105 protein-coding genes are annotated in these 115,343 nt (G+C 38.2%); 42 read left to right on the forward strand and 63 right to left on the reverse strand.

Annotated features, from left to right (window positions below):
- A partial coding sequence (locus ML462_RS06275; RefSeq protein ID WP_240712928.1) for an IS110 family RNA-guided transposase occupies nt 1–755 on the forward strand: 755 nt, incomplete at its 5' end.
- Between the two features lie 126 nt (nt 756–881).
- Here ML462_RS06275 and ML462_RS06280 read toward each other — a convergent pair.
- The 10 genes from ML462_RS06280 to ML462_RS06325 form a co-directional block, all read right to left on the reverse strand.
- Entirely contained in the window at nt 882–1,307 is a 426-nt protein-coding gene (locus ML462_RS06280) for a hypothetical protein (RefSeq protein WP_240712929.1), read from the reverse strand.
- A gap of 178 nt (nt 1,308–1,485) precedes the next feature.
- Entirely contained in the window at nt 1,486–2,184 is a 699-nt protein-coding gene (locus ML462_RS06285) for a barstar family protein (RefSeq protein WP_240712930.1), read from the reverse strand.
- A gap of 185 nt (nt 2,185–2,369) precedes the next feature.
- Complete coding sequence (locus tag ML462_RS06290; protein ID WP_240712931.1) at nt 2,370–2,798, reverse strand: putative quinol monooxygenase; 429 nt, start codon at nt 2,796–2,798, stop codon at nt 2,370–2,372.
- Nucleotides 2,795–3,706 (reverse strand): MBL fold metallo-hydrolase, encoded by a 912-nt coding sequence (locus ML462_RS06295; RefSeq protein WP_240712932.1) that lies wholly within the window; start codon nt 3,704–3,706, stop codon nt 2,795–2,797. Before ML462_RS06295 ends, ML462_RS06290 begins: the two co-directional genes overlap by 4 nt.
- Nucleotides 3,707–3,898: 192 nt before the next feature.
- On the reverse strand, nt 3,899–5,275 hold the full coding sequence (locus ML462_RS06300; protein ID WP_240712933.1) for a hypothetical protein: 1,377 nt from the start codon (nt 5,273–5,275) through the stop codon (nt 3,899–3,901).
- Nucleotides 5,276–5,497: 222 nt separating this feature from the next.
- On the reverse strand, nt 5,498–5,983 hold the full coding sequence (locus ML462_RS06305; RefSeq protein ID WP_240712934.1) for a DUF423 domain-containing protein: 486 nt from the start codon (nt 5,981–5,983) through the stop codon (nt 5,498–5,500).
- Between the two features lie 265 nt (nt 5,984–6,248).
- A complete protein-coding gene (locus tag ML462_RS06310; RefSeq protein WP_240712935.1) occupies nt 6,249–6,728 on the reverse strand; it encodes a hypothetical protein in 480 nt (159 codons plus the stop codon).
- A 135-nt stretch (nt 6,729–6,863) separates the two neighbouring features.
- The gene (gene xerA / locus ML462_RS06315; protein WP_240712936.1) at nt 6,864–8,027 is read right to left on the reverse strand and encodes a site-specific tyrosine recombinase/integron integrase; all 1,164 of its coding nucleotides are present in this window, start codon (nt 8,025–8,027) and stop codon (nt 6,864–6,866) included.
- Between the two features lie 72 nt (nt 8,028–8,099).
- Nucleotides 8,100–8,831 (reverse strand): tellurite resistance TerB family protein, encoded by a 732-nt coding sequence (locus ML462_RS06320; RefSeq protein WP_240712937.1) that lies wholly within the window; start codon nt 8,829–8,831, stop codon nt 8,100–8,102.
- A gap of 207 nt (nt 8,832–9,038) precedes the next feature.
- A complete protein-coding gene (locus ML462_RS06325) occupies nt 9,039–10,421 on the reverse strand; it encodes an NAD-dependent succinate-semialdehyde dehydrogenase (RefSeq protein ID WP_240712938.1) in 1,383 nt (460 codons plus the stop codon).
- A gap of 341 nt (nt 10,422–10,762) precedes the next feature.
- Between ML462_RS06325 and ML462_RS06330 the strand changes: the two genes are divergently transcribed.
- The 10 genes from ML462_RS06330 (at nt 10,763) to ML462_RS06375 (ending at nt 19,644) form a co-directional block, all read left to right on the forward strand.
- Nucleotides 10,763–11,395, forward strand: coding sequence for a Crp/Fnr family transcriptional regulator (locus ML462_RS06330; RefSeq protein ID WP_240712939.1), 633 nt, complete (start codon nt 10,763–10,765; stop codon nt 11,393–11,395).
- Nucleotides 11,396–11,467: 72 nt separating this feature from the next.
- Entirely contained in the window at nt 11,468–12,268 is an 801-nt protein-coding gene (locus ML462_RS06335; RefSeq protein ID WP_240712940.1) for a sulfite exporter TauE/SafE family protein, read from the forward strand.
- A gap of 520 nt (nt 12,269–12,788) precedes the next feature.
- Nucleotides 12,789–14,090, forward strand: a complete 1,302-nt coding sequence (locus tag ML462_RS06340) for a cytochrome ubiquinol oxidase subunit I (RefSeq protein ID WP_240712941.1) — start codon at nt 12,789–12,791, stop codon at nt 14,088–14,090.
- Nucleotides 14,091–14,092: 2 nt separating this feature from the next.
- Complete coding sequence (locus tag ML462_RS06345; protein WP_240712942.1) at nt 14,093–15,130, forward strand: cytochrome d ubiquinol oxidase subunit II; 1,038 nt, start codon at nt 14,093–14,095, stop codon at nt 15,128–15,130.
- A 92-nt stretch (nt 15,131–15,222) separates the two neighbouring features.
- Complete coding sequence (locus tag ML462_RS06350) at nt 15,223–15,537, forward strand: hypothetical protein (RefSeq protein ID WP_240712943.1); 315 nt, start codon at nt 15,223–15,225, stop codon at nt 15,535–15,537.
- Between the two features lie 2 nt (nt 15,538–15,539).
- A complete protein-coding gene (locus ML462_RS06355) occupies nt 15,540–16,025 on the forward strand; it encodes a DUF2231 domain-containing protein (RefSeq protein ID WP_240712944.1) in 486 nt (161 codons plus the stop codon).
- 90 nt (nt 16,026–16,115) lie between these two features.
- A complete protein-coding gene (locus tag ML462_RS06360) occupies nt 16,116–16,937 on the forward strand; it encodes an SDR family oxidoreductase (protein WP_240712945.1) in 822 nt (273 codons plus the stop codon).
- Nucleotides 16,924–18,330 (forward strand): coniferyl aldehyde dehydrogenase, encoded by a 1,407-nt coding sequence (locus tag ML462_RS06365; RefSeq protein WP_240712946.1) that lies wholly within the window; start codon nt 16,924–16,926, stop codon nt 18,328–18,330. The genes ML462_RS06360 and ML462_RS06365 overlap by 14 nt, the downstream gene beginning before the upstream one ends.
- 49 nt (nt 18,331–18,379) lie before the next feature.
- Entirely contained in the window at nt 18,380–19,072 is a 693-nt protein-coding gene (locus tag ML462_RS06370; RefSeq protein WP_240712947.1) for a nitroreductase family protein, read from the forward strand.
- Nucleotides 19,073–19,233: 161 nt separating this feature from the next.
- Nucleotides 19,234–19,644, forward strand: coding sequence for a hypothetical protein (locus ML462_RS06375; RefSeq protein ID WP_240712948.1), 411 nt, complete (start codon nt 19,234–19,236; stop codon nt 19,642–19,644).
- Between the two features lie 11 nt (nt 19,645–19,655).
- On the opposite strand, the gene ML462_RS06380 is transcribed toward ML462_RS06375, so the two are convergent.
- Nucleotides 19,656–20,654 carry an aldo/keto reductase gene (locus tag ML462_RS06380; protein ID WP_240712949.1) on the reverse strand — a complete coding sequence of 333 codons (999 nt, stop codon included), beginning with the start codon at nt 20,652–20,654 and terminating at the stop codon, nt 19,656–19,658.
- A 174-nt stretch (nt 20,655–20,828) separates the two neighbouring features.
- Between ML462_RS06380 and ML462_RS06385 the strand changes: the two genes are divergently transcribed.
- Complete coding sequence (locus ML462_RS06385) at nt 20,829–21,725, forward strand: sterol desaturase family protein (protein WP_240712950.1); 897 nt, start codon at nt 20,829–20,831, stop codon at nt 21,723–21,725.
- Nucleotides 21,726–21,737: 12 nt separating this feature from the next.
- Complete coding sequence (locus tag ML462_RS06390; protein ID WP_240712951.1) at nt 21,738–23,075, forward strand: MBL fold metallo-hydrolase; 1,338 nt, start codon at nt 21,738–21,740, stop codon at nt 23,073–23,075.
- A 272-nt stretch (nt 23,076–23,347) separates the two neighbouring features.
- On the opposite strand, the gene ML462_RS06395 is transcribed toward ML462_RS06390, so the two are convergent.
- The gene (locus ML462_RS06395; protein WP_240712952.1) at nt 23,348–23,647 is read right to left on the reverse strand and encodes a GIY-YIG nuclease family protein; all 300 of its coding nucleotides are present in this window, start codon (nt 23,645–23,647) and stop codon (nt 23,348–23,350) included.
- Between the two features lie 396 nt (nt 23,648–24,043).
- On the opposite strand from ML462_RS06395, the gene ML462_RS06400 reads away from it, so the two are divergent.
- The 6 genes from ML462_RS06400 to ML462_RS06425 all read left to right on the forward strand — a co-directional run bounded on the left by ML462_RS06400 (nt 24,044) and on the right by ML462_RS06425 (nt 29,719).
- A complete protein-coding gene (locus ML462_RS06400; RefSeq protein WP_240712953.1) occupies nt 24,044–24,529 on the forward strand; it encodes an acyl-CoA carboxylase biotin carboxyl carrier protein subunit in 486 nt (161 codons plus the stop codon).
- 94 nt (nt 24,530–24,623) lie between these two features.
- Nucleotides 24,624–26,066 carry an acetyl-CoA carboxylase biotin carboxylase subunit gene (gene accC, locus ML462_RS06405; RefSeq protein WP_240712954.1) on the forward strand — a complete coding sequence of 481 codons (1,443 nt, stop codon included), beginning with the start codon at nt 24,624–24,626 and terminating at the stop codon, nt 26,064–26,066.
- A gap of 16 nt (nt 26,067–26,082) precedes the next feature.
- Nucleotides 26,083–27,624, forward strand: coding sequence for an acyl-CoA carboxylase subunit beta (locus ML462_RS06410; RefSeq protein WP_240712955.1), 1,542 nt, complete (start codon nt 26,083–26,085; stop codon nt 27,622–27,624).
- 145 nt (nt 27,625–27,769) lie between these two features.
- Complete coding sequence (locus tag ML462_RS06415; protein WP_240712956.1) at nt 27,770–28,666, forward strand: NAD(P)-dependent oxidoreductase; 897 nt, start codon at nt 27,770–27,772, stop codon at nt 28,664–28,666.
- Nucleotides 28,667–28,744: 78 nt separating this feature from the next.
- Nucleotides 28,745–29,302 (forward strand): YeeE/YedE family protein, encoded by a 558-nt coding sequence (locus ML462_RS06420; protein WP_240712957.1) that lies wholly within the window; start codon nt 28,745–28,747, stop codon nt 29,300–29,302.
- A 3-nt stretch (nt 29,303–29,305) separates the two neighbouring features.
- A complete protein-coding gene (locus ML462_RS06425; protein WP_240712958.1) occupies nt 29,306–29,719 on the forward strand; it encodes a DUF6691 family protein in 414 nt (137 codons plus the stop codon).
- A gap of 76 nt (nt 29,720–29,795) precedes the next feature.
- Here ML462_RS06425 and ML462_RS06430 read toward each other — a convergent pair whose 3' ends face one another.
- The 8 genes from ML462_RS06430 to ML462_RS06465 all read right to left on the reverse strand — a co-directional run bounded on the left by ML462_RS06430 (nt 29,796) and on the right by ML462_RS06465 (nt 35,617).
- Nucleotides 29,796–30,485 carry a cupin domain-containing protein gene (locus ML462_RS06430; protein WP_240712959.1) on the reverse strand — a complete coding sequence of 230 codons (690 nt, stop codon included), beginning with the start codon at nt 30,483–30,485 and terminating at the stop codon, nt 29,796–29,798.
- An 18-nt stretch (nt 30,486–30,503) separates the two neighbouring features.
- A complete protein-coding gene (locus ML462_RS06435) occupies nt 30,504–31,445 on the reverse strand; it encodes an NAD-dependent epimerase/dehydratase family protein (RefSeq protein ID WP_240712960.1) in 942 nt (313 codons plus the stop codon).
- Nucleotides 31,446–31,464: 19 nt separating this feature from the next.
- Entirely contained in the window at nt 31,465–31,986 is a 522-nt protein-coding gene (locus ML462_RS06440; RefSeq protein WP_240712961.1) for a nuclear transport factor 2 family protein, read from the reverse strand.
- A 23-nt stretch (nt 31,987–32,009) separates the two neighbouring features.
- A complete protein-coding gene (locus ML462_RS06445) occupies nt 32,010–32,774 on the reverse strand; it encodes a hypothetical protein (RefSeq protein ID WP_240712962.1) in 765 nt (254 codons plus the stop codon).
- Between the two features lie 88 nt (nt 32,775–32,862).
- Nucleotides 32,863–33,294 carry a YybH family protein gene (locus ML462_RS06450; RefSeq protein WP_240712963.1) on the reverse strand — a complete coding sequence of 144 codons (432 nt, stop codon included), beginning with the start codon at nt 33,292–33,294 and terminating at the stop codon, nt 32,863–32,865.
- A 10-nt stretch (nt 33,295–33,304) separates the two neighbouring features.
- On the reverse strand, nt 33,305–34,069 hold the full coding sequence (locus ML462_RS06455) for a hypothetical protein (protein ID WP_240712964.1): 765 nt from the start codon (nt 34,067–34,069) through the stop codon (nt 33,305–33,307).
- A gap of 154 nt (nt 34,070–34,223) precedes the next feature.
- On the reverse strand, nt 34,224–34,922 hold the full coding sequence (locus tag ML462_RS06460; protein ID WP_240712965.1) for a LytR/AlgR family response regulator transcription factor: 699 nt from the start codon (nt 34,920–34,922) through the stop codon (nt 34,224–34,226).
- Between the two features lie 53 nt (nt 34,923–34,975).
- Nucleotides 34,976–35,617: a trimeric intracellular cation channel family protein gene (locus ML462_RS06465; RefSeq protein ID WP_240712966.1), complete on the reverse strand. Its 642-nt coding sequence runs from the start codon at nt 35,615–35,617 to the stop codon at nt 34,976–34,978.
- A 156-nt stretch (nt 35,618–35,773) separates the two neighbouring features.
- Between ML462_RS06465 and trxB the strand changes: the two genes are divergently transcribed.
- Nucleotides 35,774–36,766: a thioredoxin-disulfide reductase gene (gene trxB, locus ML462_RS06470; protein ID WP_240712967.1), complete on the forward strand. Its 993-nt coding sequence runs from the start codon at nt 35,774–35,776 to the stop codon at nt 36,764–36,766.
- A gap of 74 nt (nt 36,767–36,840) precedes the next feature.
- Here trxB and ML462_RS06475 read toward each other — a convergent pair whose 3' ends face one another.
- From ML462_RS06475 to ML462_RS06500, 6 genes are all read right to left on the reverse strand, one after another.
- Complete coding sequence (locus tag ML462_RS06475) at nt 36,841–37,140, reverse strand: hypothetical protein (RefSeq protein ID WP_240712968.1); 300 nt, start codon at nt 37,138–37,140, stop codon at nt 36,841–36,843.
- A gap of 85 nt (nt 37,141–37,225) precedes the next feature.
- Nucleotides 37,226–38,068, reverse strand: a complete 843-nt coding sequence (locus tag ML462_RS06480; RefSeq protein WP_240712969.1) for a GIN domain-containing protein — start codon at nt 38,066–38,068, stop codon at nt 37,226–37,228.
- 65 nt (nt 38,069–38,133) lie between these two features.
- Nucleotides 38,134–38,289 (reverse strand): hypothetical protein, encoded by a 156-nt coding sequence (locus tag ML462_RS06485; protein ID WP_240712970.1) that lies wholly within the window; start codon nt 38,287–38,289, stop codon nt 38,134–38,136.
- 2 nt (nt 38,290–38,291) lie between these two features.
- Nucleotides 38,292–40,046: a PspC domain-containing protein gene (locus ML462_RS06490; protein WP_240712971.1), complete on the reverse strand. Its 1,755-nt coding sequence runs from the start codon at nt 40,044–40,046 to the stop codon at nt 38,292–38,294.
- Nucleotides 40,039–40,383 carry a PadR family transcriptional regulator gene (locus ML462_RS06495; RefSeq protein WP_089664992.1) on the reverse strand — a complete coding sequence of 115 codons (345 nt, stop codon included), beginning with the start codon at nt 40,381–40,383 and terminating at the stop codon, nt 40,039–40,041. The genes ML462_RS06490 and ML462_RS06495 overlap by 8 nt, the downstream gene beginning before the upstream one ends.
- Nucleotides 40,380–40,919, reverse strand: coding sequence for a DUF4870 domain-containing protein (locus ML462_RS06500; RefSeq protein WP_240712972.1), 540 nt, complete (start codon nt 40,917–40,919; stop codon nt 40,380–40,382). The genes ML462_RS06495 and ML462_RS06500 overlap by 4 nt, the downstream gene beginning before the upstream one ends.
- A gap of 324 nt (nt 40,920–41,243) precedes the next feature.
- Here ML462_RS06500 and ML462_RS06505 point away from each other — a divergent pair, with 324 nt between their 5' ends.
- The 3 genes from ML462_RS06505 (at nt 41,244) to ML462_RS06515 (ending at nt 42,902) form a co-directional block, all read left to right on the forward strand.
- Complete coding sequence (locus ML462_RS06505; protein ID WP_240712974.1) at nt 41,244–41,705, forward strand: DUF4442 domain-containing protein; 462 nt, start codon at nt 41,244–41,246, stop codon at nt 41,703–41,705.
- Between the two features lie 63 nt (nt 41,706–41,768).
- Nucleotides 41,769–42,569, forward strand: a complete 801-nt coding sequence (locus ML462_RS06510; RefSeq protein ID WP_240712976.1) for a TIGR00266 family protein — start codon at nt 41,769–41,771, stop codon at nt 42,567–42,569.
- Nucleotides 42,570–42,704: 135 nt separating this feature from the next.
- Nucleotides 42,705–42,902 (forward strand): hypothetical protein, encoded by a 198-nt coding sequence (locus tag ML462_RS06515; RefSeq protein ID WP_240712977.1) that lies wholly within the window; start codon nt 42,705–42,707, stop codon nt 42,900–42,902.
- A 27-nt stretch (nt 42,903–42,929) separates the two neighbouring features.
- Here ML462_RS06515 and ML462_RS06520 read toward each other — a convergent pair whose 3' ends face one another.
- The 8 genes from ML462_RS06520 to ML462_RS06555 form a co-directional block, all read right to left on the reverse strand.
- Entirely contained in the window at nt 42,930–43,889 is a 960-nt protein-coding gene (locus tag ML462_RS06520) for a hydrogen peroxide-inducible genes activator (RefSeq protein ID WP_240712978.1), read from the reverse strand.
- Nucleotides 43,890–44,039: 150 nt separating this feature from the next.
- Nucleotides 44,040–44,456: a DUF2141 domain-containing protein gene (locus ML462_RS06525; protein ID WP_240712979.1), complete on the reverse strand. Its 417-nt coding sequence runs from the start codon at nt 44,454–44,456 to the stop codon at nt 44,040–44,042.
- Between the two features lie 102 nt (nt 44,457–44,558).
- Nucleotides 44,559–45,890 carry a DUF58 domain-containing protein gene (locus ML462_RS06530; RefSeq protein WP_240712981.1) on the reverse strand — a complete coding sequence of 444 codons (1,332 nt, stop codon included), beginning with the start codon at nt 45,888–45,890 and terminating at the stop codon, nt 44,559–44,561.
- Entirely contained in the window at nt 45,890–46,894 is a 1,005-nt protein-coding gene (locus ML462_RS06535) for an AAA family ATPase (RefSeq protein ID WP_240712983.1), read from the reverse strand. Before ML462_RS06535 ends, ML462_RS06530 begins: the two co-directional genes overlap by 1 nt.
- The gene (locus ML462_RS06540) at nt 46,887–48,083 is read right to left on the reverse strand and encodes a DUF4350 domain-containing protein (RefSeq protein ID WP_240712984.1); all 1,197 of its coding nucleotides are present in this window, start codon (nt 48,081–48,083) and stop codon (nt 46,887–46,889) included. The genes ML462_RS06535 and ML462_RS06540 overlap by 8 nt, the downstream gene beginning before the upstream one ends.
- The gene (locus tag ML462_RS06545; RefSeq protein ID WP_240712985.1) at nt 48,076–48,837 is read right to left on the reverse strand and encodes a DUF4129 domain-containing protein; all 762 of its coding nucleotides are present in this window, start codon (nt 48,835–48,837) and stop codon (nt 48,076–48,078) included. Before ML462_RS06545 ends, ML462_RS06540 begins: the two co-directional genes overlap by 8 nt.
- A gap of 2 nt (nt 48,838–48,839) precedes the next feature.
- A complete protein-coding gene (locus tag ML462_RS06550) occupies nt 48,840–49,700 on the reverse strand; it encodes a YciC family protein (protein ID WP_240712986.1) in 861 nt (286 codons plus the stop codon).
- On the reverse strand, nt 49,675–50,655 hold the full coding sequence (locus ML462_RS06555; protein ID WP_240712987.1) for a stage II sporulation protein M: 981 nt from the start codon (nt 50,653–50,655) through the stop codon (nt 49,675–49,677). The genes ML462_RS06550 and ML462_RS06555 overlap by 26 nt, the downstream gene beginning before the upstream one ends.
- A 34-nt stretch (nt 50,656–50,689) precedes the next feature.
- Between ML462_RS06555 and ML462_RS06560 the strand changes: the two genes are divergently transcribed.
- Nucleotides 50,690–51,403, forward strand: a complete 714-nt coding sequence (locus ML462_RS06560; RefSeq protein WP_240712989.1) for an RDD family protein — start codon at nt 50,690–50,692, stop codon at nt 51,401–51,403.
- A 1-nt stretch (nt 51,404) separates the two neighbouring features.
- Here ML462_RS06560 and ML462_RS06565 read toward each other — a convergent pair whose 3' ends face one another.
- Entirely contained in the window at nt 51,405–52,178 is a 774-nt protein-coding gene (locus tag ML462_RS06565; protein ID WP_240712991.1) for a peptidylprolyl isomerase, read from the reverse strand.
- On the opposite strand from ML462_RS06565, the gene ML462_RS06570 reads away from it, so the two are divergent.
- Both ML462_RS06570 and ML462_RS06575 read left to right on the forward strand, forming a co-directional pair.
- On the forward strand, nt 52,177–52,815 hold the full coding sequence (locus ML462_RS06570; protein WP_240712992.1) for an NUDIX hydrolase: 639 nt from the start codon (nt 52,177–52,179) through the stop codon (nt 52,813–52,815). The genes ML462_RS06565 and ML462_RS06570 overlap by 2 nt on opposite strands.
- 76 nt (nt 52,816–52,891) lie before the next feature.
- Complete coding sequence (locus tag ML462_RS06575) at nt 52,892–53,698, forward strand: lysophospholipid acyltransferase family protein (RefSeq protein WP_240712994.1); 807 nt, start codon at nt 52,892–52,894, stop codon at nt 53,696–53,698.
- Nucleotides 53,699–53,781: 83 nt separating this feature from the next.
- On the opposite strand, the gene ML462_RS06580 is transcribed toward ML462_RS06575, so the two are convergent.
- Together ML462_RS06580 and ML462_RS06585 are read right to left on the reverse strand one after the other, a co-directional pair.
- Nucleotides 53,782–54,420: a hypothetical protein gene (locus tag ML462_RS06580; protein ID WP_240712996.1), complete on the reverse strand. Its 639-nt coding sequence runs from the start codon at nt 54,418–54,420 to the stop codon at nt 53,782–53,784.
- A 6-nt stretch (nt 54,421–54,426) separates the two neighbouring features.
- On the reverse strand, nt 54,427–54,921 hold the full coding sequence (locus tag ML462_RS06585; protein WP_240712997.1) for an RNA polymerase sigma factor: 495 nt from the start codon (nt 54,919–54,921) through the stop codon (nt 54,427–54,429).
- Between the two features lie 125 nt (nt 54,922–55,046).
- Here ML462_RS06585 and ML462_RS06590 point away from each other — a divergent pair, with 125 nt between their 5' ends.
- Nucleotides 55,047–56,354: an NAD(P)/FAD-dependent oxidoreductase gene (locus ML462_RS06590; protein ID WP_240712998.1), complete on the forward strand. Its 1,308-nt coding sequence runs from the start codon at nt 55,047–55,049 to the stop codon at nt 56,352–56,354.
- Nucleotides 56,355–56,387: 33 nt separating this feature from the next.
- On the opposite strand, the gene ML462_RS06595 is transcribed toward ML462_RS06590, so the two are convergent.
- The gene (locus tag ML462_RS06595; RefSeq protein WP_240712999.1) at nt 56,388–56,831 is read right to left on the reverse strand and encodes a hemerythrin domain-containing protein; all 444 of its coding nucleotides are present in this window, start codon (nt 56,829–56,831) and stop codon (nt 56,388–56,390) included.
- Nucleotides 56,832–57,012: 181 nt separating this feature from the next.
- Between ML462_RS06595 and ML462_RS06600 the strand changes: the two genes are divergently transcribed.
- From ML462_RS06600 to ML462_RS06610, 3 genes are read left to right on the forward strand one after another with little or no spacing between them, the layout of a single operon-like run.
- The gene (locus ML462_RS06600) at nt 57,013–58,341 is read left to right on the forward strand and encodes a 2TM domain-containing protein (RefSeq protein WP_240713000.1); all 1,329 of its coding nucleotides are present in this window, start codon (nt 57,013–57,015) and stop codon (nt 58,339–58,341) included.
- A complete protein-coding gene (locus ML462_RS06605; RefSeq protein ID WP_240713001.1) occupies nt 58,341–58,655 on the forward strand; it encodes a 2TM domain-containing protein in 315 nt (104 codons plus the stop codon). Before ML462_RS06600 ends, ML462_RS06605 begins: the two co-directional genes overlap by 1 nt.
- 24 nt (nt 58,656–58,679) lie before the next feature.
- Entirely contained in the window at nt 58,680–59,435 is a 756-nt protein-coding gene (locus ML462_RS06610) for a LytR/AlgR family response regulator transcription factor (protein WP_240713003.1), read from the forward strand.
- A gap of 246 nt (nt 59,436–59,681) precedes the next feature.
- Here ML462_RS06610 and ML462_RS06615 read toward each other — a convergent pair whose 3' ends face one another.
- The 9 genes from ML462_RS06615 to ML462_RS06655 all read right to left on the reverse strand — a co-directional run bounded on the left by ML462_RS06615 (nt 59,682) and on the right by ML462_RS06655 (nt 68,343).
- A complete protein-coding gene (locus ML462_RS06615; RefSeq protein WP_240713005.1) occupies nt 59,682–60,491 on the reverse strand; it encodes an anti-sigma factor in 810 nt (269 codons plus the stop codon).
- A 3-nt stretch (nt 60,492–60,494) separates the two neighbouring features.
- Nucleotides 60,495–61,025, reverse strand: coding sequence for an RNA polymerase sigma factor (locus ML462_RS06620; protein WP_240713006.1), 531 nt, complete (start codon nt 61,023–61,025; stop codon nt 60,495–60,497).
- Nucleotides 61,026–61,114: 89 nt separating this feature from the next.
- Complete coding sequence (locus ML462_RS06625) at nt 61,115–61,708, reverse strand: superoxide dismutase family protein (RefSeq protein WP_240713007.1); 594 nt, start codon at nt 61,706–61,708, stop codon at nt 61,115–61,117.
- Between the two features lie 102 nt (nt 61,709–61,810).
- Nucleotides 61,811–63,025, reverse strand: a complete 1,215-nt coding sequence (locus tag ML462_RS06630; protein ID WP_240713008.1) for a bifunctional alpha/beta hydrolase/OsmC family protein — start codon at nt 63,023–63,025, stop codon at nt 61,811–61,813.
- 82 nt (nt 63,026–63,107) lie between these two features.
- The gene (locus ML462_RS06635) at nt 63,108–63,857 is read right to left on the reverse strand and encodes a 3-keto-disaccharide hydrolase (RefSeq protein ID WP_240713009.1); all 750 of its coding nucleotides are present in this window, start codon (nt 63,855–63,857) and stop codon (nt 63,108–63,110) included.
- A 3-nt stretch (nt 63,858–63,860) separates the two neighbouring features.
- Entirely contained in the window at nt 63,861–64,922 is a 1,062-nt protein-coding gene (locus ML462_RS06640) for a sugar phosphate isomerase/epimerase family protein (protein WP_240713011.1), read from the reverse strand.
- Nucleotides 64,923–64,935: 13 nt separating this feature from the next.
- Nucleotides 64,936–66,075, reverse strand: a complete 1,140-nt coding sequence (locus ML462_RS06645; RefSeq protein ID WP_240713529.1) for a Gfo/Idh/MocA family protein — start codon at nt 66,073–66,075, stop codon at nt 64,936–64,938.
- A gap of 11 nt (nt 66,076–66,086) precedes the next feature.
- Entirely contained in the window at nt 66,087–67,325 is a 1,239-nt protein-coding gene (locus ML462_RS06650; RefSeq protein ID WP_240713012.1) for an MFS transporter, read from the reverse strand.
- 13 nt (nt 67,326–67,338) lie between these two features.
- A complete protein-coding gene (locus ML462_RS06655) occupies nt 67,339–68,343 on the reverse strand; it encodes a sugar phosphate isomerase/epimerase family protein (protein ID WP_240713013.1) in 1,005 nt (334 codons plus the stop codon).
- Between the two features lie 146 nt (nt 68,344–68,489).
- On the opposite strand from ML462_RS06655, the gene ML462_RS06660 reads away from it, so the two are divergent.
- The 9 genes from ML462_RS06660 (at nt 68,490) to ML462_RS06700 (ending at nt 87,945) form a co-directional block, all read left to right on the forward strand.
- Complete coding sequence (locus ML462_RS06660; protein ID WP_240713014.1) at nt 68,490–70,193, forward strand: GMC oxidoreductase; 1,704 nt, start codon at nt 68,490–68,492, stop codon at nt 70,191–70,193.
- A 12-nt stretch (nt 70,194–70,205) separates the two neighbouring features.
- On the forward strand, nt 70,206–70,850 hold the full coding sequence (locus tag ML462_RS06665) for a gluconate 2-dehydrogenase subunit 3 family protein (RefSeq protein ID WP_240713015.1): 645 nt from the start codon (nt 70,206–70,208) through the stop codon (nt 70,848–70,850).
- A gap of 308 nt (nt 70,851–71,158) precedes the next feature.
- A complete protein-coding gene (locus ML462_RS06670; RefSeq protein WP_240713016.1) occupies nt 71,159–74,167 on the forward strand; it encodes a SusC/RagA family TonB-linked outer membrane protein in 3,009 nt (1,002 codons plus the stop codon).
- 12 nt (nt 74,168–74,179) lie between these two features.
- Nucleotides 74,180–75,712 carry a RagB/SusD family nutrient uptake outer membrane protein gene (locus ML462_RS06675; RefSeq protein ID WP_240713017.1) on the forward strand — a complete coding sequence of 511 codons (1,533 nt, stop codon included), beginning with the start codon at nt 74,180–74,182 and terminating at the stop codon, nt 75,710–75,712.
- 86 nt (nt 75,713–75,798) lie between these two features.
- Nucleotides 75,799–79,089: a VCBS repeat-containing protein gene (locus ML462_RS06680; protein ID WP_240713018.1), complete on the forward strand. Its 3,291-nt coding sequence runs from the start codon at nt 75,799–75,801 to the stop codon at nt 79,087–79,089.
- The gene (locus tag ML462_RS06685; RefSeq protein WP_240713020.1) at nt 79,082–82,390 is read left to right on the forward strand and encodes a VCBS repeat-containing protein; all 3,309 of its coding nucleotides are present in this window, start codon (nt 79,082–79,084) and stop codon (nt 82,388–82,390) included. The genes ML462_RS06680 and ML462_RS06685 overlap by 8 nt, the downstream gene beginning before the upstream one ends.
- Nucleotides 82,383–85,664, forward strand: a complete 3,282-nt coding sequence (locus ML462_RS06690) for a VCBS repeat-containing protein (protein ID WP_240713021.1) — start codon at nt 82,383–82,385, stop codon at nt 85,662–85,664. The genes ML462_RS06685 and ML462_RS06690 overlap by 8 nt, the downstream gene beginning before the upstream one ends.
- Entirely contained in the window at nt 85,661–87,022 is a 1,362-nt protein-coding gene (locus ML462_RS06695) for a vanadium-dependent haloperoxidase (protein ID WP_240713022.1), read from the forward strand. Before ML462_RS06690 ends, ML462_RS06695 begins: the two co-directional genes overlap by 4 nt.
- Nucleotides 87,023–87,024: 2 nt before the next feature.
- Entirely contained in the window at nt 87,025–87,945 is a 921-nt protein-coding gene (locus ML462_RS06700) for a GyrI-like domain-containing protein (protein WP_240713023.1), read from the forward strand.
- On the opposite strand, the gene ML462_RS06705 is transcribed toward ML462_RS06700, so the two are convergent.
- Complete coding sequence (locus tag ML462_RS06705) at nt 87,946–88,818, reverse strand: diacylglycerol/lipid kinase family protein (protein ID WP_240713025.1); 873 nt, start codon at nt 88,816–88,818, stop codon at nt 87,946–87,948. It abuts the gene before it with no gap.
- Between the two features lie 71 nt (nt 88,819–88,889).
- On the opposite strand from ML462_RS06705, the gene ML462_RS06710 reads away from it, so the two are divergent.
- Nucleotides 88,890–89,855: an App1 family protein gene (locus ML462_RS06710; RefSeq protein ID WP_240713027.1), complete on the forward strand. Its 966-nt coding sequence runs from the start codon at nt 88,890–88,892 to the stop codon at nt 89,853–89,855.
- 64 nt (nt 89,856–89,919) lie between these two features.
- Here ML462_RS06710 and ML462_RS06715 read toward each other — a convergent pair whose 3' ends face one another.
- The 4 genes from ML462_RS06715 to ML462_RS06730 all read right to left on the reverse strand — a co-directional run bounded on the left by ML462_RS06715 (nt 89,920) and on the right by ML462_RS06730 (nt 94,886).
- Entirely contained in the window at nt 89,920–90,771 is an 852-nt protein-coding gene (locus ML462_RS06715) for a dienelactone hydrolase family protein (RefSeq protein WP_240713028.1), read from the reverse strand.
- 15 nt (nt 90,772–90,786) lie between these two features.
- Nucleotides 90,787–92,139 (reverse strand): M28 family metallopeptidase, encoded by a 1,353-nt coding sequence (locus ML462_RS06720; protein ID WP_240713029.1) that lies wholly within the window; start codon nt 92,137–92,139, stop codon nt 90,787–90,789.
- Between the two features lie 110 nt (nt 92,140–92,249).
- Complete coding sequence (locus ML462_RS06725) at nt 92,250–92,519, reverse strand: YtxH domain-containing protein (RefSeq protein ID WP_240713030.1); 270 nt, start codon at nt 92,517–92,519, stop codon at nt 92,250–92,252.
- A 153-nt stretch (nt 92,520–92,672) separates the two neighbouring features.
- Entirely contained in the window at nt 92,673–94,886 is a 2,214-nt protein-coding gene (locus ML462_RS06730) for a bifunctional alpha,alpha-trehalose-phosphate synthase (UDP-forming)/trehalose-phosphatase (protein WP_240713032.1), read from the reverse strand.
- 95 nt (nt 94,887–94,981) lie between these two features.
- Between ML462_RS06730 and ML462_RS06735 the strand changes: the two genes are divergently transcribed.
- Nucleotides 94,982–96,778 carry a glycoside hydrolase family 15 protein gene (locus ML462_RS06735; protein WP_240713033.1) on the forward strand — a complete coding sequence of 599 codons (1,797 nt, stop codon included), beginning with the start codon at nt 94,982–94,984 and terminating at the stop codon, nt 96,776–96,778.
- Nucleotide 96,779: 1 nt separating this feature from the next.
- Here ML462_RS06735 and ML462_RS06740 read toward each other — a convergent pair whose 3' ends face one another.
- From ML462_RS06740 to purL, 10 genes are all read right to left on the reverse strand, one after another.
- Complete coding sequence (locus tag ML462_RS06740) at nt 96,780–97,502, reverse strand: mechanosensitive ion channel family protein (RefSeq protein WP_341481577.1); 723 nt, start codon at nt 97,500–97,502, stop codon at nt 96,780–96,782.
- Nucleotides 97,503–97,911: 409 nt separating this feature from the next.
- Nucleotides 97,912–99,678 (reverse strand): mechanosensitive ion channel family protein, encoded by a 1,767-nt coding sequence (locus ML462_RS06745; RefSeq protein WP_240713035.1) that lies wholly within the window; start codon nt 99,676–99,678, stop codon nt 97,912–97,914.
- Between the two features lie 140 nt (nt 99,679–99,818).
- Nucleotides 99,819–100,871, reverse strand: a complete 1,053-nt coding sequence (locus ML462_RS06750) for a zinc metalloprotease (protein ID WP_240713036.1) — start codon at nt 100,869–100,871, stop codon at nt 99,819–99,821.
- Between the two features lie 161 nt (nt 100,872–101,032).
- Nucleotides 101,033–102,841 (reverse strand): acyl-CoA dehydrogenase family protein, encoded by a 1,809-nt coding sequence (locus ML462_RS06755; protein ID WP_240713037.1) that lies wholly within the window; start codon nt 102,839–102,841, stop codon nt 101,033–101,035.
- Between the two features lie 111 nt (nt 102,842–102,952).
- On the reverse strand, nt 102,953–104,143 hold the full coding sequence (locus ML462_RS06760) for an acetyl-CoA C-acyltransferase (RefSeq protein ID WP_240713038.1): 1,191 nt from the start codon (nt 104,141–104,143) through the stop codon (nt 102,953–102,955).
- Nucleotides 104,144–104,162: 19 nt separating this feature from the next.
- Nucleotides 104,163–104,534 (reverse strand): four helix bundle protein, encoded by a 372-nt coding sequence (locus ML462_RS06765; RefSeq protein WP_240713039.1) that lies wholly within the window; start codon nt 104,532–104,534, stop codon nt 104,163–104,165.
- 39 nt (nt 104,535–104,573) lie between these two features.
- Complete coding sequence (locus ML462_RS06770; RefSeq protein WP_240713040.1) at nt 104,574–106,979, reverse strand: 3-hydroxyacyl-CoA dehydrogenase/enoyl-CoA hydratase family protein; 2,406 nt, start codon at nt 106,977–106,979, stop codon at nt 104,574–104,576.
- 18 nt (nt 106,980–106,997) lie between these two features.
- Nucleotides 106,998–107,450 carry a MarR family winged helix-turn-helix transcriptional regulator gene (locus ML462_RS06775; protein ID WP_240713041.1) on the reverse strand — a complete coding sequence of 151 codons (453 nt, stop codon included), beginning with the start codon at nt 107,448–107,450 and terminating at the stop codon, nt 106,998–107,000.
- Between the two features lie 161 nt (nt 107,451–107,611).
- Entirely contained in the window at nt 107,612–109,390 is a 1,779-nt protein-coding gene (locus tag ML462_RS06780) for an AMP-dependent synthetase/ligase (protein ID WP_240713531.1), read from the reverse strand.
- Nucleotides 109,391–109,513: 123 nt separating this feature from the next.
- Complete coding sequence (gene purL, locus ML462_RS06785; RefSeq protein WP_240713042.1) at nt 109,514–113,191, reverse strand: phosphoribosylformylglycinamidine synthase; 3,678 nt, start codon at nt 113,189–113,191, stop codon at nt 109,514–109,516.
- Nucleotides 113,192–113,457: 266 nt separating this feature from the next.
- Here purL and ML462_RS06790 point away from each other — a divergent pair, with 266 nt between their 5' ends.
- Nucleotides 113,458–114,021: a DUF4377 domain-containing protein gene (locus tag ML462_RS06790; protein ID WP_240713043.1), complete on the forward strand. Its 564-nt coding sequence runs from the start codon at nt 113,458–113,460 to the stop codon at nt 114,019–114,021.
- 32 nt (nt 114,022–114,053) lie between these two features.
- Here the strand turns inward: ML462_RS06790 and ML462_RS06795 are convergent, their stop codons facing one another.
- The gene (locus ML462_RS06795) at nt 114,054–115,265 is read right to left on the reverse strand and encodes an RsmB/NOP family class I SAM-dependent RNA methyltransferase (RefSeq protein ID WP_240713045.1); all 1,212 of its coding nucleotides are present in this window, start codon (nt 115,263–115,265) and stop codon (nt 114,054–114,056) included.
- Nucleotides 115,266–115,343: the final 78 nt, after the last annotated feature.

Raw genomic sequence — 115,343 nt, forward strand, 5'->3', positions numbered from 1 at the left:
CGGTGTCGGTTGTGAATCCACTTTCGGTGAAGCGTTTTATTCAGATGAAACTCTCTAAAATCAAGACTGATAAGAGTGACGCCAAAGCGATCTGTGAGTATGCCCAGGCCACAGAAGTTCCTTTGTACACCGCCAGAAATGCAGTTCAGGCAGAATGTTTGCAGCTGCTAAGTCTGCAGGATCTTTACCTGAAACAACGTACAGCAGTGAAGAATAAGATCCATGGGGAGAAAGCTCTTGGGACACCTTCTAAAACGGTAAGTAGATCTCTGGTTAGAATGCTGAAGCAAATAGAGAAGGAACTGGCCCAGGTCGAATCCAGGTTGGAATCCCTAGTCAGGAAAACCCAGGAAGAACAACTGGAGCAATTAACCAGTATTCCGGGACTGGGAAAGAAAACAGCGATGCTATTAATTGTACTTACAGACGGGTTTACCAGTTTTGAGAATGCGCGGCAACTTTGCTGTTTTACAGGGATTACACCTACGATCAGGCAATCCGGAACCAGTGTAAGAGGACGCAGTCGAATTAGTAAGGTAGGCAATCGAAAGCTTAGGAATTTACTATTCATGTGTAGCTTTACTGCTTGCAAAACAAATAAGGCCTGCAGGGAAATTTATGAGAGAATAGTAGAAAAGGGTAAGAGTAAGAAGCTAGCATTAATAGCCGTATGTAATAAGCTCCTGAAACAGGCATTTGCTATCGCTAAATCAGGAACCTATTACCAAGAAAATTATTTATCGAAATTAGCTTAAAAGGACTTGGATTTTACCTTAGTTCTTTGTTGGCAGCTGGCATTAACTGAATTGAATTCTTTTGTGTTTTATTTTTTCGTTAGATGAAATACATTTTCTAAGAAAGAATTTTTGCTTTAGTTATTCTTAGAATAATCTTTCTAATCCAACCCTAACAAAACCATTTTCTAATTCCGTTTTTATATACAAAGCTTCCTTATTTTTTGAAAAAGGTAAGGTATCTGTTTTGCCGTTTTCATCAGTCAGCAAAATATATTTTTCATTATCAATCACTTCATACTTCCCTTTTATTTGAATAATATTAGGAAGTACCATTTCGAAATCATTATTCTCCCGAAATTCATATGTTATCGGTAGTATTAATATTTCGTACATTTTTCTAAAACTTTCTGCTTCATCTTTTCGCGAAGGATCTTTATATAAAAGAGAATCTTTTGATTTATCATAATATACTATTTCGTCTTCATAAGAAGTTACTTTCCATTTTCCAGTTATTTCTTGAGAAATACCTTTTATAGATATAAATAGAAATAGAAGGATGATTTTTTTCATTTTTTGTGTTTTGCTTGCTGCCAACGGTCTCGGTTATCGCCAGTTGGCGGAGTAAGGGACGCGGATTTGTCGGCTTAGTATTGGTTTGTTGGTCAAGTTAATTATTTTCTTACTAACGGTGCCGCTTATTGGCGATGAACCGTTGTTGTGAGCCGTTTTGCTGCCCAATATTTTTTAATTAATCAAAATCCAAAATTACTCTGTTCTTCTCTCCTTGATTAATTTTTCTTGTATTTACAAATTGAGAACATTCTATCAAGCTGTTTAAAATTTCAGGATTTTTATTTTTCAGATTTTGGGTGTTTTTTATTCTAATTACCAAATCTGAATTTTCAGATATTTCATCTATGCAGTCAATCCAAGCATCCATATTTTCCCCATAATAATCTGGAAATTTTAGCTCATTTCTAACCTCCTTATGGAATGATTTCCAATCCACAATATTATTTGCATCAACTTGGAATTTATTTTCTGATTTCTTTTCGCGAATTAAATTCTCTAGTTTTTTTACTTTTTCAAAGTTTATTTCTTTTGAAGAATTATTGCTACTTGTTAGTTTTTTGATTCCTCGGTAAATTGGCAAAATAATCTTCTCATAGTTTCCAGATTTTGAAAATATTGAATTATCCTTTTTTGGATTAAAAATTCCTAAATAATAATGATTTTGATGTATTTTCAATTCTAATATATATTCCTGTGGTTCCAAGTTAAATCTGGTTATTGTATCAATGCCATTGATAGTAAGAATCAAGTTTTGACAGAGATTGTTTATTGGGTTTTCAGGAATACCTGAAGTATAAAATTCGAATTCAAAACTTTCATCCTCAATTTTAATTGAATACCAATTATTATCAGGTTTAGTTATATGAAATTTCATTCACGAAAATTTTCTTGCAAAATTGCTCACAACGGTTACGGTTATCGCAAGTTGCGGGAGTAGGGACGCGGACTTGTCGGCTTAGTTGTTTTCTTTCTTGGTCTCTAAAATTACACTTTTTCCTGTAATACCCGTTATTTGCGATGAACCGATGTTAGCGGCTGGCTGAAGTAATAAACTTGATTTTACTGGTTATTAATTTTATTAAAAATTTCTGGCATTGTTTGAGAGTCAATCGCCTCCATATCTATAAGTTTTAAAGATTCTACCATTTTCAATGTAGTTGTTTTATATTCCTTGAAATGGGGTGTTTCTAAATGTGATTTATAAGCTTGATTATTGGCATAAATTTCTAAAATTCTTATCTCGGTAGAATCTCCTTTTTGAATCATTGGAAATATCGATATTACACCAGGCTCTATTCTTACAGATGCTTCTGCTTCTTTTTTTAGTATAGCCTTATACTCCTCGATATATTGCGGATATATTTTTATTTCAGAGATTCTTATAAGCATGTTTGGGCTAACTTCATTTTTTGTGTTATTTCTAACTCCACAAGAGTTAGTTAGGAATATTAATGATAGAATGATAAAACTTACTTTTATAAATTTCATTTATGATCGATTTGATTAAGAATAAATGGTTCTCCCGGCGCCAAAACTACAATCCTCTCCGGATTGTCAACTAGGTCGTATAAATCTTTTGGATTAGCATTAAAGGGAGGAAAATCTGGCGCATCAACTGATCCCCAATGATGCAACAATAATTTAGACTGTGGATAAGCATTAGCTAATTTCACGGCGCCTTCTAAAGTAAAATGCCATTCACTATCTGAAAAATCAAATAATATTGCATCTGGAGTAGGCATATTTAAATGCTCTGGCATTAACCTGGAATCACCAGTGGCCCAAATTGTACCATCCGGAGTTTCTATCCAAAACCCACAAGAATCTTCATCCTTGAAAACCCTGTCACTTGCATCGGGATAAGCATTTTGCCAAGAATGGTCAACTGGAGTTACTTTAATTTTAAAATTACCAATTTCAAAAGTTTCTCCTATTTCGTGGCCAACAGATGGTAGTCCGTCCCTATTACTCATTAAAGAATCAACATAAATTGTTGAATGAAATTTCTCGGTAACATTTTTCAATTCTAGATTTGTTGGAACACTATAGTGATCGTTATCGCTATGAGTAATAAGAACGCCATCTAATTTAGGAACACTGTCAGATTTAATTGGAAAATCTATTAGGATTGGCATATCAAACCCACCGAGTAATGGATCTATCATAATTGTTGAACCGTGGCTATTTATTAAAAAACCAGCCATACCTAACCATCTTAAGGTCGTATTGTTTGATTTGTCAAAAGCTTCAGAGCCGAACGGTTGAGTTGCGGGTGCTTTTGCCTGCCACTTTTCTACCGATTCTTTTTCTACACTTTTTTCAGGTTCTTTTTTATCTGATTTACATGAAAATATAGATAAGGTAATCGCTAAAGTTAAAAATGATCTTTTCATCATAAGATTTTTAATATCTTTTAAATTTAATCATTATTTAGTCAAGTTGTTTAAGTGAAAACTTTGTAAAAAGCTTGCCGCTAACGGTCTCGGTTATCGCCAGTTGGCGGAGTAAGGGACGCGGATTTGTCGGCTTAGTATTGATTTGTTGGTCAAGTTAATTATTTTCTTTCTAACGCTGCCGGCTATTGGCGATTAACCGTTGTTACCTGCCGGCTCCTTTCCTATATCAAAATACAATTGTGCATGATAGTTATTTGCTTGAAATCTTAAGCTTAAACTTTCATTAATGCTCCATACTCTCTTTTTCCATTCTTCTTTATAGAATTCATCTTTAGTAAGTTCTCCTGAACCATCTTTATCTAAGCCAAAGAATTCCTCTAATCGTTGTACCAAATTTTTTATCTCCAAAAATGTCACAAAATAATTCGTTGGCTTATTTTGACTTAAATAAGTAAGTTTCGCCCCATCATCACCCTCGAACCTCACAATTTTATTAAAAAAATCGAATAAGTAAATTGGTGGGTACATTGTATACAATTTTCCACTGTCTGTTTGCTGTTCTATGAAATTATTGGACGAAATCAAGTCCATAAAAATCTGTAAGTGAAGTTTGTAATCTCTACTACTCAAGAATTTTTTATAATGATCTATAAATTCTTTTGGCTTTTGTGTCCAAGTATTAATCTTTAATTCGTCATACACTTTGGAAGTTTTATTGAATGCTTTTTTATCATTTACCAAGTAAAAATCGCATGTAGAAGCGAAGGCCGCATGGAATGAATCTTCTGTCGTATTCTGAAAAGTTTCTTTTCTTCCTTTGTTGATTTTTACCTTATCTTCTTGATAACCATGCATGTCTAACTGAATATATTCATTTGATATTTCATCGAACCATTCAGGACTATGTTTTGACTCTAAAAGAGGTGTTTTCCTTTCACCTCCAAATTTTTTATAATGCTTATATAAAAAGGAATATGGATCCGAATTATTGAAAATTTTATCTCTATTTAAATTAGTACTCTCTTGAACAATATTTCTCAATTCCTTGTAATCTTCACCGTCGTTCAAGCCTTTAAGCATTTTATTAAAATAATTAAACCATCCTTCCATTGTTAAATTATCTTTTAAACCTGGAAATAATCGGTTCATCATTTCTTTACTTTCAGGTTTTTCAAAAGCCGCTTTAAAGGACGGGTCGAGTTGGATATTTTTTAGAGATTCCATAATTGGAATACCTAGTTTTTTACCAACTTCGCTTGAGTTAAATAATTCACTTAATCCATCAATACTAATATCATTAAATAAGTCTTTTTGCTCTACACGCTCCTGAAATAACTCTTTGGGATCATAATCTCCAGCTATCATTTTGCCATCTGTAGAATTATATAAACATTTATTCTTAGTTATTTGAGAAATGAACTCTAGATCAGAATCTATTAATCTTCTTTGTTGTTTTGTTTCTTTAAAACTGGAGAAAATATCAGTTATATGTGATGTTGAGTAAAATTTTAAAAATAAATTATCGTTATCTAGAATTTCTTTTAATTCTGAATGTTGTCCATTTTTCATCTGGGACAATACGTTCCAATCTAAATAAATTTTAATCATTCTTCTGAGGAGCTTGCAGGTAACGGTCTCGGTTATTGCCAGTTGGCGGAGTAAGGGACGCGGCTTTGTCGGCTTAGTATTGGTTTGTTGGTCAAGTTAATTATTTTCTTTCTAACGGTGCCGCTTATTGGCGATGAACCGTTGTTGTAAACTGGAACAACACTGCGAGCTTTTTTTGGAAATCTATTTCGAATAGTTCATTTTTTGACCTAATATCTCAGAAATCAGTTTTTTGTATTCCTCAACATTTTTGTCAAAATTCATTTTAAGTTGAAAACCTAAAAATGCACCTATCGTTAATAATATTCCTGCAATTAGGTATGTATAAGAATTGTTGCTGTATTCTAGAATTATAGCAGCTAAAAAACCTAAACCTAAAATTATATGTCCGTACATCAATAACTTTGATAAAGGATGTTGAGAAAACGAGACTTCTACACCTGTACCTTTTGTTGGATTAGTTTTTTTTATTTTTCCATTTACGATAATATTATTTTGTGTGTTTATCTCAAATGGAAATAAAAGGCGTTTACGAATTTTAAAGTTTACCAGATTTAGTTTATCATCATTGATATTGAGTACAAATCTGTTCGCGTTCCCAATCGAAGATTCTAACTTTTGGCGAATCTCAATAGGACTATTTTTTACTTGAAAACTCCATTTTTTCATAATCTAAATTTAAAATAAGTCTAAACGACTCTAAAGTTGGTTGTCTGCTAATTTGAATTTATAGCAATCTACGATTTACTTTTTATATTTTTCTTTTTAACTAAAATTTTGAAGTTGTTCTTATTTACAACGGTCTCGGCTATCGCCAGTTGCGGGAATTGGGACGCGGAGTTGTCGGCTTATTTGTTTTATTTCCTGGTTTCTAAAATTACACTTTTTCCACTAAACCCGTTATTGGCGATGAGCCGTTGTTGGCAACTGGTATCTACTCTGATTTTTGTTTTTTATACGATTTAATTGCTTCTAAATAATCCTGAGCTCCTTGTTCACTTAAATCATTTATGAAACCATCTAATTCGGGTCGATTAAGTTTTACCCAGTTAACCAAGGAGTCTCTTTGTTTTTGCCATATTTCCCAGTCGGCATCAATACAATCTAGGTTTTCAATTTTATTTATTTTTCCATTTTTAAAATGAAAATTACGCTTACAAGTTAATGGGTTATTATTTAGAAATTCAAATCTCGAAGATGTAACTGATACAGTTGCGCTCACTTGATCTCCTTGATTTTTTAGTTCCACAATTTTGTATACTGGTCTGAAAATAGAATCCCATTTGAAATGTTCATAATAACTCTCTTGTGTAAATTCCATTACGTAATCACCTTCTGTGATTATTAAGCTATCAGATAGGACCTTTTTTACTTCTTGATAATCTGATTTTTTAAAACCTTTGTAGTACTTCATTACCTGTTCAGGTTTTGGTACTTTTTGTAAGGCGCAGTTTGCGAATAAAATTGTAATTATTAGAAATAAAATTTTCTTCATTAAATTTCTCTGATACTTGTTGCCAACGTGTTATATCCAGTGCAATATACATTTTTATCCGAGTATGTTCCGGGATAAGCGCAGATTGGGGTTGTCTTTATTGCGCTCCATTATCTCTTTTATGCTTTCATCTAATGGGCTCCTTATCTTCGATAGATCCTTTTGCGTAACATGAGTATAGATCATTGTGGTTTCCGGTCTTGAATGTCCCAGGAGTTCTTGTATGTATCTAATGTCGATTCCGTTTTCAAGCATATGCGTCGCGTAGCTATGCCTTAAAGTATGAGGAGTCACTCTTTTTCTTATTTTCGCCCGGCGACAGGATTCCTTTAAAAAACTTCTTATTGCCGAGGCCGAGTATTGCCCATGCTTGTTCCCCTCAGCAAAAAATTTCCTTGGTGCATATGTTTGAAGATAATTAAAAAACAAAGGCAGAAAGCTTTCTGCCAGCATTACATAGCGATCTTTTCGTCCTTTTGCCTGCCTTATCAGGACCTGTCTTCGGTCTACATCTATATCGTCCAGTTTCAGGTTTACCAGTTCTCCAATGCGAAGACCCGAAGAATAGATAAGGGCCAGGACACACCTGTGTTTAAGGTTCCTGGTGGCCCTCAACAGGTCTATCACTTCTTCCTTGCTTAATACCCCGGGTAAATATTTGCTTTTTTCTGGTCTTTGTAAGTTGGAAGTGTCGATCTCCTCTTGATCGGTGAATTCAAAATAATGTTTTAAACTACTAATACACTGGCGGTGGGAACTTATGGAATAATCCCGCTCGGCGATCTCTTTCTCTACAAACCTGTCTACGTCCTTTAAATTATATTGCTTTTTGAAATTATGAAACCTTAAAAATTTCGATACAAAAACTGTATAATTTTCTATAGTACTTTGGCTATACCTTTTCCCTTTAAGATAATTCTTAAAATCAATTATTTCGGGGTTCTCGGTTTCGGCTAAAATAGGCCGGGAAATCTCATTTTCAAACCCGGCCAGGTCCAGCCCACTGGTATCGGCTTTTAATCCCTTTTTTGCCAAATGTTGAAGAAGTCTTTCAATCCCTTGCTTGCTGGATTCAATATAAAAGCACCTGAAAGTATTGCTCCATTGCACTTCTCTAAGTTGTTTTAAATGATCGATAGTGGCCCGGTCATACCTAAAACCTATGCCTATTTGAATCACATTATGATGGCGGAATTCATACAAAGCTATTTTACCCATAATTCTTATTATTATAAAATTTTCACCTGTAAAAGCTATAATAGGTAGGTTCTGGGGCTCTTTATCTGAAAACTATTTCAGGAATTCTACATCGGTTTTTAAATGATGTTTATGTAATACAATCTTCTCGATCTCATTGTTTGGGTGAAAAATGCTAAGGCTATAGTTAGTATGCCTATTTTCAGGATCTATATGTGAATCTTCCCCAAAACCTTTTAATAGGCTTCGGTTGGAATGCAATTCCACTATATCCATATGCTTTGGCGTAAGTTCAACCTTATTTCCCCAAAAGGGCATAAATCCGCCGAGTTTGAAAGTAGTTACTGTAACACCTTTATCCCCATTAATATTTGGCTCGATTTTAATAGCTCTCTTCTCTATGTTCTTTTCTGAAATATCATCATCAGGCCGGTGGAAGATATGAGCCGAAGATTTGAAGTATACATCCGAAATATTAAAGACTTCAGGAGGTAGCCCAGGATCTTCGATCTTTATCCCGGCATTTTCAAAAACCGAAAATAGGATCTTTACCTCCTCCCGGTCCAGGTCGCCATCAGAATAAGCCATTTCATGAAGCATGATCGCCAGAGAATGCTTTTTAGCCTCACTCAACCCATCCAGAATAAAGAATGCCTGCTTCGCGCTGAACTTCCTGGCTTCCTCTACAAAGTCTGAATCAAAATTCATCAATTTCATCAATTGTCCCAGGTATACCATCTCACCCTTGGCAATTTTATCATCTGCAAGAATCACTCGGTCAATGGCTTTTACGATCGCTAATTTTTCGGCAAGGTTAAAATCCATACTGGGTTTCCTTAGTTAGTTTTAGTATTCTTTTCTCTTCTATTTTACTAGTATTTAATGAATTATAAATATACTGAAAATCAATTCATTAAAAATTTATAAAGGTCAAATTTATATTAGATCAAACGTAATTCTCGATAGTTTGAAACAAAAAAAAGGACCTGGAAAAATAAATTCTCCAGATCCTATTTAATCAAATTAAAAATTTTAAGCGAACATCACTGCCTTTACATTTACGAATTCATGCAGGCCAAATGTTCCATGTTCCCTTCCGTATCCGGAATCCTTTACTCCACCAAATGGCATATTCGGTTTAGCCAGTCCGAATGAATTTATAAAGACCATTCCTGTATCAAAGTGATACTTGGCAAGCTCACGGGCCTTTTCCTCATTCTTAGAGAATATCCCTCCACCAAGACCAAACCTACTACTGTTGGCAATACGCATGGCATCTTCATCATCCTTTGCTTTAATGAGTGATGCTACCGGGCCAAATAGTTCGTCATCATAAGCTGGCATCCCCGGTTCTAGTTCATCCAGCACTGTTGCAGGGTAGAAGAAACCTTTACCTTCCGGCATTTTACCTCCACATAAGATCTTAGCGCCTTTTTTCACGCTTTCCTCTACCTGTTCATGAAGTTCATCTCTAAGGTCTTCACGTGCCATTGGTCCTATATCACTATCTTCTTTGGTTGGATCACCGGCTTTAACAGCAGACATCTGTTCTACAAAAGCCTCTTTGAATTTATTGTAGATTTTGTCTACCACGATAAATCTTTTAGCGGCCACACAGGTCTCTCCATTATTATAAATACGGCCCTGTACACAGGTCTTTACAGCAAGATCTAAATCAGCATCTTCAAGAACCAGGTAAGCATCATTACTACCAAGTTCAAGAACGGTTTTCTTTAGATTTTCACCGGCTTTTTTACCTATAACTTTTCCGGCATCCGGGCTTCCGGTTAAAGTCACCCCTCTAATTAGGTCATGTTCAATTACTTTATCACTCTGATCGTGAGAAATTAAAAGTACTTTGAACAGGTTTTCTGGGAGACCGGCTTCTAGATATATTTTCTCAAGCATCAGGGCACTACCGGTGACATTTTCAGCATGCTTTAGCAAAACCCCATTCCCGGCCATTAGGTTGGCTATGGAATATCTAACTACCTGGTAACTTGGAAAATTCCAGGGCTGGATTCCGTAAATGACTCCAAGAGGGGAGTAGGTTATAAAACCTTTACCGCCATCTGGAAGCTCTTTCTCTTCATCCTTCAGGCTTTCAGGCCCATTCTTAGCGGTGTAATCACAAATTCCTGAGCAAAGTTCAAGCTCTTGATGACTTTGCTTTACCAATTTTCCCATTTCCCGGCTCATCAAACTGGCGAGTTCATCTTTATTCTCGGCGATTTTCTCACCTATTTTCTTTATCACTTTTGCCCTATCTTCTGCCGTTTTCGATTTCCATTCCGAAAATGCTTTATGACAGTCTTCAATGGCTTCTGTCATTTGAGAATCACTCATCATTTCATAAGTGTCAATATTATCTCCCGTTGCCGGATTAATTGTTTTCAATTGCTTTCCTTTAGACATAATTTCTTTTTTTAGCTAATATTTTTCACTTCTAAAGATACTTAGATGCATTATCAACCGATGGTAAGACCATGTTAATAATGTTTGCTAAAAACCGAAGTATCACTAATGTTTTGATAAATTTTTATTGAAACTTTAAATTTTTTCAGAAGCAGTTTGAAGAAACCGGCTAAAAGAATGTCTGGTTTAACCATTTTTCAATTTTCTGGATGCCAGTAGAATGTTATAAGGTTTTTGAATAAAAATACTTTTTTGACTTCATTTTCAGGGATCAACCTATAAATCCGCTAGGGTTTATTCTTGAATATTCTTTATAATTTTAAACGGTAAAACCGAATTTGATGCATAAAGAACTACAGGAGGCATACGGATTCCTTTTTGAGGACGAGTTGCTTGCAGAAATTGAGGAATCCGGAACCATGAAATTTATCCCTGCGGGGGAGAAGATCATCGAGATTGGCGATTATGTTACTTCCATGCCTTTACTGGTAAAAGGGGCCATAAAGATCCTTAGAGAGGATAATGACGGTGATGAACTTTTACTTTACTTCCTGGAACGCGGGGATACATGTGCCATGACCCTTTCTTGCTGTATGGGTCAAACTCGTAGTGAGATAAGAGCGATTGCTGAAAGAGATACTTCTCTTATCATGATCCCAATCTCAAAAATGGAAGAATGGACCGCAAAATATAAATCCTGGCGCAATTTTGTATTTGAATCTTATCATTCCCGTCTTTCCGAAATGCTGGATGCTATAGATGCCCTGGCCTTTATGAACATGGATGAACGCCTTATGCGTTACTTAAGAGAAAAAGCGAAGATCAATAAGGATGAGGTGATACATAGCACTCACCAGAAGATCGCATATGATATGCATACTTCCAGGGTAGTAATTTCCAGGTTGCTAAAGAAACTTGAGATCGAAAAAAAGATCTCTCTGCAAAGGAACCAGATTAAAGTGATCGATTTATGATCTCCTTTGTAACTCTTGTTACTGCAAAGCCTGATGCATGACCCTAATTTTGCCCCGGATTAAATTTTAAAAATGGATATACTTGAAATACTAGGATACTTTGGAGCATTAATTATTGGAGTTGTATTGGGACTAATTGGAGGTGGTGGCTCCATACTTACGGTTCCTGTACTTGTTTACCTTTTAGGGGTGAATCCTGTGACCGCAACCGCATATTCACTCTTTGTCGTTGGTACTTCTTCATTGGTAGGAGCGTTGAGAAATTTTCCAAAAAAACTTATAGACTTTAGAACTGCTCTTGTTTTTGCATTTCCGGCCTTCACTGCTGTTTACCTTACCCGGAAATTTCTGGTTCCGGCAATACCCGAGGAAATCTTTACGCTGTTTGGATTTACCGTGACCAAGAATATTGGGATCATGTTGTTCTTTGCCATTATAATGGTGATCGCTTCCATATACATGATCATGGAAAGAAAAAATGGGCGGAATCTTGAAGTGGAAAAGGTAACTTACAATTATCCGCTTATTATTATTGAAGGTCTCGTGGTTGGACTATTAACCGGGGTCGTTGGAGCAGGTGGCGGATTCTTAATTATTCCAGCCCTGGTACTACTGGCTAAATTACCTATGAAAAAAGCCGTTGCGACCTCTTTGTTAATTATTGCTTTCAAATCTTTAATTGGATTTATAGGGGATGTTGAAAACATGGAAATAGATTGGGTATTCTTACTCACCTTCACCGGGATCTCCATTGCAGGAATCTGGTTAGGGGTTTATCTGAACAATTTCATTAATGGAAAAAAACTTAAAAAAGGATTTGGCTGGTTCGTATTACTAATGGGTATTTATATTATCTGGAGCGAATTATACTAATCTTATGTTAAAGTTTACCTTTTTAGTTTAAGAATGAAACAATTCTTACACTTTAACTCGTTGAATTAGTGTATTTTTAAATTCCGAAAATTGAAATTACTCAATATTCCCCCCATCTATTAGATCGAAAAATTTTTCGCTTTCCTTTTAGCGGATAAGGTTATGGTTGAATAATAATAAATATCAAAAAATTTTATTTATCCGGATATTTGAACGATGTTTTTCAGGAGTTATGGTTTGGGGGGAAACAACAGCGCGTATCTTCTACGGCGCAACCGAATAAAACCTCTCCCTGATTGAGACCAGGTTTGGTAAGGTCTCTTTAGAATGGTTAGTTTGTTCAATATCCGGATATTTTTTTCTTAATCCTGGGAAATCCAGTTCTCATAAACTTTTATTTCCATCAAAATTTGCTGCATTTTAGCTAATGCCAACGCACTTATTTTCCGTAAATTTATCTGCCGAAAGAATAGGATGATTTCAACATATTTATTGAGATTATTTAGAAAAACTTCCCTTGATGGAAAACCTCGATTATGCCAGACTTCAAATGGCTTTTACCCTCGGCTTTCATATTATTTTTGCCTGTATAGGCATGGTGATGCCTTTTTTCATGGTCATATCTCACAAAAAGTGGCTAAATACCCGTGAGCCGGTTTATCTTAAATTAACCAAAGCCTGGCAAAGAGGCGTGGCAATATTCTTTGTCACAGGAGCTGTTTCAGGTACTGCACTTTCTTTTGAGCTGGGAATGCTTTGGCCCGAATTTATGAAACATGCCGGCCCCGTAATTGGTATGCCCTTTTCTCTGGAAGGAGCAGCTTTTTTTGTAGAGGCCATAGCTTTAGGTTTCTATCTCTATGGCTGGAATAAATTACCGGAAACCTTTCATTGGATCACCGGGATCATTATTGGGATTTCCGGTGTTGCGTCAGGAATTCTCGTTGTTTCTGCCAATGCCTGGATGAACTCTCCGGCAGGATTCGATGTGGTGAACGGGGAATTCGTGAATATAGATCCTGTAGCTGCCTTTCTTAACGATGCCTGGTTTACCCAGGCTCTGCACATGACTTTGGCTGCCTTCGCGGCAACAGGTTTTGCCGTTGCCGGAATCCATGCTTTTCAGATTCTTCGCAATAAAAGGCCTGAATTACATAAGGAAGCTTTTAAGATCGCTATATTCTTTGGGGCAATCGCAGCGCTCCTTCAGCCAATTAGCGGTGATATTTCTGCCAAGGATGTAGCAGAAAGACAACCGGTGAAATTAGCAGCTATGGAGGCTCATTACGAAACCAAGAAGGGAGCTCCGCTATACATTGGTGGAATTGTAAATGAAGAAGAAAAAACGGTTTCTCATAAAATTGAAATTCCTAAGGCCCTTTCTTTTCTAGCTTTTGGAGATTTTGATGCAGAAGTGAAAGGCTTGAATGATTTTCCGGATGATGTGATACCTCCGGTTTCCATTGTGCATTATGCTTTCCAGACCATGGTTGGTATCGGTACCTTAATGATGCTCGCCGCCCTTATTTTCTTTATTAGTTTGAAGAAAAAAAGCTGGTTGAATAATAAAAAATACTGGTGGCTTTTCGCAATCTTGAGTCCATTAGGCTTTATTGCGGTTGAGGCCGGATGGGTGGTCACCGAAGTAGGTAGGCAACCCTGGATCGTCTACAATATCATGAGAACATCAGAGGCTGTAACACCTATGCCCGGAATGAAATACAGTTTTTTCCTGTATGTGGCCGTTTATGTGATCCTCGCCATAACCGTTACCTGGCTAATGAATAGGCAGATAAAGGTTCTTAATCATTCAATTGGATAATTATGCTTTACGTTGTACTGTTTTTTACATTTTTCTCTCTGTTCCTTTATGTACTGCTGGGTGGTGCGGACTTTGGTGCAGGGATCGTTGAGCTTTTTTCATCCAGGGAGGACCGGAAACTTAATCGCGATACGGTTTATAAAGTAATGGGGCCGGTTTGGGAGGCAAATCACATTTGGCTTATAATACTTATTGTCATCTTATGGATCGCCTTTCCGGTCTATTTCAATATTATTATTATTTACCTGCATATTCCGCTTACCTTGGTGCTATTAGGGATCACCATGCGTGGAGTAGCCTTTATCTTCAGGCATTATGATGCAGTAGTGGGAGCTTCGCAAATATGGTATAATCGCATGTTCAGGATCTCAAGTCTTATTACACCAATTTTCCTGGGTATGTGCTTTGGAACCTTGATTAGTGGAGAGATCATTATTACCGAAGACTTTGCTGAAGTAAGTTTCGCAGATATTTTTATGAAACCCTGGTTTAATATATTCACTTTTTTAACCGGGTTGTTCTATGCGGCTTTATGCGCCTTTCTGGCATCTACCTTACTCATTGGCGAGACCTCGGGAGAAATAAGAAAAATATACAGTAAGAAATCTGCGATCTATACCATTGTCGTGGTACTTATGGGTGGGTTATTGCTAGCCTATGGATTTTGGAATGATATGGTGTTTATAAAGGAATTCCTCTCTAATGGTTATTCCTTAAGTGCGGTTAGCCTTTCAGCTCTTTTGTTGTTGCCTCTTTGGAAAGCGATTAAAGAACAGCATAGTGTTCTTACCAGGTTTTATGCAGGTTCCCAGATTCTACTGGTAATATTTGCTGCTGTGAATTCTCATTTTCCCGATCTGATTATAACCAGCACCGGTGATGTAAATATGATGGATGAGACTGCCCCAGATTCGGTGATACAGGTATTGGGAATTTCACTCATCATTGGAGGAGGCATCATACTCCCAGGATTATTTCACCTAATGAAATCTTTTAATATGATCAAAATTCCTGGTAAGACTCCGGGACAAGATGTTTAGCATATAGAAACTTATAAAAACTTGAGTCAGCTTTGTTCGGGCTGGATTTTTCGGTATTTTCACCCGGAAAAATTAATTTAATATTAAGCATTATGAGATCATCGATTTTAAAAGGACTATTTTTTAGCTGTATACTTCTATTTGTGGCCTGTGGAGAGAGCACAGATGTTGTTGAATCTGGAACTTACCAGGGGAATATCAAAGAAGTGGAAGCCGATAAAACTGAGATTTATGTAACTACCAACGATAATAAAACGCTGGAATTATACTTTACTGAAACTACCAGCCTAACCAGAAATGGAAATGAAGTGGAGTTTTCTGAACTTAAGGAAGGTCAGAAGGTGGAAGTTGAAGTAGAAAAGAACGGAAAAAGATTGGATCCTGTTTCAGTAAAAATTCTGGAATAGAGATGACAGAATTACCAGATTTTTGGCGGACAGAGGTGTTTCATCCTCTGTCCGTTCATTTTCCAATAGTTTTACTTTTATTCGCTACCATCTTTAAGATCATTGGTCTCTGGTCTTACAAAACTACCTGGGATCTTGGAGGAAGGTTCTTGTTGATATTCGGAGTGATAGGTGTCTGGATATCTATTTATACCGGTGACCTTGCAGACGGTATCGTATCACGCCAGTTATGCGATCCAACAGTCCTTAAGGATCATGAAAATTTTGCTTATATCACAGCCTGGATATTTACGGTGGCCTTAATTGTTGAAATTATCAGCCTTTATTTTGAACTAATTAGAACCAGGATACTTGCTTTTTTAATGGTTTTAACCTTGATAGTTGGTTCATTATTGCTTTTTTATGTTGGGCATCTGGGGGCAGAATTGGTTTATCAACAGGCGGCAGGTGTGAACGTGCCTTCTGAAGATTGTTCAGAATTCAACTGATAGAATTGCGTTTTTATTCAACTTGTTGTACTAATCTTTCCTGGAATTCTATTAAAATCCTATTTTTAGGTCTCAACCTTAACTTCGAACTTGACGAAATTTAAAGATAAAAACGTATTAATTACCGGAGGTGCCTCGGGAATTGGTTTTTTAATGGCAGAGGCATTCATAAAAAGGGGAGCAACTAATCTCATTATTTTCGATATTGACGAAATTGCTCTGAAGAAAGCCGGGGAACGCCTGCAGTCTCAGGGATGTAAAATCCTGATTTTACCTACCGATATTTCCAAAGAAACCGACCTTAAGAATTCACTTGCTATTGTTGCTGAAGCTGGCCTTGGCATAGATATTCTTATTAATAATGCCGGCGTGGTAACCGGCAAGAATTTCATAGATCATACTTTTCAGGATGTAGACAGGAACATGATGGTGAATTCTGTTGCTCCTATGAAACTTTCTTTGGCCATTTTACCTGATATGATTAAAAAAGGCGACGGACATATAGTGAATATTTCCTCAGCCGCAAGTATGCTTTCCAATCCAAAAATGTCGGTTTACTGTGCCAGTAAATGGGCCATGACCGGTTGGTCTGATTCTTTGCGTATCGAGATGGAAAATGAAAAGACGGGTATAAAGGTTTTAACGGTGACCCCATATTACATAGATACAGGAATGTTCGAGGGAGTGAACTCACCGGTTGTACCTGTTTTAAAACCCGATACTGTGGCTCATAAGATCATGAAAGCTATCGAAAAGGATAAGATCATTTTAAGAACTCCGTGGATCATTTACACTTTGCCATTTGTTAAAGGAATCTTTCCCAAACGTTTACTGGATATTTTCGTGGGTAAGTTCTTCGGAATATATAACTCTATGGATAAATTTAAAGGAAGAGAACATGAGCGAGGTTAATCTGCAAACAGTATTGGAGGCTCAAAAACTAGCTTTTAGAAAGGGATCTCCAGATATTGAAAAACGGAAGGATAGTTTAAAAAAGCTTTCTCTAATTATCGAAGAGAATAAAGACAGACTTATTGAAGCGGTATACCAGGATTTTGGATTGCGTTCAAGGGAAGAAACCCTTTTCCTGGAGATCTTTCCATTGCAGGATGAAATAAGACATGCCCTGAAGCATCTTCGAGATTGGACCAAGAGAAGATATGTGAGAGGTGCCTGGTTTCTCTTGCCAAGTACGGCATATTACCAATATCAGCCGCTGGGTTCGGTGGGGATCATGGGAGCATGGAATTATCAGGTACTTTTAACTTTAAGTCCGTTGATAGACGCAATCGCTGCTGGAAATCACGCAATATTGAAACCGTCTGAAATTGCACCTGCTTCAGCTGAGGTTCTGAAAGAGATCATCAATTCAAATTTTCCAAAGGAATATATTCATTGTGTAACTGGAGATGAAAGTCTGGCTAAAAAGTTTTCAGCTCTTCCGTTCGATCATTTATTTTTTACAGGCTCAACTAAAATAGGAAAACTGATTATGGCCGCTGCGGCTCCTAATCTTACACCTGTTACCCTGGAGCTCGGTGGAAAATCACCGGCAATTATTCATAAATCCTTTTCAGTAGAAATTGCAGCGAAACGTATTATGGCGGGGAAGTTATTTAACGCCGGTCAAACCTGTGTGGCACCAGATTATGTGATTATTCCCCAAGCCTTAAATGCAAAATTTGAACTTCAGGTAAAAAAGAATGTTTCAAGGTTTTATCCTAATATCACCCAAAATGAACAATACAGCCATATCATAAACCAGGATCATTATGAACGTTTAAGTTCAATTTTAATAGATGCCGAAGAAAAGGGAGCCAGGATAGTTGAACTTAGCGATAATACCTCAATGAAAGACACTCTACTTACCCCTAAGCTTGTCTTTAATGTATCAAATGATATGGAATTGATGCAGGAAGAGATCTTTGGACCAATACTACCCGTTTTAAATTTGGAAACGATTGAAGAGGCTGTGGATTATGTAAATGATAAACCAAAACCTCTTGCTTTGTATTATTTCGATAATAACGAAAAGAGGATTAACTGGGTTTTAAATAATACCTTGTCTGGTGGAGTTACACTGAATGATACGGTTTATCACCTGGCACAACATAACCTTCCATTTGGCGGAGTGGGAGCCAGTGGAATGGGACATTATCATGGCTTCGACGGTTTCAAAACCTTTTCCAAAAAAAGAGCCGTAATGCATCAAAAAAGGTTCGCAGCTTCAGACATGCTTCATCCACCCTTTACCGGAATCAAAAAGAAACTAATCAAGATAATGGGTAAACTAACCAGGGTTTAAACCCTTCCAAAGCATTTTATATATTTAAACCGAATTTGAATTTATAATTATGACCGCAAAGGAAAAAATGATCAACGGCTTCAGGCATATAGAATATAAGGGAGAATCTCTTTCTGAAGCTGAGGTGATCCAAAGGTCAAAGGATTTTTACCAGGCGATGGATAAACGCAGGTCTGTAAGGCATTTTTCTAATAAAGCAGTTCCTGAATGTGTGATTGAAAACATTATTAAAACTGCCGGAACCTCACCATCCGGAGCTCATAAGCAGCCCTGGAAATTCTGTGCGGTGTCTAACCCTGAACTTAAATCCAGGATTCGGGAAGCTGCAGAGAAGGAAGAGATCGAGAATTATTCCAGCCGAATGAGTGAACGTTGGTTAAAGGATCTGGCACCATTGGGGACAGATACCAATAAGGAATTTTTGGAGATCGCGCCCTGGTTGATTGTAGTTTTTAAGGAAGCCTATGAGCTGGATGAGAATGGGGAAAAACAAAAAAATTATTATGTAAATGAATCTGTGGGAATCGCCTGCGGAATGCTGATCTCGGCTATACATAACGCCGGATTGGTGACCCTTACCCACACTCCAAGCCCAATGAACTTTCTAGCAGAATTGCTGGAAAGACCGGCAAATGAAAGAGCTTTTTTATTGCTTCCGGTTGGTTTCGCTGCCAGTGATGCCGTGGTACCAGATATTCATAGGAAGAAATTAAATGAGATCTGTGACTTTTATAAAAAGTAACGCCGGTTTTTGTAGGGTAAAAACCAGCGCTATTAAAAATCATCATTATGCAAAACCTTATTCTAAGGGAAAAACAGTTATTCAATCAATCAAGCGCAAGATATTGCAAAGTGAAAAAACTGGGTGTAACATTTGTTACACAGGTGATTAGATTCTGAAAAATGCCAAAACTAATCATTAAAAGAAATTCTGAATGGGCCAACAAGATGAGGTCTTTCGACCTTTACCTTAACGGAAGGAAATTTGCTGAAATTAAGGATAAGCAAACATTATCCTTCACAATTCCTGAAGGGAACTATCAGTTAAAAGCAAGAATCGACTGGTGTGGAAGTGAACCTATTCATTTAGATCTAAAACAGAATGAATTTAAACGTGTTGAAATTAAAGGATTCATATTCTCAAAATATCTTTTTCCATTAGCGATGTTTGTAGGGGTCCTGTACTTTGGAGTCTATTTTAAGTTCAATCAAAACAGTCTTTTTCTGGCTACGCTCATGATGGCTCTTTTTGGTTATATGTTCTATTTTATGAGTTTTGGCCGTAACCGATATCTAAGACTCAGGGAGTTCTAGTACAATAGAAATCATTCAGGTACTTCCGCACGTTGATCAATCAAGTTTTCTTTCTTTAGATCTTCCCAGAATTCTTCTTTAATTTTCACATCAAAGGCCCTGGCGTTCTCTCTAACCTGTTCCGGTTTACTGGCTCCTGCAAGAACCGTATTAACCACCTGGGGAGCATAAGAAAATTGCAAGGACGCTGTGCTGAGGTCAACTTTATGTTTTTTAGCGATCTCTTTGATCCCGTTTAGTTTTTTTACTTTCTCATCCGGCATTTCGCCTCCGTAATTATAACGTTCATGTCCGGAAAGCAATCCTGCATTAAAAGGGGCAGCTGCAATAAGCCCAACCTCATGTTTTTCGATCACCGGGAAAAGTTCGTCAAGTGACTTTTTATGATCTACCAAAGAATATTGTATTGCGGAAAGGAACAAATCTGGATCTGCATCGGTCTCTTCCAGGGTTTTTATAATAGGTTCTATGGTATTCACTCCGAGACCCCAACCTTTAATAAGCCCTTCTTCCCGCATTCGGGTTAATTCAGGCATCGCACCTTTTCGGGCTACTTCAAAATGGTCCAGCCAGGTTGTGCCATCATTATATTCGCCATTATGATCTGGGGAAAGGTCATGTATAAAAACATAGTCTATTCTTTCAATTCCCAGCCTCTGCAAACTATCTTCTATAGACCTTCTTACCGCTTCCGCAGAATAATCATATCTGTAATCGAAAGGAGACGGCTTGTTCCAGATGGTTTCCGGGATTTTATCAGTAGCCGTAAGTACACGGCCCACTTTGGTGGATAAAATATAATCGTCTCTTTTCTGATTATGAAGGAAATGACCAAATCTTCTTTCGCTCAATCCCAGTCCGTACCACGGTGAGGTGTCATAATATCTTATTCCGGCATCCCAGGCTGCTTCCAGGGTCTGTTCAGATTCCTTATCGCTCATTACTTTAAAACCGTTTCCAATAGCTACACCGCCAAGTCCAAGTTTTTCTTTTAAAATATCTTTTCTCATTTTTTCTTTTTTTAGCATTCTAAATTTAACTAGAATGAATTCAGGTGTGGCTACATTTAACTCACTATAACATTGAAGCCTAATAGCTGTTAAGATGGTTCCTGAATTCTGTAACAAAAGTTACTGCCTTAACCCTCCTATATTTATATTTTTGTTTTCAGAATTTAAAAAAGCTTGGAAAAGTACCTAGATATTATTGCTAATTCCTTTACCGGATATTTTAATTATCTGGTTAATGAAATAACCCATCCAACCTGGACCAGTTATTTTTACTGGTTAATAGGGCTATCTCTTTTGGTGTGGATCCTCGAGATCATGATTCCATGGAGAAAGGACCAGAAGTTAATAAGGAAAGGTTTTTGGCTTGATGGTTTTTATATCCTGTTCAATTTCTTCCTTTTTTCATTAATTGGCTATAACGCCCTTAGTAATGTTGGAGTTGAATTATTCAATGATTTCCTTGGACTTTTTGGAATTGAGAATATAGTAGCGGTAGAGTTGGGCAATTTACCAGTTTGGAGTCAGTTGCTTATCATGTTCGTAATTGCCGATTTTATCCAGTGGAATGTTCACCGCCAATTGCACAGAAGGCCTTACCTGTGGGAATTTCATAAGATTCACCATAGCGTCAAGGAAATGGGATTTGCGGCACAATTCAGGTTTCATTTTATGGAAACCATCATTTATAAAAGTGTGCAGTATATTCCACTGGCTATGATTGGTTTCGGAATCAAGGAATTCTTTATAGTTCATATGTTTGCCGTTTTGGTGGGGCATTTGAACCATGCTAACCTGGGTTGGAGTTATGGTCCATTGGGTTATGTTTTCAATAATCCGAGAATGCATATTTGGCATCATTCAAAGAAACTGCCTGAGGACAGGCCCTATGGAATGAATTTCGGACTCAGCCTAAGTCTCTGGGATTATCTTTTCGGAACTGCCTTTATTCCGAAGAGTGGTAAAAAAATTGAACTGGGCTTTAGCGGAGATGAGGATTTTCCGGAAGATTTTAAAAATCAAACCTTATTCCCGTTTCAGAATAAAAATAAAGCAAGAACCAGCAAATTATAAAAACCGATTATAATGACTATAAAACAATTCAAAGACGAGCCTTTAGCACATTATTCCTATGCTATTGCCAGCGAAGGAAAGATGGCTCTGGTAGACCCTTCGAGAAATCCTATGGAATATTATCGATATGCCGAGGAGCAGAATGCACAGATCGTTGCGGTTTTCGAAACTCATCCTCACGCCGATTTTGTAAGTAGCCATATGCAGATCCATGAAGAGACTGGGGCAACTATTTACGTAAGTGAATTGGTTGGAGCAGATTATCCGCATAAAAAATTTGATGATGGAGATTCGTTTGAAATTGGGAAAGTAACTTTTAGTGCTATTAATACTCCTGGACACTCACCAGATAGTATAACTGTGGTTGCTAAAGATGGCGATGATACAGCTTTATTTACAGGAGATACCTTGTTCATTGGAAATGTAGGTAGACCAGACCTGCGTGAAAAAGCTGGAAATATGAAGGCCAAAAGAGTAGATCTTGCCAAGCAAATGTATCATACCATTCAGAATAAATATAATGATCTGCCTGATGATGCCCTGGTTTATCCAGCCCACGGCGCCGGTTCTCTTTGCGGAAAGAATATGAGCGATGCTTCTTCCAGTACCTTAGGAAATGAGCGACAGGGAAACTGGGCCTTTAAAGAGCAGACCGAAGAAGAATTCGTAGAGGAGATCCTGAAAGATCAGCCTTTTATTCCACATTACTTTGGATTCAATGTAGATATTAATAAAACAGGACCGGAGAACGTTCAGCGTACCAAGTGGGCGAATAAATTGAGACTTAATGTTTCTGAAGGAGATAAGGGAGTAACCGTTGTGGATACTCGCGATGAGGCTGACTTTAAAAAAGGACACCTGCCTGGTAGTATCAATATCATGGCCCGTTCTGAAAGTGATAAATATGAAACATGGTTAGGAGCGATCATCAAGCCTGAAGAACAATTCTACCTTGTGCTTGATAGTGTAAATAACCTAGAGGAAATTCTTGAAAGAACTGCCAAAATTGGTTACGAAAAACAGATCAAAGCCATCTTTACTTTATCTAAAGATGTTTCTAAAGGATCTGATGAATTAGATCTTGAAGACTTTAAAAAGAATAAAGATCATTATACCATTGTAGACATTCGAAATAAGAGCGAGGTAGCCGAGGGTAAGATCTTTGAGGGCGCTATCGCTATTCCTCTAAATGAACTAAGAGAAAACTCTACTGAGATCCCTTCACATAAACCTGTAGTGGTACATTGTGCCGGTGGTTATAGATCTGCCGCCGGAAGCAGTATCCTGGATGCGCAATTTGAAAGTACCAAGGTATATGACTTGAGCGAAGCTATTAAGGAATTTAAATAGATTTAGAAGATTTAAAGAAAAAACCCGGGCTTGTCCACCGGGTTTTTTTTATGACGAATTTCTCTTCATTTTTAGCTTATCAATTTCGAAATGTTATTGCCAGCTTATTGATTTCTTTTCGTCATTGCGAGCTCATTTTTTTCCAACGGTCATTGCGAGCGCAGCGAAGCAATCTCATTTTTCATGGTTGAAATAATCATAAGACTACTTCAGTCGCTGCACTTCTTCGTAGAGACATTTGCGAAGTCATTGCCAGCACAGGGAAGCAATCTCTAAAATTGAAATAACCAATCTTTAGCTAGATCTTTCCATTCAACATTCTGGGATTCGATCATATTTACTTTTCTTTTCCTGTTTCCTGCCTTTAATTTCTTTTCAAACTCGATGGCTTCCGTAATGTTACCGAAATCGGTGTAAAACACTAATTTGTAACAATTGTATCTTGAGCTAAAACTACCAGGAAAATGTTTTGTTTTATGCTGATAAACTCGTTTTAGAATATTGGAGGTTACCCCAGTGTATAGAACTGAGTTATGTTTATTGGTCATTATATAGACGTAACCTTTCTTCATTAAATAAATATAAGCTTTGTAAGCTATTTTTCTATTTGTGATTACGAGCGTAGCAAGGCAATCTCATCATGCGAATTGGCAATTGTGATGAGACTGCTTCAGTCGTTGCACTCCTTCGCAGAGACGTTTGCAAGGTCATTGCGTGCGAATCGATTTCTAACGTCATTGCGAGCGCAGGGAAGCAATCCCACTATATTGAGTTGAATATTTGGTGAGACAGCTTCAGGCAATTCAATCCTTGGTAATGAGGTTTTGAAAACCATTGCGAGCACAGCGAAGCAATCTTATCCATTGTACTTAAAACAGGATTTTGAGATTTCTGCAACACTTCATACTTCTTAAATTTTCTATATTTACGCTCCAAGCTTAAAAAATAACCATATATAAAAGCTTTTTATGGATAAAAAATATAAAGTGAAGGTAAACGACTCTCTGGAATTCGAATTTTCAGAAGAAGAGATAGCTGCGCTGGACACACAAAAAACTTCAGAAAAGAATTATCATCTTCTAAAAGATAATCGATCTTTTTCTGCGGAAATATTCAAACCAGATTTCCTTAACCGGAATTACGAAATCAAGATCAACTCGAACATCTATTCAGTAAAGATTAATAACGAACTGGATCAGCTAATCGATGAAATGGGGCTTTCCCTGGGTAGCTCACAACAGATTAACGATATCAAGGCTCCAATGCCCGGTCTTATCCTGGAAGTGAATGTGAAGGAAGGCGATGAGGTAAAAGAAGGAGATTATCTTCTGGTACTGGAAGCCATGAAAATGGAAAACACCCTTACCGCACCAAGAGACGGAGTAGTAAAATCTGTTACCGTTGCTAAGAGCGATACCGTAGAGAAGAATGAGCTCTTGATCGAAATGGAGTAATTTAAAGCCAGTATTCGATAGATCGAAATCTAAATTTTAAACTTAATGAGAAGTAACCTCAAGCCTAGTCTGGAGGTCTTATTAAAACATCAAAATGAAAAAAATATTAGTAGCCAACAGGGGGGAGATTGCTTTAAGAGTGATGAAAACCATAAAACGAATGGGGATAGACACAGTAGCTGTCTATTCTACAGCCGACAGGAATGCGCCACATGTGAAGTTTGCCGATGAAGCGGTTTGTATTGGTGAGGCTCCATCCAGTGAATCTTACCTGAAAGGTGATAAAATAATAGAAGTAGCAAAAAGTCTTAATGTGGATGGTATCCACCCGGGATATGGGTTCCTGAGTGAAAATGCTACATTCGCTGAATCTGTAGAGAAAAATGGAATCACCTGGATAGGTCCGGGATCAAAGGCCATTAAAATAATGGGAAGTAAGCTGGCAGCTAAGGATGCTGTAAAGGCTTACGATATTCCTATGGTTCCTGGAATTGATGAAGCCATCACCGATACCGAAAAAGCAAAGAAAATTGCCAGGGATATCGGTTTTCCTATTCTTATAAAAGCTTCTGCCGGTGGTGGAGGTAAGGGAATGCGTATTGTTGAAAAGGAAAAGGACCTTGAAGACCAGATGAAACGTGCCATTAGTGAGGCAGAATCTGCTTTTGGGGACGGTTCGGTGTTTATTGAAAAATACGTGGCCTCGCCAAGACATATCGAAATCCAGGTACTAGCAGACACTCACGGAAACTATCTGCATTTATTTGAAAGAGAATGCAGTATTCAGCGTAGGCACCAGAAAGTAGTGGAAGAAGCTCCTTCAGTAGTGCTGGATGAGAATTTAAGGAAAGAAATGGGAGAGGCCGCTGTAAAAGTTGCCCAAGCCTGTGATTATGTAGGAGCCGGAACGGTAGAATTCCTTTTTGATGAAAACAGGAATTTCTACTTCCTGGAAATGAATACAAGATTACAGGTGGAACATCCGGTTACCGAATATATTACCGGAGTAGACCTTGTGGAACAACAAATCCTGGTTGCCAGAGGTGAGGAGCTATCATTTACTCAAGATGATCTTAAGATTAAAGGCCACGCCATGGAACTTAGGGTATATGCTGAAGATCCGTTGGAAGATTTTATGCCTAGCACGGGAACCCTTGAAAAATATGAAGTTCCGGTAGGAGAGGGGATAAGGCTGGATAACGGTTTTGAAGAAGGTATGGAAGTCCCTATTTATTACGATCCCATGTTAGCCAAGTTGATCACTTATGGTAAGACCAGGGAAGAAGCCATTCAAATGATGATCAAAGCAATAGATCATTATATCGTAGAAGGAGTGAGCACAACCTTGCCTTTCGGAAAATTTGTATTCCAGCATGATGCTTTCAGAAGCGGTAATTTCGATACACATTTCGTAAAGAAATATTACTCTCCGGAAGCTCTGAAAGAAGAAACCGAAGAAGAAGCGAAACTAGCCGCTCTTATGGCCTTGAAGCAATATATGCAGGATAAGGAGCAACTAAGATTACCACACAACTAAAATTCAGAATTGAGAGATGAGTCAGAACCTCGATAAATTAAAAGAAAAGATCGCCGAAGCCCACAAAGGTGGAGGAGAGAAAAGAATAGCCAAGCAGCACGAAAAGAAGAAGTTAACTGCTCGTGAGCGAGTGGAATATTTGTTGGATGAGAATTCATTCGAAGAAATGGGAGTTTTAGTGACTCACCGTACAACCGATTTCGGGATGGATAAACAGAAATTCTACGGAGATGGTGTCATCACCGGCTACGGAACCATTCATGGAAGGCTGGTTTACGTTTTCGCACAGGATTTTACTGTTTTTGGAGGATCCTTATCTGAAACACATGCAGAGAAGATCTGTAAGGTGATGGATATGGCCGTGAAGGTTGGCGCTCCAATGATAGGTTTGAACGATTCCGGTGGTGCACGAATTCAGGAAGGTGTAAAGTCTCTTGGTGGTTATGCCGATATCTTTCATAGAAATGTAAAAGCTTCCGGGGTGATCCCTCAAATTTCGGCAATAATGGGACCTTGTGCCGGTGGAGCGGTTTACTCTCCAGCGATGACCGACTTTACGCTGATGGTTGAAGATACTTCATATATGTTCGTCACCGGGCCAAATGTGGTAAAAACTGTTACGAACGAAAATGTAACTTCAGAGGAACTTGGAGGAGCAAGTACGCACTCTACAAAATCTGGGGTTACTCACTTCACCGCTTCCAATGATATTATCTGTCTTGAGAATATTAAGCAGCTCATAAGCTATATGCCTCAGAACAATCAGACTGCACCTGAAAAATTACCATTTGAATTAGGAGATGAACATAGAGAAGTACTTGAAAGCATAGTTCCTGATAGTTCCAATAAACCTTATGATATGCATGAGGTTATAAAAGGAATTATAGACGACGACACCTTCTTTGAAGTGCATAAAGATTACGCTGATAATATTATTGTTGGTTTTTCAAGAATTGGAGGAAGAAGTGTAGGAGTAATCGCCAACCAGCCAATGAGTCTTGCCGGAGTTCTGGACGTAGATTCATCTAAAAAAGCAGCAAGATTTACCAGGTTCTGCGATTGTTTTAATATTCCGCTTCTTGTGCTTGTAGACGTACCTGGTTTCCTTCCGGGAACAGACCAGGAATGGAACGGGATCATTTTGCACGGAGCTAAACTTCTCTATGCATTAAGTGAAGCAACGGTGCCAAAAGTAACCGTAATTACCAGGAAAGCTTACGGAGGAGCTTATGACGTGATGAACTCCAAGCATATCGGTGCCGATTTTAACTTTGCGTGGCCAACTGCAGAGATCGCGGTAATGGGAGCAAAGGGTGCTTCTGAGATCATTTTCAGAAAGGAAATTGCTGCTTCAGAAGATCCTGAAAAGAAACTTGCGGAAAAAGAAGCTGAATATGCCGAGAAATTCGCTACTCCTTTTGAAGCTGCTCAACGTGGATTTATCGATGAGGTGATTATGCCTAAAGATACCCGACGAAAACTAATAAAAGCCTTCAGTGCTTTGGAAAATAAGCACGTGCTCAGGCCGAATAGAAAACACGGAAATATTCCATTGTAAAAATTAAGGCTGAAAGAAATTTCAGCCTTTTTTGTTTTTTAGGGTCGTGATACTGAACTTGTTTCAGCATCTCAAATAGTGGCCTCCATTTATAGAGATCCTGAAACGAGTTGAGGATAAGCAATAATTCATAAAAATTTTCTTCATGAAATTTAATAAAATCGTTTGCGTAGATGAGACTAAATTGAATGAGCAGGCCATAAATGATCTGGAGCAATTCGCTGATGAGGTGAAGGTCTATCATGATTACCCTGAAAATGATCAGGAAGTAATAGACAGAATTCAAGATGCAGATGCGATCATTGTTTCCTGGAGAACCCAGATAGGAAAGGGGATCATTGGAAAATGTAACGATCTAAAGTATATAGGGATGGCCTGCAGCCTTTACGATAATGATTCGGCAAATGTAGCGGTGGAATTCGCCCGGGAAAGAGGGATTTCGGTAAAAGGAATTCGTGATTATGGAGATCCCGGGGTTGCAGAGTTTATCATTTCTGAATTAATCCAGCTGTTAAATGGCTATAAAGAAATTCAATGGAAGGAACTGCCCAGGGAATTGACACATCTTAAAATCGGGATCATTGGATTTGGCGTAACCGGACAGTTGTTGGCAGACTGCCTGAAACCATTCGGTGCCGATCTGCATTATTACAGTAGAAACAGGAAAACTGAAAAAGAGAACGGTATTAAATATCTTGAATTCAATGAATTATTGGATACCTGTGAATTGATATCATTCCATCTTCCCAAGAATACAGAATTAATGGGAGAGAAGGAATTCGAAATCTTAGGTAATGGAAAGATACTGATCAATACTTCGTTAGGGCTTCCCTTTAATGAGCAAGCTTTTGGAAATTGGATTAAGAAAGAAGGCAATTTTGCTATTTTCGATGGGGACGGAAAGAAGGAACTCTCCGAAGAAACCGAAAATTTAGAAAGGGTAATCGCTCACAGCAAGAGTGCCGGCTGGAGTTCACAGACTCTTGTAAGGCTTTCCCAAAAGGTACTACAAAATATCGCAGATTATTGTTCTGAAAATTGATAGGGAAGCCTATTTGTAACCATTGTTACTGAATTTAGGGCATTCTTATCGTTTATTTGCAACTCAATAAAAATGTTTATGGAATTTATTTTGGAACCCTGGCCATGGTATGTTGCCGGGCCTCTTATCGCCCTTATCATGTTCCTGTTGATCTTTCAGGGAAGGCAATTTGGAATGTCGTCTAACCTTAGAACGATCTGTACCATGTGTGGTGCCGATAATAAGGCTAGCTTTTTCGACTTTAACTGGAAAGCCCAGAGATGGAATCTTATCGTGATCACTGGAGCGGCAATTGGAGGTTTTATCGCCATGAATTTTCTTACCGCAGATCCTGCAGTAGCGATCAATCCCGTAACAGTTCAAAATCTTAATAACCTGGGATTTCAAAGTTCAGGGGAGGCTTATTTGCCAGATGAACTATATAGCCTGGAGGCTCTAACGAATTTAAAATCTCTGGCTATTCTTATTATTGGCGGAATCCTGATAGGATTTGGCGCAAGATGGGCCGGTGGATGTACTTCAGGGCATGCGATCTCCGGTTTAAGTAATCTGCAGATGCCTTCACTTATTGCAGTTATTGGTTTTTTCATTGGAGGTCTGGTAATGATTCACTTATTGTTCCCTTTAATATTTTAAGATATGAAAGTTATAGGATATTTATTTACAGGTATATTATTAGGAATCGTAATGTTCAAATCTGAAGCGGCTTCCTGGTTTCGCATCTATGAAATGTTCAGGTTCGAGGCTTTCCATATGTACGGTATTATAGGCTCGGCATTATTCCTGGGAGTTCTGGGAATCCAGATCATTAAAAAGAAGAAATTGAAAGATGTGAACGGGGAGCAGATACAATTCGTTCCGAAGAATAGGAGTTTTAGCAGATATATGTTCGGTGGAATCATTTTCGGACTCGGCTGGGCACTTGCCGGGGCATGTCCGGGACCAATCTATACGCTTATAGGTGCAGGATATGTTTCTGTGATCGTAGTATTCCTTTCTGCGATCCTGGGCACTTTTATTTACGGACTTTTAAGGGACAAGCTCCCTCACTAATAATATAAAGAAATAAAAATCGGGTGCTATAATTCAAAATTATCAGCACCCGTTTTTTTTGGTTCTTATTTCAAAATTAATTTACTTTTTCTGCTTTCAGGTATAGTTCATTTGCCTGGATCTTATCGATCATATCTTTACCCTTTGCTGCAGCATTTTTCCATTTTTCAGAATCATGGATCTTATCATAGGTCGCAGCATCTGGCCATACTCCTTCCATAAAGTATTTGTATTTATCATGCTGATCGCTGATCTTATAAAGATGGTAACCTGCACCAGGGTAACCCTCATCACTGATGGCCTGGTTCATTTCATCTAAAAAATCGCTCAGTTGTTTTTCGCTTACCCCATCTGGAAGTTCGAATAGATGTAAGCTTTTCCTACCAGTAACCTTCAGATTATTCTTCAGCTCTACCTGGATTAGTTCAAAAGGCTTAGTTCCCATATTTTTAGGTTGATGTTTGGCCTGATCAACCCAAAGCACATCACCTGCGTTACCGTCCATTTCAATTATACTTCCGTTGTCAGTTTTCATTTCAGCGGTATGATCTGTTAAAAAAACAGCTACACCCTCGGGATGACTATGCATTTTAGATTCGTCACCAGAATTGTATGTGATCCTCAGTACTCTTACCTGATCATTTTCTAGTTCAACCTTATAATGATCCGGGTCTATTTTTGCCGCGTCCTGGGCATAAAACTTAACACCGAAAGCAAGGAACAAGATTAACAATCCTAGCTTTAGACTTTTTATTTTTGCTTTCATTTTTTCGAATATTAAAACTTATATTTTACTGAATCTTTTTAGAGGTTCTTTGGCTGGTCTGAACTCCATTCCAAGCTCCTCCCGGGCCAGGGCATTACTATAAACCATTCTGGCATTTCCCTCTGGTTTATCGCCATTCAACATTTTAGAGATATCTGAAATCCTCCAGCTCTCACTGGTCAACAAATAATTCTTAGCATGGTTTCCCTTTTGGATAGCAGCTTTAAAAACTGCTTCAGCTACATCTTCCACATCCACCAGGGCGAATTCAACATCTTCATCAAACAGAGTCTGAATAAATGGTCCTGGTGCATTTTTAGATTTAAATACCCGCTGAAGATTTACCGAGGTAGAGTCTTCCCGGTTAGAAAGTGGGTCACCTACTACCGTTACCGGGGAAACAGAGACTATTTCAGTACTTAAATCGGGATGACTGTCTATAAACTTTCTTACAGTCTGATCTGCATAATATTTAGCCTGGGCATAAGGAATATTGGCCTCGTCCAGGTAGGGGGCATCCTCTTCGGTATAAAGGTGATCTGGATCCCTACCGGCTACAGGGTAGGGGAAGGAGGTATTAAAGGCCGCAACCGAAGCCACGAAAATGACCTTTTCGAGATCCTTGTTTTTGGTTACGATCTTCAGGAAATTTTCAGTTCCGTTTATGGTTGGTTCAAAAAGATCTCTTTTCGGATCTTCTACACCTAGCTGAAAAGGTGTTCCGCAATGAACTATCAAATCACAGTTGGCAGTAAAACTTCTTAGAGATTCAAGATCCTGAACATTCAGGTCTTTTATGGAAAGATTATCCTCATTTCCCAGTTCAAATAGATGCTCATATTTATCACTTTTTGAGATATTGGTAACTGAGACCTTAACCTTGTAGCCTTCATCCAGAAACTTTTTGGTGATATAGCTGCCAATGAAACCTGATCCGCCGGTTATCCCTACTGTTTTCATAATCCTAATTTTTTAAAAACTATTCCTGTCCTTCCTGGATCGTATCATTTTGCTGCATGGCCATGGTCATTATTCCATTGTCCCAATAGCCGTGTTCTCTCACTATTTTTCCATTTTTAAACTGGGCAGTGAGGTGTACGGGAACTACCACATCCTTACTGTTCCCGGGTAAGGTGGCTTTCCAGTCTCCCCAAAAATTCACCCAGGTATTCCCATCGTCGGTAAGAACCATTTCATATTCATTTTCGTCCGCTATGAATCCATAACTGTCTAAATTTCCGAGACTTTCCTGATGTTGTTTAACTATATCAGCTATACGTTTTCCCTGGTTACTATTATGGAATATCTGGGCCGTATCTGCATAGTGATTTTTCATTGCTTCCCAGTCTGCTTTTTCATAATCACTAATGGCAGCTTTCAAGGTGTTGATCTCTTGAGAATCCTGGGTGTATCTAACCTCTTTTTCTTCTTCTTTTGTTGTTTGATTACATCCTATGACCATAAAGGCCATAAGGATTAGGATGATTAACTTTTTCATCATTTTTGGTTTTAGATTGTTTTAATTTATTCTTCTGGTTGGTATGCAAGATCTGGTCTCATGCTGCCTCTCTTTACGGTATATGCATCAACATATTCGAACATTTCGTCGAAGATCTTTTTCCCTTCATCCCCTATAAGCTTCTGGTTTTCTGCACTCATGGAGTCATAATCTACAGCGTCTTTAGCTGAAATTACTGCAACGAAATAATCTCCTACATTCCCGAACCCGCTTTGGTAGATTCGATAATGCATTTTTGAGTTCTTAGAGGCGTATAGTGCCTTCAACTCCTTCATTTTATCCTGTACCTTCTGAATATTTGCCGGGGAAACATCCAATCTGTGCCAAACGCGGTAATTCTTACCTTCTGTATTTGTGGTAAGGCCATCTGGCATATAAGAGAGTGATGGCATTAAAATAGTTACGTAATCTCCGTGGTTCGAATAACATTTATTGAAATTCTCAAACATCTGGTTGAATTTCGCATCTCCAACTTTCTCCCTAAGGTCTTCAAAATTGAAATTCTGGATATCGGCAAGGTCTTTAATGGGAGTGATAGCCAGGTAAGTTCCGTCATGCATCGATGCGACAGACCAGTTAATGTTCTTCACATTATTTGTCTTGCAGGCCGATACGAGATCTTTAGATACTTTTTCGTATTCTCTCGTCATCGATGGTTTAACCCTGTCTTCATGTACCAGAAATGCCTGGTTCTCTCCTTCCTGAGCCATGGAAACTAGAGAGATCAATAATAGAGTGAGAAAACTGGCAATTTTAAGTCTAATTTGCATAATAATTATATTAAATGGTTAATATGAATTACCAGGCATAGCAGGGTGAAGATGGTAAACTAAGGGATATCTATATGTCAATCTATTGTTATGGTTTTGGCCATCTGTAACTTTTGATGACTCTCCACTTTCCATCTACTCTTTGAGCGATATTTACAACTTCAATGTCTCTGGTATTTTCGTCTCCTTCAATATTCAAAAAGACCTTATCGTGGTAAAAGAAAATATCATCGGAAAGCTTGTCTTCAGAGACGTTCTTAAACTCAATTGTAGCCTTGGAATTTTTGAAGAAATCGTTGTATAAACTCCTTATTTCATTAGAACCGTTCACCAGTTTTCCATCCACACTATGGATACTGGCATCATCTGAATATAGATTAAGAATGGTTTCCGTATCAGAATTCTTTAGCGCTTCTACATAGGCATCTCTTAGATCCTGTAAATTCTTATAAACCGTTTGGGAATTAACGGCATTGACTATAACGAATAGGCCAATTATGGTTAATAATAAGCTTTTCATATCTGTAATTTTAATTTTGAACATAAGACAATTCAGGTTTTAAATGACCTGTAACCCTTTCTATATCTGAAAATGTACTTTCAATCTTTTCACGTAAAGCCTCGGCTTCATCACCCAGCATATTGGTGTTTTCTTCTCTGCGTTGTTCCAGGTCTTTGGCATCTTTTGCCGCTACAGCCACCATGAAATAATTTCCCATGGTTCCAAATCCTGATTTATATAACCTATAGTGGATCTTTGAATTCTTTTCTGTGTACATCTTCTTAACGGAACGGGCTAACTCCTCTGCCTTTTCTTCCATTCCCGGAGGAATATGGTAAAAGATAAGTTCCCGGTAATCCTGACCTGCCGGAGTTTGCGTGATTCCTTCGGGCATATAAGATAGCTCCTTATCCAGTCTTAAAATATAGTCTCCGTGCTGTGAATAGGTGCCATCATAGGCATCGAATAGATCATCAAAAGCCTCTTCACCAAGTTTTTTCTCAAGGTTTTCAAACGGATTCTTGTCAAGATCTCCCATTTTGTCAATAGGAGAGAGGTACATCACCCTGTTATCGTCTGCAACAAAGGTGATCCAATCCATTCCCTTCATATTTTCTTTTTTGGCTGCATCTACCAGGTTTTTATCTCCCTGGTGGTGCTGATCCATTTTTCCGTCTATTACATGGTCTTCATGAACCACGTATAACTGGTACCGGTCATTCTGGGCATATGTGTACGAAAATAACAGGCCAGAAATTACTAGTATGATTAAATTTATTTTTTTTGAATACATCGTGTAGAAATTTTAATTGGTTAACGATGTGGAATTTAGGAAGTAAACTCAAGCTACGTTTGCCACTTAGGACGGGAGTATTGAAAAATTTACCGAAGGCAGGGAATTACTTACCGGAGGGGTAAGAAAATGGCTAATCTTGGCAAAAGGAAATTTAAATAACCTGCAAGTGATTGAATAACTCCTGTCTCATGTTCTTGCTAAGAGGTAAGGAATGGCCAAAAATGACAACATAATTCCCACCTATTTCATCTATATGGCTAATATTAACGATATAAGATCTATGAATTCTCAAGAATCTCCTATCAATAAGTTTTTCTTCAACTTCCTTAAGAGTCGTAACCAGGAGATAATTTTTATTTTCGGAATAGACTTTACAGTAATTCCTGTCGGCTTCTATATATTGGATATCGTCCAGTGAGATCTTTAGCATTCTATCCCTGTGCTTAATAAAAATGCGATCTTTAAGGATGTAATGTTTATTCTTATCGAATAATACCCTCTGTGAAGTTTTTCGGATCTTTTTCAGGGAATTTTTCAATTCCTTTTTCAATAGCCCTTTCTTTTGCTTTACTGAACGGGGGATTAGACTTTCTATGGCTTCTGCTGAGCTTTTATTAAAGTAAATAATAGGAGAGGAGGGCTGGTTTCCATTCAAACCATTAAGCTTACCCTTCAATTTATCGTCAAGTAGGATAAGGTCTGGGACTTCCCGTTCAAGAAAATAGAGAGCATCTTTAGACCGGGAAAAAATACCAGTAATTTTATAACCAAGGCGGTTTAATTGTAAAGACAACTTCGCAGCCATAGGAATATCATTTTCTACGATAATTATTTTCTCCTGTGTGGCCATTCAGTAAATTTTTATAAAGATACTGAAACTATTGGTAATCAGTTAATTGAAGCCTATGGTCTTCTTTTGCTACTTTTCGGATGTACCGGGTAAAAAGAGGGAAGTGTGATGTGGTATTTCACCGCCAGGATCCTTATCCCGATCACGATTAGTGAAGTTATTAAGTAAATAAGGTCGGTATCCACATTTAGGTCGTGAAGTGTAACAAATACCAGGGCTCCAATCAAACAGGCTGTTGCATAAATTTCTTTTCTGAAAATAACAGGAATTTCATTACAAAGAATATCACGGATTACCCCGCCAAAAGTACCAGACATGGCACCAAGAGCTACTGAAATAATAGGATCCAGTCCATTTTGTATTCCGGTTTCTACCCCGGTAATCGTAAATACACCCAGCCCGATGGTATCAAATAGGAAAAGGGATTTTTTAAGATAGTTGAGTTTATTTCTGAAAATGATAGCAAATATGGTAACTATGCCTATAAGATATACATAGACCGTATTTTCCATCCATGATACGGGGTTTTCGCCAACCAGAATGTCTCTCACCGTTCCACCACCAATGGCAGTAACAAATGCAATGATAAATATCCCGAAGGGATCCAGCCTTCGATTCATGGCAGAAAGGGCTCCCGAAATTGCGAAAGCAATGGTTCCCAGCATATCCAGAATATTGAACAAACTCAATTCCATGCTTGGCAAAGGTAATTTTATCTTTTAATTTTGCTCTAACTGTGGCGGTTTTCTGTCATTATTTTTAGGGCTTATTAACAAATAGACGATCTTAATAACAAAAGATGTAAGTTTTCTATTAATCTTCCTACTTTTAGACAGTGAAAATTAAAGACAATGAGTGATAATATAGAAAGAATAAAATGTTTGATCATAGGTTCGGGGCCTGCCGGATATACTGCGGCGATCTATGCTGCCAGAGCCGACATGAAACCAGTAATGTATACAGGAATGGAACCTGGAGGGCAGCTTACTACCACGACAGAGGTAGATAACTTCCCTGGATATCCGCAAGGAATCGATGGTCCTAAGATGATGATGGATCTTCAGGAACAGGCAGAACGTTTTGGAACCGAAGTTAGAATAGGAATGATAACCGAGGTGGAATTTTCTAAAGAAGTAGGAGGTATTCATAAAGCCTGCGTAGATAATTCTAAATGGATAGAAGCAGAATCTATTATTATTTCCACAGGTGCTACGGCCAAATATCTAGGATTACCCAGTGAGCAAAAATTACGTGGAGGTGGGGTTTCTGCCTGTGCGGTTTGCGACGGATTCTTCTATAAGGGTCAGGATGTAGCAATCGTTGGTGGTGGTGATACCGCTGCGGAAGAAGCTACTTATCTTGCCAATATTTGTAATAAAGTGACCATGCTGGTGCGTAAGGATTACATGAAAGCTTCTAAGGCAATGCAGCATAGAGTTGAAAATACCAAAAATATAGACTTAAGATATAATACTGAAGTAGATGAGATCCTGGGAGAACAGGTGGTAGAAGGTCTTAGAATGGTAAATAACCAAACCGGAGAAAAGGAAGAGATCGATATTACAGGATTCTTCGTGGCTATTGGACATAAACCGAATACTGATATCTTCAAGGATTGGATCACTATGGACGATACTGGTTATATCATTACTGAAGGTAAATCTACTAAAACCAACATTCCGGGAGTATTCGCTTCAGGAGATGTTCAGGATAAGATCTACCGACAGGCTGTAACAGCAGCCGGTACAGGTTGTATGGCAGCACTTGATGCTGAACGTTATTTAGCCGAAATCGAAACCGAAGAAGACATTCAAAAACCTCAAACCAGACCTGAAACGGTTTAGGTTTGAATTGGAATAAAAACAAAAAAAATCCCGCCTTTGCGGGATTTTTTAGCTTATTGGCGTAAGATAATAATCTAATTATCTGTTTTCACTTTTACCTCGTCACCATCGATTTTTACTTTAGATTCGCTGCCATCTGCACGATCTACTTTCTTCTTATATTCATCACCATCTTTTTTGATCTTCACCTCGTCACCTTTAGGAGTTTCGATCTTGATCTTGTCGCCTCCGTCCTTAACTTCAACTTTATTATCTGGGTCTTCCATCATTTTCTGGACTTCAGTTTTCTCCTCGTCCTTTTCTGTATTTCGGCAGGCAACAAATCCAAGGCTTAGAACAAGTAATAATAGCACGGATTTAAATAAATATTTCATGATTCCAATATTTAAAATTAGCCGGTAAAATTACTAGTTCATATAAATATATAACTGGCTTTCTGAAAACTTTAGCAGTTCCGATTTAATTAAAAAGGCCTTTACCAAATTCTTTTTTGGCCAGTATGGCTTCATCTTTGAATTCAAGAATATTGATATTTGGTTCATTGTATACTTCAATTTCGCTGTTACCATTCGCCCTTATATTCAAGCTGTCTATAGCATTCACCTTTATTTCTGAATTACCCTGAGCCAGGATCTCTGCCTGAATACTGGTTAGGTTCTCGCCGTCGAAATTTGAAGACTGGTCGGCTCTTATTTTAATTTCCTTTACATCTCCTTCAATTCTAGCCGAAGCCTTTTCATAGATATCTACATTGAAAATCGAAGCATTTACCAAAGCTTTAACCTCAGAAGACTGGTTTAGTTGCCAGGAACAGTCTGTAGCAGTAACATTGAGTTCAGCTTTAGAATCATCGCTTTGAATGAGGCTGAAGGACCTTGCCGTAAGAGTTAAAAAAGCTTTGGCTTCCTTTCTGGTTTGTAGGTCAAAATCATTCAGGAATAAATCCTGAAGAGATGATAATTTAACTTCTCCGGCAACAAGGATACTTTTCAAAGTATCAGAAAATGTGATCCTTAATTCCTGCCTCTTGCTACGGCTTATTTTCTTAATTGGTTTTATGTAGAGCACGCCATCGATCACATCTGTCTGTATCAGGTCATGCAAATTGTCATCAGCCTCGATCTCTATCATGGGTTTACTTCCCTTGAGTATCCCTATTTCAAAATCACCTTTTACCTGGATGCTATGAAAAGATTTAAGGTCGTATTGTTCAGTTTTTACATTTCGGCTGCCTTTTACTTTATCCTGTGCTTTACAGGAAATAAAAATGATAAGTAGTACTAGAGGTAGTTTTTTGATCATGTTGAAAATTTAGATTCATCCAAATATAAAAAAAGCCTCCAGATGGAGGCTTTTGCTTTGGCCGGTTAGCATTCCAGCACCTGTTGCCGGCACTCAAGGGTCTCAAAGATCTCAATGGGATCGTTTTGCCCTTCGTAGTTTGCAGTTTTTGGTTCCTCTGTTTGTTGCCCAAACAGAATTGCCAAAACAAAACTTATAACAAGATTTATTAGAGAGTTCATAGTTAAATTGTTTGATCTACTTTGTTTGTGTCTGTTACGGCCGGATTTTCTTCCTGCTCGTTCATGTCTTCATTCTCAATTTCAGGGTCCTCCGGGTTATTTCTGTTCTTAGTTTCCCCGGTGTTGAAATCGTCTGAGCTATCCCAGTCTTCTTCATCTTCTTCCCAGGTGTTATCTTCATTTTCCCAGGTTTCCACAGGACAGTCTTCACAAAGGGTTTCATCTTCCATGATCTTGAGAAAATAACCTTCTTCACCACTGTTTAAAATATCACCATAGGAATCATAATTCCGGTGAAAAGATGAAGTGTTATCATCAGCATACAGAATGGTTCCCTCTGGCAAATAAACAGTGACCTGTACTTCCTGGTCGCGGTAACCATAATCTGCATCTGAAGTAAAATAGCTGTCTAGCAATAATTCATTCCCAATCAAACTGGTTGAATATCGAATATTTGCTGCTCTATCCCTAGCATCCTGGTAATCTTTTCCTTCAGCAAACTTTATGATCTCCAATTTACCGAGAGAATCCTGAGTAGACTTAACGATTAACCTGATATCATTGCCTACAATGATCTTCTGGTTATTATCGTAAGCCAACCTAAAATCTGAACTTCTCCAGGTTTTTTTGGAAAATTCACGATTGTTTCTCATCCTGAGGAAAAGAGTATCTGTAGGGAACACGCCGAGCTTTTCTGTATTAGCCACTTCGCCATCGAAGGCTCTGTTCGTTGCCTGGCTAACTCCTACTACAGTAAGACCTATAATTGAAATCAACCAAACTCCAAGTAAAGTAAGCAATGCTATTCTACCTAAGGATTTCAAATTCTTCACTAATATCTTCAGTCCTAAAACAAATAGGAAGAAGAACGGGATTCCCACGGCAAAAAATACTAACAATGAAATAAGCCAGATTGGTGCTCCGCTATTTACCATGTTAATGTAATCTGTCCAGGGTGCATCGATGATCCCGAAAGTGCCTACGGCGAATAATCCTACAAAAAGGGCTATTAGAGTAGATCCGGCGATTAACAATAATAGTATTCCTACGAATTTTACGAATAGTTTCAGACAGAACTTGATAATGCTACCAAGGGTTGTAGCTGCAGAGCTGGCACCGGCGCTGGCCTGCTTACCATATTTCTCATAGTCTACATTTTTTATACTATCTGAAACCCCGTGAAAACCCTCACGTATCTTTTTCTCGATATTGCTGACGGTTACCTCCTCTCCGCGCATTGCCAGTTTATCGGCAGTGGTTTTAGCTTCAGGAACAAAGATCCAGAAAGCAATGTATATTAAAATAAAGGCTCCACTGGAGAATATCGTAAGTAAGATCCATAATAGTCTCACCCAGATAGCTTCAATTCCCAGGTAATGCCCAAGACCGGAAGAAACTCCTCCTACATGACCATTTTCTGTATCTCGGAATAATTGTTTTCCAACGGTCTTTGTAGACCTGGTTCGTTTTGGTTCATCTTCGAAGATCTCTTCATCCACCATATAATCTTCGGGTTGCCCCATGATAGTGATTACTTCTTCTACTTCTTTTATACTGATTACCTGTCGGTCGTTTTTGATCTTTTCATTAAATAATTCAGCAATACGAGCTTCAATATCTGAGATGATCTCATCACGTCCCTGTGTATTGGAGAATGAATGCCTAATCGCCTCCAGATATCGTTGAAGTCTGGCATAGGCATCCTCATCTATATGAAAGAAAGTGCCGGCAAGATTTATATTTACGGTCTTATTCATGGTTCTTCTTTTTTTGAGTGGTTACGATGTTTACTGCAGATTGCAATTCTTCCCAGGTACCTGTTAGTTCCCTTAGAAAAATTTTGCCTGTTTCGGTGAGGCCATAGTATTTTCTTGGTGGCCCGCTGGTGGACTCTTCCCATCTGTAATTGAGAAGGCCTGCGTTTTTAAGCCTGGTAAGCAATGGGTAAATAGTACCTTCCACTACCAGAAGCTTAGCGTCTTTTAAAGTGTCCAGAATCTCTGCCACATAGGCATCCTCATCTCTTAAAACCGAGAGAATACAGTATTCCAGTACACCCTTACGCATCTGGGCTTTTGTATTTTCAATCTTCATAGTGTTTGTTTTTGGGTGTCATTAAACTGTTCATTTTTTGATTGATCTGATTGATGATTAGTAAAGTCCGGTCCTTCCGAACCTAAAAAATTGATGGTTAATGGATAATTATACAATTTTCCTTCATTCGCCTTAATACTTGCGTTGATGACCGCAAATAGTTCAAGGATAAAAAGGCCTAGTAAAATTATTCCGAGTATCCCTGCGATGGTTATGAAAGGCAGGGCGTCAGAAAAATTGTCAATTACAAATGAATCTGTTTCAAAGAACAAAGGCTCATTTACAGTGAATTTCATACCGAAATAAACAAAAGTTGCGGCTCCAACTGCTACAATAAATACCGTGTAGAGGAACATGCTAATCTGAAAATTCAGGGCATTTCGTCCATGATGATCTACAAACGGATCCTGTTTTCTTGACAGCCATAGCAACATGGGAAAGATGAAATTCCCCAGTGGTATGAAATATTTTGTGAATACCGATAGATGAAGTACGGTAGCCAGGGTTTTATTAGGATTGATGGTTTCTGTGGTCATTCTAAATTGATTTTGTTCTGATTGATATTAAAAGAAAATTACTGTTATAAAGTAGATGTAGATAAAAGCTACAGCAAGATAGATTTGTGTTCTCGTTATCGTTTGATGTTGATCATTCGATATGTCAATTGTCTGAGTGTGAAATGATTTTTTCATGATGATTTTGATTGATAAAGTTTATAACCTATTAGAATCTTATACAAATATATATCTAAAAGAAGGTATTATGCAAAACAAAGTACTAAAAATTAACAAAAAATTAAGAATTGATTACTGGAACATAATTGGTACATTTATGAAAAATTCAATCAATTATTCTTTCAAATGAAGCTATCACCCTCAAAACTCAATTCTTTTTTAATGTTTAAATTACCAAGTGCCTGGTTATGTGGGGTGAGGGTAAGACATATAGACCAAACTGAATGTGAGGTAGGAGTTAGACACCGCTGGATAAATCAAAATCCATTCAACTCCATGTATTTTGCCGTGCAGGCCATGGCGGCAGAATTAAGTACAGGAGCACTTGTAATGAGTAAGATTCAGGAATCTAATAAGAAGGTGTCTATGCTCGTTGCTCAGAATAAGGCAAGTTTCACTAAAAAAGCTACCGGTAAAATCAAATTTACCTGTTATGACGGTAATAAAGTGAATGAGGCTTTAGAGAAAACAATAGAAACAGGAGAAGGACAAACGTTCTGGATGAAATCTGTTGGAATAAATGAAGATGGAATAGAAGTTTCGGTTTTTGAATTTGAATGGACTGTTAAACTTAAGTCAAAGCGGTAACAGAAACCTCAGGATCTATACCTATAGATTAGATTTACAATTCATCAATCAAAAATTTTAATTATGAATGCACATGAAATAGATTACCAGATCTTCGGGGAAGAAATGCAGTACGTAGAGCTCGAGCTGGATCCTCAGGAGGCCGTAATCGCTGAAGCCGGAAACTTTATGATGATGGACAGCGGTATAAAAATGGATACCATTTTTGGAGATGGTTCCAAACAGGATGAAGGATTCCTGGGAAAAGTTCTTGGTGCTGGTAAAAGGCTTCTTACAGGTGAAAGTCTCTTTATGACTATTTTTTCTAACGAGGTACAGGGCAAAAAGAAGATTAGTTTTGCTTCACCTTATCCTGGTAAGGTTATCCCGATAGATCTCACTCGTTTTAAAGGTAAATTTATCTGCCAGAAAGATGCCTTCCTATGCGCGGCCAAAGGAGTTTCCATTGGTATAGAATTCAGTAAGAAACTTGGCCGAGGCTTTTTTGGAGGCGAAGGCTTTATCATGCAAAAAGTGGAAGGAGACGGGATGGCATTTGTTCATGCCGGCGGAACCATGGCCAGAAAGGAATTACAGCCTGGAGAGAAATTGAAAGTAGATACCGGCTGTATTATTGGTTTTGATCAAACTGTAGATTACGATATAGAATTTGTGGGAGGAATAAGAAATACCCTTTTTGGAGGCGAAGGATTGTTCTTTGCAACCTTAACCGGACCAGGTACAGTGTATATACAATCTTTACCTTTTAGCCGACTTGCCAGCAGAATTCATCAGGCTGCCCCACAAGGAGGCGGAAAAGATAAAGGAGAAGGAAGTATCCTCGGCGGAATTGGTGATGTAATAAGTGGAGATAATCGTTTTTAAGATTATTAAAACTTGAAAAATTTTGTTAAAATGAAATAGGTTTTCTATATTTAACCTACCAAAAAATCATACTGCCTATAGTAGAATACTACTTATTATTGTCAACCTAACTTTAACTTAAATCAATTTCAAATTATGGCGAGAGCGATGTTTGAATACACCAAAACTGTACTGAATAAGGTAAGTTTTGATGCTAATTTGTTCTGTAAAGAGGTTAAAAAAGCGATCGATCGATTACTACCTCATGAAATAGAGGAGCTGAGATTATGGATAATCGCTTTAACCAGGCAGAATCCCGAACTTAATCAATGTTTAATTTATTTAAATACTTAAAAAAAAGCGGCTTTTAGCCGCTTTTTTTTAATTGGTGGTATAGTCTTTCTTTTTATTGAGTGGACTAATAATTTGCACATTCTGAAAAGTGATTGCACCTTTCACAACGCCCGCAATAGTGCTTCGTATCGCTTCTATGATCTGCATTTTCAACTCACTTCGGTTATAGATTAAGCTCACCTCTCTGGCCGGAACCGGATCTTTGAACATTCTAAGGTTCTTTTTTTCAGATTCTTTCAGGTCCAGTGTGTGTAAATAAGGAAGCAGGGTCATACCTAGCCCTTCATTTGCTAATTTAATAAGTGTTTCGAAACTTCCGCTTTCCAGTTGTAATTGATCCTCACCATACTCCCTTGAAGCTTTACATAGATTGATGATTCCATCTTTAAAACAGTGACCATCCTCGAGTAACAGGATCTTATTAATATCCAGGTCTTCCACGTTGATCTTTTCAGAATCATTACTCATTTGATCTGAAGGGATGTATGGTACAAAAGGCTCATAATAGAGAACATTCTCTTTGATGCCTTCAATTTCCAGTGGAGTAGCCGCGATAGCTGCATCTAAATGACCTTCCTTTAATTTTTCCAGAATGGCTTCGGTATGTAGCTCTTCGATTTTAAGTTTTACCTTGGGATATTTCTTCATAAAACTACCAATGAACATTGGTAGAAGAGTAGGCATTATGGTTGGGATCACCCCAAGCCTGAAAATTCCGCCTATAAAACCTTTTTGCTGATCCACGATATCCTGTATCCTGTCACTTTCATTTACAATGTTCCGGGCCTGCTGCACTATTTTTTCTCCAACTTCAGTAAGTTGAATTGGTTTTTTAGTACGGTCGAAAATAGTAACTTCAAGCTCCTCTTCCAGTTTCTGGATCTGCATACTTAAAGTAGGCTGGGTTACAAAGACCTTTTGGGCAGCTTTTGTAAAGTTTTTATGTTCTGCTACGGCTAGAACGTAATGGAGTTGGGTAATTGTCATTTTGGTGATTTACTTGTTACAAAGGTATAAGTTTTTCTTATTTTAAATAAGAATTAACTTTGTTTTATCTATTAAAAAACCCTTCCTGATGCAGAAGGGTTTAATGATGATTAATTGATTGATGAAATGATTCTGGCTTATTTTATCTTTTTAGAATCTAATCTCTAATTCTTTTTTCTCGCCGCTAAATTCAAATTTTGACTCTTCCCAAACAGGAGGTCCGTATGGCATCGTATTCCCACTTGAGCCATAACTTTCCTGGGGCATTCCGTTTGCATCAAAATCCATTTTGCCATTTCCGTTTTTATCGTGCATTACGAGAACGGCATAAGTTCCTGCAGGGACACTTTCAAAATTAGCGATGGCTTTTCCGTCTTTGATCTCAGCATCTACAGAGAATTCCGGGGCAGATTTCATGAATGTTTCTGCAGAATAAAGACCGAATCTAACATTTCCTTCAGTCCCGCTAACATTAGGTACTGTCGCGGTGATGCTTCCTGTTTCTTCTGTTTGAGCCTGAACTAAGGATCCTAATAAAATGGCTACTAATACAGCTATTGTTTTCATAATACTATTGTTTTTTGATTATGAAACAAACTTATGTTCAAACACTTGCCTTAAGAAAAATTAATTACCGAATTGTAGAAAAAATAATCTGAACCGTAAATATTAGAGTAATCCTCTGGATTTTATCTCCAGGTATTTATTTATAGCGTTGATGCTTAAGTCTTCCGGTGGAGTTAGCAAGGTTTGGATCCCATGTCTATGAAGTTCTTTGGCCATGAGAAGCTTATTGTTTGAAAATTGCTCAGCAATCGTTTGATGAGCACTTTCACTCACATTTTCTGGGTCTATCTTGGTGAGCCTGGTCATTTCTGTATTTTCAAAAAAGATCACAACTAACAAGTGTTGTTTCGAAAGTGCCGTAAGAAAAGGAAGTTGACGTTTTAAGCCAGACATATGTTCAAAATTGGTATAAAGCATAAGGAGGCTTCGATGACTTATGTGTTTCCTTACCCTTGAATACAACAAACTAAAGTCACTGTCATAGAAACCAGTATCAACATTATATAATGCTTCAAGTATCCTGCTTAACTGATTCAATTTTGAACTTGCCTTCTGAAGGTTATCAACCTTATTAGAGAAGGACATCATCCCAACTTTATCTTTCTTCTTCAAGGCTATGTTCGAAAAGGCTAGTGTACTGTTAATAGCATAATCAAGAAGACTTAAACCTTCAAAGGGCATTTTCATCATTCGTCCGCAGTCTATCAAGGAATACACCGGTTGAGACCGTTCATCCTGAAACTGGTTTACCATTAAATTGCCATGTTTCGCAGTAGCTTTCCAGTTAATGGTACGCACATCATCACCACGAACATATTCCTTGATCTGTTCAAATTCCATGGTATGACCAATTCTTCGAATTCGCTTAATTCCATGCAGGCTAATCTTTTGATCTAGTGCAAGAAAATCCAGTTTCTTCATTTGAATGAAAGATGGATAAACTTTAACCATTTGATCTTTATTGAAAACGTATCTTCTTTTGGCCAGTTTCAAGAAAGTAGAGGCATATAAATTGAGGTTGCCGAAGACATATTCTCCCCTGTGCAATGGTTTTAGTTTATAATCGAAAACTATTTGATCATGTGCCTGTAGCACGATCTTTTTAAGGAAATCTCGTTTTTGAAATTGAACAGGTATCTCGTCTATGACTTCTGTATAAACCCTGAAACCATATTTGTTGCTAATATTAATCTCAACATTATTTTCATCTGAGTTCGAAAACTTTTCAGGTAACATCCTGTCAGCTTCAATGCCATTATTCCTATATAAGGCTATCATATCAAAAAATAACAGGACGAGGATGAAACTGGCAGTTATCCAGGTGGGACTGTATAAAAATTCGATCCAGTAGGACAGAAGAAATAGTATGGAAATACCAAAAAGGATATAAAATAACCTTCTGCCGAGATATAATGATTTAATGAAACTTATCACTACCTGGGGATTTCTATAGATTGAGCGATCATATCTATGACTGAACCAGCCGTCATTCCTTCCATTTCCCGGTCTGGAGATAAGATTAAGCGATGACTTAGAATAGGTTTCAGCGAATTCTTGATATCCTCTGGAATTACAAAATCACGACCATTTATCGCAGCGAAAGATTTTGCGGCATTCATAATCGCAATAGATGCACGCGGACTCGCACCTAGATATAAATGCGGATGATTCCTCGTTTTATTTACTATCTCAGCGATATAATTTAGAAGTTTTTCCTCAATTAGGATCTCGTGGATCTGGTCCCGCAGCTCAGCTATTTTTTCCGGAGTTAAAACAGCTTCAATTTCTGTCTCTGGTAATCTTCCTTTTCTCTCGTGATGGGTTTTCAGTATTTCAACTTCATCCTTAAAATCTGGATAATCTACATTAATTTTGAACAGAAACCTGTCTAGTTGTGCTTCGGGTAGAGCATAGGTTCCTTCTTGTTCTATCGGATTTTGTGTTGCCAGAACCATAAATGGAGCTTCCATTTTAAACCTTTTCCCGTCTATGGTGATCTGCCGTTCCTCCATGACTTCAAAAAGTGCTGCCTGGGTTTTAGCCGGTGCGCGGTTTATCTCATCAATTAAGATGATATTTGAAAAAACAGGCCCTTTTTTAAATTCGAATTCAGAGGTTTTCATATTGAAAACCGAAGTTCCCAGAACATCACTTGGCATAAGGTCTGGCGTGAACTGGATTCTGCTGAAATCAGTTTTAAGACATTTTGCAAATAATTTAGCAGTAATGGTTTTGGCAACTCCGGGCACTCCTTCAATTAGAACGTGCCCATTAGACAAAAGACCCACAATTAGCAGTTCTATGAAGTTCTCCTGTCCAACGATCACCCTGGAAAGCTGCCCTTTCAAACTTTCTACAGATGCTTTAAGTCCTTCTAACGGAATCCTGTTTTCGAATTTGAGATCCTTTTCCTCCGGGTTTAATTGTTCGTTATCCATGCTTTCTCTTAAATGTATTTATATGTTTGGCTAGCTCAAAAAAGCTTTTCTTGTCACTATAAGGTCTTTCCTGAAAATTAAAGATTCTTTCAAAGAGCTTTTTCGTTTCATCGATATTATTTTCAGATTTTTCTGATAGGTCCTTATAGAACTGATCGTTTATCTGAGAAGTATCTAACCTATATTTACTTCTTATTTGTTCCATGAAAATGGAGATTTTTTTGATTCCCAGTTCATAGAACTTTCCTTTTTCTACGTACAATTGAGAAATTGTCCTGGTGAATTCGTAAGACTTGTTTTCAGTAGGCTCTACTACCGGTATGGTTCTCTGTCTCCTTTTCCCTTCGAAGAGAATGAAGAGAATTCCCGATATCAGGACAAAATAATAGGCCCATTTTAATGGCCGGTTATTTAAAAGAATATATAAGGGAGAGCTGAAAAAACTTTTTCCCGATTTATAATATGAATCCCAAAGCACCGGACCTTCATCCAGATAGGCCAGTAAGGCCTCATTGTATCTGTGGTTCTCGTTCTTTAATAAAAAATAATTACTGAAGGCCTGGGGAGTGGAATGTAAAAAGATTTGTCCCTCGCCAAAAGCAGTCTTTAAAAAATTTATTTTTTCATCCCTTTTTGTTTCTCCAAAGGATGCCGTTCCCAGCACTATATTTTCAGTCGTGTCTATTTTTTTAAAGAAAACGGCAGGCAGATCATGATCAAATTCCAGTTCTTCTTCCAGTTTAATTTCAGAATTCACCAGGTTTAGCCTGGGTCTTGACTTGAAATCTTCACCTTCTATATAGCTCGCTAATTCAATGCCCAAAGTATCCGCCAGGTTATTGCCAAAATCGTAGGCAGAAACGAACAGATTATTACCTTCTGAAACCCAGTTCAAAATCTGGTCTAACTCATTGTCATCAAAATTCACATAGTTGTTAAGGAAAAAGTAGGTGCCAGATTTCGGAGAAGAATTCAAGTATTCATATGGAGGAATTCGAATTTCTTCGATCTGGTCCATTTTCCGATCTTTCCAGCTTTCATAGAAAACAAAAGTTCCCAGGGGAATCTTATCAAAATTCGTATAACTGGGTGCCCAGTTAACGGGATCGGGTTCATTGCTTTCCAGCCAGACAAGTGAAATTATGAGTAGGAGGAATAATCCAAGAGCTAACTTATAGGTGTTATTCATGACCAAAAGAATTTAGGGAGTTGTCCATACTCTGGAAATTCTTCTCGATTTTTCTGTAATCAGCTTCAGAAACCTGGAAACTGCCATACCAAATGAATTCGTATAATTTAGAGATCTCGTAAAAATGTTTTCCTATCACATAATCTTCGATCTCCTCTGAATAATCTTTGTTTGTCTTTTGAAACTTGTAATCTATTAGGCGCAATTCATCAAGTTTGCGAAGCTCATCCAAATAATAATATCTTACAGCTAGCCGGAATTCACCGTTATTGACTGCTTTTTTGATCAGTTTAGGAAGATCTTCTTTTTTAACCAGTTCTTCTTCCTCAGTAAGAAAAACGTCGCTGGTTTTTGGTTGTTGAAGCATTCTTCCACCTGGATTTAACCGTGAAAAAAGCCAGGCAACCAGCCCTAAAAGAACAAGCAATAATATGAAGGGAACTATACTGATTATCAAAGCCAGTACACTATTTGGCTCATAATCGCCGAAAAGCCAGTTCATGAATTGCTGGTATTTCGCATTCAGCCATTTTTTGAACCTGGTCCACCAACTCTCATTTTCCGTATTCTGCAGATAATCAAATTCCTTCTGTGTCTTGTAAGCTTCAATTTTTTCCTGGTCAAATTCAATTGGGCTAAGACCGGAAGATTGATCATAACTTATCTCCTTCTTTTCAATAATTGAATCTTTTTCCTGCGGAAAAACATTTCCGAAAAAGAAACAGGTTAAAAGGATAAGAATGAATTTTTTCAAGATTAATTGTTGTTTCCCAGGTTCTGGATGGTTTCATAAGTTCCGGTGAAGTTTTGCTTTTCATTTAAATTGAAATAAACGAAAGCAACACCTATTGGAGTAATCGCATAAATAATATATTGTATGGTTGAAGTTACAATTGTAGCAATAATATATCCTGTTCCAAACAGATCCTCTGGGGTTGTAGCAGAACTTTCACTGGCTACTGTAAAAGCACGGATCATAAAATAAAAGATCATTGGCAACTGGAAAACCAAGCCTATCAGGTAGACGATAATTCCTATGCAAAGAATCGTTGCGAAGGTCATCCACCAATTATCTTTAACCAGGCGGAATGCTGAAGTGAAACTTTCTTTTATGCCTTCTCTCCTGAAAACAAGTACAGCAGTAGTTAGACTTAGCGGAACTGCCAGGTAAATTCCCGGGATTATAAAAGCGATGGTTCCGGCGAAGATCAATACCCATGAGATAAAAGTGAGTATTAGGAGTTTTCCAAAGTCTGCCTTCATTCCTGAGGAAACTTCGGAAGCCACTATGGTACCCTGGTTGTTGATATAGGATAGAATGATATGATAAACAGTGCCGGTCATGGTAGATACATATAGCAGATAGGCAAGCATCATCAACCCGAAAGGAAGAATGAATTCTGAGCTATCCGTACCAATCGATCCAAAAAAAGACGAGCCAACGGCAGTCCAGGAATAATAGGAGAGGGCAGCAATTAAAAGCAGAAAAACAGGACCAACGATCCTTATAAATATCTTTCCTGCAGGTTTGTAATTCTGCCTTAGAAACTTAAAGGTTATACTTAAAATTTCTCCCAGCTCTCGCTGCTTTTTAAATTGGATCGGATCCTGGTTCATTTTTGGTTTTATTTGTTAGATATATTGGGTGGTAAACGTAATAGAATAGGATTAGTGCTAAGGATAAGCTAATGATGACTATGGCCATTAGATCTGGCATATCGGTTCGCCTGGTTACAAAACCCTCAAGAAATCCGGCAAGTACAAAAAACGGTATGGTGCTAATCACAATTTTTAACCCGTCTTTTACTCCCATCGTGAAAGATTTCAATCTAGAATAGGTGCCGGGAAAAAGAATGCTTTTGCCAACCACCAACCCTGCGCAGCCGGCTACAATAATTACTGAAATTTCTATAGTACCATGAATCCAGATTGTTCTGGCCGATTCCCATAATAATCCTTTTTCATAAAAGAAGTATTGAAAACTTCCCAGCATTATGCCATTTTGCATGAGTAAAAAGACAGTGCCAACCCCGGCCAGGACGCCAAATGAGAATGCCAGAAGGGATACCCTTATATTATTAATAGTAATACCCAGAAACATATCTATTTCGTTCATTTTCTTATATACTGCCATTGGGTCGTTATTAGCAATATTCTCGAGAGTTGCATTCACATATCCATCTCCCAGGATAGATCTTACAAAGGCGGCATCGGTAGCTGAACTATATGCTCCAATTAGACAGAATCCCGCGAAGATCAGGAAACTTAGAAGCAATTGTTTTTGATGTTTATAAAAGGCTAAAGGGAATTCTTTAGTAAAGAAAGTGGTAAAGCGATTTCCAGATTCTTTCTTTGAGGTATAAATAGCCTGGTGAGCCTGTGAGGTAAGGCTGTTTAAAAAGGCAGTAGTATTGCTTGCTTTATAAAAGGTTTTGGAATAACTAAGGTCGTCACTTAATTCAATATAAATATCTGAAAGATTCTCTGGAGACAGGCTGCTACTATTTTGCAGGAGGCTTTCATACTTAACCCATTTATCTTTATTTTGCTTTACGAAAGCAGCCTCGCGCATTGTCTTTTGAATTAAACCCAAAGTAACATATTTAATGGATAATTTTCAAATTGAAACCGCTCAAAATATTAGTATCGAACAGAATGTAGCGGGTATTGGAGAGCGAATTCTCGCTTTTCTAATAGATCTTACGATTATTATCATTTACCTGGTCTTTACATCGCTGGCAATGGCAGGGCTTCAGGGGGATATGGGAAGTGATTTTATGTATTACATGGTTCTGGGATTACCTACCTTTCTTTATCATCTTCTTTGGGAAACTTTTTGGAATGGAAGAAGTCCTGGAAAAGCGCTTTTGCAAATACGGGTTGTAAGAATTGACGGATCAAGGCCAAGATTTTCAAATTATCTCATTCGTTGGCTGCTTAGTTTTATAGATGTCAAGCTTACCGGTGGAGGTGTTGCAGTGGTCACCATTTTACTTAACGGTCACGGACAAAGATTAGGTGATATTGCGGCAAAAACTACTATTATTTCTGAAAGAAAAAGAATAGGGATCAACAATTCTTTAATTTCTGACCTTCCGGAAAATTACCAGCCCAGATATCCCCAGGTAACCGTGTTAAGCGATTCTGATATTCAGCAAGTGAAAAATATCTACCAGGAAGCAAGAAGAGAAGCTCACCACCATTTAATACTTTCACTTTCGAAAAAGCTTTCAGAGTTGATGGATGTTAAAGTGGAAGAAAAGCCAATGGAATTTGTCCAGAGGGTGATAAATGATTACAATTACTACACCCAGCAATAATTTATTTCAGGATCTCGATATCCATTTCCACATTATCAATGGGCCATTCTGAATTTCCTGTTTTTACCTGGGCGATCTTTTCGGCAACATCCATGCCGCGGATAACCCTTCCGTAAACAGTATGATCATTATTCAAATGTGGAGTTCCACCTTTATCCATAACAATGAAGAATTCAAAGGGAGAGGAAGCCTTACTCACATTCTGCTCAGAGTATTTCGCAGCGGAAAACGCTCCATAGGTATGCTTGTGTCCGGCTTCAAATTCACTTGGAATTAGGTAATTGCCAACATCTCCTCGCATGCTCGCCGTTTCCTGATTATCTGCGTTTCCGCCCTGGATAACGAATCCTGGAGCTACCCTATGAAAAAAGGTTTGGTTGAAATAGTCATTTTTAACTAACATGATAAAATTGGCCCTGTGTAAAGGAGTGTCCCTGTAAAGTTCCACATCGATGTTACCGAAATTGGTCTTAATCCTTACCCTGGTTTCTGGGTTTTCTTTTCCATACTCGATTAAAGTGGGAATAAGCTCTTCCTGGGCTATAGGAAACATCGGGTTTTTTTCAATTTCATTCTGCTTGTCATCTTCAGCCAGTTCTTTTTTTCTCAATTCGAAAATACTATCCCTCGCACGCTGAATAGAATCCTCTTTTCTTTGAGCCTTTAACTCTTCAGGAGAGGGAGAACCACCATTTTTTGAGGACTTTTCCTTATCTTCACAACTTGCGAAAAGAAGAATTGAAAAAATTGCTGCTATAGAAAGCTGTCTGACCATGGAGTTTGAAATTTTTAAAAACAGGATTTCAAAGTTAAAAAAAATGCAGCTTCCGGGAGAATCTGCACACAGGAAACTAGCCCCACTTATAAGAATTAACGAGCTTAGTGAGATAGATATGTTTAAACGGAATCCAGAGGAAGCCGGGGTAATGGCCGTTTTCTATCCTGATGAAAATGAAGAAACAAGGCTAGTGCTAATCTTGAGAAAAACTTATAAAGGTGTTCATTCCAACCAGGTTGGATTTCCCGGCGGAAGAGTAGAAGCCGGGGATAGAGATCTTAAGGATACAGCACTTCGGGAAACCGAAGAAGAGGTTGGTATCTCGCAAGGAGAGGTTGAAGTTTTAAAAGAATTGACCCAGCTCTATATTCCTCCTTCAAATTTCCTGGTACAGCCATACCTTGGATTATTACAATTTACTCCTAAGATGGTGCCACAGGAATCTGAGGTAGAAGAAATTCTGGAGGTGAAGCTAAGTGACTTTTTAAATGATGAGAATGTGGTCACTGAGACCTTAAGTACTTCTTATGCCAATGAAATCGAGGTCCCGGCCTATAAACTGAACGGTCATATTGTTTGGGGAGCTACCGGGATGATGTTGAGTGAAATAAGAGAATTGCTTTTAAAAATTTAATCTGAAACTAATTATTATATTTGCCGCCGGTTAAAACAAAGCTGTATAAAAGGCCAGGTAAAAATTAAGATCAGCAATGGGATTGTTTAAAAAAAATCCATTCGGACATTATTTGATTCTAAAAAAGTGGTTGATCCGCATTTTTGGAGTACTCACTCACAGAAGATACAGAGGTTTCAATGAACTTCATATAGAAGGATCAGAGATCATCAAAAACTTACCGGACAGAAATGTACTTTTTGTTTCCAATCATCAAACATATTTTGCCGATGTTACGGCAATGTTCCACGTTTTTAATGCCAGTTTAAGCGGAAGAGTAGATAGCATAAAGAATGTTGGGTATATCTGGCAACCTAAGATGAACATTTATTACGTAGCCGCTAAAGAAACCATGAGAGCCGGTTTACTTGCCAGGATCATGGCTTATGCCGGTGCGATCACGGTAGAGCGTACGTGGAGGTCTAAAGGTCAGGAGATCAAACGAGAGGTAAACCCTAATGATACTGAGAATATTGGAGTAGCACTTGATGATGGTTGGGTAATTACCTTTCCGCAGGGAACTACCAAACCATTTAAACCAATAAGAAAAGGAACGGCGCATATCATCAAAAATCATAAACCAATCGTAATTCCTATAGTTATAGATGGGTTTAGAAGGTCTTTTGATAAAAAAGGCCTCAGGATCAAAAAACGTGGTATTCTTCAATCCTTCCAGATAAAGGAACCTCTGGATATCGATTATGAAAATGAAACTATCGAAGAGATCGTGAGTAAACTGGAGTATGCCATAGAGCAACATCCATCCTTCCTTAAAGTTATTCCGAATGAAGAGATCCAGGCGATGGAAGACCTTAATGAAAAACGTCGCTTTGGTAATTATTAGAAATTAACTAATAATTTCTCAGGTGGTCATACGCTATTTAATGCCTTGAAATAAACTTCAGGTTTGCTTTTACCTTAACTGAATTAATCCATTTCCAGCTTTTTTAGCTCCTTATAATTTTTATAAAGTCTTTTCAATAGGATTCCGTATATAAGCCTGTAAATAAGCCATATCACTCCAAGCAATAGAACCAGGGCAATAAGTGTTCCTCCAATAAATATAAACCATTGTTTTGCATCGAATGCCATATTTTCTGAAGGTAATTCTGAGTCTAAAGCATGATTTCTAAGCATTAGAAAAACCGTAATTAGAAATACGATCCCCGTTGAAATTAAAACAAAACCGATGTAATATTTCACGGTTTTCCTTGTTTTCAGAATATTCTTCATTAACTGGGAAGCACTATCTGTTGTGGAGATACTTCTATAATTTTTATAGAACCTAAAGATGAAGTAAAAGGTTATCAGGTAACTTACAATGTAAGTGATGATGGTAAATTCGGTTAGATTGTACTTTTCCATTTGGGCCCAGGATTCTTCTGTGTTCAAAACAATATTCAAAACTGCTCCCAGGAGAAATTCAATAATACTAATTACAAAGATCCACCTAACGATCGAGGAAGATTTCTTCCAGATCATTTTATAAATTTCATTGTAAGAAAGATGGGGCAGGTTCTTTTCCTGCTTTTTCCAATCCTTTTTTAACAGATCTAAATCATCCATAATATATCAAGGATTTATAATGTTTTTCAATTTCGTTTTTACCCTGTTCATTTTAACTCTTGCATTTACTTCGGTGATCCCAAGGGTATAAGAGATTTCAGCATAATTTTTATCTTCCAGGTAAAGGAAAACCAGGGCTTTATCAATATCGTTTAGTTGCTTAATTGCATCATACATCAGTTTGAGATGCCTTTCTGCTTCATCATCATAATCTTCTGCCTTGATCTTAAAATGAACTGTATCATAGTCCTGGGTCTTAATTCCTCTTTTTTTCTTACGATATAGAGTAATGGCAGTGTTTAATGCTACCCGGTACATCCATGTACTAAATTTGGAATCACCACGAAATTTTGGATATGCTTTCCATAATTGTATGGTTATTTCCTGAAAAAGATCATTGTGAGAATCCTGATCATTGGTATAGATACGGCAAATCTTATGCGCAATATTCTGGTGCTTCTCCAGATTGGTCACAAACTGATGTTCTAATTCTTTATTCACGATGATTGGTTAGCAACAGATAGGTAGTAAAAGTATTGGCTATGTTACAAAAAACTTTAATTTAAAGTTAATCCACCTTCTAATCCTCCTAGATATATTAAATTTGGGTAAAACCTGCCTAAATTATGAATATCCCAAGAACCGACTTACCCAGAGTAGTGATAATTGGTGGTGGTTTTGCCGGTATGGCACTTGCCCGTAAGATCTTAAAAGAAGAAATGCAAATGGTTATGCTGGACAGACATAACTATCACACTTTCCAGCCATTACTATATCAGGTTTCTACCTCTGGTTTGGAGCCAGACTCAATTGCTTATCCTTTACGAAAAATCACCCGTTCCAGTAATAAATGCTTTTTCAGGTTGGCAGAAGTGAATTCTATCTCAGCTGAAAAGAATACCGTACATACCAGTATTGGTGATTTAATTTATGATTATCTGGTAATTGCTACGGGTTCCAAAACCAATTTCTTCGGAAATGAAAGTATCGAAAAACACGGAATGTGGATGAAGACGGTTCCGCAGGCCTTGAATATAAGAAGTCTTATTCTTGAAAACCTCGAACAGGCTACTATTACAGAGGATCCTGAAAAAAGAAAAGCTTTACTGAACTTTGTTCTTGCCGGTGCCGGACCAACAGGAGTGGAATTAAGCGGTGCTATTGCCGAACTAAGAAACCACATTGTTCCAAAAGACTATCCAGACCTGAACCCTGATGAAATGAATATTCACCTTCTTGAGGGGTTGGATCGCGTTTTACCGCCCATGAGCGAACACGCTTCAGAAAAGGCTCATAAGATGCTAGAGGAACTAGGGGTTAAGATCCACCTTAATACAATGGTTAAGAATTATGACGGCCACCTCGTAGAAACCAATACCGATCTTGCTATAAAGACAGAAACCTTTATTTGGTCGGCGGGAGTAACAGGTTCACCAGTAAAAGGACTCAATGCATCTGCTTTGATTGAAAAAGCCAACAGGTATGAAGTGAATGCCTTTAACCAGGTAAATGGTTATGAGAACATATTTGCTATAGGGGATATTGCACTCATGAAAACCCAGGAATTTCCGAAGGGTCACCCTATGGTTGCTCAACCCGCAATTCAACAGGGAAAACATCTTGCAAAGAATATCAAGCATTTAATAAGAGGAGAGAAGTTAGAACCTTTCGAATATTTCGATAAAGGAACCATGGCCACAGTGGGTAGGAACAGGGCCGTAGTAGACCTTCATAAATGGAAGTTCTCCGGATTTTTCGCCTGGTTCGTATGGATGTTCGTTCACCTTTGGTTCCTGGTAGGTTTCCGTAACAGAACGGTGACATTTTTCAACTGGATCTATAATTATATCAATTTCGATAAAGCTGCGAGGTTAATTATAAGGCCTTTTAAAGGGCACGAAGAGAAAATGAGTATGGATAAGGAAAAAGTTTAATGAAAAAAGCCCCGCTTGCTGCGGGGCTTTTTTTTACCTGTCTTTTCGTCTTTTGCGAATCTCCTTATTATAATCTGATGCCAGATCGGTTTTTTGTTTTTCGGTAAGTGCCTTACCTGCCATTTGAAAAACCTCGTGTTCTTCCTCATCAAGGTGATGTATCAACTGATGTTCTAGTTCCTTAGCGATCTTTAACCAGTTAGACGCGTCCATCTTGGTATCTTCCAGCTGTTCCACTAGTTCATCCATTTCGTGATGTTCCGCAACACTGTGTCTTGCTTTCTCCTGGGTTAAATCCTTTTCCATCAATGGAACATAGAAATGTCTTTCTTCGGCATCTTCGTGGATCTTCAATTCATGTTTAAGATCCTCGAAAATTTTTTTTCTTTCCTCTGTCTTACCTTCAGTCTTGATCAATTTATCTATTAGGTCGCGCTGAATTTCATGCTCTTGTCGTAAAGCTTCAAAAATGGTCATTATTTAATTTTTTGGATTTGACCTCAAGTTATTCAATTAAATGTTAAAGATTATTTAATTTTCAGGTCCAAAAGCCAAAATTGAGATAAGAATACAATTCAGCACAGAATTTTGACAATTGGGAAACTCCTTTTTTAAATAAAGTCTATTTGACTGCAAATTTGTAATAGAATTTAAAGTAATGAAAGATATATCCAAAATATTGAGAATTAGCTTCGGAATTTGCCTATTCCTGGTTTTATTACAAACCATTTTTAGTAGCGAAAGAACCTTTAGCGATTTAAAGGATTTCGAATTCTGGGGTATCTTTTACTTTTACTGTTTTGTTTTAACTGCGGTAAATACTTATTACTTTAAGATCTTTGGAATGAAGATAGGCTATGCCGGAGCAAAGCTGAGAACCATACTTCTTGCCGCGGGGGGATCTATAATTCTAACCCTTTTTTTCTACTTTATTTGTAGGACTGTTCATCAGGTAGTGTTTGATGGCAATAGTTTTAGCGAATTTATTTCGAACGAAAGCATCAACTACTACTTTGGGCCACTCCTCATTATTACCATACTTTCTTTATTTTTTCACCTGGTTTATTTTTATAAAGCCTTACAGGAAAAGAAGATCAAGGAGCAAAAGATCATCGCGGGTACAGCTTCTGCAAAATTCGACGCCTTAAAGAACCAGTTAGATCCTCATTTTCTATTTAACAGCCTGAATGTGCTTGCCTCCTTGATAGATGAGAATCCAGATAAGGCTCAGAAATTTACCACCTCACTTTCTAAGATCTACAGGTATGTTCTGGAACAAAAGGATAAAGAGCTGGTAAGTGTTAGGGAAGAACTGGCGTTTGCCACCACCTATATGAAATTGCTGAAAATGCGTTTTGAGAACAGTATTTTTTTCGAGATCCCTGAGGCGATTTCTAATGAAGAGGCTAAGGTGGTACCACTTTCATTACAACTACTACTTGAAAACACTATCAAGCATAATATAGTAGGCGAAGACAGACCTTTAAACATAAGAATCTACGAATCTGAGGGGTTTCTCATCGTAGAAAATAATTACCAGAAAAAAGAGGTTCTGAGCAAGAGAAAAGGAGTTGGACTTCAGAATATTGTGAACAGGTACCACGAGGTAACAGATAGGAAAGTTTTAATAGACCAGACAGAAGAATTTTTCAGGGTGAAACTCCCTGTTTTAACTCAACAAATTTCAATTATGGAAACTCAAGAGATCAATCAGGAAAACGCTTATTTTAAAGCAAAACAAAGGGTAAAGGAAATCAAGGAATTCTACGGAAACCTTATTTCATATTGCGTGGTGATACCATTCCTAATTTTCATCAATTATTTCACTTATTGGAATTTTCAATGGTTCTGGTTTCCGTTATTTGGATGGGGGATAGGACTAACTATACATGGTTTTTCTGTATTTGGATATGGTTCTGAATGGGAAGAGAAAAAGATCAGGGAATTAATGGAAAAAGATCAGCAACAGAATAAATCCTGGAAATAATGAAAACAAATTATAAGGAAAGCATTAGTTACAGAGCGGCCCAGAAAAGGGTGAAGGATATTAAAGGATTTTATATACATCTGGTGGTTTATATATTCATAAATACAGCAATATTTGTGGTAATCACTCAGGATACAGGATTTCTGAATGGTCTTTCAACTCTTTCTAATTACAGCACGGCATTTTTCTGGGGGATTGGACTTTTTGCCCATTGGGCCAGTGTATTTGGACCAAATTTCATCTTCGGAAAGAAATGGGAAGAAAAAAAGATAAAGGAATTAATGGAGCAGGATAAAAAACAGATCTGGAAATAGAAATTTCAACTTTAGAATTTAAGCGTGAAAGTTATAATTATTGAAGACGAAAAGCCGGCAGCAAGGCGATTGTATCGAATGCTGGAAAAATTACAAATTGAAACCGAAACCATGCTTCATTCTGTGGCTGAGGCTGTAGAATGGTTTAAAAACAATACCCATCCAGATCTTATTTTCCTGGATATTCAATTAAGCGATGGTTTATCTTTTGAGATTTTTGAGCAAGTAAGAACTGAAAGTGCCATCATTTTCACCACCGCTTACGATGAATATGCCCTGAAAGCTTTTAAGTTGAATAGCATCGATTACCTGCTCAAACCTATAGATGATGAAGAACTGGAGGCTGCAGTAAATAAATTCAGAAATACCCAGCAAAAGAATGGAAGTATAGATGTACAGGAATTACGTTCACTTCTCACAAATACAGAGCCTGGAAAGTCTTTTAAAACCAGGTTCACTGCTCAGATTGGACAGCATCTAAAACTTGTTGAGATCTCAGATATAGCGTGTTTCTTTTCAGAAAATAAAACCACCTATATTCATTGTCATTCCGGAAGAAATTACCCTGTAGACCTTCCTTTAGAACAGCTGGAAGAAGAATTGGATCCTGATAAATTTTACCGTATAAACCGGAAGTGCATTCTGAATATCGATGCAATAAAAGATATAGTCTCCTATACAAATTCAAGACTTGAAATAAAGCTGGATCACTTTGACGAATTCCAGCTTATCGTAAGTCGGGAAAGAGTTAAAGATTTTAAATCCTGGCTCAATAACTGATCCTCAAATGTTAAAATTGGTATTATAGAAAACCGCTAGGCATCTTCCTCCGTATATCTTGATATAACTCTAAGGTTTGTTTTGAATAATTTGTGAGCAAATTAAGTCGATTTGAGTTTTTGATTTTTTTGGTTGGTTAGATGCTTAGAATTAAAATTCCCTCCGGAATTTTCTAAGTGTTTACAAAAGTAAGCCCCATGCTTTCGCGTGGGGCTTACTGTTTATAGGAATTTATTCTATTATATTTTAAGGCGCTGCAGCCACTGCACCTAAGACGTATAACTGTTCCATGGTTGGAGCCTCACTACCACCTTCTGGTTCAAGGGTGATCCCGAAGGCCTGCGATTCATTCGCATTTTCCAGGGTGAAGATCTTATTATCATCAAGTTCGAACTCATCCAGCAAACCAATACTGGTAGGAGTAAGTGGTTCGAGTTTAAGAGACCAGACCTGGTAAACTTTACCCCTTGGAGGTTCAGGTAATTCCTTGGCATCTATATAAGCCTTTTTTTCCTGTTTGTTCCAGTAAACTGCTGCATAGGCACCGGGAGCTGCATTTTGACCCTGTAAAGGTACTTTTGAGACATTCTTATCTCTTAATACAGCCAGAAGTTCTTCGGTTTTTTCGGCATCTTCACGAGCATCAGCGATCTGCTGTTCCAGTTTGGCCGCATTTGCTTTTTCAGAGGTGAGTTGCTCCCTTAAATTGTTCCGCTCTTCGAATACAAAGAAAAGCCCAACAAGTAATAATATGGTTGCTGCCCAACCAAAATAGGAAACCCAATTGTGACCTTTATCAGATTCTAAAGGAATTACTTTATGATCAGCTTTTTTACCTAATTTCTGCTTTATTCGTGCCAGAATTGCTTCAGCATTGTAAGAAGGGGCCACTGAAATAGATAATTTCTGTAAGGCGTTCTCAATTTCTTCAACTTCCTTGCGTACTTCGGGATGTTCTTTTAATACCCGGCTCACTTCTCGGCTTTCGGCCTCGGTGAGTGCGCCGTAAACGTAAAGTTCCAGGATCCCAGATGATATGTATTCTTTTATATCCATTTCTTATTCAGCTAACATTTCCCGTAATTTATTAATACAGGCCCTGTTTCGGGTTTTCACGGTCCCAAGAGGCATATCCAGTTCCTCTGCAGTTTCTTTTTGAGTATATCCCTTGAAAAATAGTAGATCTATTAATTTCTTACAGACAGGTTTAAGAACATTGATATACTTTTTAATTCCAATTGCATCGGCTTTACCGGAAAAGTTCGATCTCGACTCCAGAATATCTACGAAATTATCTGATGTAAGGTTTTTCTGATTGTTCTTATGGGCCTTGGATCTTATATGGTCAATTGAGGCATTTCTCGCAATATTAAGGATCCAGGTAAAAAATCTTCCTTTATCAGAATTATAGGATGATGAATTATTCCAGATCTTTAGAAATACATCTTGTAATATTTCCTCGGCTATTTTTTCATCCCTAAGGATACTGTAAATGATGCCGTAAATGCTTTCTGAATATAATTCGTAAATACGTTCGAAAGCTTTCTGATTTCCGTTTTGTAACTCAAGAATGAGTCCGTCCTGCTGCATAGATTAGGTTTGAGGAACTAAATATAGTCTTTAATACGAAATAAAAAAAGCGGCCTTGAGCCGCTTTAATATTTTATAGTTCTAATTGGTTATTTTTGAATAACACCACAACCTACGCGTGTTCCGGCTGCTCCTGAAGGTTGAGAAGTATAATCATCTACCCCATCATGTACAATTACTGCTTTACCTAAAAGGTCTTTATTAGCATCACCACAACCTATACACCATTCCTCAGTGGTAAGATTAACGGTGCCGTTTCCATTTGCATCAACTTCGAAATTCCCAATATCTCCTTTATGATAACCATCTGAGCTTCCCCATTTTCCATGCGGTGCGTCTGTAGGATTCCAGTGACCTCCGGCAGACTTTCCATCTGCAGCAGAGCAATCCCCTTTTTCGTGGATATGTATAGCGTGTTTACCTTCTGCAAGTCCAGAAATGATCGCGGTCATGGAAACTTCCCCGTTCTCTTCAGTAAAAACTACATTACCGCTTAGGTTAGAATCACTAACAGATTGAAGAGTAACCTTCACTTTCTTAATTTCTTCTTCTTTTGTGGTCTCCATTTCAGAACTCATTTCAGTTTCTGACTGGTTCTCCATGTCTTTTTCTTTTTTCTCGTTCTTACAGCTGGTGAAAATTAAGCCTGCACAAAGAACAAGAGATAAACTAATACGTTTCATAGTGTTTCGATTGGTTTTAATTTAAATCTAAAATAATCCTATTCACAGGTACAGCCAAAGATTTAAGTATAGCTTAACAAAGGGTTTCGGTCCTGTCTTTGATTAATTTTCGGTTAATTTTGTGTGGATTTGAGCTTTTGAAGAGAGAGTTTTGTGTACCGGGCATTTATCTGCGATCTCTAAAAGTTTATTTATCTGCTCTTTATCAAGATCGCCATGCAAGCTGATCTCCCGTTCAAAGTTGTCGATTTTGGCCATATCATTTTCACAATTTTCGCAATCATCAGCGTGTTTTTTAGAATAACTCACATGAGTTTCTACATTTACCAAGGGCCATTTTTTTCTTCGCGCATACATTTGAATGGTCATCGAGGTACAGGCTGCTAGTCCGCTGGAAATCAATTCATATGGGTCTGGGCCAAGATCATTCCCTCCAACTTTAACCGGTTCGTCTGCAACAAAATGGTGTTTTCCAGCTATGATCTGAGTAGTGAAGCCTTCAGATCCAAGATTGGCCATTACCTGGTGGTCTGTGTCCAGTTCTGAAGCTTCCCTTTCAGAAATATATTTGCTCGCCCAGGCAGAAATCACTGTTCCTGCATATTCTGAATCAGATTTATTACTTAGCATATGATCTGCTCCATTAAGCGTAATGAAGCTTTTTGGATGCCAGGCAGATTGGTATAATTCTTCTGCGTGCTTAATTGAGACGATCTCATCTTGTGGAGAATGCATAATGAGCAATGGTTTTCGAATTTCACCAAGTGCTTTTGAATCTTCATTTCTCTTAAGATCTTCGATAAAATGCTTTTTGATCTTGAAACTCCGTCCGCCAATTTTAATATTAGCAGAACCTTCATTTTCGATCTCGTCCAGGTTAGATTCAAAATGTTTCTGCACATGGGAAAGGTTGGAAGGAGCATTGATTGTTACTATTGCCTGAACGGAATCTATTTTGAGTGCTGCGAATAGCGCGGCAGCACCACCTAAAGAATGCCCAATAATGAGGGTAGGTGCAGAGTATTCTTTTTCCAGGAATTTGGCTGCGGCAACCAGATCATTCACGTTACCTGTAAAATTGGTATCCTCGAAATCACCTTCACTATCACCAAGTCCCGTAAAATCGAACCTTAAAACCCCGTATCCTTTTGAAGCCAGACTCTTACTGATATTAGAGGGAGCATGAAAATTCTTATTACAGGTAAAGCAGTGGGCGAATAGAACGAAGTTTTCTGGATTTTCATTAAAAGGCAGTTCCAATACACCTTTTAAAGATTTTGAATCGGAATTTTCAAAACTCACATTTTTTTTCTGCATGACTTAGATTTTAGGTTTCGGCTCAATATCAAGTATAAAAAAAGCCGCGCATTTGGCGGCTTTCAATTTTGGTAAACTCTTCTTAAAGTTCTTTTATTTTAATGTTCCTAAACCATACTTTATCGTCATGATCCTGAAATGCGATCTTTCCGCGACGGGTAGAACCAAAATCTTCCCAATCGCTGAATTTGGAATCTTTTATCAACTCTTTCCATTCTTCACCCTGTAGAGGGAATTCCACTATTTTTTTTCCGTTCAATTTCACCCATCCTAAATTCTCATCATAATTGATGTGGATCACTTCCTTGTTCCATTCTCCTGCAGGCTTAGCAACATCTTCACTTGGAGGTACAAGATCGTATAATGCTCCGGCTGTTCGGTCTAACCCATTTTTCGCATCTGGGTGATTCTGGTTGTCCAGTACCTGAATCTCCGGACTTATATAATAAGGTTCATCATATTTCTCTGTTTCTTTCACTCCCCACATGATACCGCTGTTTCCACCTTCAGAGATCTTCCATTCCAGTGAAAGTTCAAAATTGCCAAATTCATCTTCGGTGATCAAATATTCTTTTATCCTTTTGTCGCCTTTTGCCGGAGCGAAGGCTATTGCTCCATCTTCCACTTTCCACTGTCCAGAAATGGAATCCCTGTTGTAGGCCTTCCAACCTTCAAGATCTTCTCCATTGAATAGGGTTTGCCATTCATCTTTTTCCTGGCTTTCAGTCTTCATTTCTTTTTCAACCTCGACTACCTCTTCAGATTCTTTATTTTCATTCTTACAGGCCGTCATGAGTAGAATTGAACAACCGATTAACATTAATCTTTTCATTCTTTAGTTTGTTTTAATTCCTAGAATTCTTTTTAGTTTATTTTCATCAATTTCAGATCCTGAAAAATCATCGAATCTTTTTTGGGTAGCTTCAATAATATTGCTCTGAATAAATGGAGCGCCCTCCTTGGCTCCCTGTTCCGGAGATTTAATGCAGCATTCCCATTCCAGTACGGCCCAAACATCGCAACCATATTCTGTTAGTTTAGAGAATACGGTTTTGAAATCAACCTGACCATCGCCCGGATGCCTGTATCTTCCTGCTCTGTCTTTCCAATCGCCATAACCACCAAACATTCCTTTTTTGCCGGTAGGATTGAATTCAGCATCTTTAACATGGAACATTTTAATAAAATCGTGATAATGATCTATATATTCAATGTAATTAAGCTGCTGCAGCACAAAATGGCTGGGATCATATAAAATGTTTACTCTTTTGTGATTGTGGGTCGCGTCCAGAAACCTCTCGAAGGTCACACCGTCGTGAAGGTCTTCGCCCGGATGGATCTCGTAACAAACATCTACACCCTGTTCATCAAATTCATTAAGAATAGGAAGCCAACGTTTGGCAAGCTCTGCAAACCCCATTTCCACCAGTCCATCAGGCCTCTGAGGCCAGGGATGGGCAGTATGCCATAAAAATGAACCACTAAAAGTCCCATGTACATCCAGGCCAAGATTTCTACTCGCCTTCGCGGCATATTTTAACTGGTCAATGGCCCATTGAGTCCTTTTTGCCGGATTGTTCTTAAAAGCTTCCGGGGCAAAATTATCAAACATGATGTCGTAAGCCGGATGTACTGCCACTAACTGCCCCTGAAGATGAGAGCTGAGTTCTGTGATCTCAAGTCCGTATGATTCAACTTTTCCTTTCAGTTCGTCGCTGTATGTCTTGCTTTCTGCGGCTTTTTCCAGATCGATCAACCTGGTTTCCCAGGTTGGGATCTGTATTCCTTTATAACCAAGGTCTGCTGCCCATTTACACAAACCATCCAACGAATTGAAAGGTTCATTATCGTCCATGAACTGAGCTAAAAATACAGCCGGTCCTTTAATAGTCTTCATTCTCTTTTCTTTTTTATTCCTTCATATTTATCCAGACATTACCCTGTTTATGAGAGGAAACTGTTTTTTCTATGAAACTCATTCCTCTCAATCCATCATTGAGTTTTGGATAGGCACCATCATATTTTGACTGGTCTTTTATAGCCATGGCTACACCATAATAGATATTCCCCATGGAATCGAATATTCCTTCCGGGTGTCCCGGAGGTAGTTTTGTTCCTTCCAAGGAAAATTCGCTTAAAAAGCCATGGCCTGGTTTCAGAACCTGTAAAGGTTGATCTTCTTTCATTAAATAAAGATAGTTTGGATTTTCCTGTTGCCATTTCAAACCACCCTTATCTCCATATATCTGTACGCTAAAGCTGTTTTCTTCTCCGGTAGCGATCTGGCTTGCCCTTATAACTCCTTTAGCTTTATCTGTAAACCTGATAAGCACCGTTCCATCAATATCCATTGGATTATCTTCATACAAGTAATTCAGATCTGCCAGGATATTTTCTACTTTCATTCCGGTTACATATTCTGCCATATTGAAAGCATGAGTGCCGATATCACCAATACAACAGCTAATTCCTGATTTCTCAGGGTCTAATCTCCAGGTTGAAGACCTTTTCTCTTTGTCATGTATAAGTTGGTTAATCCATCCCTGGTAGTACTGAACATCAACTTTCTGAACTTTACCAATTTCACCATTAGCGATCATGGTTTTCATTTGCCTGATCATAGGATACCCGGTGTAGGTATAAGTTACACCAAAAATTGTATTCTTCTTTTGCTGAATCTCATTCAGGATTTTAGCTTCTTCGTAAGTTGTGGTGAGAGGTTTTTCACAGATCACATTAAAACCATTTTCAAGCAATTGCTTGGCCATGGGAAAGTGAAGAAAATTTGGGGTAAGTACTGAAACCACCTGCATTTTCTGATCTTCCGGAAGGCTGTTCTCTTTTGCAATTAGTTCATCCAGGTTTTTATAGATCCTTTTCTCATCAAGCTTCAGCTTTTCGCCGAATTTTAAACTTTTATCATGATGCTGGTCAAAAATTCCACCCACTATTTCGAACTGATCGAACATATTTGCAGCCACTCTGTGCAAAATCCCGATCAGAGAATCTTCTCCACCTCCTAAAATACCAAGTTTGATCTTAGCCATAATTTACTTTACTTTTAAATTTCAATATCCTTTTTATCAATCTTTTCATTTTTAAAAAATAAGACAAAAAGTACCATTACACCAAATGCAAAGGCAGCCGGGTACAACCAAATGGTCTCCCAGTCGTGCATTTTCTCACCTGTTAGGTAGGCGTTGGTGATTAGACCAGCTACATAAAAACCTATGAGCATTCCAACTCCATAAGTTGCCAGGGTGATTAATCCCTGTGCAGAACTCTTAAACTTTGTTCCTGCTTTAAAGTCTGTGTAGATCTGCCCTGATACAAAAAAGAAATCGTAGCAGATACCGTGCAGGGCAATACCTATTAATAACATGAAAATAAGTTCCCCTGAATTTCCGTAAGCAAAGAGGATATACCTTAACGTCCACGCCAGCATCCCGGCTATAATGGTCATTTTGAAACCGAATTTTTTAAAAAAGAAGGGGAGAAGCAGCATGAAAAGTACTTCAGAAACCTGTCCTATGGTCATTAGTCCCGTAGGATTGTTCACTCCAATTTCAGATAAAAACGGATTCGTGTTCTGGTAGTAAAATGCCAGTGGAATACAAATTAGGACCGATGCCAAAAAAAACATTAGAAAGTTTCTGTCTTTTAGCAATCCAAGAGCATCCAGACCTAAGGTTTCTACGATACTAACTTTTTTAGAACGGTCGGCTGTTGGAGGCGTTTTTGGAAGGGTGAAGCTGAATAGTCCTAAAAAGGCCGATGCAATGCTCACCATTAGGAAAGTGTATTTCAGCATTCCATCCTGCCGGGCATCCGGAGCATCCCAATAGAATACATAACTTATAACCAGGCCAGCGACGATCCATCCAATCGTTCCAAATACACGAATGAAAGAAAACTCTTTTGCGGGATCTTTCATCTGGTTAAAACTTACCGAATTTACAAGGGCAAGGGTAGGCATATAGGCGATCATATAACCAAGAACGAGCGGATAAAATTCAGCGAAATCGGTACTTATATACATCATGTATAAAAGAACTGATCCTACAATATGTAGGAAGCCCAGGATCCTTTCAGCATTAAAGAACCTATCTGCAATTAATCCAATAATAAAAGGTGCAATGATTGCTCCCCAGGATTGAGTTGAAAAGGCTGTTGAAATTTGTACATCGGTAGCATTTAGATTATAGCCTAGAAAGGTTCCTAGCGTTACAAACCATCCTCCCCAAATGAAAAATTCCAGAAACATCATCAGGGAAAGTTGAAATCTTATAAATTTATTCATCGATTAAAAATGATTAGTTATTAGCAATATTTTCAGCAGACTTTAACACGAGATTTTTAAGATGTAAAATACCTTCATCCTCTGGGTACTTGTCGCTTTCATATTCTATACCTATAAAACCTTCATAACCTGAATCTTTAACTATTTGCATCATTTTTTCATAATCTATTTCCATACCGGCATCTGGAAAATCTTCGCTCTTAGCACTCACGCCTTCAGCTTTTGGAAGCATAAGTTTTACGCCTTTGTATGGGTCAAAATGCTCTTCACATTCACCCCATTTTTGACCATCCTTACGTTTGGTGCAAAAGTTCCCTGTATCTGGAAGTGTGCCACAATTTTCCATATTCACTTCATTAATAGCCGCCATTAGCTTGGTGATATCAGAAGATAACCAGCCATGATTTTCAACAAGTATATTAATTTTCTTTGTGGCAGCGTATTCAGAAAGTTTGGTTAGGCCATCAATTACTGCATTATGCCACTCCTGTGGATCATTAGTCCCGAACGTGTTCACTCTTATTGAATGGCAGCCAAGAAATTCTGCAGCATCCACCCATTTCTTATGGTTTTCAACCGCCTTATTTCTTACTTCTTCAGAAGGATCTGCAAGGTCACCTTCACCATCAACCATGATAAGTACATTCCTAATATTAAATTTTTCACTTTTTGATTTCAGACTGTCCAATACAATTTTCATCTCTGCTTCAGGATCTTCTGCTTCATTAATTCTTTCAGAATAAAAGGTAGATACATATTCAATTCCTGAAAATCCCAATTCGCTGGCTTTCTCAGCAAAATCTAATGGATCTAATTTACCGCTTTGAATGGCTTTGTGTAAAGACCACTGGGCTAATGAGAGTTCAAAAAATAAAGAGTCTGTATTCTCATTAGATTCTTTCTGTACAATCATTTCGTTTTCAGCCTTATTCTCTCGGTTTTGCTTGCATCCCGTAACGACAAAAAATAAGGCACACAGAGCTAGTAGAACATGTGTTTTTGAAGAAGTGAAATTCATAGGGAAATTTTTATTAGGAGTGTTTTTAAAAAATTAGAAAAATGAAATTTAAAAGTAGTCTTTTTTTTAAAGATGTAAAATTATGCCCGTATATTTATATATTTGATACAATTTGAGAGAAATTTTTATTAATAAAACGGGTAATTGTGAGTAAATACTATGAAAATGACAATTATGATGCGATAGTTGTAGGAACCGGAATTAGCGGTGGCTGGGCCGCAAAGGAATTATGCGAAAAGGGATTTAAAACCCTGGTTTTGGAAAGAGGTAGAATGGTGGAGCATGTGAAGGACTATCCAACCATGAATGACGACCCCTGGGATTATAAATTTAAGGGACAGGTTACAGCAGAGGAAAAAAAGAGACAATTCAAGCAGGCCAGAACAGGCTATACAGTCTCAGAACCTAGTAAACACTGGTTTGTTGATGATATAAAGCATCCGTATAACGAAGTAAAAAGATTCGATTGGATGCGTGGATACCACGTTGGGGGAAGGTCCATCATGTGGGGTCGCCACAGCTACAGGCTAGGAGACCTCGATTTTGAAGCAAATAAGAAGGATGGAATTGCCGTAGACTGGCCCATAAGATATAAGGATATTTCTCCCTGGTATGACTATGTTGAATCATATATAGGAGTTTGTGGAGAAAAACTTGGATTGAGTCAGCTGCCAGACGGGCAGTTTCTGCCGCCCATGGATCTGAATTGTGTTGAAGACCATTTCAGGGAAAGTATTGCTGAAAATTTCAATGGCCGGGTGATGACCTCAGGAAGAGTTGCTCATATAACTGGAGATAAGAAATTTGAAGGCAGATCTAAATGTCAGTTCAGGAATCGTTGTATAAGAGGTTGCCCATACGGAGGGTATTTCAGTAGTAATTCTTCTACACTACCAGCTGCTGAAAGAACCGGTAATATGACCTTAAGACCAAATTCTGTGGTTAGCCAGGTGACTTATGATCCCGAAACAAAATTGGCTACAGGGGTTAAGGTTATTGATGCGAACACTAAAGAGACTATGGAGTTTAAAGCAAATGTTATTTTTCTTTGCGCTTCTGCTGTTGCCTCTACAAGTATTTTAATGCAATCAAAATCTGACAGATTTCCTGACGGAATGGGGAATGATTCAGGGGAATTAGGACATAATGTTATGGATCATCATTTTAAAGCCGGAGCCTCTGGAAATTATGAAGGTTTTGAAGATAAATATTATAAAGGAAGAAAACCGAATGGCATCTACCTGCCACGTTTCAGAAATTTAAATGGTAATGATAAGGACCTCAATTTTATAAGAGGATATGGTTACCAGGGCGGTGCAAGCAGAGGTAACTGGTCTGATTCTATCGCCGAAGCAGCTTATGGAGAAGATCTTAAGAAAGCTATCGTTGAACCAGGAGGCTGGAATATGGGACTAATGGGCTTTGGAGAAACGCTTCCTTACCATGAAAATAAAATGACCCTGGATTATAATAAACTCGATGAGTGGGACCTTCCTACGGTCACGTTCGATGCCGAGTTTAAAGAAAACGAGCTGAAAATGCGTGAGGACATGGTTTCCCAGGCTGTCGAAATGCTCGAGAAAGCTGGTTTTAAGGATGTTCATGGATATGATGATATTGGAGCTCCAGGTCTTGGAATTCACGAAATGGGTATGGCTCGTATGGGAAGAGATCCAGAAACCTCGGTTCTTAACGGAAATAACCAGGTACATGCAGTTCCGAATGTATATGTAACCGACGGTGCATTTATGACCTCTGCCGGATGCCAGAATCCATCTCTTACTTATATGGCCATGACAGCCAGGGCCGCAGACCATGCTTCAAAGAATTTTAAAAAATCTAATGCTTAAAAATAATAGATCATGAAAAGAAGACAGGCATTAAAAAATATTGGTTTAGGAGCCGGGATATTCATTGTAGGTCCGTCTACGCTTAGCCTTTTGCACAGTTGTAAGACCGATCCTGAATATGATTGGGAACCAGTTTTTCTTACAGCATCCCACGGTTTCGCGCTGAAAAAGATCCTTGATATAATTTTACCCGTAACCGATACTCCAGGAGCTTTAAGTTTAAATATACCGCAATTTATTGATTCCTATATGGATCAGGTAGCAGATGAGGACTCAAAGACAAGATTTTTGAGGTCTGCTGATGCATTTTCTCAAGCCTTTGAAAATGAATTTGATAAGGCTCAGGAGGAAGGTGAGAAAGAGGATTATGAGAACATCATAAAAAAATACCTGAAGGCTACACCGGCCGAGCAGGAGGAATTCGCAAAACGAAATACTGAAACTCAAGATGCACAGCAACAGGCTTCTGAAATACAAATCGATGCCGATGCAGGCGCGTATGCTTATCTAACCAGTATAAGGAATCAGGCAATTTGGACATGGAAGAACAGTGAGGAAATAGGGGAAAATGTAATGTGGTATGATCCTATCCCTGGAGAGTATATTCCATGTGGACCGGTATCTGAACTAGCAAAAGGTAAAGCTATGTCTTTGTAAGAATTAAATATAAAATAAAACATCTTAAATATCTGATTTACAGATATTTAAGATGTTTTTAACTTATTTTTAATTTTAACGATAAAATTTTGTATTTCAGGTGATTACACATCTGTTATTTGAACATAAATTTTTTTAACGTAATTATTAAATTCCAAAAAAACGCATCGAATTATTATATATAATGAGGGTTGAACAAATAATAAATTTTGATTTCTTTAGTTTTTAATATTCTTATTAACAAATATTTATATATATTTAAATGCGTTCAATGAAAGTTTGAACCACTCCAACTAAAATTTTTATTTATGAAACAAATTATCTTTAGGGGCCTTTTGTTTATTTCGGTCTTCCTGTTTTACGGGATGGTAAATGCACAGCAAACGGTAACCGGTACGGTAAGTGACGAAACTGGACCGCTTCCCGGCGCGACAGTAGCAATTAAAGGTACTTCTACAGGAACCACAACAGATTTTGACGGAAACTATACTTTGAATGATGTTCCTGAAGATGCAACTCTGGTGTATAGTTTTGTAGGTTATGAAACCCAGGAAGTTGCGGTTGATGGTAGAACAACAATCGACGTGAATCTGGCAACAGATGCTTCCGAACTTGATGAGGTAGTGCTTATAGGTTACGGTCAAACCACTGTAAGAGATGCAACTGGAGCCGTCTCTTCTGTTAAATCGGAAGAATTCAATAAAGGTATTAATACCTCACCAGACCAGTTACTTCAAGGTAGGGTAGCAGGTGTTCAGATTACTCAGGCCAGTGGTGAGCCGGGAGCGCCGGCAAACATTAGGGTTCGTGGTACTTCTTCAATTAGAGCAGGTAACGATCCCTTGATTGTTGTAGATGGGGTTCCTTTAAGCGGTGGAAACGTAAGCCCAGGTAATGATACTGGTTTAGGAAGGAGAGGATCTACTAACCCTCTTTCTTTTATTAATTCCGCTGACATTGCCAGTATAGATATTTTAAAAGATGCTTCTGCCACCGCTATCTATGGTTCTCGTGGAGCTAATGGTGTGGTGCTTATAACTACTAAAGGAGGTAGAAGTGGAAAGCCTCAAATTAGTTTTAATTCTTCTTTTCAAACTGGTAAAATATCAAATGAATACGATCTCATTAGTGCTGAAGACTATCCTGGAATTGCCAGTAGTGTAGGTAATCCCAATCCAGATCTAGGAGCGCGTTTAGATCCTTTAGGCTCTATCCTGCGTACAGCGTTTACTCAACAACATGATTTTTCTTACGGATCTGGTGGAGAAACAGGTAATTATAGAATTTCCTTAGGTTTACTTGATCAGGAAGGTATCGTTAAAGGAACTGGGCAGGAAAGATATTCTGGGAATATTAATATCACCCAGCGCGCTTTTGATGATGTGGTAACTTTTAAATCTAATATTATTTACTCATACATTAAGGATGACGGAGAGGCTATTTTTGAGAATGCTTCAGCGGAAGGAGATTTAATGTCTTCAACCTTGAGGTGGAATCCAACCAGGCCATTTTTTAATGAAGACGGTTCGTATAATCAACCTAGCGATAACCAAAGAAACCCTCAGGCTTTCCTGGACTATTTTGAAGATAAAACAGAAACTTCAAGGATACTTGCAAACCTTTCTGCAAGTGTAAAACTTACTGAAGGTCTTGATTATAAATTTAATATAGGTTTAGATAGAAGTGAATCTACTAGAAGAACTGCTATATCCAATGCTTTTAATGCTAACAACATTCTCGGTAGAGGGGTGGCATCTTATGAAGATAATTATAATTTCAACAAGCTTTTTGAGCATACTCTTAACTATAATTCAGATATCGCTACCGATTTACAGCTGGATGCGGTTCTTGGTTATTCTTATCAAAGCTTTGAATCTAAAGGAAACAGTTTAGTTGGTCGTGATTTCAGTATAGCAGATCAGGATAAGTATATCAAGGATATTGGATACGCTGCTACTTTTCAGCCAACAGAAACACTCGCTTATTATAATCCATCCTCTGAACTTCAATCATTCTTTGGTAGAGCAAACTTTAACTGGAAAAGCCGGTATTTATTAACCGCAACTTTAAGAGCTGACGGTTCGAGTAAATTTGGTAGTAACAATAGATATGGATATTTCCCTTCTGTAGGTGCTGCCTGGAGAATTGTAGAAGAAGGTTTTATGCCTTTAGCAGTATCAGATCTTAAGTTAAGAGGTAGCTGGGGTATTACTGGTAACCAGGAATTCCCTGCGGGATCTGCTCAAACTCAATTTGGACCAACAGATGACGGTTCTGCCGTACAACAGGTGAACGTAGCTAATCCAGACCTGCAGTGGGAAACAACTGAACAGTTTGGTGTTGGTATCGATTTTGGATTGTTCAGTGATAGAATTACAGGATCATTTGATTATTTTACCAGAACTACAAATGATCTTTTATTCAGACTTCCAGCTATTCAGCCTGCTCCAGATGTAAACTACTGGACCAACTTTGATGATATCGAAATTGAGAACGAAGGTTTTGAAATTTCCTTTAATGCAGCTGTTGTAGAAACTGAAGACTGGACGTTCGATGTTTCATATAACATGGCCTTTCTGGATAATAAAATTACCAATGTAAGTAATCAGTTCCCAATTGGGATACCAACAGGTGAGGTGAATGGTAGAAGTTTAACTGGGCAAAGATCACAGTTGTTGTATGATAATCAGCCGCTTTATGCTTTTTATCTACCTGTTTTTGATGGATATGATGAAAATGGAGCACCAACTTATGTAGATGTAAATGGTGATGGAACAATTAATCCTAATTTTGACGGACCAGGAAGAAGTTCAGACAGAGATTTCGTAGGTGATCCTAACCCTGATATTACATTAGGTATTGCATTAAACGCTACCTTTAGAAACTTTGATTTTAGTGCAAACCTGAACGGAGCCTATGGTCATCAGATCTATGACAATACTAATGCAGCTTTATTTTATAAAGCAGCCGTGGCTAACGGAGATAATGCTACCTACGCTGAGGTGAATTCAGGAGCAGATGCTGCCAATGGCGGACCTTTCCTTTCCACTAAAGATTTGTCAAGCGGTGACTTCTTGAGGCTTAATAGTGCATCTATTGGATATACCTTCATGGGAGACGATTTTTCAGTTGACTGGATGAACTCATTAAGAATCTATGTGGCTGGACAGAACCTTTTCGTAATTACTCCTTATGATGGATTCGATCCTGAAGTGAATGTGAATAAGGCTATAGATGATGTTCCATCCTTTGGTATAGATTATACTTCCTATCCTAGAAACAGAAGTGTTACGGTAGGAATCAATGCAAACTTTTAATAAAATATTCTTATGAAAAAAATAGTATTAATTTTATTCGTTAGTGTTCTTGTTTTTGGGTGTACCACCCTGGATGAAGAATTGAACGATACAGTAGGTAGTGAAGTTGCTGCTACCACTGCAGATACAGAGTCACTGCTCATTTCAGCATATCAGGCAATGAGGATTTTTGATACTCAGGATAATATATTTGCCCTGCAGGAGCATACCTCAGATGAACTAGCAGGGCCAACTCGTGGCCCAGACTGGGATGATGGTGGTGTATGGAGAAACTTACATACTCATTCATGGGCGAGTTCTAATAACTTTATCAATAGTGCTTACACTGGATTGTTAAGTGGAATTTTCCGTTCAACACAGGTTTTGGAGTTCGATCCAACACCAGAACAGGCTGCACAGGCAAGATTCTTGCGTGCATTCTTTGCTTTTCATTTAGTAGATAATTTTGGGTTGGTTCTTGGAAGAGAACCAGGAGAAGATCTTACCACACCACCTTCTATTACGCTTAATAGACCAGAAGGTATCAATTTTGTGATCTCCGAGCTTGAAGAGGTAATTAATGATCTTCCAGATGTAGGAGATGCCACAGTGGCGAATAAAAATGCTGCCCACTTCTTACTGGCTAAGGCATATCTAAACCGAGCGGTTTATATGGCGACAGATGCCAGTTCTAATGCAGCATCAGCAGGACCATTTAGTTTTGATTCTGGAGATATGAATAGTGTGATCTCAAATGTCGATGCTATCATTAATTCTGGTGAATATGAATTGGAAACTATGTATTTCGATAACTTTTCTCCTACTAATACCGATGATAGTTCTGAAAATATTTTTGTAAGTGAAAATGTTAGGGGTAATAACCCTGCCAATACTCACTCGAGATGGCACATGACATTACATTATAACAATCAACCAGATGGATGGAACGGTTTTGTGACCCTTGCTGAGATTTATGATCTTTATGAAGATGGAGATATGAGAAGGGAATTCACTCCAGATTATTTTGAAGGAAATACCGGAATGAATGCAGGATTCTTACTTGGTCAGCAGTATGCAGCCGATGGATCACCATTAGAAGATAGAAACGGCGATCCATTAGCCTTTACAAAGGATTTTTCAATAACAGCATCCAGTGAGGTGGCAGGAATTAGGGTTATTAAATATCCTGTAGACTTTACGAATATTGGGTCTGTTGGTAATGATTATGTTCATTTTAGATATGCAGATGCCTTATTAATGAAGGCTGAAGCTATCCTTCGAGGTGGCGCTGCTACAAATGGGGATACACCTGAATCTCTGGTTAATTCTATAAGAGCCTTAAGGGGAACTTCAAATCTCGATGCGGTTACTTTAGACGAAATTCTTGACGAAAGAGCAAGAGAATTATATTGGGAAGGATGGAGAAGAAATGATCAAATCCGTTTTTCAACTTTCTTAGATGCTCATCATGAAAAACCAGCATCTTCAGAAACCTATTTGTTATTCCCAATTCCACCAGATGCATTGTCTACGAACCCTAATTTAACTCAGAACCCTGGATATTAATTAGTTTTTGTATTTATACTTTAAAAGCCTTTCCGTATTTTGGAAAGGCTTTTAACTTTATATCGGCTTAACCCAAATTATTGATATTGAAAAGATCAGTTTTATTTTTGTGTAGTCTTCTCTTAATTCTTTCCTGCGCAGATGAAACCGAAGATAGAGTAAATAAAAGGTTTCAGATCCTTCCTTCTAAAGCGAGCGGTATAGATTTCAGTAACGAGATCATTTCCAGCAAAGAACTTAATATTCTTAATTATCTCTATTTCTATAATGGAGCCGGTGTTGCTGCGGCAGATTTCAACAACGACGGACTAGTGGACCTCTACTTTGCCGCAAATATGGATAGTGATAAACTGTATTTGAATCATGGAAATTTAAAGTTCAGAGAGGTTTCAACCCCAGCAGGTATTTTGCAGAATAGAACCTGGTCTAATGGCGTTACTACTGTAGATATTAATGATGACGGGCTATTGGATATCTATGTATGTGAAGTAGGTAATTACAAAAATCTTCAAGGAGCAAATAAACTTTATATAAACCAGGGCAACGATTCAGAAGGGATTCCAGTATTTTCAGAAGAAGCAAAAAAATACAATCTTGATTTCAGCGGGATGTCCACCCATTCGGCATTTTTCGATTTTGATCTGGACGGAGATCTTGATATTTTCCTGTTAAACCATTCTGTTCATCCAAACGCGAACTATGGTGTAGGATCTACCAGAAATCAGAATGATAGTATTTCCGGAGACAAATTGCTTAGAAATGATAATGGCCGGTTTACCGATGTTACCGAAGAAAGTGGTATCTACAGCAGTAAAATTGGGTATGGTCTTGGTTTGGCTATTGGAGATATAAATAATGATGGTTTTCCTGATATTTATGTTGGGAATGATTTCTTCGAAAACGATTACCTGTATATCAACCAGCAGAATTCCACCTTTAAAGAACATATTTCTTCAGAGAATAGCGGGATCTCACATACTTCTCATTATTCCATGGGTGTGGATATTGCAGATTTCAATAATGACGGACTTCAGGATATCATAAGTTTGGATATGCTACCAGAGGATCTCACTACTTATAAGGCCTCAGGTACAGATTTTTCATACCAGATTTACCATAATTATTTGAATAAAGGTTATGCAAACCAGTATATGCAGAATGCTTTGCAACTAAATCTGGGAAATATTAATTTCAGTGAGATTGCACATATTTCTGGAATCGCGGCTACCGAATGGAGCTGGGCACCCTTATTTGCCGATCTGGATAATGATGGGAAGAAGGATCTTTTTATCACGAACGGGATCCTGGGTGCTACTAATGATATGGACTATATCAGTTTCATCGCTAATGAAAATATTCAAAAAAGACTAAATAAAGGAATGACCGATCAGGATATGAAGATCATCGAGGAAATCCCGGTAAAGCGAACAGCCAATTATTTTTTTAGAAATCAAGGTGATTTGTCTTTCAGTAATATGAAAGGGAATTGGTCAAAACCTGAGGAATCCTTTAGCAATGGTGCCGTGTATGCCGATCTAGATAATGATGGAGATCTGGACCTGGTAACCAATAATGTGAATTCAAAAGCCTTTATTTATGAGAACCGGAGTAATAGCCTGGATAGTTTAAGCTACTTAAAGCTGAACTTTAAAGGCCCTGAAAAGAATAAATTTGGTATTGGAACAAAAGTGAAAATTTATACCGGTAAGGACATTCAGTTTTTGGAGAATTATCCTTCCAGGGGTTTTATGTCATCTGTACCACCAATACTTCATTTTGGTCTAGGAAATCGATTAAATGTAGACTCTCTTGAGGTAATCTGGCCTGGAGGCGCTATACAAAAATTGAAGAATGTTGCATCAGATCAATCCATAACCCTTAATTATGAAGATGCCGTTGTACAGGAAAAAGTATTAGAAGAAAAACCTGAAATTTCCAGCGTGCCACTTTTGGAAAATAGGCACCGGGAGTTTTCCTTTAAAGATTTTACCTATGAACCATTAATTCCATATTCCCAATCAAACCTGGGGCCGGCTGTATCTGTTGTCGATTTTAATGGTGACGGATTGGAAGATATCTTCATTTCCGGCGATCAGTTTAACCCCGGTAGAATGTGGCTACAAAATACTAATTCAGCCTTTACCCTTGTGGAAAACATTCAAATAGGCTCTAATGCCAGAGAACCCGTAGACCAGGTTTTCTTTGATATGAACAACGATAAAGCTCTTGATCTTATAGTGGCTTACGGTGGTACAGATCCAAACAATTCAGGAAAGAATCATCCGGAAATATATTTGAACAAAAACGGAAATTTAGAGAAGACGTCTTTTCTTGATAAAATTGATATAAATGCTTCAGTTGTAAAATCTGCAGATTTCAATAACGATGGATTTGCGGATATTTTTATCGCCAGCAATTCAGATTATGGAAGCTATGGAAGATCTGGAAAAGCAAAAATTCTTTTGAATCAAAATGGTGCCGAATTAAGCGATTCTTCATACTATAATAATTCTTTGAAAGATTTGGGTATGGTCTACGATGCCTATGTTACAGATATAAATAATGATGATTATACCGATATCATTATAGCTGGACATTATATGCCATTGACCATCCTTCTTAACTCTGCTGAAGGTAATTTTATTAAAAAGGAGATCAATAATACTGAGGGTTGGTGGAATTCAGTTGCCATCGAAGATTTCGACAAGGACGGAGACCTGGATATTCTGGCCGGGAACTGGGGGCTCAACAGCAGGCTGAAGGCCAGTTTAGAAAATCCTTTGCAATTATACCTAAATGATTTCGACGATAACGGAAAGACAGATCCCATTCTAACTTATTTCTACAAAGGTAGAGAAACCCCGTTGGCCACTAAAGATGAGTTGTCCAAACAGATCCCGGCATTGAATAAATCCTTTTTGTCTTATACCGATTTCGCAGAAGCAGATTTTAATGATTATTTTTCAGAGGAGAAAATTGATGGTTCCATAAAGAAAAAGGTAGTAACCCTGGAAACCACTTTATTTGAGAATACTGGGAACCTGGAATTCAGGAAAATGAGTTTACCCAGGGAAGTTCAATTTTCATCTGTTCATGATATATTAATTACTGACATTGATAATGATGGTCTATCAGATGTTGTTATGGGAGGTAATAATTATCACGTCAACACCCAATTGGGTAGATTAGACGCCAGTAAGGCACTAATTCTTAGAAATAAAGGGAATTTGAAATTTGAATTAATCAGGAACAAACTCTACATTAATGGAGCAGTAAAATCTATTAAGAAAATAAAAATTCAAGATGAAAATTATTTCATTTTTGGAATGAACAACGATAAAACCCAATTTGTTAAATACCCCGAATTAAATGAATAAAAGTTCTTTTTTATTACTGTTTCTAATCATTGCCGTTTCCTGCGGAAAGGATAAGGAAGAAACAGGTGTTCAGAATTCTAATGATTTTCGTTTTACTGAAATGCCTTCAGATTCTACGGGTATAGATTTTATAAACAAGGTGGATAACGAAAAGGAGTTCAATATTTTCAATTATCGAAATTTTTATAATGGTGGAGGAGTTGGAATTGGAGACCTGAATAATGACGGTTTGCCAGATGTATATCTAACTGCCAACAGGGAAAAGAACAAACTATACCTGAACAAAGGAAACTTCAAATTTGAGGACATTAGCAAATCTTCAGGCACAGAGGGAAGCAGGTCCTGGTCTACCGGGGTGACCATGGTAGATATTAACACAGATGGCTACCTGGATATCTATGTTTGTAATGCGGGCAACCTGGAAGGCGATGATAAAAAGAATGAACTTTTCATCAATAACGGAGATCTCACATTTACTGAAAAGGCCGCGGAATATAATCTCGATGATACAGGGTTTGGAACGCATGCTGCCTTTTTCGATTATGATTCAGATGGAGACCTGGATGTATATATCCTCAATAATAGCTTTATACCGGTAAGCAGTCTTGGCTATGTGAATAAAAGGGAATTGCGAAGTGAAGACTGGGAAATTCCAGACCTTCTAAAAGGTGGTGGAGATAAGTTATTAAGGAATGATGATGGGAATTTTACCGATGTTAGTGAAAAAGCTGGTATTTATGGTAGCCTTATAGGTTTTGGCCTGGGCGTTACCATTGGCGATATTAATGGAGATTTCTTACCGGATATTTATGTTTCCAATGACTTTTATGAGCGAGATTACCTCTATATAAACCAGGGTGACGGAACTTTCAGGGAAAAAATAAAGGATTATATGCAGCACCTAAGTCTATCCTCAATGGGTGCAGATATGGCCGATCTTAACAATGATGGACTTCCAGAGATCTTTGTAACCGATATGCTACCGGAAGATGATGCCCGGCTTAAAGAAACCGGCGACTATGAACGATATGATCTTTATCAACTTAAAAAGAGCAGAGATTTTTACAATCAGTATATGCAGAATACCCTGCAATTGAATAATGGGAATGGTACCTTTTCTGAAATTGCTCATTTTAGTGGTGTTGCCAAAACCGACTGGAGCTGGGGAGCCTTGCTTTTTGATATGGATAATGATGGTTACCGTGATATTTTCGTAAGCAATGGAATTTACCATGATCTAACCAATAACGACTTTATGGACTTTTTTGCTAACGATATCATTCAGAAAATGAGTATAACAGGGAAGAAAGAAGTTATAGAAGAGGTGATCAACAAAATGCCTTCTACTCCTATTCCTAATTACTCATTTAAAAACGGTAAAGACCTGGTATTTGAGAATAAGGCGGAGGAATGGGGGCTTGACCAACCCGGGTTTTCCAACGGTTCAGCTTATGCCGATCTGGATAACGACGGAGATCTTGACCTGATCGTTAATAATTTTAATATGCAGGCTTTCGTATATAAGAACAATAGCGAGAGAGATAAAAAAAATTATATCAAGTTAGAAGTAAAAGGTGAAGGAAAAAATACCATGGCGATTGGAAGTGTCATTGATATATTTTTAAAAGGTGAGGTCATCAGGCAGGAATTAATTCCAACCAGGGGATTCCAGTCTTCTGTAGATTATGTACAGACCATAGGCCTCGGTAAGGCAAAGAAGATAGACTCTTTACGAATCGTTTTTACTAATAGGAAGAAGTTGGTCGTAAAAGACCCTGAACTGAATTCAACCCTGGTTTTAGATCAAAAGGACGCGGATGAAGATTGGTCCCAAATTTCCGATAGCAAAGAAGCCTGGTTCGAAGAAATGGATATAGATTTTGAGATAAACAAGGAAGACCGGCATGTAGATTTCGATTATGAAGGCCTTATTCCGAAAATGCAGTCCCAGGAAGGTCCGGCTACCGCGGTGGCAGATATTGACGGGGACGGGAATGATGATCTCTATATAGGAGGTGCATTTGGCAGCCCCGGTAAGATCTACCTTCAGAAGGAACCGGGAAAACTTGAGCCTATCACCTTCAATGCTGGTGAAAATTTTGAAGATACCGATGCTGAATTCGCAGATATCGACGGGGATAATGACCTTGATCTGCTGGTAACTTCCGGAGGTAACTTTAAGAATGCCAGGACAGGCCTCAGGGCATATATCAACGATGGAAATCAGAATTTCAGTGATTATAAGATCGTGTCTTATTCTCCAAATAACACTTCGAACGTTGAAGTTTCCGACATTGACGCAGACGGAGATCTGGACCTTTTTCTTGGCGTATATACCGTTCCTGGTATTTATGGGCTAAAAGTTTCCAGCCTGATCCTAGAAAATAATGGTAAAGGTGAGTTTAAGGATATCACGGAATTTGCCGCACCAGGCTTGAAGGATATCGGGATGGTGAAAGCAGCGGTTTTTGAAGATTTAAATAAAGACGGAAATTCCGATCTCACTGTTGTGGGAGAATGGATGAGTCCGAAAATTTTTATAAATAACCAGGGAAGATTTGAGCTGAAGAAAGATGAGTTATCAGATTATGCCGGTTTGTATAACAGCGTGCTGGCAAAGGATATCAACAATGATGGTTTCCCAGATCTTATCCTTGGAAATAGAGGGGAGAATGCCAGTTATCAGGCTACGAAGTCTGAACCGGCAAAAATGTTCGTTACAGATTTTGATCTGAATGGAACTACAGAACAGGTTTTTACAAAGACCATAGATAGCCGTGATATACCTTTACATACAAAAAGGGAATTAGCAGGGCAGATTGTATCTATCAAGAAAAAGAACATGAAGTTCAGCGAGTATTCCAGTAAATCTATTCAGGAGCTTTTCGCAGCCGATATACTCAAAAATGCCCAGGTTAGTGAAATTCATAATTTCAAAAGCATAATTGCCTATAATGATGGTAAGGCTAACTTCAAAGTTGAAGCTTTACCAACCCAGGCGCAATTTTCCTGTATTTGCAGTATTAACACAGCCGATCTCAATAGAGATGGCAGGCAGGACCTTATTCTTGCAGGAAATAATTATTCTTTAAAACCTCAGTTTGGAAGGCTTGATGCCAGTTTTGGGACCATACTGCTTAATGATAAAGACGGATTCAAAGTAGCCAGTTCTGATGATTCAGGTTTGCTTCTTAAAGGAGAAGTAAAATCCCTGGAGTGGTTGCAGGACAAAAATGGTAACAGGTATCTTTTAGCAGGTATAACGAATGACAAACCCAAACTCTTTAAGCGAAATGAATAAAATTTCATGGGTCCTTTATTTGTCAATTTTCGTTCTTCTTATTTCCTGTGCCGAAGATAAAACTGAAAAAAGTGAGAAGAAACAGGAACAGCTTTTTACCCGGCTAAAATCTAATGATACCGGGATAGATTTCAGAAATGATCTCACGGAAACCGATTCCATGAATATTCTGGAATACCTCTATTATTATAATGGGGGAGGAGTGGCCATTGGAGATATCAATAATGATGGCTTGCAGGATTTATTCTTTACTTCGAACCAGGAAGAAAACCGGTTATATCTCAACCAGGGAAATATGAAGTTTCAGGATATATCGGAGACTGCAGGAATAACCGGTAATTCAGACTGGAATACCGGTGTTACCATGGCCGATGTTAATGGCGATGGAAATCTGGATATTTATGTTCTTGCCGTAAGTGGGATCAAAGGCTTGAAAGGACAGAATGAATTATTTATAAACCAGGGTGATAATACCTTCATCGAAGCTGCCTCAGAATATGGAATAGGACTTGAAGATTACGGAACTTCTACTGCATTTTTTGATTATGACAACGACGGAGATCTAGATCTTTATATACTGAATCATGCGGTGCATACAGATGAATCTTTCAGTCCTGCAGAGATTCGAGAAAGAAGGAATGCGTACAGTGGGGATAAATTGTTTCGCTATGAAAATGGGAAATTCACAGATGTGAGTGAAGAAGCAGGCATTTACGGCGGTCCCAATGCCTATGGCCTGGGCGTCGCTACAGCCGATCTTAATAATGATGGTTTTACCGATATATATGTGAGTAACGATTTTCATGAGGATGACTACCTGTACATGAATAATGGTGATGGAACCTTTTCAGAGGAAATGAAAAAGAAAATGACCCAGGTTAGCAGGTTTTCTATGGGAAGTGATATTTCAGATATCAACCATGACGGTTATCAGGACATTTTAACTGTAGACATGCTACCCGAAGATGAAACAGCTTTAAAAGCTTCAGTAGGCGATGAGGATATCAATATTTTGAATCTAAGAATGCAATACGGTTATCATCGCCAGTTTAGCCGGAATATGCTGCAATTGAATAATCAGGGAAAGAATTTCCAGGAAATCGCCTTACTAAGCGGAATCGAAGCTACAGACTGGAGCTGGTCTCCCTTATTTGCCGATTATGATATGGACGGGGAAACCGACCTGTTCGTTTCCAATGGAATTGTCCGCAGGCCAAACGACCTTGATTATATTCGTTTCATTTCGAATTCCCAGATAAATAAAAACAGCAATGATTCTGAATTTATGGATAAGGAATCATTGAATATGATGCCAGAGGGGAAAGTGAATAATTACTTTTTTAGAGGTACTAAAAATCTTGATTTTCAGGATAGATCTTCCAGTTGGATCTTGCCTGAAGATTCCTTTTCCAATGGTGCCGCATATGGCGACCTGGACAATGATGGTGATCTGGATCTTGTAACCAATAATATCAATTCTGAAGCCTATGTTTATATGAATTCAGCTTCAAATAAGAATAACTATTTGAGGTTCCAGTTCCATTCTGATGAAAAAAATACTTTTGGGATTGGAACAAAGGTCTACTCCTATAGTAATGGAGAATTGCAATATGATCAGCTCTTTACAAGTAAAGGATTTCAATCTTCTTCTGAGCCTTTTTTACATTTTGGATACGGGAATAAAAAACTTATAGATTCGATACATGTTATCTGGCCCGAAGGAACTGTCCAGAAATTACATGATATTGAAACTAACCAGGTTCTAGTTCTCAGTCCTACCGAAAATGAGATTAACAGTTCATTGAAACGCTCGAAATATCCCAACAGGCAGATTTTTGAAAAGGTTGATAGTATCCCCGGTTTTTCATTCAGGCATAGAGAGAACTCCTATAATGATTTTGACCGGCAGAAGCTTATTCCCTATCGAATTTCAGATGAAATGCCCGTAGCGGCTACCGGAGACTTCAATAATGATGGTCTGGACGATCTATTTATTGGCAATTCCCGCGGGGTGAGTTCTGAAGTATATTTACAAACTGCTGAAGGTTTAAAAAAGTCCAGTTTTCCTTTTTTAGAGGAAACCAGGAATTCTGAAGTAAGAGGAGTGGAGATCGCCGATTTTAATAACGACGGAAAAGACGATATTTTCTTTGTAACCGGCGGTGGAGAATTTACCGGAATATTTGATGTTTTAAAGGATAGTTACTGGACCGAAATTAGTGGTACCTGGGAAAAAGTTTCCTTGCCGGAATATTATTCTGATGCGGGAGTGGTTGTTTCAGCCGACATAGATAAAGATGGCGACCTGGATATTTTTGTAGGTGGACGTGCAGTGGCCGGGGATTATGGTAAAATACCCGAATCATTCCTGCTAGAAAATATCGATGGAAAATTTCAGCTGGTAGTAAATGATGATCTAAAAAATGCCGGATTGATCACCGATGCTATCTGGGACGATATGAATGAAGATGGTTTTCCGGAATTGATCCTGGTAGGAGAGTGGATGGCCCCAAAGATATTTGAGAATAAGAATGGTAGACTTGAACTCTCTGAAAAATTAGAATTGAACGATCTTTCTGGTTTATGGCAATCTATTGAAGCATTTGATATAGATGGGGATGGCGATCAAGATTATATTCTGGGTAACTGGGGTGATAATTCAAAATTTAAAGCCTCTACTCAGGAGCCCTTGCGAATGTATTATGGCGATATCGATGGGAACGGTAATTCAGAAACTATTCTTGCCAGGAATATTGATGGACAATACTACACCTTTGCAGGTCTGGATGAACTTAGCAGTCAGATGAATTTTTTGAAAAAGAAATTTCCAAATTATAAGAAATTCGCTGGTAAGAATATTCAGGAGATATTCGGAAAAAGCCTGGGTAAAATGGAGGTTCGAGAAATTCAAACCACCGGCTCCGGTTATTTAAGAAATGATCATGGAAAATTAACTTTTATATCCTTTAACAAAAATTTACAATTTGCGCCTATAAATTCTATATTTGTATGGAACGATCTCATTGACATTAAACCAGCTGCTATTTTAGGCGGGAACTATTTTGGGGTTACTCCCTACCATGGTGCCTACGGGGCTTTTCCCGGTGCGGTGATTACTCCCGAAATGAAAATCTTGTCTGGCGATCTAACCGGTATCGATTTTACTGGAAAGGCCGTAAGGAGCCTTATTAAAATAGAGATTCATAAAAAGAAATTTTTGATCGGGTTATTGAATGATGACGAACCGATCATCTATAAATACGAGGCTAAATGAAGTTTATTAATAGAATAAATATTTTTCTATTTGGGCTGGTTCTTTTCAGTTCTTGCCAGAATGATGAACCCATTGTGGTAACTTCTGAAGATTACCATACCGCGATAGATAAAATCACTGAAGTTCAGGTACACGATATTTTTTCTCCGCCTGTGGCCAGCAGGATCTATGCTTATTCTAATATTGCTGCCTATGAAGCCTTGCAGGCTGGTAATTCAGAATATAAAAGCCTGGCAGGGCAGTTGAATGAACTCACCCCGGCACCTGCTCCTAAGGATACCACAGGATTAAATCTCAGGGTTTCCTCTATAGTGGCGTTCTATGAAATAGGAAAAAGTTTGATCTTTTCTGAAGAAAGTGTGGTAAACTTCAGAGATAGTATTTATAAAAACTGGGAAAGTAAAAATCCCGAAAGTTTTAGGAAATCTAAAGCATACGGGCTTGAGATTGCCACTCATATCAAAGGTTGGATGAGCAATGATAATTATGCAGAAACCCGCACGATGCCTAAATTTTCCCTTTATACTGAGGATGAAAGTAGATGGCAGCCCACCCCGCCGTCGTATATGGATGGTATAGAACCGCACTGGATGAAAATAAGACCCTTTGTAATCGATTCTGCAGCACAGTTTAGACCAGCACCACCACCGGAGTTTTCCATGGAACCTGACTCCAGATTTTATAAAGAGTTAACCGAAGTTTACGAAGTGAAACGTGAAATGGATGAAATAGGTGACAGCAATGAAAATGAAAAGCTGGAAATAGCGAAATTCTGGGATTGCAATCCGTATGTTTCTACTCAAAAAGGACACCTTATGTTCGCTACTAAAAAGATCACCCCTGGCGGTCACTGGATTGGGATTACCAAGATCGCCTGTAGAAAATCTAAGGCAGATTTTAATAAGACTGTTTATGCCTACACCAGGACTTCTATTGCTATAGCAGATGGTTTTATCAGCTGCTGGGACGAGAAATATAGAAGCAATCTCGTTAGACCGGAAACTTTGATTAATAAATATATCGATGAGAACTGGTCTCCAGTATTGCAAACACCGCCATTTCCTGAATACACCAGCGGACATTCCGTAGTATCAGGGGCAGCAGCGATAGTTCTTACCGATATTTTCGGTGATAATTTCTCCTTTGAAGATGATACCGAGGTAGCTTATGGATTACCCGTAAGAAATTTCAATTCATTCAATGAAGCTTCTTTGGAAGCAGCCAATAGTAGATTATTTGGAGGAATACACTATAGAGCGGCTATTGAAGTTGGATTAAAGCAAGGTAGAGATCTGGGTAATTTTGTAGTAAATAATCTACAGTTAACTATTGAGAACCAAAGCCTGGCATCGAATTGATCATGAAAAAGGTCACTTTAACCCTATTGCTGCTCATTTTCGCAGGATTAGCTTGGTATCTATTTATTAAAAAATATGATTATCAGTTCGAAACAACTGCCAGATATGGTCCAGGTGCAGTATCATATGAATTGTCTGAATGGAAGAAGCTAAATCTAACCGAGAATTCCGCTGATATTGAACTCATTAATAAGGAAGATTTCAAGACCCTTACCCAAAGAATAAAAGTTGATAGTTTCCATAGCCTTGAATTTAACTGGGAGTTGGAAAAGCTGAATGATAGCGCTACGTCTATAACGCTAAATGTTTATTCTAAAAAGAACAAGCTGGGTAACCGGATAGATATTGTAAACCCTTTTCAAACCAGTAATTATATAGACAGCCTGAAGGAGAAGGTAATTAACTTTAAAAAGCAGTTAAGAGACCACCAGAACCTTTATAGGATAACTCCTGAAACCTCTTTAGTAAATACACCCGGGATGGAGTGTATATGTAGTTCATCTAAAGGTATTCCTCTAACCGGCAAGGCATCTGAAATGATGAGAACAATTTCTGTTTTAGAAAATTATGTTCTTAAAAATGAAATTAGCTTGAATGGTTATCCCTTTCTGAAAGTTACCAACTGGAACAGGGAGCAGGATCTTATTGCTTTTGATTTTTGTTTTCCGGTGAAAGACATCTCAAACTTACAGGAGACTGCAAAGATCAGTTTGAAAAAATTCTCATCCCAAAAAGCGCTTAAGCTTTTATTTAATGGTAATTATAGACTCTCTCACATTAGCTGGTTCGATCTTATTTTTATGGCGCAAGATCGTGGAATGGAGATAGAGGAGTGGCCCATGGAGATCTATCATGACAACCCAAAGATCGATAGCGATCATCTTAACTGGAAGGCTGAGGTCTATCTACCGGTGAGTGAATAATCATGGAATCGCGATCCTCAATTTTTCAGGAGGTAACTTGATTTCAATCTCTGTTTTCTTTCCTATATACTCACCGTCAATCTGAAAAGCGACTGGTTTCTTACAGGTTATCCTGGCTTCTTTGGCAGAAATGATCTCCACAAAGTCTTTGTCAAAATCGGTTTCATTTTTTAGGGTTTTCAGGATTTCGCCCAAATTTAGTTTCTTGAAGATAAGGATTTCGAATACTCCGTCATCAGGAATTCCCTTCGGGTTGACGTTTGCGCCGGTTCCATACTTCTTCATATTAGCGAAACCAAGCAAAACTGCCTGTTCATCTCTAGAATGTTCTTCGGTCTCAATATGAAAATTGAAAGGAAACTCGCTTTGAATCAATGTGGGGATAGAATGAATCAAATACCCAAATTTTCCTCTAATTGATGAATGCTCATAATTCTTTATTAATTCTGCATTTATCCCAAGATCGCTCATGTGAAGGCAAATAGTATTATTAAGGCATAATAGATCGAGATCGATAAAATTATTTCCCAGAGCAATATCCACCTGTTTCTTTAAAGACGGGGGGAGCTCCAGGTTAACTGCCAGGCCGTTTGCCGATCCGGCTGGAATGATGCCCATTTCCAGATCGAATCCTTTAATAGCATTGGCGACCAGGTTAATGGTTCCGTCTCCACCTGCTATCAAAACACGATCTATATTCTCTTCCTTTATCTTTTTTTGAATTTCTTCTGAATCGTTCTCTCCAGAGGTTGAATACAAATGAAAATTTACCTTTTCCAGCTCCAATTGGTCACGAACTTCAGAAATGATCTTTTTTTTGTCTGTGTGCCCGGCTACGGGATTTACAATCAATAAAACTTCCTTAAAATTCATCCGGTAATCTTTTTGAAACCCCTAAAATTAATTAATTTGGAATGAAGGAATTTTAAAAAAAGCCCAATATTTTGAAACTTGATCTTAAGTTGTACCGCGGTTATGTGAATGATGAAGAGCTGATAGTTTTTGGACATTTATTTCAATCCTGGGCTCCAGACAAGTATAGTGTTGATAAGAAAGGAATTAAACATGCCTATGCTCTTTTGCATAAATTCCGAATCAAACCCCTGAAGAATTTTGAAGTCCGTTTAAAATTCAGGGATCTTGAGGTAACTACCAAGACCATGGAAGACGGTTATTTCCGATTTACAATACCTTACGATCTTGAACTAGAACCTGGCTGGCATGAGTATGAGGTCACCTGCAAGATGTATGAATTTGGAATGATCGAAAAAGGAGAACTATTAAAGCCTTATCCGAGTAAACTTGGAATAATATCAGATATTGATGATACTTTTCTAATCTCCCACAGCAATAGTTTTTTTAAAAAGCTTTTCGTCATGCTGTCCAAGAATATCAATAAAAGGAAGATATTCGATGATGTAGTAAAGCATTATACGAGGCTTAGTCAGGCCGGGCAAAATCAGCATTCCGCTTCAAATTCATTTTTCTATGTTTCCAGTAGTGAATGGAACCTTTACGATTTCATTTCAGAATTTGCAGATTTGCATGATCTTCCCAAAGCAGTAATAAAACTAAAGAAGATCAAAACAGGATTACGTGATTTTGTAAGTTCCGGAAGGGGTAACCATGATCATAAATTCATTAAGATCAAGGATATTATCTCTTTTTATCCACACCTTAACTATGTTCTTTTAGGAGATGACTCGCAGCATGATCCTTATTTATACGAAAGGATATGCAAGACTTTCCCCTTGAATATCAAAGCTGTTTATATAAGGCAAACCAAGAGCAAGCAAAATGGAAAGGTACAACGGGTATTGGCCAACCTGGAATCAATGAATGTAAGTACATGTTATTTCAGAGATAGCGAAAAGGCCATTCATCATTCAGAAAGAGAACATATAATTTAAAAAGTCCCCAAATTTTTAATTTGAGGTCCTATATAATTAAGACTTTCGGTATTCAAATTTCTATTTAATCCAGCAGATTTAATAACCTTTTCCATGCTTTATCATGGGCATTTTTATTTGCATCTATCGCATCCGTTTCGTGGCCACTTCTCATAAATGCATGACCGGCTTCCTCATAGATCTCGTATTCATAAGTTTTATCATTCTCCTTCATAATCTTTTCGGTTTCTTCGATAGTAGAATTTACTCTGTTATCATTTCCACCGTAATATCCATAGACCGGAGATTCGATTTTTGCCAATTCTGAAGCATCTTTTGGAGCTGTACCATAGAAAACATGTGCTGAAGTGATCTCGGGATTATTGGTAGCATATCTAAAGGTCTGTGAACCTCCCCAGCAAAAACCTACCACAGCAACTTCTCCAGTTGAAGCGGGATCCTTTTTGATATATTCATAAGCGGCATCAAGATCTTTAGTAACCTGATCTTTATCCAGGTCGTAAATGGCGTCCCTGGCGGCATCAGGATTTTCGAAATCTGTGGTTCTTTCTTTTCCTTCCACGGTATTTGAAATTAGGTCTGGTGCAATTACGAGGTATCCTTTGGAGGCAAGTTTATCGGTGAAAACACGAGCCCAGTCGTTAAGACCTCGATTTTCATGAATTACTATTACTGCCTTAGTTTTTTTATCTGATTCGGGATATGCAACAAAAGCCTTAAAGCTTCTTTCTCCATGGGATAGATCAATCCATTCATGATGTCTCGGCGATTCTGAAAGTTCTCCGGTTTCACTTTTCATGGTAGTTTGCTTCTTTTCCCGGCTTTCGGAATTTTCATCTTTTTTCCCCTCATTCTTGCAAGAACATAGAAGTGAAATAAAAAGGATCAGGACCAGATTTAATTTCAGGTTTTTCATAATTTATAAATTTTGTTATCTAAAGGTTCCGGAAGGAAAAGAAACCAGGCTTTCATGCCGGTTTTTACCTACCGCAACTACTCCGAACAGGTAGTTGTCTATAACAATTCCTTCTAAGGTGAATTCGGTCACATCTCCCACAAACCTGGAATGCTGCCATTGCGGAGCCGTTGTATCACGCCAGTATATCTTGTAACCGGCAATATCACCATTTACGGGTTCCCACCTTAACTTAGTGCTAGGTTCAACGATCCCTCCAATTTCAACATTTTTAGGAGAGGGTGGTGCCCAGGCCAGGCTGGCCAGGTTTATCGCATTTACAGCTGTTAACTTTTTTGCATAGTCGAAATTCACTCCTTCTACAACATCTCCATATTCAATTCCATCCTCGGTACGAATATCCTGGTGCTGACGGTTATAATTCTCGTGAGCTTCCATAATTCTCACACCCGCAAATCCCAGGTCATTAAAAGGCCTGTGATGGCCACCACGACCAAACCTATCCAAACGATAGATCATCATCGGGTTCATTTCCGGCATATAAGTTTCTGTATTTTTATGAATGTACCTGGCCAGTTGCCTGGAGATACCATCAACCTCTCCGCCATAGTATCTGCGCATACTTCTTTCTCTTTCTGTTTCGGTAGGAGGTACCGGTTCAGAAAAAATCCTGAAACTTCTGTTGTCTATTACTCCGTCTACTCCTTCAATGTTACCAATCATATCATTATTAAGAACCCCGATGATCTCCCAGTTATTCTTTTTGGCATATTCCGCAAGTCCCTGTCCTCCAAACAGACCCTGTTCTTCACCTGAAAGTCCAACGTAGATGATGCTGCTTTCAAATTCATATTGTGACAGGACCCGGGCCGCTTCCATAGTTCCGGCCATCCCGCTGGCATTATCATTTGCTCCCGGAGCATCTGTTGTAAAATCCATGGTATTGCTTGCGCGGGAATCTATATCACCACTCATGATGACGTAACGATTAGGGTATTTAGTACCTTTTTGAATGGCAACAACGTTTACCACCCAGGCTTCTTTCGGAATTCTTTCCCCATCTTCTGGAGTTACAAAGTCTTTCTGATAAAATACTTCCAGGCAGTTTCCGCAATCTGAAGAGATCTTTTCGAAATCTGATTTTATCCATCTCCTTGCGGCACCTATTCCGCGGGTGTCTGAGACAGTATCACTAAAAGTATTCCTGGTGCCGAAACCAGCTAGTTTTCGAATATCCTGCTCAATGCTATCTGCAGATATCTTATCGATAATATCATATAATTTTTTACTAGTGTCCTGTGCCTTTATATTAAATCCAGCACAAACGATTAATATTAAAGAAAATAGTTTTTTGGGGGATAGATCCATGTTGTATCATTTATTTAGCTCTCTAAAATACAGAAGTTTCGAGGATATAAAAAAAACAAAGCCCCGGAGAAAAACTCCGGGGCTCGACTATTACTCAATTTTACTATAAATTAACTGGCCATATCGTGCATTTCTGCTTTAGCCTTATTAATTTTTTCTTCAGACTTAGAGCTTGATACTGTAGCTTTAGTTCTGGCTTTTAGAGCATCTACTTTATGACCTATAGAATCGGATAGATCATGAATACTTTTATTAGCTCCTTTAATGTAATCATCACCTTTTTTCGTGATGGCTCTTCTTGTATCTTCACCTTTTTTAGGCGCATATAAAAGACCTACTACCGCACCAGCTACAGCTCCTGATACTAGTCCTAATAACAATTTTCCTGATTTCATAGAATTTGGTTTTAAATTGGTTCGATTTAAATTCATAGGATAAAAGTAAACAGAAAACCTACTGAAGCCATATTCTTTGAGTTAATGTATATTTAAACTTTTTTTCAAATTGCTAAAGAAATTAACAGAGAAAAATTTTTATGAATTTTCTCTGAATTTTTCAAGCAGGGTTCTCACCTTTGGAGTGCCTTCAACATAGAATCTTGCGCTGGTCTTTTTTATACCAACTTTCACGGTATATGAAGATTCAGGTAGTTCACGGAACATATATTCATCTGTCCAGTCATCTCCAATTGCAAAGATGAAATCGTAATTCTTACCAATAAGTTTCTTGGTAGAGGCCTTTCCTTTGTTTACGTCACTACTTTTAATTTCCAATACCTTATTACCTTCAAGTACACTCAAGCCTCGATTAGATATCAACTCTTTTAAAACAGTGCTTAATTCGTTTGCACGTATTTCTCCCAGTTCGGGGTCTGCCTTTCTATAATGCCAGGCCAGGGAATAATTTTTTTCTTCAATAAAGGTACCGGGAGTTCGGTCTACAAAGTTTTCGATCACAGGTCTCACTGCATCCATCCATTCACTTTTCACATTTTCTGCGAGTTCCCATTCTCCGTCTATTTGTCTCATCCAAACCCCATGTTCTGAAATAAGTTCTACAGGTACATCTTTCCACCAGCTTCCAAGGGTATTTTTATCCCTTCCGCTAATAAGGATTACATCTGTTTTATCATCTGCATTGAGTGACCTTATCAATTCTTTGAGATCTTCATCTGGACGGGCATTTTCTGGTTTCTCAACAAAATTCACCAGGGTGCCGTCGTAATCAATGAAAAAGATTCTTCTTTCGGCATTTCTGTACTGGGTCATGATCTCTTCTGAGATCTCGGGTGTAATTCTTATAGATTTAAATGAATCTCTATTCTCCCTTGTACCTTTGAGTGCCTTCATAAAATCCTGAGCCCATTTTTCAACGCTATATCTACGCAATCTCTTCTGAAGCATTTTATTTCTTTCTATCTGCTCTTCTTCAGGCATTTCAAAAGCCGTTTTTAAAGCTTCAGAGACCTGTTCAAAATTATTTGGGTTGATGATAAGAGCTTCATTCATCTCGTGAGCAGCACCGGCCATTTCGCTTAAAATAAGCACCCCGGTGTGATTTGTCCTGGTAGCGATATATTCTTTGGCTACAAGGTTCATACCGTCACGAATAGGTGTTAATAACGCAATATCGCAGGTAGTGTATAGATCTATTAAATTATTGAAAGGCATGGAACGGTAAAAATACCATATTGGGGTCCAGCTTACCGTTGAGAATTTTCCGTTTATCCTACCCACCAGTTCATCGATCTCGCGTTTAAGCCTTCGGTATTGCGGAACATTGGATCTGGAAGGAACTGCCAGCATTACGAGTCGAACTTTTTCTATATATTCCGGGTTCTTATCGAGGAAATATTCATAGGCGCGAATACGGTGTGCTATACCTTTTGTATAATCCAACCTGTCTATGCTCAGGATCATTTTTGCATCTGGAGTTGCTTCAAGATGGTGATCCAGTCTTCTTTGTAATTCCGACTGATCTGCGGTAGTACTTTCAAAATGATTCAAAGCGGCCTGTTCAAATTTCTTATAATCTATCCCCATTGGGAATGAATCTACCTTAACGATCCTGTCTGGCAGGGTAATTTCATTGAAGTCTACCTGATGCCTTAAAATACGGCTTACAGAACTTAAAAAATGACGCTCATAATCATAGGTATGGAAGCCGATAAGGTCTGCACCGAGTACACCCTTAAGAACCTCATCTCTCCATGGAAGCGTTCTGAAAACTTCATAAGAAGGGAAGGGGATATGATTAAAGAAACCAATAACAGCCTCTGGTTCTTTTTCCCTGATCATATTTGGCACCAACAGTAATTGATAGTCATGTACCCAGATCACATCACCGTCTTTATAATGTTTCAGGATCTCATTTGCATATTTTTGATTTACCTGCTGATAAATTCTCCAATATTGGTCATCAGATTCGGTATATTCCATAAAATAGTGGAATAATGGCCAGATTGTTCTGTTACTAAATCCATAATAAAAACCGTCAATTTCATCTGAAGACAAATGCACTGCCACACAGTTCTCTGCCTGGGCTTTTTCCTGAACATTCTCTTTAAGATTTTCAGGAATTTCCTCCTCGGTAAGTCCGGGCCAGCCTATCCAAACACTATCTCCGTCCTTATGAAATGATTTTAAGCCGGTTGCGAGACCTCCTACACTGGGAGTTACCTCCAGCTCACCATTTTCAATTGAAATTTGCAGTGGTAACCTGTTGGAAATAATGATTGTTTTACTCATAATAAAATGTAAATGCTGTTGTGACGAATTCGATTTTTATTAAATTTCCGAAAATCATTTCAGACAGCAATTGATTTATAAGATTTTTATGATATATGGATAACCTTGATTACGGTATAATAAGCAATTGTAAAAGTGCAGCATTAATTTCTAAAACCGGTTCCCTAGACTGGTGTTGTATGCCCAATTTTGATTCTTCGGCAATGTTTGCCAAAATACTGGATGAGAAAAAAGGAGGGAGCTTCGAAATAATTATTGGAGATGATTATAAGGTAGAACAGGAATACCTCTGGGAAACAAATATTTTAAGCACTATTTTCGATAACGGTACAGATTCCTTTCAACTTATTGATTTCATGCCAAGGTATCCAAGAGAGGATGGTTCTTACTATGCTCCGCCGGATATAATTCGGTTTTTTAGACTTACCGGAGGAAAACCAAAATTTACTATCAAATATGATCCAAAGCTAGACTTTGCAAAAGAAGAAACCTATAGCGAGCTTAAAGGGGAATATATAAAGAGTTTTACCAAGCAGGGTAAATATGATTCATCCTATTTCTATTCGAGTTTCAACCTGCAGGATATTATAGATCGTAAGGAAATTACTTTAACCGGAAATGAATATTGCCTGGTAGGTTATCATGAAAAACTGGTAGAACAGACCTTGGACAGATCTTATCTAAAATTCCAGCGAACCAAGGTTTACTGGATGAACTGGAGCGATAAGACCACCAGATATACTCACTACGGAAATGAAATAATGCGAAGTGCCCTGGTTTTAAAGGCATTGAGCTATAAAAAATCTGGAGCTGTACTGGCTGCTGCAACCACTTCCTTACCGGAAACTATTGGAGAAGAGCGAAACTGGGATTACAGGTTTTGTTGGATTCGGGATGCTTCCATGGTAATAAAAGTAATGGCTGGTCTTGGACATATCAAATCTGCCAAAGATTTTCTTCAGTTCATTCTTGATATTATTCCTCATAAAGATGAAAAGATACAGATCATGTATGGGATCAATGGAGAGAAGGAACTCACTGAGCACATACTGAATCACCTTGATGGTTATCAAGGCTCTAAACCGGTGCGTACCGGAAACGCGGCTTATATTCAGAAGCAAAATGATATATACGGCATTCTGATGGAGGTGATTTATCAGCAATTCCTCATGTTCGAAACATCTCTTGAAAACTCTGAAGCACTATGGACAGTGGTAAGAGGAATCGTAATGATCGTTAAGGAGAACTGGAAAAAGCCAGATAAAGGTATCTGGGAACTTAGAACAGAAGATCGCCATTTTGTATTCTCCAAGTTACTTTGCTGGGTTGCCGTAGACAGGGCAATTAAAATAGGAGAGGTTCTTAGAATGGGAATTAATGATACCCAATGGAAAGCTTTAAGGGAAGAAATATACCAGGATATTTATAAAAACGGCTGGAACGAAGAAAAACAGGCTTACACCCAGTATTATGGTTCTTCAGACCTGGATGCATCTACCTTATTAATGGAATCCTACGGTTTTATTGAAGCAGATGATCCTAGATTTGTAAGTACCGTTATTGCTACCGAAAAAGAATTATGTGAAGACGGTTTAATGTACCGATACAGGAATAACGATGATTTTGGAAAGCCAACTTCTTCTTTTACTATCTGTACTTTTTGGTTGATAGACAGTCTTTATAAGATTGGCAAAAAGAAAGAAGCTAAGGCTATGTTCGATCAACTTTTGTCTTACAGCAATCACCTGGGATTGTTCAGTGAAGATATAGATTTCAAGACCAAAAGACTTACAGGTAATTTTCCGCAAGCGTATTCGCACCTGGCACTCATAGAGACTGCGGCTAATTTCAGTAAGGGAATTTATCCGGAAGGACTGAATTTCCAGGATTAAATTACTGATCTTTTTCAATGCTCACCCGGGACTTAGGTAAGGACTCGGGATAATTCTCCTGGATGAATTTTAATAACTTTTCTCTGAGAAAAACTCTTAGATCCCAGGCAGTAGGTGAATCCTTAGCACTTACCAGGACTCTTAGTTCAACAGATTTCTCAGTGGTATTAGTGACCTGTAAAACATCAACTTTTCCATCCCAAAGATCTGTGGAGTTAAGCAGCCTGGTTTGTTCTTTTCTCAAATCATCTATAGATAGGGCGTAGTCTGCATAAATATATACCGTTCCCAGAATATCGGCAGAAGTTCTGGTCCAGTTCTGGAACGGGTTTTCTATGAAATATGTAGTAGGAACCACAAGCCTTCGTTTATCCCAGATCCTAACAATTACGTATGTTAGATTTATCTCTTCTATCCAGCCCCATTCACCTTCAACGATCACCACATCATCTAAGCGAATAGGTTGGGTTAACGCGATCTGAATTCCGGCCAGTAACGTGCCAATTGCTTTTTGGGCTGCCAGACCAATAATGATTCCTGCAATTCCAGCAGATGTTAGCAGACTAATCCCAACAGATATGATGCTGTCAAAGCTCATCAATGCTATTCCAATGGCCAGGATAACGATTATAAAGATTATGATATTTTCCAAGATCATATACTGGGTGTATACTTTCCTTGCTTTTAAGTTGTTGGAACTCTCTACATCATACTTTCTGAGCATTCTTCTTTTCAAAACCTTAAAGATCAAAATAAGAAACCAGGCGATACTTAAAATTATTCCGATAATACTAATATGACCAACAATCAATTTAGTAGCTTCGAAAATAAATATATCGGCTAAAATGGCAGTTTGCGCTATGAGGGAAGCAAGAAAAATAAGAAGTGGAACCCGAATTTTTTACGCAAAATTAACCGGTAGAATATTCCGGGGATTTTTTCCCAACCGTTTTAGAATGTAAAATGCAACGGAGAAAGAAAGTGCCAGAATTACTATTCCGGCAATGATATATGTGGTCATATTCTTTTCCAGTTCTATCATTCAGATTATTTAAATATTAAATTTAGGCAAAAGGCTGAAAGACACAGGTTTGATAATATAGTTTAACCTATAAGGTTTTCGAAGATTATTTCTAACTCTCTTTTATGTCTCTGTCTTCCAATTCTACTCTTTCTTTTGTAAGGTAAAAACCATCTTCAAGTTCTGCGATATATTTCACAAGCTTTTCCCTTAATTCGCAATGCAGATCCCAGGTTGTTGGATAATCCTTTCCACTGCAAAGACATCTTATTTTTAGCGCTTTGTTATCCATTTCTGACACCTGAACAATTGGAGCCCTCTCTTCATCTCCATCCCATTTGTCTGAATTTCGAAGTAATTCTTCAAATTTTGCTCTTACTTTAGACACATCTATTCTGTGATCGGCATAAACCTCTACATTACCAATAGACTGGGAGCTGGTCATGGATAGATTTTCGAAACTGTTTGAAACTACCGTTTTTAAGGGTATTACTTTTCTTCTAAGATCCCAAGTTTTTAATACCATATAGGTAAAAGTGATATCCTCTACAAACCCATAAGAATCTTCAATAATCACTGCATCACCAATTTTTGCCGGCTTTGTAATCGCGATCTGTATTCCTGCTATAATATTACCCAGTGTACTCTGTGCAGCAATACCAACTACAACCGTGGCTATACCAGCAGAAGCCATTAAGGAGACACCTAGTTTTTCCAAGGAAGGGAACTGGGAGAAGATCACCGAGGCACCCAGGAAAACAATGACAAAGATGAATATTCGTCTGCCCACAGAAATATAGGTCATCATTTTCTTGGCCTGGGCATTCTGTTCATCATTCAGGTCTCCAACTGAATGTTCTGCAAAGAAATCCATGACATAATCTATTACTCGCATTATCAGCCAGGTGATTATCCCAATTACTGATATCAATAAAAGTGTATATAGTCCTCTTGCAAGTGGTCCTGTGAAAGAGATCAGGTTGTTCAAAAGTAAATAGAATACCAAAATACCCATAGCGGCGCCTGCCGGAGAAGCAAGGCGATAAGCGATGTTTTTAATCCAGTATTTTTCTGTGTTGGAAAAGATTTTCCTGATGTAATGTGAAACGATTTTTGAAAGAAAATAGGACAAAAGTATCAACAGAAAAGTCCCTATTAGTTTCCATACTGGAATTCGAAACACTTCAAAACTGATCCATTTTGGAATTAATCTATCCAGTTTTCTGGGACCGAATCTTTTATAAAGTGGTTCAATATTTTCAACTGTTTGAGGTGAAATTAGCCAGATTGGGCTTTTGTCTTTATATTTTATTCTTTGGAGTCTAAAATTTATATCTCTGTTATTCAGTTCAGTTTTCCCAAAACTTATACTTCTTCTAGGTTTTCCCGCAATTGCTTTATTCGTGGAGGTACTGAAATCAATTTGTCCATCTGGTCTGTCAGAAAGTTCATCCCAGGAAATCGAAATTCGTTGTTCCAGTACAAAATTTAATTTTTCAGCCAGAACAGAGGCTTCCACCTGGCTGAGATCATCAGGCAAAAGATTCAGGTTAAGTGCGTAGGCGGCCTGCTTATAATTCTTATTTCTTGAATTAATTATAAAGTGTTCCAGGGCGGCTTGTGGGGTAAGAAGATTAATATCATCCGGAGGAAAGCTCACGCCTGGATTCCAGCGATCGGCCTTGAAGTATGCATCTTCAAACTTTCCCAGGGAAGTCCCAGCATTAGCCACACTGTCCTCAATAGATATTTCTTTGGAAGGTAATTGTTGATCCTCAGATTGATTTGTAGTATCAATTTGTTCAGATTGGGCAAAAGAAAACCCAATATTTAAAAAGAGACTAAAGTTTATGAAGGTCTTAATTAAAGATTCAGGCATTTTGGGATTTTTGGTGTGGGTTTTAAGTTAGTTAATATAAGAATTTAAAAAAATCAATTTTTATTTCACCTGTTCAATTAAATAAATAAAAAAAGCGTTACCCTCGACGGATAACGCTTTAGATTGAAATTTGAAATTTTCTAGTTCACGAAACCAGTTCTTGGTCCGCCATCCATAAAGATAGTTCTCATACGAGCTTTTTGACCTTCTGAGAACATGTACATACATGCATCATTAGTATAATCCATATAGTTCATGGTCATATCTGTATTTCTGCAATTTACGGTAGGATAAGATGGGCATCCGTAGTTAGGTCCATCAGACTCTGGCGTATCTGCTACAAAATCATCTTGTCTACATCTACCATCACCCCAGATGTGACGAAGATTCAAATAATGACCTACTTCGTGAGTAGCAGTTCTACCTTTATTAAATGGAGCTGAAACGTATCCTGTCGTTCCAAAATATTGCGGAGCGATCACGATCCCATCTGTGGAAGCAGGACCTCCAGGGAATTGAGCATATCCAAGAATTCCGCCACCGATGTTTGCAACCCAGATATTTAGGGTTGTTGATGGAGAAACTGGTGGGTAAGCTGCTTTAACCGCATCATTTGTTCCCCACTGCGATGTTGAATTGCTGTGACGATAAACGTTTGCCAGGGTAAAAGAAATTTCAGAATCTGCCACAAGTCCTGCGAACTCTGAAGGAGTATTTGAAGCGTCGTTGTTAGAAGCTCTAAAATCGTCATTTAAAACAGCGATCTGAGAATTAATCTGCTGATCTGAGATATTCTGCTGGGAATTGCTATAAACAACATGTACAACTACTGGAATATTGATAACTCCTAAATTATCTGTAACTGGTGGTTCAGATCCTCCACCGCCATTTCCTGGTTTACCTCCTTTACCATTGTTAGATTTGGCAAGGATGGACCGGGTATTCTTTTCAATTTTATACATTTTGTCATGAAGACCTTTGTTATCGTTCAATAAACGATTCAGGTTTTTCATCGAATAACATTTTTCGGGCGCATTTTCAGACCTTTTCTCATCAGATGAGTCAGTGTAAAGATAGAAGTCACTCATGTCTACCTGAGCTTCCTGCTGTGCCGCAATGTTTTCCTGAGAATCTTGTTCACAAGAAGCAAATAGGAAAGCCAGTGCGGCCATCCCTAAATAAACTTTTTTCATAATAGCTTGGTTTTGTTTGATTTTGCGGCAATATATCTAAAAATTTAAGTTTAATTAACTTGAAATATGATTTTTTATAACACTTTTCGATGAATAATGTTAAAATTAAAAAAGCCACTCATTTAGATGAGTGGCTTTTTTCAGTTTAAAAGAATGTTTGACTAGAAACAATATTTATTTTCTGAAGTCAGCTTTTCAGCGATCGTGTTTCTTAAGGCAACTACATTTGGCATATTCTGATATTTCGTAAATCTTTTTAGGCCCATTAACATCATGCGCTGTTCATCACCTGTAGCAAAGGAACCAATTCCTTCTTTAGCTTGAGTGTTTACAGTTTCAACTGCATGGTAAAGATATAGTTTTGCCATAGCGATCTCCACTTTACGACTCTCCTCTCCATCTTTCTTCGCATTCTTTTCAGCTCTAAGAATTCCAGATTCAGCCATATAGATCTCGATAAGGATATCTGCAGCAGCAAGAAGTAGTTGTTGGTGCTCTTCCAATTGAGGTCCGAATTCCTGAACTGCACTACCAGCAACCATTAAGAAGACTTTCTTTAGTTTAGCAACCATTTCTTTTTCCTCTGCGAAAAGTTCAGAATAATCTGGCTTGTCCATGGAAGGAATTCCGGTTAATTCATCAGCTACGCTTTTTGCAGGTCCAAGAAGATCCACATGTCCTTTCATCGCCTTTTTAACCAGCATTCCTACAGATAACATTCTGTTGATCTCATTGGTACCTTCATAGATACGAGCAATACGGGCATCTCTCCAGGCAGATTCCATTGGAGTATCTGCAGAGAATCCCATTCCACCATAAACCTGGATACCTTCGTCGCTACAGTTCTGAACATCTTCTGAACAGGCAACTTTAAGGATAGAACACTCAATTGCATATTCTTCCACACCTTTCAATTCAGCTTCTGAATGTGAAGCTCCTTCTTCGAGACGGATATTTATTCTGTCTTCAATATTTTTCGCTGCACGATAAGAAGCCGCTTCACCAACATAAGCTGAAGTAGCCATTTCGGCAAGTTTTGATTTAATAGCGCCAAATTTCGCGATTGGAGTTTTAAACTGAACTCTGTCGTTAGCGTACTTTACGGCAAGATCAGTCACTCTTCTTTGGGCGTCAAGAGAAGCCGCGGCTAATTTGATTCGACCTACATTAAGGGCATTCATCGCTATTTTGAATCCGTTTCCACGCTCAGAAAGCATGTTCTCTACCGGTACCTTGGTTTCGTTAAAGAAAACCTGGCGGGTAGAGGAGGAGTGGATTCCTAATTTCTTTTCTTCTTCACCAAAGCTAATCCCATTTTCCTTATCGTTCTCCACGATAAAACCGGTGATGTTCTTGTCGTCCTCTATCCTTGCGAATACAATGAAAACATCAGCAAAACCGGCATTGGAAATCCACATTTTCTGTCCGCTGATGCTGTAATATTTACCATCATCAGAAAGAACCGCTTTGGTTTTTCCCGAATTAGCATCAGAACCTGCATCCGGCTCAGTCAAACAGTATGCACCAAACCATTCACCGGTAGCAAGTTTAGGTACATATTTTTTCTTTTGCTCCTCGGTTCCGTATAGGGTGATCGGCATAGTACCAATCCCTGTATGTGCACCAAAAGCGGTAGCCACAGAACCTGTAGCACCAGAAATATAATCACAAACCAACATGGTAGAAACGAAGCCCATTCCAAGACCATCGTATTCTTCCGGAACAGCCACACCCAGGAAACCTAGCTCCCCGGCCTTACGCATTACCTCTTCAGTTAGTTCATAATTTTTCTTTTCAAATTCTTCTTTGTGAGGCCAAATTTCACGCTCAACGAATTCCTTAACAGAATCACGCATCATTATTTGTTCCTCGTTAAAATCTTCAGGGGTGAAAACGTCCTCGCATTTAGTTTCCTTTACCAGGAACTGCCCACCTCTCAGAAGATCCTTTTTAGCTGTATCTGTGCTCATTTTAGTATTTAGATATTAGTATTAAGATGTGAGATTTAAGATTCACTCATCTTAATTATAGTTATTATTTTATTTTAAAAAGTCTCAAATCTAAGATCTCAGATCTTATGTCTAATTAAGAAATTCAAAGACTCCGGCAGCACCCTGTCCGGTTCCCACACACATGGTCACCATACAGTGCTTGTTCTTCAATTCTCGCTTACGCATCTCGTCAAAGATCTGAACCGATAGTTTCGCACCAGTACATCCAAGAGGGTGTCCCATGGAAATAGCTCCACCGTTTACGTTCAGTTTATCTTTATCAAGTCCTAATTCCCTGATCACAGCTAGAGATTGAGAAGCGAAAGCTTCGTTCAGCTCAATTAATTCAAGGTCGTCCTGCTTAAGTCCGGCTTGTTTTAGAGCCTTCGGAATTGCATGAACTGGTCCTATTCCCATAATTCTTGGTTCCACGCCAACAGCGGTATAACTTACCATTCTGGCAATAGGTTCAAGATTTAGTTCCTTTACCATGTCTTCGCTCATTACCATCACGAAAGCTGCACCGTCACTCATCTGAGAAGAGTTACCTGCAGTTACGCTTCCACCTTCAGCAAATACCGGTCTTAGTTTATTAAGAACTTCAATGGAAGTATCTTTTCTTGGACCTTCATCCTTATTCACCGTATAAGATTTCGTTTTTTTCTTACCATCTTCATCTACATAGGTTTCATCGATAGTAATAGGAACGATCTGGTCCTGGAAACGATCTTCAGCCTGAGCTTTGATCGCTTTTTGATGTGAGTTATAGGCAAATTCATCCTGATCTTCACGGGAAACCTTGTATTTATTAGCTACTGCTTCTGCAGTTAATCCCATTCCCCAGTAATAGTCTTCGTTACCTTCTTTGGCTACTTTGTAATCCGGAACAGGTTTATAACCACCCATGGGAATGTAACTCATGCTTTCGGCACCACCGGCGATCACACAATCGGCCATCCCGCTTTGGATCTTTGCCATAGCAATGGAGATGGTTTCCAGTCCGGAAGCGCAATATCTGTTTACGGTCATTCCCGGAACATCTTCGATCTTTAAACCCATTAAAGAGATCAATCTACCAACGTTCAATCCCTGTTCTGCTTCCGGCATCGCGTTTCCTACCATCACGTCGTCGATACGAGTTTTATCAAAATCAGGTAATTTATCCATCATGTACTGAATAGTTTCCGCAGCCAACTCATCTGGTCTTTTGAAGCGAAATACCCCGCGAGGAGCTTTTCCTACTGCGGTTCTGTATGCTTTTACTATATATGCTGTTTTCATTGTTTTTAGTATTTAGATATTAGATTTGAGGTTTGAGATTTTGAGAGAATTTCTTTAGAAGACTGAAATTCATCTTTTGGATCTCTATCAAATCATCTATTATCGGTTTAATATTTTCTTCAGAAATTAATTTTAGACGTTCCGAAATCAATAATTGCGTAATCAATTCGTTAGTAGAACCATTCGCAATACCCAGAAAGTTCTTAAACTCTCCGTTCGTGTTCCTTCCTGCGCCTTCAGCAATATTGGATGGAATAGAAACTGCACTTTTTCTAACCTGGCTGGTAAGGCCATATTTTTCTTCAACAGGAAACTTAGAAGATAAAATATAGACCTGCTCGGCAACTTGAATTGCCTTTTGCCAAATTTTAAGTTCCTGAAAATTGTGCATGGTTCTAATTTCTATGGTCTAAAATCTCAGATCTATTATCTAGTTTCTAAGAGGTTTCCCTTTCTTCAACATATGCTGAAGTCTTTCCAGGGTTTTTCTTTCTCCAGTAAGCGATAGGAAGGCTTCTCTTTCCAGTTCTAATAAATATTGCTCACTTACCATTTGGTTTTCTGAAAGATCCCCACCGGCCATCACATAAGCCAGCTTGTTAGCTATCTTTTTATCGTGCTCGCTGATATATTTCCCGGCTGCCATCTGGTCTGTTCCTACAAGGAAAGCTCCTAAGGCCTGTTTACCAAGAACTTTAATATCTTTGCGTTCGATTGGCTTGGTATATCCGTTTTCAGCCATTAGCATTGCGTGTTTTTTGGCAATTGCGAGTTGCCTGTCTGGATTCACCACGACAATATCCTTTCCTTTCTGAAGAAGGTTCAGGTCGTAAGCTTCGTGAGCTGAAGTGGAAACCTTCGCCATTCCAATAGTAAGGAAGTGTTCTCTTAGTCGGTTTAACTCTACATCATCTTTCTGGAAAGTATCGGCAGCTCTCAAGGTCATTTCTTTGGTTCCGCCACCACCTGGAATTACGCCAACACCAAATTCAACCAATCCGATATAAGTTTCTGCGGCTGCAACTACTTTATCTGCGTGAAGCGAAAGCTCACATCCACCACCAAGTGTCATCGCGTGCGGAGCGGAAACCGTTGGAATAGAGGAGTAACGCATTCTCATCATGGTATCCTGGAAGTACTTAATGGCCATGTTGAGCTCTTCATATTCTTGCTCTACAGCCATCATAAAGATCATCCCAATATTGGCACCTACAGAGAAGTTCTTACCATCATTAGCGACTACCAATCCCTGGTAATCTTTTTCAGCCATATCAATAGCCTTATTTAGTCCATCCAATACATCACCTCCAATAGAATTCATTTTACTTCTGAATTCCACGTTTAGGATGCCATCTCCAAGATCTTCAACGACTACGCCGCTGTTCTTGAAAACTTCTTTAGATTCCCTGATATTGTCAAGAATAATGAATGCATCCTGACCAGGAACTTTGGTTTGTTTCTTATCCTGAATATCGTAATAATAGGTATTGCCTTCCTTTACGGTATAAAAACTATTACTTCCGTTCTCCAGCATTTCATTTACCCAGGCAGCAGGTTCGTATCCCTGTTCTTTCATCATATCGATTCCTTTCTGAACACCAATCGCCTCCCATATCTGGAATGGCCCGTGCTCCCAGCCGAATCCGGCTTTCATGGCATCGTCAATTTTATAAAGCTCGTCTGAAATTTCCGGAATACGATTCGAGACATAGGCGAAAAGGGCAGAAAATGTTTTTCTGTAGAATTCTCCTGCTTTATCTTTTCCGTTTACCAGAACTTCAAAACGATCTACTACATTATCGATAGATTTGGTTTGTTCCAGGGTGGCGAAGGAAGCTTTTTTCTGATCTCGGTATTCCATGCTATCCAGGTCAAGCGATTTGATCTCACTGGAACCGTCATCCTTTTTGATCTTTTTATAGAATCCCTGTCCGGTCTTGCTCCCCAACCATTTATTTTCCATCATGGTATTGATGAAATCTGGCAATTTGAACAACTCATGCTGCTCATCATTGGGAACGTTTTCGTAAAGACCATTTGCAACATGTACTAACGTATCTAAACCAACAACGTCTACTGTTCTAAAAGTTGCCGACTTCTGTCTTCCTATTACCGGACCGGTAAGTTTATCTACCTCTTCGATGGTCATGCCCATATCCTTAACCATATGGAAAAGGCTCATAATCGAAAATATACCAATTCGGTTACCGATGAATGCCGGAGTATCTTTTGCAAGAACTGTCTTTTTACCCAGGTATTTACTTCCGTACATCTCAAGGAAATCAAGAACATCCTTCGAAGTTTCCTTTCCAGGAATAATCTCAAATAATCTCAAATATCTTGGCGGATTAAAAAAGTGAGTTCCACAGAAATGCTTTTTAAAATCATCACTTCGTCCATCGGTCATGAAGTTGATTGGAATACCGGAAGTATTAGTAGTGATCAGGGTTCCTGGTTTTCTGTGCTTTTCCAGGTTTTCAAATACCTGTTTTTTGATATCCAGTCGTTCAACTACTACCTCGATGATCCAGTCTACTTCGGATACTTTATGAATATCATCTTCAAGGTTTCCTGTTTCGATCCTGTTTACGAAATCTTTATGGTAAATAGGTGAGGGTTTAGACTTCACCGATTCCTGAAGCGAATCGTTTACGATCCTGTTTCGAACAACCTTGTCGTCCAGACTCAGGCCTTTCTTCTTCTCTTTTTCGTTCAGTTCACGCGGAACAATGTCCAGAAGTAATACTTCCACGCCAATATTGGCAAAATGGCAAGCAATACCACTACCCATAATTCCGGATCCGATCACTGCAACTTTATTAATCCTTCTTTTCATTTCTTGGTTTTTATTGTTTTATCTGATACTAATTTCTTTGGTGTAAATTTTCTTTTCCCCTATTAAATCTAATATGGTATTAGCCACCTCTATAAAAGTTTTTAGATCCTTGTCTGATACATTTTCCTTAACAGCTTCATCGAACCTAAGAACTACCCTTTTTGAGTAATCTCTCATTTCCTTTCCAAATTCGGTTAGGTGAATAAGAACGCTTCGGCCATCATTAGGATTCTTTTTCCTGATAATGAGGCCTTTTTCTTCCATAGTTTTTAAAATCCTGGAAAGACTGGTAGCTTCCATGCCCATTTTGGGTCCTAGCGAAGTAGATGGGGTGCCTTCTTCAGGGTCTATACTTAATAGCGCAAACCCTGTAGCCATTGTGCTTCCTGCTTTCCCGGCTTCCTCATTATACATTTTGGAGACTGCCATCCAGGTAGCACGCAATACATAATCTATAGTTTTTTCTTTCATCTGGATTTTGAATGAATCCAAAGTTAGGAAAAAATATTATGCATGCATAATAAAATAAGCTTAAAAATATTAATTTACTGAATTTAAGGATCTAATATTCTTAAAACAAAAAAACTCCTCTGGTTTAGAGGAGTTTTTTTTATCAGATTCTTAATAAGAATTTAGAATCGATCGTATAATTTTTCATAGAGATCACTGTATTGATCTCTAATTACACGCCGTTTTAATTTCATGGTAGGGGTTAGGTGTCCATCATCTATAGTCCATGCCTCAGGAGTAAGTTCAAATGTTTTCACTCTTTCCCATTTACCAAATTTCTGGTTGTAGAAATCAATTTCCTCCTGAATTCTTTCTTTTACAAAGTTATTGCTGGCAATTTCCTTTTCACTTCCGTCACCCAAATCTATCTTCTTTCTTTTCGCCCAGTCCTGAATGAATTCAAAATTAGGCTGAATAAGAGCAGCAGGCATTTTCTCACCATCTCCAACAACCATTATCTGTTCAATAAACCTGGACTGCTTCATAGTATTCTCTATAAGTTGAGGAGCCACATATTTTCCTCCAGAGGTTTTGAACATTTCCTTTTTCCTGTCGGTAATCTTAAGGAAACCATCCTTATCTATTTCACCAATATCACCTGTGTGGAAGTAACCACCGTCCAAAGCCTCGTTGGTCTTTTCTTCGTCTTTATAATAACCTTTCATAATGTTAGGACCTTTCGCCAGGATCTCACCATCATCTGCAATCTTCACCTCTACATTATCCAGAACTTTTCCTACTGTTCCAATACGGAATCCATATTCTCTTTCATCATTTACAGCAATTACCGGGGAGGTTTCTGTAAGTCCGTAACCTTCCATTACCGGAATTTCTGCCGCTGCAAATACACGCGCCAATCTTGGCTGTAAAGCAGCACTACCAGAAACGATTAGTTCGATATTACCACCAAGACCTTCTTTCCATTTCGAAAAGATCAGTTTTCTTGCCAGCTTCAGTTTAGTTTCATACCACCATCCGTTGGCTCCGTATGGTTCGTATTCCAATCCTAACTCCACCGCCCAGAAGAACAAATTCTTTTTGATTCCGTCCAGAGCTGTACCTTTTGCAATTATCTTGTCATATACTTTTTCCAGAAGTCTAGGAACTGCTGTAATAACATGCGGTTTCACCTCTTTAAGGTTATCACTAATCTTTTCGATAGATTCTGCGAAATACACAGAGACAGAATAGTATTGATATAGATACAATATCATTCTTTCAAAAATGTGACAAACCGGAAGGAAACTTAAAGCTACATAGGTTCCTATTTCAAAAGGTACTCTCTTGGCGCTGCCAAGTACATTACTTACGATATTGTCATGAGTTAACATAACCCCTTTAGGTCTTCCGGTAGTTCCTGAAGTATATATTAAGGTGGCCAGGTCATCTGGTTGTACCGCGGCCTTTAATTTTTCAACTTCATCCTGGTTACTTTTGTCTTCACCTTCTTTGAGAATCTCTTTCCAGTTTTTGCAATTTTCGATCTCATCAAAACTATAAACCTCTTTTAGTTGAGTTGTAGCTTTAATATTGTTGACCTTATCAAGCACTTCCTGGTCTGAAACGAAACAATAGGTCGCACCACTATGATTTAAAACATATTCATAGTCTTCTTCTGAAATCGTTGGATAGATTGGTACATTTTGAGCTCCAAGTTGAAGAATACCAATATCCATTACGTTCCATTCAGTACGGTTCGTAGTGGAGATCACTGCGATCTTTTCATTAGGTTTTATGCCTAATCTTAAAAGTCCACGGCTAACCGTATTGGCCTTATCTATATATTGTTGAGTTGAAAGTGTTTTCCATTCATTGCCATATTTTGTGGCGAATGCTTCGTCTAAAGGAAAATTTTCAAGCTGATAATAAGGAAAGTCAAAGAGTCGTTTTATGTCATTCATCAATTTGAAACATTTTGTATGTGCCTTGCAAAATAGCAAAAAAGGGGGCTACTTCAAATCGATAATTCAAAAAAGAAGGGATATTTTTATTATCCCTTCATTTTAAATCATAATTAATTCTGCTTACTGCTTCTTTTTCAGCCAATTTCTGGCATTTACGAATCCTTCCAGCCAGGGAGAAACTTCATCCTTTCTTCCTTCAGGATAGTGAGCCCAGTTCCATTGGAAAGTAGAACGCTCCAGGTGAGGCATCATCACCAGGTGTCTACCGGTGTCATCTGTTAAAACAGCCGTATTAAAATGAGATCCGTTTGGGTTAGCAGGATAACCCTCATAACCATATTTACCTACTATATTGTATTTTTCTTCCTCATAAGGAAAACTGAACTTACCTTCTCCGTGTGCTGCCCATATACCAAGTTTACTTCCTGCAAGAGTAGAAAGCATTACTGAATTATTCTCCTGGATCTCTACAGAAGTAAAGTTACATTCGAATTTATGAGATTCATTATGAATCATCTTAGGCTTTTGCTCATGATCTGGATTAATTAGTCCTAACTCAATGAATAGCTGGCAGCCATTACATACACCCAGTGATAAAGTGTCTTTTCTGGCAAAGAACTTATCTAAAGCCTGCTTGGCTTTTTCGTTGTATAAAAATGCTCCGGCCCAGCCTTTGGCACTTCCTAACACATCTGAATTTGAGAATCCTCCCACAGCTGCGATGAACTGAATGTCTTCTAGAGTTTCACGACCAGAAATAAGATCGGTCATGTGTACATCTTTTACATCGAATCCGGCCAGGTACATGGCTCTAGCCATTTCTCTTTCAGAATTAGAACCTTTCTCACGAATAATCGCAGCTTTTATTTTTGGTTGAGATTTCTCACTTTCGTTCGAAATAACAGGCAGTTTTCCAGTAAAATGTTCTGGAAATTTGAATTCCAGGGGTTGCTCTTTGTAGTTATGATATCGCTCGGTCGCTTTATCTATCCCGCTCTGTTTCTCATCAAGAAGGAAAGATGTTTTATACCAGGTATCTCTAAGCTCTGGAATATCGAAACTAAGATTAGCGCCTGTATTCTTTATTTTCAATTCTTTTCCTTCGGAAACTTTACCAATATTGAAAAACTCAACTCCGTTTTGATCCAAAATTTCTTCTACAGAATCATTCTTCGCCTGGAATACGATTCCGCAATTCTCATTGAAAAGAAGTTTTACAATGTCCTTTTCATTTAATGCCGAAAGATCAAGATTGGCACCAAGGTTTACATCTGCAAAACACATTTCCAGAAGAGTGGTGATTAGACCACCCGAAGCTACATCGTGTCCAGCAAGGATAAGGTCTTTCTTAATAAGTTCCTGTACTGTGTTGAAAGCCTCTGCAAATTTCTTATCATTTTTAATGGTTGGAACTTCACTTCCTACTTTATTCAGGATTTGAGCAAAGGAAGAGCCTCCCAGTTTAAATGAATCCTGGGAAAGATTAATATAGTAGATATCACCGCCATCTTTCTTCAAAACCGGTTCAACTACTTTGGTAATGTCGTTACAATGTCCAGCTGCCGAAATGATCACAGTACCTGGAGAGATCACCTGACCGTCCTTATATTTTTGTTTCATGGAAAGAGAATCCTTCCCGGTAGGAACATTTATACCAAGTGAAATGGCAAAATTGGAAATTCCTTCCACAGCTTCATATAATCTAGCATCTTCACCTTCATTATTACAGGGCCACATCCAGTTAGCCGAAAGTGAAATAGATTTTAAACCTTTTTCGAGTGGAGCCCAAACAATATTTGACAGAGATTCAGCAATAGAATTTTTTGATCCTGCAACCGGATCTATAAGTGCCGAAACAGGGGAGTGGCCAATAGAAGTAGCTACACCTTCTTTTCCTTTATAATCCAGGGCCATTACTCCACAGTTATTCAATGGCAACTGAAGAGGTCCGGCGGTTTGCTGTTTGGCAACTCTACCAGAAACGCAACGGTCTACCTTGTTGGTTAACCAGTCTTTACAGGCTACTGCTTCCAGTTGTAAAAGCTGATCTAAATAATCGTGTATTTTCGAAGTCTGGTAATTAACAGCCTCATAATTTCTTTTAACCGTTTTATCGGTCATGATGGTTTTTGGTGAACTTCCAAACATATCAGAAAGTTCAAGATCCATTGGTTTTTGGCCAGATTTCGTTCCTTCGAATGTAAACCTATGATCACCAGTAACATTTCCCACCTCATACATTGGAGATCTTTCACGGTCTGCCACACGTTTTAATTTGGCAATTTCATCTTCACCTATAACCAGTCCCATTCTTTCCTGGGATTCGTTACCTATGATCTCTTTTGCTGAAAGGGTTGGGTCCCCAACTGGAAGCGCGTCAAGGTCTATCTTACCGCCTTTTTCTTCTACAAGTTCACTAAGGCAGTTTAGATGTCCACCGGCTCCATGGTCATGAATGGATACAATAGGGTTTTCTTCACTTTCAACCATTCCCCTCACGGCATTCGCCGCACGCTTTTGCATTTCGGGATTGGAGCGCTGAATGGCATTAAGCTCAATTCCGCTGCTGAATTCACCGGTATCTGCTGAAGACACAGCAGCACCACCCATTCCAATTCTATAATTTTCTCCTCCTAAAACAACTATTTTGTCACCTTTATTCGGAACATCTTTTATAGCCTGATTTTCTTTTCCGTAGCCAATTCCACCGGCAAGCATGATAACCTTATCATAACCTAATGCCCTGTCATGTTCAGAATGTTCAAACGTAAGTACAGATCCCGAGATCAAAGGCTGACCAAATTTATTTCCAAAATCGGAAGCTCCGTTGGAAGCTTTTATAAGGATATCCATTGGAGTTTGGTATAGCCAGTCCCTTTCCTTCATTCCGTTTTCCCATTTTCGATTTTTTTCCAAACGCGAATAGGAAGTCATATAAACCGCTGTTCCTGCTAGTGGGAGAGAACCTTTACCTCCTGCAAGCCTGTCGCGAATTTCTCCACCACTTCCGGTAGCAGCTCCGTTAAAAGGCTCAACAGTCGTCGGGAAATTATGAGTTTCAGCTTTAAGAGAAATTACCGAATCAAAATCTTTAACCTGGTAATATTCGGGTACATCTGCAGCTTTAGGAGCAAATTGTTCTACTCTTGGTCCTTTAACGAAGGCGACATTATCTTTATATGCTGAAACTATATCATTTGGATTTTCTTCAGAAGTCTTCCTAATGAGCTTGAATAAAGAAACCGGTTTCTCTTCACCATCGATCACAAAAGTTCCGTTAAAGATCTTATGGCGACAGTGCTCAGAATTTACCTGGGAAAATCCGAATACCTCAGAATCGGTCAATTTTCTCCCTAGCTTTTTTGCTAAATCTTCAAGATAGGTTACTTCTTCTGCATTAAGAGCTAATCCTTCCTGCTGATTGAATGTTTCAATATCATCCACCTCAATGATAGGAGCGGGATTAATGTGGATATCGAAAATGTCCTGATCCAGCCCGTCATATTTTTGAGAAAGCATAGGATCAAAATCATGGAAATGCTCGTCTACTCTCAAAAACTCCTCGATTCTTATCAAGCCGTGTATACCCATGTTCTGAGTAATTTCAACAGCATTAGTACTCCATGGAGTGATCATTGCCGCACGTGGACCAACAAAAAAATCTGCCAGTGCAGATTTATGAATTTGTTGAGTGTCCCCAAAAAGCCAGTTAAGTTTAGAAATTTCCTGGGCTGAAAGTTCTGAGTGTGTTTCCACCGCAAAGATCTTGGTAGTTTGGTTTCCGAAGAAAAGGATCATTTAAGTTGTGTTTGTGTTGTTTTTTAAAGGCACAAATTTACTTTTTTATACCTAATACTTAAAATTAATAGTCAGAATAATTCTCAATACTGGTTATATGAAAATCGGAAACGAAATTTTATTTAGAAATGAGATTAAGCGAAAAGGAAAATTAATCCAAAAACAATAATTTTTAACTCAATAACTTGAATAATAGTTATTTATGTCGATGAAAGGTAAGTGTCTTTGATTTATTTCTTATCTTGTTGTAATCAATCAGCTACATCATGAAAAACAAATTACATCTTGCCGCAATCATTTTATCCATGTTTCTTTTAACCGGATCTGCATGTTCATTTAAAGGAGGACCTATAGGTAACGTGGAAATTGTAGAACTTAGAGTTAATCATTTCAAACAGACCGCTATTGGATTAATTCCGCAGCTAGTTTTACAGATTCAGGAGGAAGAAGAAATAGGTACCGATAACTGGTCTTTTTGGTATGACGAGATTGTTCGCTTCGATTTTGAACCAGGGTATGTTTATGACCTGAAAGTTAGAAAAATCGAGGTGGAGAATCCTCCTCAGGATGAATCCTCGATAAAATATATTATGATTAATGTCTTGTCTAAGGAAAAGGTCTCTGCAGATGAGCAATTTAAAATTGGATTGAAGAAATTCGGAGAAAATTTTATTCAGGGTATAAATCCGGAATATTCCCTGTTGTATGAATATAATATAGATTGTAATAGTTTCTGTGATCAACTAGAGGAGAAACTTGATGATCCCGAACTAACAGGAAACTTTATTCATGGGCCAGACCAAAGTCTGATACTTCAATCCTTGAATTAAAAAAAAAGCGACCAACCGGTCGCTTTTCTTAATTATTCTTTCTGGAGGGCTGCCATATAAAAACCATCGTATCCACTTTCACTTGAAAGAATACTCTTTTCTTTCAGTAGCCTGAATTGTTTTCCTTCCTCGGTTTTAAGGAAATTCTGTACCTGTTTCTGGTTTTCAGACGGTAATACGGAACAGGTCGCATATACCATTTTACCGCCCTTTTTTACGATTTTGGAATATTGCTCCAGGATTTCCAATTGCGTGTTCCTGATTCTGTCCAGGAATTCTGGTTCGAGTTTCCATTTAGCATCTGGATTTCTACTTAGAACTCCCAGTCCACTGCACGGAGCATCGATAAGTACGCGATCTGCAGAGCCATATAATTTCTTGATCACTTTGTTTGAGTCAATACTTCTTGTTTCTACATTATGCGCTCCGGCACGTTTTGCTCTTCGTTTTAATTCCTTGAGTTTATTACCATATATATCTAAAGCGATTATCTGACCCTTATTTTCCATCAAGGCTGACAGATGAAGAGTTTTTCCACCGGCACCGGCACAAGTGTCAACTACTCGCATTCCAGGTTCAACATCCAGGAATTCAGCTACTCTTTGAGAACTTGCATCTTGAACTTCAAAAAGTCCTTCTTTGAATGCTTTGGTTCTGAATATATTTGCTCTTTCCTTTAATACAAGTGCTTCAGGATAATTTCTGAGATTGAAGGTTTCAATCCCTTCTTCTTTGAGCTTTTCCGCAAGATCTTTAGCCGTAGTTTTTAGTTTGTTTGCTCTAATTACAACCGGGGCCTGTTCGTTTAAAGCATGTATCTCTTTCGTCCAGACTTTCTCTCCCAGTTCCTTCACACCTAAATCATCCATCCAGTCTGGAACCGATTCACGGAATTTTCTTATTCTGCTTAGTTCATCAAACTTGCCTTTTATGCGTCTTTCCGGTGTTTTTTCAAATTGAGGCCAGTCGGGGATTTTTATTCCACGTAGTACACACCATACCGCGAACATCCTGAATAGGTCTTCCCTTTTAAAAGGCTCTTTTACTTCGGCAATTTCAGCATATAATCTCTTCCATCTAACAATGTCATAGGTAGTTTCTGCAATAAAGCTTCTATCTCTCGATCCCCAGCGTTTGTCCCTTTTAAGCGTTTTCTCTATAACCTTGTCGGCATAATTACCTTCATTAAATATTTCGGCAAGAGCATCAACGGTTGCAAATACAAGATTCCTGTGTAGGCGCATAAATATTCTTTAAGGCGGCAAAGTTACGTTTTTTTGAATCGGATTAATTTATATTTGAATCAAATTCTAGGTAGACGA

The organism is Christiangramia lutea, from assembly GCF_022489035.1.
Classification (GTDB): domain Bacteria; phylum Bacteroidota; class Bacteroidia; order Flavobacteriales; family Flavobacteriaceae; genus Christiangramia; species Christiangramia lutea.

What these genes read in the sequence shown, in the direction of transcription:
- ML462_RS06735 (WP_240713033.1), top strand. Translation starts at nt 94,982, where the DNA reads ATGGATAACCTTGATTACGGTATAATAAGCAATTGTAAAAGTGCAGCA.
- ML462_RS06285 (WP_240712930.1), bottom strand. Translation starts at nt 2,184, where the DNA reads ATGAAATTTCATATAACTAAACCTGATAATAATTGGTATTCAATTAAA.
- ML462_RS06345 (WP_240712942.1), top strand. Translation starts at nt 14,093, where the DNA reads ATGCTTTACGTTGTACTGTTTTTTACATTTTTCTCTCTGTTCCTTTAT.
- ML462_RS06555 (WP_240712987.1), bottom strand. Translation starts at nt 50,655, where the DNA reads ATGCGCGAGGCTGCTTTCGTAAAGCAAAATAAAGATAAATGGGTTAAG.
- ML462_RS06665 (WP_240713015.1), top strand. Translation starts at nt 70,206, where the DNA reads ATGAAAAGAAGACAGGCATTAAAAAATATTGGTTTAGGAGCCGGGATA.
- ML462_RS06410 (WP_240712955.1), top strand. Translation starts at nt 26,083, where the DNA reads ATGAGTCAGAACCTCGATAAATTAAAAGAAAAGATCGCCGAAGCCCAC.
- ML462_RS06455 (WP_240712964.1), bottom strand. Translation starts at nt 34,069, where the DNA reads ATGTATTCAAAAAAAATAAATTTAATCATACTAGTAATTTCTGGCCTG.
- ML462_RS06480 (WP_240712969.1), bottom strand. Translation starts at nt 38,068, where the DNA reads ATGATCAAAAAACTACCTCTAGTACTACTTATCATTTTTATTTCCTGT.
- ML462_RS06320 (WP_240712937.1), bottom strand. Translation starts at nt 8,831, where the DNA reads ATGGATTTTAACCTTGCCGAAAAATTAGCGATCGTAAAAGCCATTGAC.
- ML462_RS06695 (WP_240713022.1), top strand. Translation starts at nt 85,661, where the DNA reads ATGAAGTTTATTAATAGAATAAATATTTTTCTATTTGGGCTGGTTCTT.
- ML462_RS06700 (WP_240713023.1), top strand. Translation starts at nt 87,025, where the DNA reads ATGAAAAAGGTCACTTTAACCCTATTGCTGCTCATTTTCGCAGGATTA.
- ML462_RS06300 (WP_240712933.1), bottom strand. Translation starts at nt 5,275, where the DNA reads ATGAAAAATGGACAACATTCAGAATTAAAAGAAATTCTAGATAACGAT.
- ML462_RS06640 (WP_240713011.1), bottom strand. Translation starts at nt 64,922, where the DNA reads ATGAAGACTATTAAAGGACCGGCTGTATTTTTAGCTCAGTTCATGGAC.
- ML462_RS06435 (WP_240712960.1), bottom strand. Translation starts at nt 31,445, where the DNA reads ATGAAAACAGTAGGGATAACCGGCGGATCAGGTTTCATTGGCAGCTAT.
- purL (WP_240713042.1), bottom strand. Translation starts at nt 113,191, where the DNA reads ATGATCCTTTTCTTCGGAAACCAAACTACCAAGATCTTTGCGGTGGAA.
- xerA (WP_240712936.1), bottom strand. Translation starts at nt 8,027, where the DNA reads ATGGGTAAAATAGCTTTGTATGAATTCCGCCATCATAATGTGATTCAA.
- ML462_RS06505 (WP_240712974.1), top strand. Translation starts at nt 41,244, where the DNA reads ATGAAGCTATCACCCTCAAAACTCAATTCTTTTTTAATGTTTAAATTA.
- ML462_RS06795 (WP_240713045.1), bottom strand. Translation starts at nt 115,265, where the DNA reads ATGCGCCTACACAGGAATCTTGTATTTGCAACCGTTGATGCTCTTGCC.
- ML462_RS06605 (WP_240713001.1), top strand. Translation starts at nt 58,341, where the DNA reads ATGAAAACAAATTATAAGGAAAGCATTAGTTACAGAGCGGCCCAGAAA.
- ML462_RS06440 (WP_240712961.1), bottom strand. Translation starts at nt 31,986, where the DNA reads ATGATGAAAAAGTTAATCATCCTAATCCTTATGGCCTTTATGGTCATA.
- ML462_RS06400 (WP_240712953.1), top strand. Translation starts at nt 24,044, where the DNA reads ATGGATAAAAAATATAAAGTGAAGGTAAACGACTCTCTGGAATTCGAA.
- ML462_RS06690 (WP_240713021.1), top strand. Translation starts at nt 82,383, where the DNA reads ATGAATAAAATTTCATGGGTCCTTTATTTGTCAATTTTCGTTCTTCTT.
- ML462_RS06425 (WP_240712958.1), top strand. Translation starts at nt 29,306, where the DNA reads ATGAAAGTTATAGGATATTTATTTACAGGTATATTATTAGGAATCGTA.
- ML462_RS06490 (WP_240712971.1), bottom strand. Translation starts at nt 40,046, where the DNA reads ATGAATAAGACCGTAAATATAAATCTTGCCGGCACTTTCTTTCATATA.
- ML462_RS06635 (WP_240713009.1), bottom strand. Translation starts at nt 63,857, where the DNA reads ATGAAAAGATTAATGTTAATCGGTTGTTCAATTCTACTCATGACGGCC.
- ML462_RS06465 (WP_240712966.1), bottom strand. Translation starts at nt 35,617, where the DNA reads ATGGAATTGAGTTTGTTCAATATTCTGGATATGCTGGGAACCATTGCT.
- ML462_RS06550 (WP_240712986.1), bottom strand. Translation starts at nt 49,700, where the DNA reads ATGAACCAGGATCCGATCCAATTTAAAAAGCAGCGAGAGCTGGGAGAA.
- ML462_RS06380 (WP_240712949.1), bottom strand. Translation starts at nt 20,654, where the DNA reads ATGAGAAAAGATATTTTAAAAGAAAAACTTGGACTTGGCGGTGTAGCT.
- ML462_RS06720 (WP_240713029.1), bottom strand. Translation starts at nt 92,139, where the DNA reads ATGGATCTATCCCCCAAAAAACTATTTTCTTTAATATTAATCGTTTGT.
- ML462_RS06775 (WP_240713041.1), bottom strand. Translation starts at nt 107,450, where the DNA reads ATGAAAGAAAAAACTATAGATTATGTATTGCGTGCTACCTGGATGGCA.
- ML462_RS06755 (WP_240713037.1), bottom strand. Translation starts at nt 102,841, where the DNA reads ATGAGCACAGATACAGCTAAAAAGGATCTTCTGAGAGGTGGGCAGTTC.
- ML462_RS06395 (WP_240712952.1), bottom strand. Translation starts at nt 23,647, where the DNA reads ATGAAGAAAGGTTACGTCTATATAATGACCAATAAACATAACTCAGTT.
- ML462_RS06370 (WP_240712947.1), top strand. Translation starts at nt 18,380, where the DNA reads ATGACCGCAAAGGAAAAAATGATCAACGGCTTCAGGCATATAGAATAT.
- ML462_RS06365 (WP_240712946.1), top strand. Translation starts at nt 16,924, where the DNA reads ATGAGCGAGGTTAATCTGCAAACAGTATTGGAGGCTCAAAAACTAGCT.
- ML462_RS06745 (WP_240713035.1), bottom strand. Translation starts at nt 99,678, where the DNA reads ATGCCTGAATCTTTAATTAAGACCTTCATAAACTTTAGTCTCTTTTTA.
- ML462_RS06570 (WP_240712992.1), top strand. Translation starts at nt 52,177, where the DNA reads ATGGAGTTTGAAATTTTTAAAAACAGGATTTCAAAGTTAAAAAAAATG.
- ML462_RS06500 (WP_240712972.1), bottom strand. Translation starts at nt 40,919, where the DNA reads ATGACCACAGAAACCATCAATCCTAATAAAACCCTGGCTACCGTACTT.
- ML462_RS06340 (WP_240712941.1), top strand. Translation starts at nt 12,789, where the DNA reads ATGGAAAACCTCGATTATGCCAGACTTCAAATGGCTTTTACCCTCGGC.
- ML462_RS06280 (WP_240712929.1), bottom strand. Translation starts at nt 1,307, where the DNA reads ATGAAAAAAATCATCCTTCTATTTCTATTTATATCTATAAAAGGTATT.
- ML462_RS06625 (WP_240713007.1), bottom strand. Translation starts at nt 61,708, where the DNA reads ATGAAACGTATTAGTTTATCTCTTGTTCTTTGTGCAGGCTTAATTTTC.
- ML462_RS06415 (WP_240712956.1), top strand. Translation starts at nt 27,770, where the DNA reads ATGAAATTTAATAAAATCGTTTGCGTAGATGAGACTAAATTGAATGAG.
- ML462_RS06450 (WP_240712963.1), bottom strand. Translation starts at nt 33,294, where the DNA reads ATGAAAAGCTTATTATTAACCATAATTGGCCTATTCGTTATAGTCAAT.
- ML462_RS06655 (WP_240713013.1), bottom strand. Translation starts at nt 68,343, where the DNA reads ATGAATTTCACTTCTTCAAAAACACATGTTCTACTAGCTCTGTGTGCC.
- ML462_RS06295 (WP_240712932.1), bottom strand. Translation starts at nt 3,706, where the DNA reads ATGATGAAAAGATCATTTTTAACTTTAGCGATTACCTTATCTATATTT.
- ML462_RS06670 (WP_240713016.1), top strand. Translation starts at nt 71,159, where the DNA reads ATGAAACAAATTATCTTTAGGGGCCTTTTGTTTATTTCGGTCTTCCTG.
- ML462_RS06540 (WP_240712984.1), bottom strand. Translation starts at nt 48,083, where the DNA reads ATGAATAACACCTATAAGTTAGCTCTTGGATTATTCCTCCTACTCATA.
- ML462_RS06770 (WP_240713040.1), bottom strand. Translation starts at nt 106,979, where the DNA reads ATGAAAAGAAGGATTAATAAAGTTGCAGTGATCGGATCCGGAATTATG.
- ML462_RS06460 (WP_240712965.1), bottom strand. Translation starts at nt 34,922, where the DNA reads ATGGCCACACAGGAGAAAATAATTATCGTAGAAAATGATATTCCTATG.
- ML462_RS06375 (WP_240712948.1), top strand. Translation starts at nt 19,234, where the DNA reads ATGCCAAAACTAATCATTAAAAGAAATTCTGAATGGGCCAACAAGATG.
- accC (WP_240712954.1), top strand. Translation starts at nt 24,624, where the DNA reads ATGAAAAAAATATTAGTAGCCAACAGGGGGGAGATTGCTTTAAGAGTG.
- ML462_RS06595 (WP_240712999.1), bottom strand. Translation starts at nt 56,831, where the DNA reads ATGACCATTTTTGAAGCTTTACGACAAGAGCATGAAATTCAGCGCGAC.
- ML462_RS06575 (WP_240712994.1), top strand. Translation starts at nt 52,892, where the DNA reads ATGGGATTGTTTAAAAAAAATCCATTCGGACATTATTTGATTCTAAAA.
- ML462_RS06510 (WP_240712976.1), top strand. Translation starts at nt 41,769, where the DNA reads ATGAATGCACATGAAATAGATTACCAGATCTTCGGGGAAGAAATGCAG.
- ML462_RS06620 (WP_240713006.1), bottom strand. Translation starts at nt 61,025, where the DNA reads ATGCAGCAGGACGGACTCATTCTTGAGTTACAAAACGGAAATCAGAAA.
- ML462_RS06790 (WP_240713043.1), top strand. Translation starts at nt 113,458, where the DNA reads ATGAAAAACAAATTACATCTTGCCGCAATCATTTTATCCATGTTTCTT.
- ML462_RS06335 (WP_240712940.1), top strand. Translation starts at nt 11,468, where the DNA reads ATGGATATACTTGAAATACTAGGATACTTTGGAGCATTAATTATTGGA.
- ML462_RS06290 (WP_240712931.1), bottom strand. Translation starts at nt 2,798, where the DNA reads ATGAAATTTATAAAAGTAAGTTTTATCATTCTATCATTAATATTCCTA.
- trxB (WP_240712967.1), top strand. Translation starts at nt 35,774, where the DNA reads ATGAGTGATAATATAGAAAGAATAAAATGTTTGATCATAGGTTCGGGG.
- ML462_RS06560 (WP_240712989.1), top strand. Translation starts at nt 50,690, where the DNA reads ATGGATAATTTTCAAATTGAAACCGCTCAAAATATTAGTATCGAACAG.
- ML462_RS06650 (WP_240713012.1), bottom strand. Translation starts at nt 67,325, where the DNA reads ATGAATAAATTTATAAGATTTCAACTTTCCCTGATGATGTTTCTGGAA.
- ML462_RS06740 (WP_341481577.1), bottom strand. Translation starts at nt 97,502, where the DNA reads ATGCTCAGAAAGTATGATGTAGAGAGTTCCAACAACTTAAAAGCAAGG.
- ML462_RS06760 (WP_240713038.1), bottom strand. Translation starts at nt 104,143, where the DNA reads ATGAAAACAGCATATATAGTAAAAGCATACAGAACCGCAGTAGGAAAA.
- ML462_RS06485 (WP_240712970.1), bottom strand. Translation starts at nt 38,289, where the DNA reads ATGAACTCTCTAATAAATCTTGTTATAAGTTTTGTTTTGGCAATTCTG.
- ML462_RS06535 (WP_240712983.1), bottom strand. Translation starts at nt 46,894, where the DNA reads ATGGATAACGAACAATTAAACCCGGAGGAAAAGGATCTCAAATTCGAA.
- ML462_RS06350 (WP_240712943.1), top strand. Translation starts at nt 15,223, where the DNA reads ATGAGATCATCGATTTTAAAAGGACTATTTTTTAGCTGTATACTTCTA.
- ML462_RS06330 (WP_240712939.1), top strand. Translation starts at nt 10,763, where the DNA reads ATGCATAAAGAACTACAGGAGGCATACGGATTCCTTTTTGAGGACGAG.
- ML462_RS06715 (WP_240713028.1), bottom strand. Translation starts at nt 90,771, where the DNA reads ATGAAAAACCTGAAATTAAATCTGGTCCTGATCCTTTTTATTTCACTT.
- ML462_RS06475 (WP_240712968.1), bottom strand. Translation starts at nt 37,140, where the DNA reads ATGAAATATTTATTTAAATCCGTGCTATTATTACTTGTTCTAAGCCTT.
- ML462_RS06750 (WP_240713036.1), bottom strand. Translation starts at nt 100,871, where the DNA reads ATGAAAAAAGTTTATTTAGGGATGGCCGCACTGGCTTTCCTATTTGCT.
- ML462_RS06305 (WP_240712934.1), bottom strand. Translation starts at nt 5,983, where the DNA reads ATGAAAAAATGGAGTTTTCAAGTAAAAAATAGTCCTATTGAGATTCGC.
- ML462_RS06780 (WP_240713531.1), bottom strand. Translation starts at nt 109,390, where the DNA reads ATGAATGACATAAAACGACTCTTTGACTTTCCTTATTATCAGCTTGAA.
- ML462_RS06580 (WP_240712996.1), bottom strand. Translation starts at nt 54,420, where the DNA reads ATGGATGATTTAGATCTGTTAAAAAAGGATTGGAAAAAGCAGGAAAAG.
- ML462_RS06310 (WP_240712935.1), bottom strand. Translation starts at nt 6,728, where the DNA reads ATGAAGTACTACAAAGGTTTTAAAAAATCAGATTATCAAGAAGTAAAA.
- ML462_RS06495 (WP_089664992.1), bottom strand. Translation starts at nt 40,383, where the DNA reads ATGAAGATTGAAAATACAAAAGCCCAGATGCGTAAGGGTGTACTGGAA.
- ML462_RS06615 (WP_240713005.1), bottom strand. Translation starts at nt 60,491, where the DNA reads ATGGATATAAAAGAATACATATCATCTGGGATCCTGGAACTTTACGTT.
- ML462_RS06685 (WP_240713020.1), top strand. Translation starts at nt 79,082, where the DNA reads ATGAATAAAAGTTCTTTTTTATTACTGTTTCTAATCATTGCCGTTTCC.
- ML462_RS06520 (WP_240712978.1), bottom strand. Translation starts at nt 43,889, where the DNA reads ATGACAATTACCCAACTCCATTACGTTCTAGCCGTAGCAGAACATAAA.
- ML462_RS06730 (WP_240713032.1), bottom strand. Translation starts at nt 94,886, where the DNA reads ATGAGTAAAACAATCATTATTTCCAACAGGTTACCACTGCAAATTTCA.
- ML462_RS06630 (WP_240713008.1), bottom strand. Translation starts at nt 63,025, where the DNA reads ATGCAGAAAAAAAATGTGAGTTTTGAAAATTCCGATTCAAAATCTTTA.
- ML462_RS06675 (WP_240713017.1), top strand. Translation starts at nt 74,180, where the DNA reads ATGAAAAAAATAGTATTAATTTTATTCGTTAGTGTTCTTGTTTTTGGG.
- ML462_RS06565 (WP_240712991.1), bottom strand. Translation starts at nt 52,178, where the DNA reads ATGGTCAGACAGCTTTCTATAGCAGCAATTTTTTCAATTCTTCTTTTC.
- ML462_RS06445 (WP_240712962.1), bottom strand. Translation starts at nt 32,774, where the DNA reads ATGCAAATTAGACTTAAAATTGCCAGTTTTCTCACTCTATTATTGATC.
- ML462_RS06390 (WP_240712951.1), top strand. Translation starts at nt 21,738, where the DNA reads ATGACTATAAAACAATTCAAAGACGAGCCTTTAGCACATTATTCCTAT.
- ML462_RS06705 (WP_240713025.1), bottom strand. Translation starts at nt 88,818, where the DNA reads ATGAATTTTAAGGAAGTTTTATTGATTGTAAATCCCGTAGCCGGGCAC.
- ML462_RS06765 (WP_240713039.1), bottom strand. Translation starts at nt 104,534, where the DNA reads ATGCACAATTTTCAGGAACTTAAAATTTGGCAAAAGGCAATTCAAGTT.
- ML462_RS06515 (WP_240712977.1), top strand. Translation starts at nt 42,705, where the DNA reads ATGGCGAGAGCGATGTTTGAATACACCAAAACTGTACTGAATAAGGTA.
- ML462_RS06430 (WP_240712959.1), bottom strand. Translation starts at nt 30,485, where the DNA reads ATGAAAGCAAAAATAAAAAGTCTAAAGCTAGGATTGTTAATCTTGTTC.
- ML462_RS06525 (WP_240712979.1), bottom strand. Translation starts at nt 44,456, where the DNA reads ATGAAAACAATAGCTGTATTAGTAGCCATTTTATTAGGATCCTTAGTT.
- ML462_RS06600 (WP_240713000.1), top strand. Translation starts at nt 57,013, where the DNA reads ATGAAAGATATATCCAAAATATTGAGAATTAGCTTCGGAATTTGCCTA.
- ML462_RS06325 (WP_240712938.1), bottom strand. Translation starts at nt 10,421, where the DNA reads ATGTCTAAAGGAAAGCAATTGAAAACAATTAATCCGGCAACGGGAGAT.
- ML462_RS06420 (WP_240712957.1), top strand. Translation starts at nt 28,745, where the DNA reads ATGGAATTTATTTTGGAACCCTGGCCATGGTATGTTGCCGGGCCTCTT.
- ML462_RS06355 (WP_240712944.1), top strand. Translation starts at nt 15,540, where the DNA reads ATGACAGAATTACCAGATTTTTGGCGGACAGAGGTGTTTCATCCTCTG.
- ML462_RS06590 (WP_240712998.1), top strand. Translation starts at nt 55,047, where the DNA reads ATGAATATCCCAAGAACCGACTTACCCAGAGTAGTGATAATTGGTGGT.